Here is a 113,951-nt window from a genome sequence, read left to right as displayed (position 1 = left end):
GCCGGTCACCGAGGCATCGTGCAACCGGACCGGCTCCAGCTCGCGCTGCACGAAATGCCGCAGTCGCTCGTCGTCTCCGAAAAGTGTTAGCAGGCCTTGCAGATGCACATCCTGAAGCCGATGCACCAGCACCTCGGCACCGGCCCCCACCGGCAGTGAGTCCGCCACCTGCCGAGCCTCGGCCAGGCTCCGCTCGATCTCCGCAGCAGCATCCACGGTCCGCCCCGCACACACCACCACGCCGGGCCGAGGCCGCAACCGCCCGGCCAGCCGGTCCACCACCTGATCGGTGTCCGGCCCCAGCGGGAGCGACAGCAGCACCAGGATCTCCCGGTCGACCTCGGCCACCAGTGCCGGCACCCGGACCGCATGGGCAGCGGCGATCGCCGACGACACCACCTCGTCCAGATCACCCCGGCCGGTACCGATCGACGCCGGCCGCAGCACCAGCCCGGCGAACCGGCGCCGCCGCACCGGCAGATCCGCCAGTTCGCAGCGCCGCAGCAGATCGTCGGTGACCGGCTGGGTCTGCAGGGCCAGGAGCAGTTCGTGGTGATGACGCCGGCGCGAACGGTCCCGGTCCCGATCGTGCAGTCGGTGCAGGGCAAGGGACGCGGCGGCTCGCTCGGCGACCGCGACCAGCCGCTGAGGTGGTGGTTGCGCAGAACCGATCACCAGACGTCCCCAGTTCTGGTCCCGCGTGCCCAGCCGGGTGATCAGCCAGCCGTTCGCCTCGTCCCACACCGTCCGGTCCGGGCTGCCGACGGCCGCCGACCGGCTCTGCCAGCCGTCCAGAAAGCTGGTCTCCTCGCCCGGCCCGGGCAGAAAATCCAGGGGCCGGTGCTGCTCGTTCTCCAGTACCACCGGCGCCGCCGCCAGCCGGCTGACCGCCTCCAGCACCTGCGTGGCGCCCGCCTGCTCGAAGCTCAGCTCGGTGAAGGTCTCGTGCACCCGCTGGGCATCGCGCAGCTCGGCGACCTGCTGATCCACCACGAGCTCGCCGACCGTCTGGGTCACCGCGGCGAACCGCACCTCGTGAGTCAGCGCCACGAGCGGCAGACCGGACTCCTCGCAGGCCGATACCAAGTCCGCCGGCAGCGCGTCGCGCCAACGACGTCCGTACTCGACGAACAAACCCGCGCACTCGGCCTCGGCGAGACTCACCGCGAACTCGCGCAGAGCCGTCCTCTGCTGATCGGCCGGCAACCCGACCCCGGTGGTGAGCACCAGATCGCCCGGACGCAGCAAGGGGGCGATGTCGGCCAGCTCGGTGGCATGCACCCAGCGCAGCGGCCGGTTCAGGCGCTCGCGCCCGGCCAGCACCACCGGCCCGCCCTGCTGCACCACGGGCAGCTCCAGCACATCGGCCACGGTCAACTGCAGCATGCTCGACAGTCTGACGGATCACGGCCGCAAGAGCCGACACATCGTCAGGCTCTTCATCACCTCGCGCGGGGCACCATGGGGCGTATGACCTCCCGCATCCTGCACTGGGCAGACGGCGCCGAGTTCGCCGGAACCTCCGACCGCTGGGCCGACGTCACCAATCCGGCCACCGGCAAGGTCAGCGGAAGGCTGGCGCTGGCCGATCCGGACGACGCGGCTCAGGTGATCGCCTCGGCGGTGCAGGCGCAGGAAGCCTGGGCCGAGACCTCGCTGGCCCGCCGCACGCAGGTGCTGTTCGCCTTCCGCGAGCTGCTCAACGCCCGGCGGCCGGAACTGGCCCAGATCATCACCGCCGAGCACGGCAAGGTGCACTCGGACTCGCTGGGCGAGATCGCCCGCGGCCTGGAGGTGGTCGAATTCGCCTGCGGGATATCGCATCTGCTCAAGGGCGGGCACACCGAGGCCGCCTCGACCGGGGTGGACGTGCACTCCAAGCGGGTGCCGCTGGGCGTGGTCGGCGTGATCAGCCCGTTCAATTTCCCGGCCATGGTGCCGATGTGGTTCTTCCCGATCGCCATCGCCGCCGGTAACTCGGTGGTGCTCAAGCCCAGCGAGAAGGACCCGTCCGCCTCGCTGTGGATCGCGAAACTGTGGAAGGAGGCTGGACTTCCGGACGGCGTGTTCAATGTTCTGCAGGGCGACAAGGTGGCCGTGGACGCGCTGCTGACCTCACCCGACGTGGCCTCGATCAGCTTCGTCGGATCCACTCCGATCGCCGAGTACGTCTACCGGACAGCCTCTGAGCACGGTAAGCGGGTGCAGGCCCTGGGCGGCGCGAAGAACCACATGCTGGTGCTGCCCGACGCCGATCTGGACCTGGCCGCGGATGCGGCAGTGAGCGCGGGGTACGGCAGCGCCGGCGAGCGCTGCATGGCGATCAGCGTTCTGGTGGCGGTGGATTCAATTGCCGACGATCTGGTCACCCGGATCTCTGAGCGCACCCGGACCTTGCTGATCGGGGACGGGGCGGCCGGGTCCGAGAGGGAGGCGGACATGGGCCCGCTGGTCACCCGGGCACACCGCGACCGGATCGCCGGGTTGATCGGCAGCGGCGAGAGCGCCGGCGCCAAGCTGGTCATTGACGGACGCTCGGTGTCGGCCCGTGGGGACGAGGACGGCTTCTGGCTCGGCCCGACACTTTTCGATCATGTCAGCTCCGAGATGGAGATCTACCGCGAGGAGATCTTCGGCCCGGTGCTGTGTGTGGTCCGGGTGCCCAGCTACGAGGCGGGCGTCGAGCTGATCAACGCCAACGCGTACGGCAACGGCACGGCGATCTTCACCAACGACGGCGGTGCGGCCCGGCGCTTCGAGAAGGACGTCGAGGTGGGCATGATCGGGGTGAACGTTCCGGTTCCGGTTCCGGTGGCCTACTATTCGTTCGGCGGATGGAAGCGCTCGCTGTTCGGTGACACGCACGCCCACGGCACCGAGGGCGTGCACTTCTTCACCCGGGGCAAGGTGGTCACCACCCGCTGGATCGACCCGGCCAACCGTCCGGCCGGCGGCCTCGACCTGGGGTTCCCGCAGAATGTCTGACCTCAGGAACACCCAGGACCCGCGCCGCGCCTACGAACTCGACCGGGCGCACGTCTTCCATTCCTGGTCGGCGCAGGCTGCGCTCGACCCGATGGTGATCACCAAGGCCGAGGGCCCCTACATCTGGGACGGGCAAGGGCAGCGTCTGCTGGACTTCACGTCGCAGCTGGTCTACACCAATCTCGGCCACCAGCACCCGCGCATCGTCGCCGCCATCCAGGAGCAGGCCGCCACCCTGTGCACGGTCGCGCCCGCCTACGCCAACGGCGCCCGCTCCGAGGCCGCTCACCTGATCGCCGCACACACCCCGGGCGATCTGAACCACGTCTTCTTCACCAACGGCGGGGCCGACGCCAACGAGCACGCGATCCGGATGGCCCGGCTGCACACCGGCCGGCCCAAGGTGCTCTCGACGTACCGCTCCTACCACGGCGGCACCCAGCTGGCCGTGAACGTGACCGGCGATCCCCGGCGCTGGCCCAACGACAACGGCTCCACCGGCACCGTGCACTTCTTCGGGCCGTTCCTCTATCGCAGCGCCTTCAATTCCTCCACTCCCGAAGAGGAATCGCAGCGCGCCCTGAGCCATCTCGAGCAGGTCATCACCCTCGAGGGCCCCTCGACCATCGCCGCGATCATCCTGGAGGCGATCCCGGGCACGGCCGGCATCATGGTCCCGCCGCCGGGCTACCTGACCGGCGTCCGCGAACTGTGCGACCGCTTCGGCATCATGTTCATCGCCGACGAGGTGATGTCCGGATTCGGCCGCGCCGGAAAGTGGTTCGCGGTCTCGGACGAGGTGGTGCCGGACCTGCTCACCTTCGCCAAGGGCGTCAACTCCGGCTACGTGCCTCTGGGTGGGGTGGCCCTGAGCGACGCGATCTACGCAACCTTCGCCGAACGCGCCTACCCCGGCGGCCTCACCTACTCCGGCCATGCACTGGCCTGCGCCGCCGCCGTCGCCACCATCCGCACCATGGAAGACGAGGACACGGTGGCCAACGCCCAGCGCCTGGGCTCAGCGGTGATCGGCCCGGCCTTGCAAGAGCTGGCATCCAAGCACGAATGGATCGGCGAAGTACGCGGCACCGGCTGCTTCTGGGCCCTGGAACTGGTCTCCGACCGTGAAACCCGTTCGCCGCTGGCTCCGTACGGCGGAAGCAGCCCACAGATGGCCGCCCTGCTCAAGGCCTGCCGCTCCGAAGGCCTGCTCCCCTTCGCCAATTACAACCGCATCCACATCGTGCCGCCCCTCAACACTCCTGACGACGTCGTCCGCGAAGGCCTGGCCATGCTCGACCGCGCCCTCACCGCCACCAACTCGTAGCTCAGCTCAGGCGGTGGCTTCGGTGAGGGGTTCGGCCGGAGCCGGCTCGGCGTCTTCTTCGGCCCGGACCGCGGCGATGCCGGCCAGGATGAAGGCGCCGCCGAGGATCTGGACGAAGGTGAGGCGCTCGTCGAGCAGCAGCCAGGCGAACACCGCGGCGAAGGCCACCTCCAGCAGGCCGACGAACGAGGCCACGCGGGAGCCCAGCAGCGTGGAGGCAGTGATCCCGGCGGCGTAGGCGATGGCGGTGCTCAGCAGGGCCAGGGCCAGCAGCGGCAGCCACCACGGCACGCCGGCGCCGAACATCTCCAGGGTGCCCAGTTCGACCGAGAAGGTCAGCAGGCCGACCAGCCCCACCCCGCCGAGCATCACCGCCCCGAGCAGCAGCCCGGAGGCGGCCAGCGCGACCGGGGGCAGGCCGTCGTCGGTCTGAGCAGCGATGAAGAAGTAGGTGGCACAGCCGATGGCCGCGGCGAAGGCGAACAGCAGGCCCACCGGATCGACCGGCTGCAGCGCGCCCGGGCCGATCACCAGCACCAGCCCGACGATCGCGAGCACCGAGCCCAGCAGCACGGTGCGGTGCGGCGTGCGCCGGGTGCGGGCCCAGGCCAGGCCGACCAGCAGCAGCGGCGCCAGGAACTCGATCAGCAGCGCGGTCGAGACCGGGATGGTCTGGATCGCGGCGAAGTAGGCCAGCTGGGTCACCGCTACGCCGACGAAGCCCATTACCAGCACCCGCCGCCAGGCCTGCCGCAGCACACCCCACCGCCCACGCAGCGCGAAGCAGGCCACCGGCAGCAGCAGAAGCCCGCCGGTCAGCGCGCGCAACGTCACCGCCGCGACCGGCGACCAGCCGGCCTCCATCAGGGGCTTGGCCAGCACCCCGGAGGTTCCGAACGAGGATGCCGCGAGGAGGGCGGCGAGCAGACCGGAGGACATCGGTGAGAGCTTCATGCTTCTCCTTGGACGGGCGGTACCGTCAGGACTCAAGACCCCTGTTACCCCTGACGCTAAGCACGGCCCCGTAAGGAGTCAACTTGCATTTTGCCCCTGACACCGAAGAGGCCCTGGAGTTCGTCGTGACCCTGGGCAACACCGATCCGCAGGCCTCCCGCAGCGGCCAGGACGAAATCGCCACGGTCGGGCAGCTGGCCGAACTGCTGGCCCGTTACCCCTACTCCGGCCGGATCGACCACGACGAGGCCGAACGGCTGCAGGTCGTCGAAACCCGTTCCCGGTTGCGGACTCTGTGGACCCGCGAACGCGACGACGCCGTCCAGGAGGTCAACCGCATGCTGCGCGACGGCCGGGCGCTACCCCAGCTGGCGCGGCACGACGCCTCGGACTGGCATCTGCACGGCACGGACCCACAGGCCCCGCTGGCCCAGCGGATGCAGATCGAGGCGGCGCTGGCCTTCGTCGACGTGATCCGCACCGACACCATGGACCGGCTGCGGATCTGCGCGGCCCCCGACTGCACCGGCCTGCTGCTGGACCTGTCCCGCAACGGCTCCAAGCGCTTCTGCAGTGTGCGCTGCGGCAACCGGATGAACATGATCGCCTTCCGGGAACGCCAGGACCACAGCAGCTCAGCGCCGGGCCTCTAGCCCGTCCAGGAAAACCTCCAGCGCCCACGGGTAGGCACTCACCCGCATGGTTCGCCCCAGCGCACCGGCGCTCGCGGCGATGTGCGGGTGGGTCGCACCGTCCAGGTGGGCATAGACCGTCTCCCAGGCCAGCACGTCCGGCTGGCCCGCGGTCTGGGCCAAGGTCAGCGCGGTGGCGTCCAGCGCGGCCAGGCCGAGCGTCAGGTCGATGAACGCGTGATAGTGCCGGGCCGCCTCGTCCGGCGGAAAACCGGCCGCGCGCAATACTCCCAGGCCGGTCTCGATGATCCGGATCTCGTTGGGCCGGCCGGTCACCCGGGCCGCGGTGAGCGAGGCGATGCGGGGGTTGGCGACCAGCGCCGAGTAGACCCGCAGACCCAGGTCGTGCAGGGCGGCGCGCAGCGGCAGGTCGGGGTCGAAACCGTCCAGACAGCGGCCCATCAGGTCGTCGGCCATGGCCCGCACCAGGTCGTCCACGCTGCGGAAGTAGCGGTAGATCGAGGTCGGGTCGGCGCCCAGCATGCCGCCCAGCCGGCGCATGCTCAGCCCGGTCGCACCGTGTTCCTGCACCAGCCGGATGGCGGTCCGGACGATCAGGTCGTGACTGAGCACGACCCCCGTCTTGGTGGCCCGGCGTCGCCGGTTGGTCACCAGCCGCTCGTCGGCCATGAACACCCCGTTTCTTATGACAACACCATTGACGAAAATGTCACCCGCCCGGTTCCATGGCCAGGGACTTGAATACGGGACGAGCGAGGGGAACCTGCGCGCTGTGGCAGCTGACCTGGTGTTCACCGGTGGCCCGGTGCACTGCCTGGATCAGGGCAACACCCGCACCGACAGTCTGGCCGTGCACCAGGGCCGTGTCGTCGCGCTGGGCACCGAGGCCAAGGCCCTGATCGGAGCGAAGACCGAGCTGATCGACCTGAAGGGCCGGGCGCTGCTGCCTGGCTTCCAGGACGCCCACGTGCACGCCGTGTTCGGCGGGCTGGAGCTGGCGCAGTGCGATCTGACCGGCACCACCGACGTCCAGGAGTACCGCCGCCGGATCCGGGCCTACGCCGATGCACATCCCGAGGCCGAGTGGATCACCGGCAGCGGCTGGTCGATGGAGAGCTTCGCCGGAGGCGTTCCCACCGCCGACCTGATCGACGACGTGGTGCCCGACCGGCCGGTGTTCCTCTACAACCGGGACCACCACGGCGCCTGGGTGAACACCCACGCCCTGCGCAGGGCCGACATCACCCGGCAGACCCCGGATCCGGCCGACGGCCTGATCAACCGCGACGCAGAAGGCAATCCGGTCGGCGGGCTGCAGGAAGGCGCCATCGCGCTGATCGGCGACCTGGTACCCGGGGCCACCGCCGAGGACCGGCTGAACGGTCTGCTCAGAGCCCAGAAGCTGCTGCACTCGATCGGCATCACCGCCTGGCAGGATGCAATGCTGTGCGCCACCAACGGTTTCCCTGAGGTCTCCGACGCCTACCGAACCGCCGCCGAACGCGATCTCCTCACTGCGGACGTGATCGGTGCCCTGTGGTGGGACCGCGAGCGCGGCGCCGAGCAGATCCCCGAGCTGGTGGAGAAGCGAAAGACGTTTACCGTCGGTCGACTACGCTCGTCCACGGTGAAGATCATGCAGGACGGCGTGGCCGAGAACTTCACCGCCGGCATGACTGCCCCGTACAAGGACGCGTGCGGTTGCGCCACGGCCAACCGCGGACTGAGCTTCGTCGAACCGACGGCGCTGCGCGAGTACGTCCGGGCTCTGGACGCCCTGGACTTCCAGCTGCACTTCCACGCGTTGGGCGACCGTGCTGTCCGCGAATCCCTCGACGCCATCGAGAACGCCCGAAACGCGAACGGCCACAAAGACACCCGACCGCATCTGGCGCACTTACAGGTCGTCCACCCCACCGACGTCCCTCGTTTCAGAGCACTGGGCGCGACCGCAACGATCCAGGCGCTCTGGGCCGCTCACGAACCCCAGATGGACGATCTGACCATCCCCTTCCTGGGTGGCGACCTGGCCCGGCACCAGTACCCGTTCGCCGATCTGGTCAACTCCGGCGCCCGCCTCGCCGCCGGCAGCGACTGGCCGGTGAGCGACGCGTCCCCGATCAAAGCCGTTCACACCGCGGTCAATCGGATCAGCTACGGCGAGAATTCACCAGCCTTCCTCCCCGAGCAGCGCATCGATCTGCACAGCGCCCTGTCCGCCTACACCTCGGGCAGCGCGTACGTGAACCACCGCGACGACACCGGCACCCTGGCGGTGGGCCGGCGCGCCGATCTTGTCGTGCTCGACCGCGACCCGTTCGACGTTCCCAGTTCCGAAATCGGCTCCGTAGAGGTCAACCTCACCCTCGTCGACGGGGCGCCGGTCTACGAAGCGGGTTAGCTCCGCCCCGGGAAGTACAGCAACGACCTAAGGACTGTCGGGCTCTTCCAGCGGATAAGAGAACAAGATGACGATCGTGGCACCCGCACCGCAGCGAACCGCCTACGAACGACACGCCCCCGACCCGCGGCTCGTCGAGCGGGCCCTGAAAGACAGCCGGCATGCGGTGTTCTGGCTGGAAGATGCACCCGGCCGGCGCTACCCGCCGCTGACCTCCTCCACCACTGCCGACCTGGCCGTGGTCGGGGGCGGCTATCTGGGCCTGTGGACGGCTCTGCAGGCCAAGCGCCGCAGCCCGGGCGCCCGGGTGGTGCTGCTGGAGGCCGAGACCATCGGCTGGGCCGCCTCGGGCCGCAACGGTGGTTTCTGCGAGGCCAGCATCACTCATGGCGAGGACAACGGACGTTCGCGCTGGCCGGGTGAGTACGCGGCGCTTGAGCGGCTGGGCCGGGAGAACCTGGACGGCTTCGAGCAGGACGTGGATCAACTCGGCCTGGATTGCGAGTGGGAACGCACCGGAACCCTGAGCGTTGCCGTCGAGCCGCATCAGGTGCCCTGGCTCGGGCCGGACGCGATGGACGCCGGCCGCACCCGCACCGAGATCAGCTCGCCGCTGTTTCTGGGTGGCCTGTGGAGCCGACGGGACACCGCGCTGGTTCACCCGGCCAAGCTGGCGCACGAACTGGCCCGGGCAGCAAGCGAACTGGGCGTCGAAATTCACGAACACTCCCCCGTCGTCGGTTTGACCAGCACCCGGCTGGGCCCGGTCGCGCTCCGCACGCCGCGCACCACCGTCCGGGCCGCACGAGTGGCCTTGGCCAGCAACGTCTTCCCCTCGCTGCTGAAGCGCCTGAGGCCGATGACGGTGCCGGTGTACGACTACGTCCTGATGACCGAGCCGCTCACCGAGGCCCAGCACGCCGCCATCGGCTGGGAGCACCGCCAGGGCCTGACCGATCTGGCCAACCAGTTCCACTACGCCCGGCTCACCGCCGACCGGCGCATCCTCTTCGGCGGCTACGACGCGGTCTACCACCGGGGCGGGCGGATCAGCGCCGCCTACGAGGACCGCCGGGCCACCTATACCCGGCTGACCTCGCACCTGCTGGCCACCTTCCCGCAGCTGGCCGGCATCCGGATCAGCCACCGCTGGGCCGGGGCGATCGACACCTCCACCCGCTTCACCGCCTTCCACGGCCTGGCCCGCAACGGGCGGGTGGCGTACGCGGCCGGGTTCACCGGGCTCGGGGTCGGAGCCACCCGCTTCGCCGCCGACGTCATGCTGGACCGGCTGGCCGGGGCCGACACCGAGCGCACCCGGCTGAGCATGGTGCGACACAAACCGCTGCCCTTCCCGCCGGAGCCGCTGGCCGGGGTGGGCATCGACCTCACCCGCTGGTCGCTGGACCGGGCCGATCATCGCGCGGGCCGCCGCAACCTCTTCCTCCGGGCCCTGGATGCCGCTGGACTGGGCTTCGATTCCTGACAAAGCTGCCAAAGACTCCATAAGCCATCAGCTGATCACGATGTTGCCACCGGAACATGTACCGTTCTCCGCCGGTGCGCGAGACCCTGCTCAAGGCGAGGGGCACCGGTGGCGAACACCTGATCAGCAGAAGAAGGGCCCCCGTTGACCAAACCGGACACCGTCGAGCCGCCCGGCCGACCGGAACCAGAACTCGACCACTCGGCGATCGGCTTCGTCGACGCCGTGGTGATCGGCCTGGCCGCGACCTCCCCCGCCTATTCGCTGGCGGCCATCATCGGTGCGATCACCGCCGCCGTCGGAATCTACGCCCCCGGCGCACTGCTGGCCTCGTTCGTGCCGATGGCGCTGATCGCAGGCGCGTTCCTCTACCTGAACCGGGTGGACCAGGACTGCGGCACCACGTTCAGCTGGGTGACCCGGGCGATGGGCCCGTGGTTCGGCTGGATCGGCGGCTGGGCGATCACGATGACCGGGGTGCTGATCATCGGCTCGCAGGCGGACGTCGGGGTCGGCTTCTTCCTGCGGATGATCGGCCAGGACGGCGCGGCCGACAACAACTGGGTCCGGATGCCGCTGGCGATCGCCCTGATCCTGTTCCTGACCTGGCTGTGCGTGCTCGGTACCGACCTGTCGGCCCGGGTCCAGGACATCCTGATCCTGATCCAGGTCGGCGCGCTGCTGATCTTCGCCACGGTGGCCCTGTTCCGGGTCTACTCCGACGACAGCCCGCTGCAGGCGCTGGACCCCGACCTGTCGTGGTTCAACCCGTTCGGCGCGGGCGGCGCCCCGCTGACCACCGCCCTGCTCCTGGGCGTCTTCGCCTACTGGGGCTGGGAAGCGTCGGTGAACCTCAACGAGGAAACCCGCGGCGGGCCGTCCGTTGCTGGCCGGGCCTCGCTGCTGTCCACGTTCATCCTGCTGCTCACCTACCTCGGGGTGGCCACCGCAGTGGTCGCCTTCGCCGGTACCGCCTGGCTGGCCGAGAACGCCGGCGAGGAGGAGGCGATCTTCGCCATGCTGGCCGGTGAGGTGATGGGTGGCTGGGACTGGGTGCTGCTGCTGTCGGTCGCCGTCTCGGCCATCGCCTCCACCCAGACCACGATCATCCCGGCCTCCCGCACCGGCCTGTCGATGGCCCGCCGGCACGCCCTGCCGGCCACCTTCGGCCGGATCCACCCGCGGCACCGCACCCCGGACGTGAGCACCTGGTGGGTGGCCGGTATCGCCATCGTCTGGTACGTCGGCATCTACACGGTCAGCGAGAACGCGCTCTACGACTCGGCCACCGCGCTGTCGTTGCTGGTCGCCTTCTACTACGCGCTGAGCGGGATCGCCTGTGCCGTCTACCACCGCAAGCACCTCACCGAGTCGTTCAAGAACCTGGTGCTGATCGGGCTGTTCCCGCTGACCGGGGCCGGGCTGCTGATCTGGCTGCTGGTGCTCTCGGCCCGGGACATGGCTGATCCGGAGAACTCCTACAGCGGCGAGGCCTGGCTGGGGGTCGGGCCGCCGCTGGTGGTCGGCATCGGCATCTTCGCGGTGGGCCTGCTCCTGATGATCGCCTGGCGGCTGAAGGACCAGCGGTACTGGCAGGAGAGGCCGGGCCTGCCCGACCCTGACGTGGTGCACGGGCTGAAGTCCGCCGCACCGGATCCCGACGGAATGGAACCCTGATGAGCATCGTGCTGGGCTACGACGAGTCCCCCGTCGCCCACGCCGCCCTGGACACCGCCATCGACCTGGCCCAGCGCCTGGGCCAGCCGCTGGTGCTGGTCTACGGCGCGGGGGTGCCGGGCGGCGTCAGCGAAGAGATGTCCTCGCACCGTGAGGCCCTGCAGGAGATCGGCCGCAAGGCGCTGGACGAGGGGGTCGGCCTGGCCCGCAAGGCCGGGCTGGAGCCGGTGGTCGAGCTGGTCGGGCGCAAGCCGGTGAAGGCGCTGCTGGAGGCCGGCGAGAAGTACGACGCCACCTTCATCGTGGTCGGCTGCACCTCCGAAAGCCCGATGCGGGCAGCCGTTCTCGGATCGGTCCCGCACAAGCTCCTGCGCCGCAGCACCCGTCCGGTGCTCTGCGTGCCTGCTCGTTCGTAGACCACCACCGACTCAAGGACGCCGGCCTCCTCTTCTGGAGGCCGGCGTCCTTTGTTGTCTGCTCCCCGACGCAACCCCATAAGCAGACGTGATCGGTTCTCATCACAACTCCTCGTTGGAGTTTGCCCGGAAAGGTCTCTTATCTTCGAAGCAGCGAAAAGCCCCGAGTGGCGCGGTATCCGCCCCGAACCCAGAGGATCCCCATGCCCGGAACGTTGCCCCTGAGCCGTCGTGACCTGCTGCGGGCCGGACTCGGCGCGGGCACCCTGTTCGCCCTGGCCGCCTGCGGTTCCGGATCGGGATCCGGGCCGGCCGCGGGCGGTTCCGGGGTGATCACCTGGGCCTGGCAACTGCCCACCAGCTGGGATCCGATCACCTCCTCGGCCGGTTCCGACGTGCAGATGCTGGCGCTGGCCTACGACGCGCTGACCGCCCTGGACCCCTCCGGCAAGGCGATCGGCTGGCTGGCCGAGAAGTGGGAGTACAACGACGAGGGCACAGCGGTCACCTTCACCCTGCAGCCGGATCTGAAGTTCTCGGACGGTACCGCGCTGAACGCCGACGCGGTGGCCCGCTCGCTGAACCGGGCCCGCACCGCGAAGGGCTCGCTGGTCGCCCCGCAGCTGGCCGACGTGCAGGAGGTCACCGCCGAGGGTGAGCTGGACGTGCTGATCACCTTGACGGAGACCAACTTCCAGTACCCGTTGCTGCTGGCCGGGAAGACCGGCATGGTGGTCAATCCGGGGGTCTTCGAGAAGGACGCGAGCGTGCTGGCCACCACCGCGGCCGGTTCCGGGCCGTTCACCCTGACCTCGTACACCGAGAACGACCACGCCGAGCTCCGCAAGAACCCGCAGTTCCACCTGGCCGACGAGATCCTGGTCGAGGAGTTCCGGCTCTACCCCGCTCCGGATGCCGCCACCGCGGTCGCCTCGGCCGCGTCCGGCCAGTACAACGTGGTGCGGATCGGCGCCGCGAACATCGATGCCGCGCAGGCCGCCGGGCTCGAGGTGCAGGTGCTGGACTCGATGTTCGTGGCCGTGCTGGACGTCAACACCACCAAGGCCCCGTTCGACAACCCGGCGGTGGTGCAGGCGCTGAAGTTCGGCATCGACCGCGAGAAGATCCGCCAGGTGGCCAAGTTCGGCGTGGGCGACGTCAACTACCAGCCCTTCCCCAAGGGTTACGTGGGTTATGCCGAAGACCTGGGCGAGGTGTACGCCTACGATCCCGCCAAGGCCCGCCAGATCCTCGCCGACGCCGGGCTTTCCGGTGGGGTGAAGGGGACCTTCAGCGTCACTGCGCCGCCGCACCCGGCCACCGAGCAGATCCAGGCGCAGCTCAAGGAGATCGGGATCGACCTGAGCATCGAGACCATCCCGGGCAGCGAGTGGACCCAGATCGTCTATCTGGAGCACGCAAAGGCGCTCGGCTACGACGGTTTCGCCGGACGGGAATCGCCGGTGCAGGCGTTCCAGGTGCTGTTCAGCGAGACCGGCCTGATGAACCCGGCCCGCAACCGCGACCCGGAACTCGACGCCCAGATCGCCAAGGTGCGCGCCACCCCGGTCGACGACCCGTCCTACCCCGAGGTGCTGCAGGAGGCCACCCGGATCGCGGTGACCAACTTCCCGAATGTCTTCCTCTACAACGAACCGTTCATCATCGCCCGGCAGAAGTCGGTCACCGAGCTGCCGCAGTCGCCGAGTCTGCGCCGGTTCGAGGGAATCTCGGCCGGATGAACGGCGCGGCGACGCAGCTGGGGCGCCTGGTCCTGACCACCGTCACGGTGCTGCTGCTGGCCTCGATGGTCACCTTCGGCCTGGGAGCGCTGAGCAAGAGCAACCCGGCCGCCACGGTGCTCGGCGAGACCGCCACCGAACAGGACATCGCGGTGATGCGGGAGCAGTTCGGCCTGGACCAGCCGCTGGTGGAACGCTACCTGACCTGGCTGGGCGATGCCCTGCTGGGCGACCTGGGCCGCTCCTGGTTCACCACCGTGCCGGTCTCCGACTCGATCCGCCAGGCGCTGCCGGTCGATCTGTCGATCGCTGCGCTGGCCCTGGTGCTGGCCATCCTGATCGGCGTCGCCGCCGGCGTCACCGCAGCCGTACGGGCCGGGGGCATCGTGGACCGCACGGTGACGGTGGTCTGCTCGGTGGTCGCCACCCTGCCGCCGTTCGTGATCGGCATCGCCCTGATCGTGGCGCTCGCCCTGAAGACCCGCTTGTTCCCGGCCGGAGGCTACGTGGCCTTCGGCGTGGATCCGCTGCAGTGGCTGCGTTTCGCCTTCCTGCCCGCTCTGGCCCTGAGCATCGAGGTCGCCGCCGGGATCGCCCGGCAGCTGCGCACCTCGATGGTCGCCGCGCTGGACGAGAACTACGCCACCGGTGCCCGGATGCGCGGTTTCAGCCACTGGCGCGTGCTTTTCGTTCATGTCCTGCGCAATGCCCTCTCCCCCACCCTGGCGGTGATCGGGATGGCCATGCCGTTGATCATCGGAGGCGCGGTGATGACCGAGAAGCTGTTCAACCTGCCCGGGGTGGCCCAGCTCGCCCTGCAGTCCGCCCAGCGCGGCGATGTGCCGGTGGTGCTCGGCACCTTGCTGGTGACGGCCGTGATCGTGCTGATCGGCAACCTGAGCGTGAACGCGCTGCAGGTGCTGCTGAACCCGGCGGCCCGGCGATGAGCCGGCTGCTGCGGATCCGCAGCGCCCGGATCGCCCTGACCGTGCTGGCGCTGATCGCCTTCCTGGCGCTCTTCGGCGAGCGGATCGCCCCGTACGACCCGCTGCAGCAGCATCCGGACGTGCTGGCCGGGCCCAGCCTGAACTACCTGATGGGCACCGACTACGTGGGCCGGGACGTGTTCAGCCGGCTCCTGGCCGGCACCCGGCTGTCGGTGATCGGCGCGCTCGAGGCGGTGACGGTGGGCCTGCTGATCGGGGTGCCGGCCGGGCTGGCCTCGGTCTGGATGGGCCGGGTCGGGGAATGGATCGCGCTGCGGCTGACCGACACCCTGATGATCCTGCCCTTCACCGTTTTCGCCATCGCCGTGGCCGGCACCCTGGGCAACGGGCTGCACCAGGCGATGATCGCGGTCGGCCTGCTGACCAGCCCGGCGTTCTTCCGGATCAGCCGGGCGGTGGCGCTGGGCCTGCGCAGCGCGCAGTACGTCGAGGCCGCCGAGTTGATGGGGGCTTCGCGGTGGTGGGTGCTGCGCCGGCACATCTGGTCGAAGGTGCTGCCCAACGTGGCGGTGGCCGGGGCGCAGACGATGGGCTCCGCGCTGCTGGTGGTGGCTTCCCTGGCCTTCCTCGGCCTGGGCATCATCCCGCCCACGCCGACCTGGGGCGGCATGCTCTCGGCCGACCTCGGCTTCCTCGACCGCCAACCCTGGGCCCCGCTCTTTCCGGGGCTGATGCTCGTGCTCACCGTCGGCTCGCTCAACGTGCTCGCCGACTGCATCCGCGAGGCCTCCAGCGGGCGTGTGCAGCGCCGTGGCCTCACCCGCCTGACCAAACCTCAGCCCGTCCTGACGCCTGAGCCCGTTCTGGAGAAGGAGACCCGATGACCACTCAGCCGACTCACGACAACCGCTACGAGGACGTCGAGATCCTCGGCATGATCGGCACCGCCGACGCCTCCGAGATCCGCCCCGCCACCGGCCCGGTGATCGACCCGGACTACACCGCCCGCTTCGCCAAGGCCCACGAGGACGGCGGATTCGACCGCATCCTGATCGGCTACGGCGCCGGCTGGTCCGAAGGCACCCAGGTCGCCGCCTACGCCGCTGCCCAGACCGAGCGCCTGGGTCTGCTGGTCGCGCATCGTCCGGGCGTGGTGCACCCCACCCTGGCCGCCCGCACCTTCGCCACCCTGGACCACTTCTCCCAGGGCCGGGTCGCTCTCAACATCGTCAGCGGCGGCACCGATACCGAGCAACGCCGCGAAGGTGACTACCTCTCCAAGGACGAGCGTTACGCCCGCACCGACGAATATCTCGGCATCCTGCGCCGGCTTTGGGACCAGCCCGGCCCGCACTCGTTCGATGGTGACTTCTACCGCTTCGAGGGCCTGAACCCGGCCGTGCGCCCTTACCGGGAAAGGCATCTGGAGCTGTTCTTCGGCGGCAGCTCACCGGCCGCCTACCGGGTCGGCTCGAAACGCGCCGACACGTACATGCTCTGGGGCGAACCGCTGGCCGAGACCGGCGAGCAGATCGCCACCGTCACCGAACAGGCCGCCGCGGTGGCACGCGCACGGCCGCGCATCTCGGTCTCGTTCCGCCCGATTCTGGGCCGCACCGACGCCGAGGCCTGGGAGCGCGCGCACGGCATCCTCGGCTCGCTGAATGCCGCGCCGGTTGAACGGGACCGCCCGCAGAACTCCGGCTCGCTTCGGCTTCTGGCGGCGGCCGAGAAGAGCGACCTGCACGACCGGTGCCTATGGACGCCCACCGCCAGTGCCGTTGGTGGCGGCGGCAATTCGACGGCGCTGGTGGGTTCGCCGGAAACCGTTGCCGCCGCGCTGCTCGACTACGTCGAGATCGGCGTGAACACCGTCCTGATCCGCGGCTACGACCCACTGCCGGACGCCGTCGACTACGGCCGCAACCTCCTGCCTCTGGTGCGTCAGGAACTGGCTCACCGCATCGCCGTCAACGCCTGAAGGAGAACCATGAGCATCACCGCCTGGGACGAACCCGCTGGAGGCACCCCACGCGGCACCCTGATCCTGCTGCCCGGCCGCGGCGAGACCGCCGCCTCGTATGCCCGTTTCGGCCGCCGGATCAGCGCCGACGCCTGGAAGGTCCGCCTGGTCCCGGTCGACCTGAACGACCTCGAACACGCTCGCACCCAGATCGAGAAGCTCCTCGCCGACAGCACCTTGCCCGGCCCCAAGGTGCTCATCGGCTCCGACAGCGGCGCCACCTTCGCCGCCCACCTGGCTGACGAAGTCCCGGCCGACGCCGTGATCCTGGCCGGCTCGGCCCTGCCGTCCAGCAGCGTCCCGGAGAGCTGGGACCAGGAACTCGACGCCCGATCCGCCTGCCCGGTGCACCGCTCCCTCCTGACCGAAGACCCGTCCTTCCAGCGCGGTGCCCTTGCCCAGCAACTGCCCTGGTCGAGCATCCGGCCTCCGGCCAAACCCTTCCTTGCCCTGCACGGCGCTGAAGACACCCTCACCCCGCCCGAGGAGATCACCGACCAACTCCCCCGAGACCAAGTCCGACTGGTCCGCGACGGCCACCACGACGTCCTCAATGACGCCTCTCACCGCGCGGTGGCGGCCACCGTCATCCTGTTCCTGGAATCCCTGCGCCTCGGCCCCGACCTGCCACCGATCATCCGCTGAAGTCGATGTCGTAAGCCGCCCGGACCAGCTTGCGCACCCCCACGTCGGCAGCCTCTGGATACGAGGTGAACCCGTACGTCAACAGCACGTACGAGCCCTTCTTGCCCCGGCAGGCCCGATACCGGCGAATCTCCTCCTCGTAGTCACCGGCCACGTTGTAGACCGAGATCCGCCGGCCGTCCACCCCGGTCATTTTCTGCACCTGCGCCCGGGTCAGGTCCTTCTTCAGCTTGCCGAACTCCTTGATCGACACGCACGGCCGGGCCTTCGTCGCCGCCGAGGCAGGCACCGAACCGGCCAGCACCAGGCCGAGGACAACGGCGCCGAACATGATGATTCGCTTGAGCAACATGGCGTGCCTTCCACCGAGGGGACAGGACGCGCCCTGCATCGGCATCCCCCGCAGCGCCCTGAAGCCCTCCGTACCCGGCAGTCAACCGGGCCTACGCCCACCGGTCGACAGCGCTCTCACCAGTTCCGGACCTGCGGCACTGCGCTGCCTTCGCCGGGCAGGCCGACAGTTAGTTCTCGTGCAGAGCGCACGAACCGTACACCGACAGTGTGGTGTTCTCGACGAACCCGAGTTTGAGCGACGCACCGGTACTGTCGCGGAGCACCAGCATGGCGTTGCCGGGCTCGTCCTTCAGTGAACCGCCCACGGTAAAACCGTACTGCTCGGCGATGGCACTCACCTTGGCCTTTACCTCAGGCCAGACCTCGTCCGAGGGGGCACCAACACCACCGTTCCCGGCGGTATAAATCGCAGACTCAGCGCCCTTGACATCCGCATAAGGCCGGCTACAGAAACTCAGCCCGATCTGGGTGATCTCGTCGGAATTCCACCGGACGTTCGGCGCCAACTCGGAGACCGCGTCTTGAACCTCCTTCAGCAGCGCCCGGTAATCCTTCTCCGCCTGCTCGAAGGACGGGCGCGCCTGCAGTTCCTCGCGAGCCTCGTCAAGTGATGTACCCAGAACAGATCCTCCACATCCCGCCAGAGCACCGGTCAACACCAGCATCACCAACGCCGCACCAAAAAGTTTCACTGCGCCCACACGGCTCATCTCCCGAACACCCCGAAAGGCTTTTCCACCATCCGGCCCAGATCCGGCCGGGCCCGATAGGCCTCACCGAGCGGGAGATTACTCCTACCGGTGATGGCGTCCTCCGGATAACCAGCCACCAGCACGCCCAGGTTGTACTGAATCGTTGATTCTTCGAGCATATAGTCGGAGTGAAGCCGGACCCCGGATAACTCTTCCCCGTTGACCGTGGCCTTGTCCGTGCTCAGATAAGTGATTCCAGGCATTTCTGAAGGGTCCTTACCGAACTTGGCCAGATCCCCAATCCCGTCACCGTCTGCTTCGGCATAGAAAACGTTCCCGCTACGCACCTTGAGATCCTCGACATCATCAACGCTCAATCCCGGTGATCCGTAGAAGGCCACCCGGTCGACACCGGTGGTCTGCTGTAAGGCATACCCGGTGGTGGTCGATCCATAAGAATGCCCCAGCGCAGTCACATTCACGCCGTCGTCGCGCGCGGACTGAAGGCCCTGATGGAACCGGGCCAGTCGATCGCCACCCGCCTGCGCACTGTTTGTCTCAAGAACCGAATCACCGTCCAGATCGCCCACCGAGTCCAACGTGAGCTGCGGACTCTGGTAATTCATCCAGGTGATCGTGGCCACCTGTTCAACTCCTTGCTCAATGCCGGCGGCGTCACCATGACGGAACAAGGCTTCACCGGAAACCGCCCGCAGTTGGTCCATCTGGGTGTCATAGTTTTTCATCCCCACAACGTTCGAGGTGAGACCTGGCGTGAAAACGCCCACGTGTGTTGCAGTGTCAGGATTACCCACCGAAACGATGGACTGCGTCCGCTTCTCGCTGAGATCCAGCCCGAGAATCATCCGGTTCGGCCGTTGCGCCATCTCGGCGACGCTACCAAGTGAATCCACCCGCTCCCTTGCCTGCTCGATCTCAGCATTCAGCCGACGGTACTCCTCCTGCCCCTCCGGGGAGATCTCCACACCGTTGAAATATTTCCCAGCAAGCGCATCGCGTTCTTCCTGGGCCTGCCGCAGCTTCCGCTTCCATTCATCCAGATACTGCGGAAGCAGCGCACGATTGGCCTGATCTCTCGCGGCGTACGGAATTCCGTCGCGATTAGCGATCCATTCGGGATGCTTCTCGATCACTTCAGCCTGCTCGCCCGGCGCGAGTGCGTTCCAGTAGGCCGCGTTCTGATCCGGAGTCCCATCGCCGGTCGGGGGTGCGTAGATGCCGGACTCTCCCTCGCTCGCCCCCAGCCTCCGGGCCGCGCGCAGACTGGGCGAGTCCAGCTGCGCCAACTCACCGGCCAGCACCCCCGTATTGAGCAGGTTCACCAAGTCTTGGTCCATGTACCCGGCCCGGCGCACTACTTCCTCGACCATCGCCGCGCACTTGTCCTGAAGTTGCCGCCGTTCCGCATGGTTCATGACGCTCGCGTGCACCCTGGGCAGCAGACCCTCCACCCGCGTGTCCAGGACCATGTTGTCGACGATCACCAGTTCGTTGCCCTCCGCGAAGGCGATCGCCTGGTCCCGCAGATTGACGATTCCGGTTGCCGCGTCAAAAGCTTCGCTCAGTCCGCGGCGAACGGCGGCGATCTCGGTCAGTCGGTCTTCCAGCGACTCGTTGATCGACGACCATTCGCTCAGCGCCGCAGCCGCCGCAGTGCCCGACCAGCTCTTCGGCTTGGCCCCGACCAGATCGCTACCGAGTTCGACAATGCTGTCCTCGACCTTCTGCAGGTTCTTGACCGCAAACTGCAACTCGGCTGGTTTCCACAGCTGGACATCGGCCCAGTCGGCGCTCACCGCAGCCCGCTGGGGGCGATCGTGCGGTAGCCAGAAGCCCCCGCCTCATCGCTGCTCTCGTACTCTCTGGCAGCCGTGTGCAGACTCTCGCCGTAGCGGCTCACCCGCTCACACAGACTACGTAACTGCGACTCCCAGAGAGATCCGACGTTCTTCAGCAGCGTGACACTGTCCTGGCCGGGAATCCCCTTGGCTGCGGCGGCGAGATGGTCACCAGGATTGAGGGGAGCCAGTTGCTCCACCACCAGATCCGCCTTTTTGTCGCACTTGCGCAACTCATCGGGATCGACTCGGACCTTCCCAGCCATGCCTGTCTCCTTACCGCAATCGGTTCCGGAGGCTAACAGAGCCTGTGATCGGTATCCAGATCGGCCTTTTCGCCCCAAAGGGCAATAGGGACTATTCCGCCGACCTCACCACCGGGGGCCGGTGTCTTCGGTTCTGTGGTTGTTTCAGCTCGTCAGTTGAGCACCAGCACCAGGTCTCCGCCGTCCACGCCCTGCACCCCGGACAAGGCCACCCGCTGCACCACGCCCTCCACCGGAGCCGTGATCGAGGCCTCCATCTTCATCGCCTCGATCGTGGCCACCGTGTCGCCGGCCGAGACCTTGTCGCCCGGGGCCACCACCACCGTCACCACGCCCTGGAACGGCGCCGCCACGTGCCCGGCCACCGCCGGGTCGGCCTTCTCCGCGGTCGGGATCTCGGCGGCGATCCGGGTGTCGCGCACGCTGATCGGGCGCATCTGGCCGTTCAGCCGGGCCATCACCGTGCGGAAGCCGCGCTCGTCGGGTTCGCTGATCGACTGCAGGCCCATGATCAGCGTCTTGCCCTCGTCCAGCTCCACCACGTGCTCCTCGCCGCGGCGCAGGCCGTAGAGGTAGTCCAGGGTGGGCAGGGCCGAGGTGTCGCCGTAGGTGGAACGGTTCTCGGCGAAAATCTTCGTGGGGCCGGGGAAGAGCAGCTCGTTCAGGGCCTGGCGGGGGTTTTCGGCCAGCTTCAGAGTTTGCTCGGGGGTCAGTTCCTCGGCCGGCGCCTTCCAGGTCCGGCCTTCGAGGGCCTTCTCCCGGAACGGCGACGGCCAGCCGCCGGGCGGGTCGCCCAGCTCGCCGTTGAGGAAGCCGATCACCGAGTCGGGGATGTCGAACGAGCCCGGGTGCTCGGCGAAGCCCTCCGGGTCGGCGCCCGCCGCCACCAGGGAAAGAGCCAGATCACCAATAACTTTGGACGACGGGGTCACCTTGGGTACGTTGCCGAGGATGTCGTTCGCGGCGGCGTACATGTTCTCGATCTGCTCGAACTTCTCGCCCAGCCCCAGCGCGATGGCCTGCTGGCGCAGGTTGGACAGCTGACCGCCGGGAATCTCGTGGCGGTACACCCGGCCGGTCGGCGAGCTCAGCCCGGACTCGAACGGCGCGTAGACCCGGCGCACCGCCTCCCAGTACGGCTCCAGCGCGTTCACCGCGGCCAGCGACAGGCCGGTGTCCCGCTCGCTGAAGTCGGTTGCTGCGACCAGGGCCGAAAGCGGCGGCTGGGAGGTGGTTCCGGCCATCGAGGCACTGGCCGCATCAACCGCGTCCACCCCGGCCGCGATCGCCGCAGTCAGCGTGGCGAGCTGCCCACCGGCCGTGTCGTGGGTGTGCAGGTGCACCGGCAGGTCGAACTCCGAGCGCAACGCCGTCACCAACCGGGAAGCAGCGGGCGCACGGAGCAGCCCGGCCATGTCCTTGATGCACAGCACGTGCGCCCCGGCCTCCACGATGCGCGCCGCCAGTCGCAGGTAATAGTCCAGCGTGTAGAGCTTTTCGGCCGGATCGGACAGGTCGCCGGTGTAGCAGAGCGCCACCTCGGCCACGGTCGTCCCGGTCGCCCGCACGGCCTCGATCGCTGGGCGCATCTGCTCCACGTCGTTCAGCGCATCGAAGATCCGGAACACGTCGATCCCGGTCGCCGCCGCCTCGGCCACGAACGCATCCGTCACCTTGGTCGGATATGGCGTGTAGCCCACCGTGTTCCGCCCGCGCAGCAGCATCTGCAGCGCGATGTTCGGCACCGCCTCGCGGAGCGCGGCCAGGCGTTCCCACGGGTCCTCGGCCAGGAAGCGCAGCGCCACGTCGTACGTCGCGCCACCCCACGCCTCGATCGACCACAGCTGCGGCGTAGTGCGGGAGACGTGCGGGGCAACGGCCAGCAGATCACGGGTACGGACGCGGGTGGCCAGCAGCGACTGGTGCGCGTCGCGGAACGTGGTGTCGGTCACCGCAACGCGGTTCTGCTCGCGCAGCGCCCGGGCGAACGCCTCCGGGCCCTTGGCCTGCAGCAGTTGCCGGGTTCCCGGCTTCGCCGGTTCCTCCCCAAGGGCAGGCAGTTTCACCGAGGGGTCGATGGTGACCGGCGCAGCCCCGTGCGGCTGGTTCACCGTCACCCCGGCCAGGTAGGTCAGCAGCTTGCTGCCCCGGTCCCCCGAGCCGCGCGCCTGCAGCAGCTGCGGGTGGGTCTCGATGAAGGCCGTGGTCACCCGGCCCGCCGAGAAGTCCGGGTCGTCCAGAACCGCCTGCAGGAAGGGGATGTTCGTGGAGACACCGCGGATCCGGAACTCGGCCACCGCCCGCCGGGCCTTCTCCACCGCCTTCTCGAACGTGCGCCCGCGACAGGTCAGCTTGGCCAGCATCGAGTCGAAGTGGGCATTGACCTCGGCCCCGGTGTAGGCCGTACCACCGTCGAGCCGCACCCCGCCACCACCGGGCGAGCGGTAGGTGGTGATCACCCCCGTGTCCGGCCGGAAGTTGTTGGCCGGGTCCTCGGTGGTGATCCGGCACTGCAGCGCCGCCCCGCGGATCGCCACGTTCTCCTGTGAAAGCCCCAGATCGGCCAGGGTTTCGCCGGAGGCGATCCGCAGCTGGGACTGGACCAGGTCCACGTCCGTGATCTCTTCGGTGACCGTGTGCTCGACCTGGATCCGTGGGTTCATCTCGATGAACACGTAACTGCCGTCCGGCGCCAGCAGAAACTCCACCGTGCCGGCGTTGCGGTAACCGATCTCCTTGGCGAAACGCACCGCGTCGGCGCAGATCCGCTCGCGCAACTGCGGGTCGAGGTTCGGCGCCGGGGCGATCTCGATCACCTTCTGATGCCGGCGCTGCACCGAGCAGTCCCGCTCGAACAGGTGAATCACATTGCCTTCACCGTCGGCCAGGATCTGCACCTCGATGTGCCGCGGATCCACCACCGCCTGCTCGATGAACACCGTCGGATCCCCGAACGCCCCGTCGGCCTCGCGCATGCAGGTCTCGACGGCCTCACGCAGGTCTTCCGGACGGTCCACCCGCCGCATACCGCGTCCACCACCGCCGGCCACCGCCTTGACGAACAACGGATACGCAAGGTGCGCAGCCGCGTCCACAAGCTCGTCGGGGTTCCTCGACGGCGGGATGCTGGCCAAAGTGGGGACGCCCGCGGCCCGGGCCGCAGCAATCGCGCGGGCCTTGTTGCCGGTCAGTTCCAGAACGTCGGAGCCCGGACCGATGAACGTGATGCCGGCCCGGGCACAGGCCTCGGCCAGCGCCGGATTCTCGGACAGGAATCCGTAGCCGGGGTAGATCGCATCGGCGCCCGCCCGCACCGCGGTGGCAACGATGGCCTCCGGATCCAGGTACGCCCGCACCGGATGGCCGCGCTCGCCGATCTCGTACGACTCGTCGGCCTTGAGCCGGTGCTCGCTCCAGCGGTCCTCGTACGGGAACACCGCCACCGTGCGGGCCCCGACCTCGTAGGCAGCGCGGAAGGCGCGAACGGCGATCTCGCCACGGTTCGCCACCAGAATTTTCGAGAACACGGGCGATCTCCTGGCTCAGTTCGGGATGCGTCGAAGGGCAGGATAGGTCGGCGTCCGGCCCGGTAGCGGCCCAGTTGCGTGGTGTGAGTCACGCGGCAACCCGTGGGAAACATTCGAGTCGTCCACTGGTGGTGGAACTAGTTGCCTGTAGTGAGACATGGCGGTCAGGGAGAACGCGTGCAGACAGTGCGATACGCCGAGGCGGCCGAGCAGAGGTGGCGCAACGACGGTGGTGTCACGCGGGAGCTTTTCCGCGACGAGCGCTGGCGCCTGAGCGTGGCCACCATCGAGGCCGCGGGCGAGTTCTCGAAGTTCGACGGCCTGGACCGGGTGTTCGTGGTGGCCCAGGGAGTCATCGAGCTCACGGTCAACGGGCACGTTCATCTGCTCGAAGCGGGCGAAATGCTGCGATTCACTGGGGAAGACCTGGTCTCGGCGGTTCCCGAGGGCGAGGTGAAGGCCGTGAACGTCATGGCGCGCAGGCCGTTGCGGGCGCGGGTCCGGATCGATCAATGGACGTCGGGCCTGGCTTTGGTCAGCCTGCGCACCTTGGACGGCTATCTGGATGTGGACAACTCGGCCTCGGCTGAGGAAGGGCGCTTCGTCGTGGTAGAGGAGATTGCATGAGTTCCGGTTCGGTTCTGGTGGTCGGCGGCGGACTGGCCGGGGCCTCGGCGGCCTGGCGGCTGGCGGCCCGCGGGATGGACGTCACCCTTCTCGAGCGGCACGTCCCGGCCACCGAGCACGGCAGTTCGCACGGCTCAGCCCGGATCTTCCGTTTCCCCTACCCGCAGGAGCTGTACGTCTCGCTGGTGAAAGACTCGGAGGCGGGCTGGGCCGAACTGTCCGAGCTGCACGGCTCCCCACTGATCACGCCGACCGGCGCCCTGGACTTCGGCGCCGAACGCGACCCGCACGGACTGGCCGAGGTTCTGGCCAAGCTTGAGGTCGAGCACGAACTGCTGAGCCCCGAGGCCGCCCAGCAGCGCTGGCCTCAGATCACGTTCGACTCCGACGTGCTGTTCCACCCGGGCGGCGGGGTGCTGGATGCGGAGAACACCGTGCGGGCCATGGTTTCCGCGGCACAGGCGCTCGGGGCGCGGGTGCTGACCGGCTGGCCGGTGCAGCGACTGGAGCGCACCAGCAAAGGCTTCCGCGCGGTTGCCGATGATGGACGCGCGGTGGAGGCCGGGCGGGTGGTGGTGAGCGCGGGTGGCTGGTTGCCCGAGCTGCTGGGCCGACTCGACCTGCCTTCGGCCTTCGTGAAGGCATTCCCCGATCTGGAGGTGCGCGAGGAGAACGCCTTCCACTTCCCGTACCGCTCGCCGGAAGACGTCTGGCCCACGCTCATCCACAAGCGCTCGGACATCTGCGTGTACGCCTTGCCGGGTGGTCGTGACGCCGGATTCCGTGGGCAGAAGGTCGCCGAGTACAACGCCGGAAAGGTGATCTCGTCCGCGTCCGGGAAGACCGGCGTGATCGACCCGGCCAACCGCCGGCGGGTGGTCGACTACGTGCGCCGCTACCTACCCGGCCTGGAGCCCGAGCCCTACGCCGAGACCACCTGTCTGTTCACCAACACGCCCACCGAGGACTTCGTGATCGACGGCATGGACGGCGTCACCGTGCTCTCCGCTTGTTCCGGCCACGGCGCTAAGTTCGCTCCGGTGCTGGGCGAACTGGCCGCCGACGTCGTCCTGGGCACCGCTGAGATGCCGCGCGAATTCAGAGTTTTGAACTGACCATCAATGAAGGACGCGGTAGCCGCCTAGGTGACCACCGCGTCCTTCATTCTTCTCAGGGCTTTTCGAACGCGTTCACACCGGTCAGCTCAGCCGAGAGCGCCCAAAGCCGCTCAGCGGCCCGGAGATCGACGGCATGAGCGGCGACGCCCGGCACCGAACCGTCGAAAAGCGCAGATTCTGGCGTGATCTCGGCAATGTCGACGTCTTCGAGGTAGACGCCACCGTGCCCCCGCAACTGCGGCGAAGTGGCGGCCCAGAGCGCAGTGGCGGCGCCCTGCTCGGGCGACTTCATCGCATCCGCATCGGTGTAGCTGCCGTCGGGCTTCATCCAGCCCTTCGCCACCATCTCCTCCTGCGGCAGGTGGCGCTGCAGGTGGGTGTCGATGGTGCCCGGATGCACGGCGAACGCCTCCACTCCCTGGTCGGCCGCGAGGGCATTCAGGTGCACGGCGAACAGCACGTTGGCGGTCTTGGCCTGGCCGTAGGCGGCCCACTTGTCGTAGTCGGCGGCGTCGAAGTGCAGGTCGTCCCAGCGGATCGTGCCGAAGCGGTGGCCCAGTGACGAGACCGAGACGACCCGGGCGTCCGTTGCTTCCCGAAGAGCCGGCCAGAGCCGGTTGACCAGGGCGAAGTGACCGAGGTGGTTGGTGGCGAACTGGGATTCCCAGCCTGGGCCCACGCGCTGCAGCGGTGGGGCCATGATGCCGGCCGAGTTGATCAGGATGTCCAGATTGCGGCGGGTGGCCAGGAAGCGCTCGGCGAAGTCGGCCACGCTGGTGAGATCGGCCAGATCCAGATGCTCCACCTCCACCTCGGGAAGAGCCTTGCGGGCGATCTCCGGGCGGCGGGCCGGGACGATCACCCGCGCGCCGGCGTTCACCAGCGCCCGCGTGGTGGCCAGCCCGATCCCCGAGTATCCGCCGGTGACCAGGGCCGTCCTGCCGTTCAGGTCGACTCCGTCCAGGACCTCCGCGGCTGTGCTCCTCGGGCCGAATCCGGAACCGATCTTGTTCTGCTGTGTGCTCATCAGGCTTTCCTCTCTTGGGGCTGCACCGAGCACATCGCGAGCGCACCGAGTGGAACAGTTTCTGCTATCGGGGTACTGCGGGTGACTGTCTGAGCCGCCGCTGCTGCGCCTATCGTCGAGCCCATGGGAAGTCCTCCAGCGGTCCAGACCGAGCTGCGGCGCCGGGTTCGGGAGTTTCTGTCCACCCGGCGGGCTCGTCTGACTCCGCTGCAGGCCGGGCTACCGGTGACCGGTGGCCGGCGTCGGGTGCAAGGGCTGCGTCGTGAAGAGGTGGCCGCGCTGGCCGGGATCAGCGTGGAGTACTACATCCGGCTCGAACGGGGTGACGCGAGCAACGTGTCCGATGCGGTGCTGGACGGGATCGGCCGGGCGCTTCAGCTCAGTGCTGCGGAGCACGCTCATCTGCTCGGTCTGCTGCGCGCGGGCACCACTGCGGTCTGTGCACCGGCCGCTCCCCCGGCTCAGCTCCGGGCTCCGGTGCAGCGCATCCTCGACTCGATGACCACCACGCCGGCGCTGGTGCACGACGGACGGCTGAACGTGCTGGGCTCGAATGCTCTGGGCAAGGCGCTGTTCGAGGCGATGACCGGAACCAACCTGGCCCGGTTCACCTTTCTGGATCCGGCGGCCCGCACCTTCTGGGCGGACTGGGACACGGTGGCCGACGACACGGTGAACCGGTTGCTGACCGCGGCCGGGGCTCGTCCCTGTGATGCGGCCCGCACCGGTCTGGTGTCCGAGTTGTCCTCCGCCAGTGCCGAATTTCGCGAGCGCTGGGCCCGCCACGACGTGTGCGTGCACAGCAGCGGCGTGACCCGGCTGCTGCATCCGCTGGTGGGTGAGCTGGAGCTGGCCTTCGAGAGCACCACGCTGGACTCCGACCCGGGGCAGACCCTGCTGATGTACACCGCCGAGCCGGGCAGTTCCGCCGAGGACGGGCTGAAGCTCCTGGCCAGCTGGAGCGCCGTGATGCAACGCTGAGTAGGGTTCTCCTCATGACCGAGAACCTCGCCAGCTACATCGACCAGACCCTGCTGAAGCCCGAATCCACCCCCGACGACGTGCGCAAGCTCGTGGCCGACGCGCGCGAACTGAGCGTGTTCGGCGTCTGCGTGTCCCCGACGCTGGTGACCGTGGCCAAGGAGGCGGCGGCCGGGTCGGAGCTGGCGGTGGTCACCGTCTGCGGATTCCCCAGCGGTGCGGTGAAGGCCGAGGTCAAGGCGGCGGAGGCGGCCGTGTCGGTGGCCGAGGGCGCGAACGAGATCGACATGGTGATCAACGTCGGCGCCGCGGTGGCCGGGGACTTCGCCACCACCGAGGCCGAGATCGCCGCGGTCCGCGCCGCGGTGCCGGCCCCGAACCTGCTCAAGGTGATCGTCGAGTCCGCCGCGCTGACCGACGAGCAGCTCACCGCCGTGTGCCAGGCCGCCACCCGGGCCGGGGCCGACTTCGTCAAGACCTCCACCGGCTTCCACCCGACCGGCGGGGCCACCGTGCACGCGGTCGAGGTGATGAAGGCCGCGATCGGCCAGGACGTGAAGATCAAGGCCTCCGGCGGAATCCGCACCACGGCCGACGCCGAGGCGATGATCGCCGCCGGCGCCTCCCGGCTCGGGGTCTCCTCGGCCCGCGCAGTGCTCGAGGGCACCGCGGCCACCGGCAGCTACTGATCTCCGATCGACCGCGCCGGCCCGGGGCGGGCGCGGTCGATCCCGGTCTCCGGAGCTGATCAGGTTCCGAGCACCCCGCGCTCGTAGGCCGTGGCCACCGCCGAGGCCCGATCCTTCACCCCGAGTTTGTCGAACACGTGCCCCAGGTGGGTCTTCACCGTGGCCTCGCTGACGAACAGGGCCCGGGCTATCTCACGGTTGGTCCGGCCCCGGGCAACCAAGGTGAGCACCTCGACCTCGCGCTGGCTCAGGGCCTCGGCGCCGGACGAGCGCACGCGGGAGATCACCCGCGTGGCCACCGCCGGCGACAACACCGACTCACCGGCGGCCGCGGCCCGGATCGCGGTGAACAGCTCTTCCGGACGGGCATCCTTGAGCAGGTAGCCGGTGGCTCCGGCATCCAGCGCGGCCATGATGTCGCGGTCGGTCTCGTACGTGGTCAGGACCAGCACCCGGGCCTGGGAACCGCGCCGGGTCAGGGTGGCGATCGCCTCGGCACCCCCTCCCCCGGGCATCCGCAGATCCATCAGCACCACGTCCGGATCGAGCGAGAGCGTCAGCCGGACCGCCTCCGGCCCGTCACCCGCCTCACCCACCACCGTGAAATCTTCTACCGAGGCGCACATTCCGCTGATGCCGTTACGCACCACCGGATGGTCGTCCACGATCAGGATCCGGATTACCTGCTCAGCCACGGCGGAGCACCGGAACCCAGAGCGAGATCGCTGTCCCGCCGCCCTTTTCCGACTCGACCACCAGCCGGCCCGCCAGCTTCTTGGCCCGTTGCCGCATCCCGTCCAGCCCGACCCCACCCACCAACGGCGTCACCGCTGCTGACGGATCGAACCCGACGCCGTCGTCCCTGATGTCCAGCACCAGCTCGTCGTCGGTGTACGACAACGTAACCCCCACCCGTCCCGCCTGCGCATGTTTGGCCACGTTCGCCAGCGACTCCTGGGCCACCCGAAGTACCGTCGCCTCGACCTCGGCCCGCTGCTGCTGGGCGGCCCCGGTGATGGTCAGCTCCCCGGAGATCCCGGTGTCCTGCGACCAGCCCCGAACCAGCTGTTCCAGCGCCGTGTTCAGCTGCGCCTCGTCCAGCTGGGCCGGGCGCAGACCCTGCACCGAGCGCCGCGCCTCGCCCAGCGCCTCCCGGGCCATCCGCGCGGCCCGGCCCCGATGGGTATCGGCCACCTGCGGGTCGGCCGCGTCCTGCGCTGCCTGCAGTTGGGTGACCACCCCGATCAGGCTCTGCGCGATCGTGTCGTGGATCTCCAGGGCCAGCCGCTCCCGCTCGTCCCGGACCCCGGCCTCCCGGGCCTGATCCACCAGTTGCTCGTGCAGCCGGGCATTCTCGGCCATCGCCTCCTGAAGAGCCTGGTTGGTCCGCTCCAGGGCCGCGATCGTGTCCACCCGTTCGGCCGCGACCAGTTCCTCCTTGGCCGCGATTCTCGAGAACATCGTGGCCAGACCGGTGTTCAGGGCGAACAGACCGATGAAGGCGCCCCACTGCACCGCGCTCTGCGGGGGGAAGCCACCCGACTGCGAGCCGGCCATGCTCACCGCGGTAGTGGTCAGCGCCAGGGCTCCCCAGCGCCGCGGCACGTACAGATGCTGATCGAAGTACCCGACCGTGGCGAAGACCGCGTAAAAGGGGTTGAGCACCGTGCCGACGAAGGCCAGAGCGGTCCGCACCACCAGATACCACCGGCCCACCGCATCGTTCAGCTCGGCGGTGTGCCAGCGCCGGTCCGCGCAGACGAAGTGCAGCACCCCGAGCACCAGACTGATCCCCAGCAGGTACGGCAGGCCTTCCTGCGCCTGCAGCAGGCCGGTGGACAGCGCGCTCAGGGCCACCGCCAGGGCCAGCAGAACGTAAGGCCCCCGGCGCAGCACCCTGGCATCCGGCCCTAACGGCATTCCCGTCTCTCCACAGTTCGCGCCTACTGCCACTTGAAGTACCGGGTGGCCAGCGCACCCAGGCCCACCGTCCAGGCCAGCAGCACGAGGATCAGCCGCAGGTCCGGCCAATCGCCCAGCGCCGCCTGGTCCATTCCCCGGGCCGCCGCCCCCAGCGGGGTCGACTCCACGATCGTTCCCATGATGCCGGGCATGGTCTGCACCGGGAACCAGACCCCCGAGGTGAACATCAGCGCGATGAACACCGCGCTGCCCACCGCCGCCGTGGCCTTCGAACTGCGCGACAGCGCCGAGATCAGCCCACCGATGGTCAACGCCGAGCACACCGCCAGAACGAGCAGCAGCAGGTAGGGCACGAGTGCACCGGGCAGCTTGACGTCGAAGGCCAGCCGGCCGATGACCAGCACCAGCGCCGTACCCACCGCGATCGCCCCGGCATGCAGCACGAACTGGGCGGTGAGCAGATGCCAGGACTTGGCCGGCGTGGTGGCGTACCGGCGCAGCACCCGTTGCTCGCGATAGGCGGACAGCACCGTCGGCATTGCCTGCACCGAGGCCATGATGGCGCTCAGCAGGATCGCGATCGGTGCGTAGAGGTCGATCACCCGGGCCCCGCCCAGCTCCTGCGCCGGCTCCCGGAAAGCCGGGATCAGGCCCAGGATCACGAACAGGATCGGCGGGAAGGCCATCACCCAGAACAGCGCCCCGGGCTCGCGCAGGAACAGCCGGAACTCGGTGCGCAGCACGGCCCAGGCCGGGTTGCTGGTCTTGGCGGTCATGCTGGGGCCTCCTCGTTCTCGGAACCGGCGACCAGGCTCAGATAGGCCTCGTCGAGGGTGGACTGGGTGACCCGCAACTTTTCCGGGCGCACATCGGATCGGGAGAGCAGATCGAGGACGGCCAGCACGGCGGCGTCGTCAGCGACCACTTCCAGCCGCTCGGCTCGCTGACGAACCTCGGCCACTCCTTCCAGCGCCCGCAACCGCTCCAGGTCGACCGGGGCGTCGGGGGTGAACGACATCACCGTGGGCGCACTCGAACTGGCGACCAGCCCGGCCGGGGTGTCCAGCGCCGCCACCCGCCCCCGGTCGATCAGCGCGATCCGGTCGCACAGCCGCTGCACCTCCGGCATCAGGTGACTGACCAGGACGATCGTGGTGCCCTGGTCGCGGGCCGCCTCGACCAGCTTCCAGACGTTGCGGCGCGAGGCCGGGTCGAGGCCGGTGGTGAGCTCGTCCAGCAGGGCCACCCTCGGACGGCCGACCAGGGCCAGGGCAATGGCCAGACGTTGTTGCTGACCGCCCGACAAGGCCGAGTAGTAGGCGTCGCGTTTGTCGCCGAGCCCGAGCTGTTCGGCCAGTTCCAGCCCGTCGGCCGGGTCGTCGTAGAAGGACGCGAACAGCTCCAGCGCCTCCTTGACGGTGAGCTTGCCCTGCAGTCCGGCCTGCTGCAGCTGCACGCCGATCATGCTGGTGGCCGCAACCCGGTCCAGGTAGGGGTCGATCCCGGCCACGCTGACCGTACCGGCCGTGGGCCTGGTCAGCCCGGCAATGCTCTCCACCGTGGTGGTCTTACCGGCCCCGTTCGGACCGAGAATGCCGAAGATCTCGCCTTCCCCCACGTCCAGGTCGATGTGGTCCACCGCCACCACATCGCCGTACGTCTTGCGCAACCCGCGCACCTCGATGATCGCCATAGGACGAGTCTGGCCAAGCCGGGCCCCGCTGTGATCAACCGATCCGCTACCCGCCGCCAGCCGATCGGCCAGCGGCTCCGGCCGGCGGCCCCACGCGAGCGGGAGGCCCGGTCACAGGAAGTAGAGCCGGTTCAGCGACACCCGCTCGGCCGGCTCCGAGGAGACCACCGCCCCGTCCACTGTTACCAAGCCGCTCGGTGATACCCGGACCTCGGCCAGCCGCGCATTCAGCCGCATCGATGACAACCCGATACCCCGGGTGTCACGCACTCCCACCCGCCGGCGCCGCGTCGTCATCGAGTCGTTGCCCTGCTCGGCCGCTGCCTGCGAGGTGAACGCCACCGAAAGGTCGGCCGCCGTAGCCCCGTGCCCGCCGAACTGTGGCCCGTACACCAGAGGCTGAGCCCGGTCGATCGCCGCGTTCGGGTCACCGGTCACTCCGTAGGCCGGGAACCCGGACTTCAGAACGAGTTCCGGCTTGGCCCCGAAATACGCCGGCTGCCAGAGCACGACATCGGCCAGCTTGCCGACCTCCAGCGTGCCCACTTCGTGCGACAACCCGTGCGCAAGAGCCGGATTCACCGTCAGCTTGGCGATGTAACGCAGCGCGCGGTCATTGTCGTGCGCAAGAGCAGAACCCAAGGAAGCCTTCATCTTCCCGGCCATCGCGAAGGTCCGCCGCACCGTTTCCCCGGCCCGCCCCATGCCCTGCGCATCGGACGAGGTGATCGGGATGATGCCCAGATCGTGCAGCACATCCTCGGCGCCCATCGTGCCCGCGCGAATCCGGTCGCGGGCCAGCACGGCGTCACCCGGGATGTCCTCCTTCAGACCGTGCGCGGCGAAGATCATGTGGTAGTGCTCGGCCACGGCATCGCGGCCGAACGGCAGGGTGGGATTGGTCGAGGAGCCGATCACGTTGGGCTCGCCGGCCATCCGCAGCACGTTGGGCACGTGCCCGCCGCCGCAGCCCTCGATGTGGAAGGCATGAATCGTGCGACCGTCGAGAACCGCCAAAGTGTCTTCCACCGAGAGCGATTCGTTGATCCCGTCGGTGTGCAGAGCCACCTGGACGTCGTACTCCTCGGCCACGGTCAGCGCCGTGTCCAGCGCCCGGGCGTGCGCCCCCATGTCCTCGTGCACCTTGAAACCGCACGCGCCACCCTCGACCAGCGCCTCCACCGACGAGCCCGGATCCGAGGCCGAACCCCGGCCGAGAAAGCCGATGTTCACCGGCCAGGCGTCGAAAGCGTTGAAGGCGTGGCGCAACGCCCAGGGCGAGTTCACCCCGACACCCCAGACCGGCCCGAACTCCTGCCCGATGATCGTGGTGACGCCGGAGGCCAGCGAGGCCTCCATGATGCGCGGGCTGAGCAGATGCACGTGGGTGTCGATCGCTCCGGCCGTGGCGATCAGCCCTTCACCGGGGACGATGGTGGTGCCGGTACCGACCACCACATCCACCGCATCGAGCGTGTCGGGGTTCCCGGCCCGGCCGATCGCGCTGATCCGGCCCTCGCGAATCCCGATCGAGACCTTGCGAATGCCGAGCACCGCATCGATCACCACCACGTTCGAGATCACCACGTCGCAGGTGTCCCTAACCCGGGCGGCCTTGAGATGCATTCCGTCGCGGGCGGTCTTGGCGAAGCCGGCCAGGAACTCCTCACCCACAAGCTGGGAATCGCTCTCCACCTCGACCACCAGACCGGTGTCGCCGAGCCGGATCCGGTCACCTGCAGTGGGCCCGTAGGTTGCCGCGTAACTCATTCTCCAGCCCCCAGAAATCCGCACTCCCGTGCTTTCTCCAGCGCAGCTTCCAACGCACCCGGCGCATCGAGCGGCCCGTCGACCAGACCGGAGAAGCCGATGACGATGCGTGCACCACCGATCGGGGTCAGCACAACCTCGAGCGTCTGCCCCGGGGCAAAGCGCACGGTACTGCCGGCATCGATCGCCAGGCGCCGCCCGTAGGCCTGGCGCCGGTCGAACTGCAGCCGCGGGTTGACCTCGAAGAAGTGAAAATGCGAAGTGACGCTGATCGGGACCGTCGCCGTGTTGGTGACCGAAAGCGTCCGTTGCTCTTGAGAAACCACCTGCTCAGCCGAACCCGGAAGCACTGCCCCGGGAGCGTCCGTCCCGAGCGAGCCGCCCTGAAAGGGGTCGGTGACCACGATCAGCCGGGTCCCGTCCTCGAACCCGGCTTCCACCTCCACCTGCCCCACCACGTCGGCCACGCCGGGCAGAACATCCTCGGTCCCGAGCACCGAACGGCCCGCCGCCATCGCATCGGCCAACCGGGCCCCGTCCCGCGCCGCCTCGCAGACCGTGTCCGCGATCAGCGCGGTGGCCTCGGGAACGTTCAGCCGCAGTCCACGCGCCCGCCGCGCCCGGGCCAGTTCCGCCGCGGTGAAGATCAGTAGTCGATCGCGTTCGCTCGGCGTCAGACGCATGGCGCGGAGATTAGCCGATCCCTGCGGCACTTTGTCGGTTATCGTGACGAGTCCCGCAGCCTGTGAGGAGGGGTGATGACCGAGGGAACTCGCCGGATGCCGGCCGAGTGGGAGCCTCACCAGCGCACCTGGATGGCCTTCCCGACCGCCAATCCCACCTTCGGCGAGGGCGCGGATCTGCAACGGGCGCGCCGGGCCTGGAGTCGGGTGGCCAACACCGTGGCCCGGTTCGAGCCGGTGACCGTCCTGGTCGATCCGCGCGACCACGCCGAGGCCCGCGCGCTGCTGGACACCGACATCGCCCAGGTGCCGCTGGACGACGCCTGGCTGCGCGACTCCGGCCCGACCTTTGTCAGCAACCAGGCCGTGGACTGGCGCTTCAACGGCTGGGGAGCACAGTCCTGGGCCCGCTGGGAGAAGGACGCTCAGGTTGCCGCGAAAGTGGCCGAACTGACCAGCACCCCGCTCAGCCCGTCAGCACTCACCCAGGAGGGCGGCGCGTTCCAGGTGGACGGCCATGGCACCGTCCTGCTGACCGAGACCGTGCAACTGGACCCGGACCGCAATCCGGGCTGGACGCGTCTTCAGGTAGAAACCGAGATCCACGCCCAACTCGGAACCAGCCAGGCGATCTGGCTGCCCCGCGGTCTGACCGCCGACTACGGCGAGTTCGGCACCCGTGGGCACGTGGACATCGTGGCGGCGTTCACCAGTTCCGGCGCCGTTCTGGTGCACACCCAGCCCGATCCCGGCCATCCGGATCATGCTGTGAGTCAAGAGGTTCTGGAAATCCTCAACCAAGCGCAGGACGCTCGTGGCCGGCGTCTCGAGGTCGTGGAACTGGTTGCGCCCCGGCAGAGCGAGGTGGACGGGGAACTCGTCGACCACTCGTACGTGAACCACTATGTGGCCAATTCCGCCGTGATCGCCTGCTCCTTCGACGATCCGAACGATGAAGCGGCCAGAGCCGTTCTTGAACAAGCATATCCGGGCCGGAGCGTGGTGTCGGTGGACGCACGGGACATTTTCGCCTTCGGCGGCGGGATCCACTGCATCACCCAGCAGCAGCCGACCTGAAGTTCATTGCGCCGAGCGGGGCTTCGACTGGCCCGGTCCCCAACCCTGACCGACGCTGGATGCCATGTCAGTGAACAGCCTGGGCGAAGAAGATCTGGCCGGCCGGGACCTGAGGAACACCCGGCTGAAGGACTACCAGCTGCACGGCGCCGACCTGAGCCGCTGCATCCTGCAGGGCACGGACCTGCGCGGCACCGATCTGCAGGGCGCCAACCTGACCGGCGCCAACCTGGAGGGGGCGAACCTGGCCGGGGTCGACCTGACCAGCGCAACCCTGCACGACACCGTCCTGACCTGGGCCATCCTCAAGGGCGCCCACCTGAGCGGAGCCGACCTGCACGAGGGGCACCTGCACGGGGCCGACCTGTGCAACGCCGACCTGCAGGGCGCCGACCTGGATCAGGCCGACCTCGGCGACGCCGCGGTCCGCAGCACCAACCTGCGCGGGGCCCGGCTCACCCGGGTCCGCCTCGGCGGCGCCGACCTCAAGAAGGCCACGGTGGCCAGCGCCGACCTGGAGCATGCCAGCCTGGCCGGGGCCCACATGACCGAGACCAACCTGGCCGAGGTGCGCCTGAGCCAGGCCGACCTGACCGGCGCCACGTTCGGCGGTACCGACCTGACCGGCGCCGATCTGCGTGAGGCGCGGATGCGCGAGGTGATGATGGGTCGTTCGGGCCGGACCGGCTACGTGCGCCTGGAAAGGGCCGACCTGAGCGGGGCCGATCTGCGCGACGCCAAGCTCTCGTCGGTGAACTTCGCCGGCGCCAACCTGTGCGGCACCGACCTCGGCGGCGTCCTGGCCTACGAGGTCGAGCTCACCGGGGCGATCTGGGACCTGCGCACCCGCTGGGACTACCACCACGAGCTGGCCGTGCAGGACGCCTCGATGCCGCAGCCGGACGGCACCTTCAAGGTGATGAAGCGCTATGTGATGCGCTGAGGCGTTGTGGTTATCGTGCTGGGATGAACCAGGAGAACCGGCCCGACAAGCACGACCCGGCGAGCGTAGGTACCAGCACCTGGGCGGTGCACGGCGGCAACCGGATCGACGAGGGCAGCGGGGCGATCCGCACACCGCTGGTGATGGCCAACTCCTACCGGTTGCCGGAAGACCCGGCCGCGATGAACTGGTCGGCCACCGACCAGCCGCTCTACACCCGCAACGGCGGCGCCAACCAGGCCGGGCTGGAGCGCAAGCTGGCCGCGATGGAGGGTGGCGAGGCCGCCGCCGTGTTCGCGACCGGGGTGGCGGCCCTGCACGGCGTCTTCTTCACCCTGCTCAAGAGCGGCGATCACGTGGTGGTCTCCGACGTCACCTACGAGGCGGTGTGGCGGCTCTTCGCCCAGCTTCTGCCCCAGCGCTACGGCATCGAGGCGACCTTTGTGGACGTCGGTGACCTGGCTGCGGTGCGGGCCGCGGTCCGGCCCAACACCAAGATCATTCATGTGGAGACGATCGCCAACCCGACCACGAAGGTCGCCGACATTCGGGGTGTCGCACAGATCGCGCACGACGCCGGCGCGCTTTTCACCGTGGACGGCACCTTCACCCCTCCCCCGCTGTACCAGCCGCTGGCCGACGGCGCCGACCTGGTGATTCATTCCCTGACCAAGTACATCAACGGTCACGGAGATGCCATGGGTGGCGCGGTGATCGGCGACTCCTGCCTGATTGACCGCATCCGTCACGACGCCCTGGTCGACGTGGGCGGCGTGATCTCACCGTTCAACGCCTGGCTGATCATGCGTGGCTCGGTCACTCTGCCGCTGCGGCTGCGACAGCACCTGGCCACGGCCGAGGTGGTGGCCCAGTACCTGCAGTCCGATCCCCGTATCGCCTACGTCTACTACCCGGGCCTGGCCACGCATCCGCAGCACGATCTGGCGGTGAAACAGTTCGCCGGAAGAGGTTTCGGCGCAATGATGGCCTTCGCGGTGAAGGGCGATGCGGACACGCAGAACCGGTTCGTGGCCAACCTGCGGGTGATCACCTCGGCCGTCTCGCTCGGGCACGACGAGTCGCTGATCGTTCACGTGGGTCCGGATGCGCGAGGCGGAAGCGAGAACTACCCGCCAGAGTTCCTGCAGTACGGGCATCTTCGCTTCTCGATCGGCCTGGAGGACGCCGAGGATCTGATCGCCGATCTGCGCGCTGCCCTGGACCGTACGGAGTTCAGCGGATGATCGAGTGGGACGAACAGACCCGGGTGCTTCTGGTCGAGGGGCGTCCGTGGCCCGCCGAGCGGCAGGAGACCTCGGGCAGAACTAGGGACGTGGTGGTCACCACAGTACCCAAGCGCGGGTTGGTCGCGCTGGTGCGTCTGCACCGGGACGGGACGGCCGGGATCGAGCTCTGGAAGGGTGAACCGGACGAGTCGGACGGAGTCGCCGTTCTGGCTGAGAGCGGCTTTCCCTTCGCGATGAGCCATGTTCCGCTGTGCTCGTGCGGAGATCGGGGTTGCGGCAATGCCGGCCGGCAGCTCCACGCCGACCCGATCAGTTCCGAAACCTTGCTCAGCACCTTGGAACTGGTACGGGATCTGCGCTGGGATTCCCGGCCCGCCGAGACCGGTCAGGAGTTCTGGCAACCAGAAGAGACCGACGAGTTCTGAGTGATCCACGGACAGGACCTAGTGGGCGGGATGTCACGAATCGCCGCTCTCCCGGTTCTCGAGAGGCGCCCTCCCACCGGACACTGCTAGCTTTCCGAGCGGCGAGTCCAGGGGGAGGGCTTTCGGATGCTGACGGCTGCCGGTGGGGATGTGCGGGAGATCCTGCGCAACGTCCTGCTTCCCAAACCGGTTCGCGACCCCTATCCGTGGTACGCCCGGCTGCGGCAGGAACATCCAGCGCTGCGCACCGACCAGGGCCTGTGGATCTTCAGCCGGTACCAGGACGTGGCGCAGATCCTCGGCGACCCGGCCTTCGCCGCCAAGGACGCGGCCTGGTTCGACGCGCACCTGCCCTTCTGGCGAGACCACCCGGGCATGCTGGCCTTTCTTTCCTGCATGGTCTTTCAGAACGACCAGCACCATCTGCGGCTACGCCGGGCGATGGCCCCGGCCTTCGCCCCGGCCCGGCTGAGGCACCTGGCCCAGGTCACCCAGGTCTCGGTCGCCGAACGACTCGGGACGCTCGAGGACCGGCCCGATCCGGTCGATCTGCACCAGCACTACAGCTTGCCGGTGGTCCGGGACACTATCTGCGCCCTGGTCGGCGTGCCCGCCGACTCCGGTCCCGAGCTCTACGAGCTGGTCCAGCCGCTGCTGGGCCTGCTCGATCCGCTCCCGAGCGAGGCAACCATCAGGCGAGCTGACCGGAGCGCCGGCGTCCTGCGTCCGTTGCTCGAGGATCTTGTGCTCCAGCGGCGCCGCCGACCACGTGACGATCTGGCCGGCCACGTCAGCATCCTGCGGGACGACGAAGCCGTCTCCGCCCTGATGCTTGCTCTGGCAGCTGGTTTCGACACCGCCGTCACTCTCGTCGATCACTGCCTGGCCGCGCCGGCCACCGGAACCCACCGCACGGTGCTGGAGTCGCTCCGTCACGACCCGCCCCTGCAACTGGTCACCCGAATCACCCGGTGCGCCGTGGTGGTCGGCGAGATCACCCTGGAACCGGGCGAGGAGGTGATGGCCCTGCTGGGTTCGGCCCACCGTGATCCGGAGCGATACCCCGATCCTGACCACTTCGATCCAGACCGAAACACCGTTCCATTACTCGCGTTCGGCGGGGGCGCCCACTACTGTCTCGGTGCGCGCCTGGCCCGCACCATCGCCGAGTGCGCTGTTCCCGCTCTGCAGCAGCGCTTTCCAGGGACCAGCCGCTCCGCCGGACCACGCACCGCTCGACGTATCACGCTCGCCGGGTGGACCAGCCTCCCGATGCGCCTCGCTCCTGCCGACGAAAGGTAGCCAACACCGTGCGCCGTCTGAACCACAAGCTCACAGCCGCCGCCCTCTGCCTCGGCGCGCTGGTCGGCGCCGCCCCGAGCGCCTCGGCCGCGATCAACCTGCCGATCCCGCTGCCCGCCGTCTGCACCAGCACCGCCTCGGACACAGTGGGCGAGCAGAACCCGGACGACCCGGACAGCGTGATCTTCCACGGCACCGGCGAGATCCTCTGCACCCTCGGCCCGGACCTGCTGATGACCGGCACCAGCACCTTCAGCGGAACCCTGCCCAAGGGCGAGTGCACCGGCGCCAACTCGGGCCTCAGCTACACGGCGCGGGTAGACTGGAAGGACGGCAAGTACACCACCGGCACCTACACCAACTTCGAGCAGACCACGCTGAACGGTACTGCGGCAGTGCTGATCTCCGGCACCACCGACGCCTCCAGCACCAAGTTCGCCGGATACGAGAACCAGATCATCACCACCACGCTCGGGGACTGCGGCACCCCTGCCGACGAGGCCGACAAGATCCAGGCCGGCGTCGTGCTGTACCTGCCCTGATATGACGCTGCCGCTTCGTTCGGAAGATCTGGCTCTGCTGCGGCCCTGGTTCGACCCCTTCGACCCAGGACTGCACGAGGACCCGTACAGCCGGTACGAACGAGCCCGGGAGGCCACACCGGTCTGCCCGGGCCCGTACGGGCTGCGGGTATTCACCCGCCATCGGGACGTCTCGGCGGCGTTGCGGGACAACCGGCTCGGGCACGGTGAGCCGACCAGTGAGAAGCGGATCTTCTCGTTCCTCGGACAGGACCCGCCCGGCCACGGTCCGCTGCGGCGGCTGGCGGCCCAGTTCCTCGGCCCACAGGCGATCTCTGCGCTGGAACCCCGGATCGCCGGGTACGTGGACGAGTTGCTCGAGGTGATGCTGGCCCAGCGAAGTGCCGACGTACTGACGGATTTCGCCTATCCTCTCTCCCTCCGGGTGATCGGCAGCCTGTTCGCGATCCCGCAGGCCGACCAGCCGTGGATCAGGGCACAGACCCCGCCGATCGGGCGCCTGCTCGACCCGCCGTACTCGATCAGCGAGGCCGACCGGACGGCGGCCCGCAAGGCCGCGGCGGTGCTGGTGGCCTACCTGCACCAGAAGATCGGTGAACGACGCCGGTCACCGGGCCCGGACGTGCTCAGCGCCCTGATCGCGGCCGCCGACTCGGGCGGCTCGTTCACCCGGCGTGAACTCATCCCGATGTGCTCGCTGCTCCTGCTGGCCGGTTACGAGACCACGGCCAACATCATCGCGAACGCCGTGCTGGCGCTCCTGGAGCATCCGCAGCAGCTGCGCCAGGCCCGGTCCCGGCTGGTGGACGGCCAGTTGGTGCCGCGGGCGGTGGACGAACTGGCGCGTTACGACTCCTCGGTACAGGTCACCTTCCGGACCGTGCAGGCCCGGGCCCGGCTGGGCGGCGTCGAACTGGCGGAGGGTGAGCGGGTGGCCCTGCTGATCGGCTCGGCCAACCGCGACCCCCGGGTGTTCGAGCGGCCCGATCAGCTCGACCTGGACCGGTCCCCCAACCCGCACCTGTCGTTCGGCGCAGGCATCCACTACTGCCTGGGCAGCCCGCTGGCCCGGCTGGAGACCGGGGTGGCCCTGGGAAGGCTGCTGCAGCGGAGCCGGTCGATCGAGCTGGACAGCGATCGGCTCCGGCACAAGAACCTGGCCGCCACTTTGCGCGGGCTGGAAGCACTTCCGGTCCGGGTCACGGCCGCCTGATGACCGAACTGCGCAGCTGCGACGCGTTCGTCCCGGAGGATCCGAGCCGGTGGGACCTGCATTCGGCGCTGGAGCAACTGCACCGCACCGGGCCGGTCCAGCCGGTGACTCTGCCCGGCGGTCTGAGGGCCTGGCTGGTCACCGGCGCGCAGGCGGCCCGGACTGCGCTCAGTGATCCACGGCTGGCCCACGACCTGCGCCGCCTGCCCGACCCGGACAGCGGATTCGGCGGATCGCGTTTCCCCGACGACATCTTCGCCGTCGAAGGCCGCCATCTGCTCAACAGCGACGGCGAGGATCACCGGAGGCTACGAACCATCCTCGCCCCGGGACTGACCCGGGCCCGGGCCGAAGCTCTGATCCCGCTGATCGAACACACCTGCGCCGACCTGCTGAACCATCTGTCCGGTGACTTCGACCTGATAGCCGGGTACGCCCGTCCATTGGTGGTTCGTACTACTGCAGCAACGCTGGGCGTACCCGAACGATTCGTCCCGCAACTGGCCGAACTCACCGCGGCGGCGATCAGCGACCGTTCGCCTGGCCAGGCCACGTTCCAGCAGAACCAGGCCCGCCTGCTGCGCCTGTGGAGCTCCGTGCTGGGGCACAAGCGTCGCGACCCGGGCGACGATCTGCTGAGCCTGTTGGTCGCGGCCCGGCGCACTGAACAGATCTCGGCCCAAGAGATGGTCTCGGTGGCCTGGGGGCTGTTTTCCGGCGGGATCTCGCCGATGATCACGTTGCTGGCCGCCGGAACGGTCGAACTGCTGCGTGCCGGAAACCCGCCCGGAGAGCGCGTGATCGATGAACTGCTGCGGCTGACCAGCCCGTTCCCGGTGTCCCAGTGGCGCTTTGCGCTGGCGGACATACCCCTGGCCGGCGCCGTGATACCCCAGGGCGCAGTAGTTCTCATCGCCCTGGCCGCGGCCAACCGTGATCCTTCATGCTTCGCCGGCCCCGGCGCCCTGCAGCCACACCGTGGTAATGCCGCTGCCCACTTCGCCTTCGGCGCCCGACCGCACTACTGCCCGGGCGCGCACCTGGCCCGTCTCCAGGCCCGGATCGCCCTGGGCGCCCTGTTCAGCCGGTTCCCGAATCTGCGCCTGGCGGTGCCGGAACGGGATCTGCGCTGGCACGGTCTGCTGGTGGAACGGTGCTACGACAGCCTCCCGGTCACCGCCTGAGCATGCGCCAGATCCCGCTCGGGCAAGTCTCCGTCGAACCTGGCCTGGCCTGGGCCTGGCACCTGCTCCCGGTCGGCCGGCCGATCACCGACCGGATTCTGAGCTACAACCAGGTCCGGTATCTGCGCTCTGGGGGCGGCAGTTCCATCTCCGGCACGTTCGAGGTGGACGGCCCGGTGGACCTGGCGGAGATGGAGGCGGCCTTCGGCAATCTGCTGCAGCGCCACCCGGTTCTCCGTTTCACCCCGCAGGGCGAGTACCCGCAGATGCGGCTGCACCGGGTCTCGCACGGCTGGCTCGGCTCGCCGGACGTGGTCCACCGCTACCTGAAACAGCAGTTCGCCGAACTGGATCCGGTGTACGGGCCGCTGGTCGGCCTGGGTGCGCTGGTCCGTGAACGCTCTACCACGGTGCACCTGTGCCTGGACCATCTGGTCGGCGACGTGGTGTCGGTCGTGATCGCCATGGCCGAACTGGTGGGCACTTACCGGCAGGTCAGCCCACCGAGCTTCTTCGCCTACAGCCAGGAGGAACACCAGCGCAACGAAGCGCTCGACGAACGCCTCTCCGTCTGGCGCGAATTCGCCCGGGACAAGGGATTCTTCCCCGAAAGCCCGGTCGTCCTGGGCCCGTCCGGCGGCGATGATCGCAACGAAGTGGTCGAACTGCTCTCCGCCGCAGAGTGCACCGACTTCGAAAGGCGTTGCCGGTCAGCGGGCGGCGGCATGATGTCCGGACTGCTCGCGGCCATGGCAACAGCACAACGAGATGAAGGCGGACCTGACGTCTACCGGGCGTTCGTGGCGCTGAACCAGCGGGGCGAGCGATATGCCGGTTCGCTGGGATGGTTCGTCAACGTCGTGCCGATCGAGATCCCGGTGCCCCGCCCGGCCGACCTGGACCAGCACATCCGCACCGCGCAGGCGGCCTACCGCAGAGCCCGGTCACTGAAGGAGGTGCACTACATCAGAGCATGGGAACTGCTGGCCCCGTCCACCCGCTTCCGGGCGGTGAACTTCTTTTCCTATCTGGATTTTCGCGACCACCAGCAGGGCGATGTGAGCAACCCGGCCATCCAGGTGAACATGCCGGGCCGGCACGGGCTGACGCTCTGGCTGTACCGCAACGAGCAGGGCCTGTACCTGCACTGGATCTACCGCGACACGGCGGTGGCCCGCACGAGCACGGCCGCCTTGGCCCGCCGGCTCCGCGAGATCCTGCGAGAACCGGGCGGACGGACACCGACCTCGTCCGTCCGCCCCTGAGTTCACGAAGAGATCACTCCAGCGGAAGATCGAACTCCGCCGGCATACTCAGCAGACCGCTGACGTCGCCGGAGATCTCCTCCGGCTCGGCGCCGCGGCGGAACAGGATGGCCGGGCCGGGAGCGTTGGGCGCCACCGGCTTTCCGCCGATCGTGGCCGAGTCGCCGGACACCCGCAGGTGAGTGCCCTCGCGCAGGCCCAGCACCGGCACGTCGTTCTCCTCGCCGAACTCGCGCAGCCGGGTCTCGCGGGTCTCACCCATGTGCTTGCTGGCCGGGTCGGCGTCGATGTAGTGCGGGTTGATCTGGAACGGCACGAAGTTCAGGGCCGCGAACGAGTCGGGCTCAACGATCGGCATGTCGTTGGTGGTCCGGATGGTCGGCGCGGTGATGTTGGTGCCCGCGCTGGCCCCGACGTAGCGGGCGCCGCCGGCCACCGCGGTGCGCAGCGCCTCGACCAGACCGGCGCGCTGCAGGGTGCGCAGCAGCCGGAAGGTGTTGCCGCCGCCGACCACGATGAACTTGGCCTCGGCGATCGCCGCGACCGGGTCGGCGGCGGTGTGCAGACCGGTCAGCTCGACCCCGGCCTCGGCAAAGGGCTTGGCCACCACCTGGGTGTACGCATCGTGATCAGCCAGGGCGAAGGGGACGAAAACGCCGGTACCGACGCCGTCGGCGAAGGCCGCCAGTTCGGTGGCGGCGTGGGCCCACGGACGTCCGCCGTGGTTGGTCGAGTTGGACAGCAGGAGAAGTTCCACGTCGAAAACTTTACGACGCGGAAACAGCCGGGGCTGGACCGGAGAGCCCAGGCAGGCCTACCTTGCTTTCCGATGTACGGAACAGTATCCCGATTATCGGAAAGGATCAAGCGATGGCCGACGAACTGCTGACCGTCCAGCGCGCCCTGGACGTCCTCGGGCTGTTCACCGCGACGGAGGGCTCGTGGGGCGTCAGCGACGTGGCCCGGCGCCTCGGGCTGGGCACCTCCCAGGCCCACCGCATCCTGGCCACGCTGGCCGGGCGCGGTTTCGTCGTCTCTGATCCACGGACCCGGCTCTACCGGCTCGGACCCACCCTGATCGGGCTTGGGCAGCTGGCCGCCGAGTCCGACGGCACCCGGCAGCTCGCTCTGCCGGTGCTGCACCGTCTCGCAGCGGCGACCGGCCGCTCCGCGGTGCTCAACATCCGCCAGGGCTCGCGCTACCAGCTGATCGCCGCAGCCGACGCGCCTGGTGACCTGCGCTGGGAACTCACCCTCGGGCGCAGCTACCCCTGGTACGGCGGGGCCTCCGGGCACGCGATCTACGCCTTCCGACCGGAGGCCGAGATCGAGGCCCTGATCGCCACCGGCTTCGAGGAGTCCACCGAGATCGGCCCGCACGAGGCCGAGGACATTCGCCGGCGCCACCGCGCCACCCGCGAGCAGGGCTGGATCTACTCCCGCGGAGAGATCAACCCGCACGTCACCGTCGTAGCCGCCCCGATCCGGGTGGGCGACGAAGTGAACGCCAGCGTCTCGGTGATCGGCGTGGCCCGCCCCCTGGAAGTCGATCCCTCCCTGACCGACCGTCTGCTCACGGCCGCTCAGGAACTCGCGACGCTGCTGCGCCGCTGAAGCCGGGCCTTTCCGGCACGCACCTGAAACTTCAGTTCCTGGAAGGAACACGCTTCATGTCCGTCGACACCTCCACCGGCAGTACCGGGGTCCCGGCCGAGTCGGAGCAGCACCCCCGCGCGCTCGAGCCGCTGACACTCCTCGTCCTGGCGATCCTCAGCATCCTGGGCGCGATGATCGGCCTGCACATGATCACCACGCTCGGCATCTCGCCGAACACCTCGGTGATCGGCGCGCTGATCGCCATGATGGTCGGCCGGATCGCCTTCGCCGGGCTGGTCCGCTTCCGCAACGTGCACCGCCAGAACCTGGCCCAGACCGCGATCTCGAGCGCCACCTTCGGCGCCGCCAACACGCTGATCACCCCGATCGCGATCCCCTACGTCACCGGCCGGCCCGACCTGGTCTGGCCGATGCTCGGCGGTGCGCTGCTGGGTCTGGCGATCGACGTGTGGGTGCTCTACCGGGCCTTCGGCTCCTCGTTCCTGCCGGCCTCCGCGGCCTGGCCCTCCGGGGTCGCCGCCGCCGAGACGATCAAGGCGGGCGACACCGGCGGCCGCCAGGCCAAGCTGCTGGCCGTGGGTGGCGCGGCCGGCTTCACCCTGAACTTCTTCGGCCTGCCGATGTCGGCGGCCGGCGTGGCGCTGATCGGCAACATGTGGGCGCTGCTGATGTTCGGCCTGGGCCTGCTGGTCAACCAGTACTACCCGAACTTCTTCGACGGCCAGACCCTGGCCTCGCAGTACATCCCGCACGGCGTGATGATCGGGGCCGGCCTGGTCGCCCTGGTGCAGGCCGCGATCATGCTGAGCGGCCGGCGCGGCCCCAAGGCCGCCGATGAGGTGACGGCCGAGGAGACCGACCCGTCGCTGGTCCCGACCGTCACCGTCGAGGCCCTGCGCCGCACCTTCGGGATCGGCTACGGCCTCTACGTGGCCGGCGCGCTGATCCTGGCCACGATCACCGGCCTGTGGTCGGACATGTCGGTCCTGGCGATGATCGGCTGGGTGCTGTTCGCCGCCTTCGCCGCGATCGTGCACGAGATCATCGTCGGTCTGGCCGCGATGCACTCCGGCTGGTTCCCGGCCTTCGCGGTCACCCTGATCTTCCTGATCTTCGGCCTGCTGCTGGGCATCCCGACCGAGCCGCTGGTGGTCCTGGTGGCCTACTGCGCCGCCACCGGCCCGGCCTTCGCCGACATGGGCTACGACTTCAAGGCCGGCTGGCTGCTGCGCCGCGAGCACCGCCCCTACACCGCCTACGAACTCGAGGGCCGCCGCCAGCAGCTGATCGGCGGCGTGATCGGGTTCGTGGTCGCGGCCGGCATGGTCGCCCTGCTGTGGCGCAGCTACTTCGAGGACGGCAAGATCCCGCCGGTCTCCGGGGTCTACGGCGACACGATCACCGCCGGGCTGACCGACCCCAAGGTGTGGGTCACCCTGCTGCTGTGGGCGATCCCGGGTGCCCTGGTCCAGATCATCGGCGGCCCCAAGCGCCAGATGGGTGTCCTGCTGGCCACCGGTCTGCTGGTCAGCAGCCCGAACGCGGGCTGGCTGGTGCTGATCGCCCTGGCCGTGCGGCTGTACTGGGAGAAGAGCCGGGGCGCACAGGGCGAGAACGAGATGGCCCTGGTCGGGGCCGGCCTGATCGCCGGTGACTCGGTCTACGCGGCCGGGAAGATCCTCTGATGGCCCGGCTGGCAGTAGTCACCATCGGCCAGGCCCCGCGCACCGACCTCACGCCCGAACTACGGTACTGGCTGCCGGGAGTCGAGCTGATCGAGCGCGGCGCTCTGGACGAGGACGGTCCGGAGGCGATCGCCGCGATGGCCCCGAAGCCCGGCGACGAGGTGCTGACCACCCGGCTGCGCGACGGCGGCAACGCCGTCATCGGCCACCAGCACATCGTGCCCCGGGTGCAGAAGATCCTGCACAGCCTGACCGACGTGGACGCGATCATGCTGGCCTGCACCGGGGAGTTCGACGACGTCGAGTCGCCGAAACCGCTGCTGCGGCCGGAGAAGATGATCGGCCCGGGCGTCGCGGCCCTGTCCGCCGGCCTGGCCAAGGTCGGGATCCTGGTCCCGCTGCCCGAGCAGCGAAACACCCCGGACGGCAAGTACTCCTTGCTGAGCGCCGAGGTGATCGTCGACGACGCCAGCCCGTACGTGGGGGTCAACGGCGCAACTGTGGACGCGGGGCTGGCGGCGGCCGCTCGCCGGCTCGCCGATGCGGGGGCCGAGTTGATTGTGGCCGACTGCATCGGGTATTCGCAGCCGATGCGTGCCGTCCTCACTCAGGAGAGCGGTGTGCCAGTGGTTCTCGCCCGCTCGATCGTCGCCCGCCTGACGGCTGAGCTGCTGGACACCGGCGCATGAGCCGTACCGTCGGGATCATCCGGGTCGTCACCACCGACGACCGCGAGTTCCTCGAGAAGCACGGCCGGATCCTGGAGACCGAGCTCGGCGTCCGGACCGTCACCGAGGCGATCCCCGATCAGCCGCGGGGCGTGTTCGACGACGAGACGTTCGCGGCCGCCTCGGCGAAAGTGCCGGTGCTGGCCGAGAAGCTGGCCTCGCAGGTCGACGCGATCCTGATCAGCTGCGCCGCCGACCCGGGGCTGGCCGGGGCCCGGGAACGGGTCTCGGTGCCGGTGATCGGGGCCGGTTCGGCCGCTGCGGCCGTGGCCGTGGCCCTCGGGAACCGGATCGGGGTGCTCGATCTGACCCCGGACACCCCGGAAACCGTCACATCCGTGCTCGGTGACCGCCTCGTCCGTTCATTGCAGCCCGAAGGGGTTCGCGAGACCCGCGACCTGCTCACCCCCGAAGGGTTCCAGGCCTGCCTGCGGGGCGGCGACGATCTGGTCGCCGCCGGTGCCGAGGTGGTCATGCTTGCCTGCACAGGCATGACCACCATCGGCCTGGCCGAACCGCTGCGGGCCCGGCTGGGCATCCCGGTCGTCGACGCGGTGCGCACCGGCGGCCTGCTCGCCTCCCGTTACTGAACCAGAACTGAAACAGAAACACACGTAAGGAGTTCCACCTTGTCCTGGCGCCACGTGATCAACTTCTCCGAACTGCTCGACTCCCCCTCCGCCAGCGGCGAGGCCGCAGCCCAGGCGCTGCGCGACCTCGGTGCCGTCGACGTCAAGGTCACCCCGATCACCGGCGATCAGGGCACCACCGAGTTCGTCTCGCTGACCATCCCCGGCACCAACGGCAAGAGCTCGGGCGGAGACGCTCCTACGCTCGGGATCATCGGCCGGCTGGGCGGTCTGGGCGCCCGGCCGGAGCAGATCGGCTTCGTCTCCGACGGTGACGGCGCCCTGGTGGCTCTGTCCGCCGCCGCCAAGCTGCTCGACGCCGCGGCCAAGGGTGACCGACTGCCCGGTGACGTGGTGATCAGCACCCACGTCGACCCGGACGCTCCCACCCAGCCGCACGACCCGGTGCCGTTCATGGGCTCCGCGGTGGACATGGGCGTGACCAACGAGGTCGAGGTCTCGGCCGAGATGGACGCGATCCTCAGCGTGGACACCACCCGCGGCAACCGGATCTGCAACCACCGCGGCTTCGCGATCACGCCGACCATCAAAGAGGGCTGGATCCTGCGGGTTTCGGAGACCCTGCTGGACGCGGTCGAGCGCACCAGCGGCCAGCAGCCGGTGATCCTGCCGATCACCACGCAGGACATCACCCCGTACGGCAACGACGTGTACCACGTGAACTCGATCGTGCAGCCGACCACCGCCACCAGCGCCCCGGTCGTGGGCGTCGCGCTGACCACGGTCACCGCCGTTCCCGGTTCGGCCACCGGCGCCTCGGACCTGCAGGTCGTGGAGAGCGCGGTGCGCTTCGTGATCGAGGTGGCCAAGGACTACGGCCGGGGTATCGCCTCGTTCTTCGACCAGGCCGAGTTCGACCGGCTGATCGAGCTGTACGGCTCGCTGGCGCACCTGCAGAAGCTGGACGCCCGTTCCTGAACCAACCACCAATAGGGGACGTGCGTGGGCTGGTTGCCCACGCACGTCCCCTATTTCGTTGTGATCAGCCCTTCAGCTTCCACTCCCCGTCGCGCATCTCGAACTCCTTGGCGCTGACCCGAACGGTCACCGACTTCACGGTGGCCTTGTTGCCGTACTCGCCCAGGGCCGTTCCGGTGAGCTTGTAGAAGCCGGGCTTCAGGGTGTCGCCCGAGCTGTCGGTACCGTTCCAGGAGACCTTGAAACCGTCGGCCGTGCCGGCCCACTTGCGAACCACATCACCCTTGGGGCTGGTCAGAGTGAAGCTGGTGTCGGCCGCCTTGGTGGCCTTGGCCGAAAGCTTCACCGAGTCGCGGAAACCGTCACGTACCGGGTAGACCGTGCCAAGACTGGTGCTCAGATTCAGGACCGGGGCCTTGGCCACCACCTCGATCGGGACCTCACCGGACTCGGCCTTGTCGGCACACTGCAGATCGGGGTTGCTCAGATCCAGCCCACCCAGATTCAGGCCGCTGCCCCCACCCCCCAGCAGATCACCCAGATTGCTGCCCAGGCAGTCGGTCAGCGAAGTGGTCCCGAGCGAGACCAGCCGGGCCTTGATGTCCTGGTGGCCACCCAGCGGCAGGCCTTGGTCGAGGTCGCCGCGCCAGGTGTAGGTGCCCTCCCCGGCCGGCTGGCTGCCCACCGGCAGGCCGAGCAACGGAGTTGCCTCGTCGGAGATCGTCTTCTGCCCGATCACCGCGCCCTTGCTGTTGAGGAACTCCAGGGCGACGACGCCGGACTGGGGGATCTCGTAGGAGAAGGTGATGGTGTCCTGCTTGCCGTCGCCGTTCGGGCTGAAACCCTTGGCCGAGGCGCTCAGCGTCGCCGTGGGCGTGTCGTCGGAGGTGGCGGCGGAGGCGGCCGGGGCCACCAGAACCCCACAGCCCAGGGTCGCGGCAATAACCCCAACACCAGCCAGAACAGTGCGGATCTGCATGAGTACTCCCGTTTCCTCGCTCGCTACCAGGTCGAGGTCCCTGTACGGATCGGCGATCGCGGATCTGAGATGCGGGAGGCTTCAAATATCCCGGTGCCCCCGATGGCCCACTCAAGGCCGCGATTTCGTCGGCAGCGCGTCACCGGGGTGCGCCGATCGGGACCGCGAGCGCGGTGACGGCCTCGCGCTCAGTGCTCCAGATCTGTTGAACAGCTGTAGATCTGGATCACTTCACCAGCCAGGCGCCACCCCTCACCGGCCCCACCCTCTCACCGCCGCAGCCTGTTATCACCAACCGCACGGCATCGGGAAGACAAAGCACGGGCGGATTCAAGCGGTCGTTGCAACGCTTGCTTGTGCTTGGAGGCTAGCGAAGACTTCGGCGGGTGTGAGGAAGCCGAGGCGTTTGCGGGGGCGGTCGTTGAGTTCGTCGGCGACGGCTTGGAGGTGGGCGGCGTCGTGGATGCTGAGGTCGCTGCCTTTGGGGAAGTACTCGCGTAGGAGCCCGTTGGTGTTCTCGTTGCTGGGGCGCTGCTGGGGGCTGTAGGGGTCGGCGAAGTAGACCTGGATGCCGGTGTTCTGGGTGATTTTCTGGTGCTGGGACATTTCCTTGCCGCGGTCCCAGGTGAGGGTTCTGGCGAACCAGGTGGGGTAGGCGCTCATCTGGGTGGTGACCGCGGCAGCGACGTGCTCGGCGTGCCAGCCGTCGGGTAGGTGCAGCAGGCTGACATAGCCGGAGTGGCGTTCCACGATGGTCCCGATCGCTGAGTTCGAGGCGGTCGATCCTTTGATCAGGTCGCCTTCGTGGTGGCCGGGCACCAGTCGGCCTGCGACGTCCTCGGGTCGTTCGTGGATCGAGACCATCCCCGGGATCGTTCCTCGGGATTCCCTGCGGTTTCGGGGTTTACGCTGGGAACGGCCGGAGCGTAGGCGCCCTTTCAGGGCCCGGGTCAGTTCCCCGCGCGGGTGGACGTACAGAGCCCTGTAGATCGTTTCGTGGCTGACGTGCATGAGCTGATTGTCCGCCTGCCGGCCCGGGTCATCGAGGGGGAACTCCAGCCTCAGCCGGCCGGCGATCTGCTCGGGCGAGAGGCGCTTGTCCAGCATCTGCTGCACCCGGGCCCGCAGATGGGGGCGGGTCTGCCAGACGCTGGCCCGGGGCCTGCGCTGGCGCTGCCAGGCCAGGGTGTCAGCACGCTCGGGCTCGTACCGCTGCCCGGTCCTGGAGGGCCCGGGCCCGTCCGGATGCCCGGACCCGGCAGACCCGGCAGACCCGGCAGACCCGGCAGACCCGGCAGACCCGGCAGACCCGGCAGACCCGGCAGAACGGGCGGGGCGGGGCAGGCTGTTACGGCGCAGCTCCCGGCTGATCGTCGAGGGCGAACGCCCCAGCGCCCGGGCGATCGTGGCCTGGGAGGAGCCGGCCTCCAGCATTCTGGCGATCTCGTACCGCTCGTCCCGATCCAGATAACGATCGGAAAAGGATGTTCCTGCCGGACGGTACATGCCACCCAAGCTGACATTCAGCCGGTGCGCATACGTCGATGACACGCCACTGGCCCGCGCCGCAGCGTAGGGATTCAGGCCCGATCGCAGCGCCTGCATCAACCGCTCGTACCTGACCCGATCCAACCGGTGACCAGCCAAAACGCCCTCCAGGTATAGGGCGTTGCAACAATCACTTGAACCCACCACCAATAACGTGGTTTTGTCTTCCCGATGCCGGTTCAGCTGACCACCAGCCCTCGCGAGGAGAAGCGGCGGCGGGCGTCCTCGAGCTGACCGCGGGTGGGCGGTGGGGTGCCGGCCAGCCGGTAGCGCAGGCCGAGCTGCTCGTACTTGGACACTCCGAGGCGGTGGTAGGCCAGCACGTCCACTCGTTCGACGTTGCCCAGCCCGGCCACGAAGTCGGCCAGGCCGTCGATGTTCTCCGGAGCGTCGGTGAGGCCGGGGACCAGGACGAAGCGCACATGCACGGGCTTGCCCAGATCGGCCAGGCGCCGCGCGAACCGCAGAGTGGGGGCGAGCTCCTTGCCGGTGGTGACCTTGTACGTCTGCGGGTCGAACGACTTGATGTCGAGCAGCACCAGGCTGGTGTCCTCGAGCAGCTGGTCCGTGGCCAGGTGGCCGAGGGCGCCCGAGGTGTCCAGCGCGGTGTGCAGGCCCATCTCCCGGGCCCCGGCCAGGAAGCGGGCGGTGAAGGCGGGCTGGACCAGCGGCTCGCCACCGCTGATCGTCACCCCTCCCCCGCTCGCCACCAAAGCCGGGCGAAAGCGCCGGACCCGCTCGAGGACGTCCTCAATCTGCGTGACCTGACCGCCCAAAGAAGTCCAGGTGTCCGGGTTCTCGCAGTACTGGCAGCGCAGCGGGCAGCCGGCCGTGAAGACCACGAACCGGCAGCCCGGCCCGTCCACCCCGACCGAGGTGTCCCAGGAGTGCACCCACCCGGCGGTTCCGGCCCGCCAGATTCCGGGGTCGTATCCGGGCAGCGGCGGCCGGGGAGCCGCGAGAGTGGCTACGTGGACGGTACTTACGGTGTTCACAGCGGGTCACCGTGGAAGGTGCGGTTGATGACGTCCATCTGCTGCTCCCGGGTCAGGCGGACGAAGTTGACCGCGTAGCCGGAGACCCGGATGGTCAGGTTCGGGTAGTCCTCCGGGTGGGCCATCGCGTCCAGCAGGGTCCGGCGCTCCAGCACGTTCACGTTCATGTGGAAGCCGCCGGCAACCATGTAGGCGTCAAGAACCCCGACCAGGCTGGTGATCCGGTCGTCGCGGGTGCGTCCGAGGGCGTCCGGCACGGTGGTCGAGGTCAGCGAGATGCCGTCCCGGGCGTCGTTGAAGTCGATCTTGGCCACGCTCAGCGCCGAGGCCAGGATGCCGTGCTTGTCGCGGCCGTTCATCGGATTGGCCCCCGGGGCGAACGGCTCACCGGCCCGCCGCCCGTCCGGAGTGTTGCCGGTGGCCTTGCCATACACCACGTTCGAGGTGATGGTCAGCACCGACTGGGTGATCTCGGCGTTGCGGTAGGTCTTGCGGGCCCGCAGCTTCTCCATGAACCGGTGCACCAGGCCGGCCGCGATCTCGTCGACCGAGTCGTCGCCGTTGCCGTAGGAGGGGAACTCGCCCTCGACCGTGTAGTCCACGATCAGGCCGGTCTCGTCGCGCACCGGGCGCACCACGCCGTTCTTGATCGCCGACAGCGAGTCCGCCGCCACCGAGAGCCCGGCGATCCCGCAGGCCATCGTGCGGCGCACCGGGTAGTCGTGCAGGGCCATCTGGACCCGCTCGTAGGCGTACTTGTCGTGCATGTAGTGGATCACGTTGAGCGCGTCCACGTAGGTCTCGGCCAGCCAGTCCAGCATCGCGTCGTAGCGCCGCATCACGTCGTCGAAGTCGAGCACCTCGCCCTCGACCGGCGCCACCTGCGGGCCCACCTGCACACCGCTGACCTCGTCGCGGCCGCCGTTGATCGCGTAGAGCAGGGCCTTGGCCAGGTTCGCCCGGGCCCCGAAGAACTGCATGGCCTTGCCCACCGTGGCCCCGGAGACGCAGCAGGCGATCGCGGCGTCGTCCCCGCAGACCGGGCGCAGCAGCTCGTCGTTCTCGAACTGGATGGCGCTGGTGTCGATCGAGACCTGCGAGCAGAACCGCTTGAACGCCTCGGGCAGCTGCGGCGACCAGAGCACGGTCAGGTTGGGCTCGGGGGCCGGGCCGAGGTTGTACAGCGTCTGCAGGAACCGGAAGGAGGTCCGGGTGACCAGGATCTTCCCGTCGTCGGCAATGCCTCCGATCGACTCGGTCACCCAGGTCGGGTCACCGGAGAACAGCGCGTCGTACTCCGGGGTGCGCAGGAACCGGATGATCCGGAGCTTGATCACCAGGTCGTCGACCAGCTCCTGGGCCTGCGACTCGGTGAGCGTGCCTTCGGCGAGGTCGCGCTGCAGGTAGATGTCGATGAAGCTGGAGGTGCGCCCGAACGACATCGCGGCGCCGTTCTGCTCCTTGGTGGCGGCCAGGTAGGCCAGATACAGCCACTGGATCGCCTCCTGCGCGGTGCGGGCCGGCCGGCTCAGGTCGTACCCGTAACCGGCGGCCATCTCCAGGAGTTCACGCAGCGCGCGGATCTGCTCGGACAACTCTTCGCGGTCGCGGATCACGTCCTCACCGGTACCGGCCTGGGCCAGGCCCGCCTTCTCCCGCTGCTTGGCCTCGATCAGCGCGGCCACGCCGTACAGCGCCACCCGCCGGTAGTCCCCGATGATCCGGCCCCGGCCGTAGGCGTCGGGCAGGCCGGTGATGATCGCGGCCTTGCGGGCGGCCAGGATCTGCGGGGTGTAGGCGTCGAAAACACCCTCGTTGTGGGTCTTGCGGTACTTGGTGAAGATCTCCTTCACCGTCGGGTCGAGCTCGTATCCGTAGGCGCGCAGGCCGTTCTCGACCATCCGCAGCCCGCCGCGGGGCATGATCGCGCGCTTGAGCGGAGCATCGGTCTGCAGCCCGACGATCAGCTCGGCGTCCTTGTCGATGTAGCCAGGGGCGTGGCTGGTGATCCCGGAGACGATCTTCGTGTCCGCGTCCAGGATCCCGCGCTCGCGCTCGACCTTGGCCAGGTCGCTGATCTGCTGCTGAATCGCCTCCGTACGAGGGGTTGCCCCGGCCAGGAACGACTCGTCGCCCGAGTAGGGCGTGACGTTGGCCTTCAGGAAGGCACTGACGTCGATGTGGTCCTGCCACTGCCGCCCGGCAAATCCGCGCCAAGCGGCCTGTTCGATGGTCTGCAGCGTTTCCATGCCCTTATCGTCCGTCTGACGCCTTGCGCCCAGCAGAGGCCAAGGCCCCCTGTTCGAGCGGTCTTTCGGCGCGGGACCTTTGCCCCTGGGCGGCCCGGCCGAGAAGTTGGAAGGCTGAGGCAGCAGGAGGCGCTCATGATCCACCATTCGATGTCCGGGACCACCGTCACGCTCGAGCTGACCCAGGTCCAGACCCTCAACCGGGAACTGCGTCGCCACGCTCCGGTCACCGCCGGCCGGCTCGGCCTGGGGTCCGTGCCGGAGAAGGCCGTTCTCCGGCAGGTACAGGCCAGCGGCCCGCCGTCCTTCCCCTACCTGTACGGGCGCTTCGATGCCGGCGGGCCTGCGGTCGAGCTGCACACCCGGCAACTGCAGCAGCTCAGCGATCTGTGGCACCTGCACCAGCGGTGGGGAGTGTCGTAACTTTCCACCGTGCGAGTTCTTGTGGTGGAGGACGACCGGGTGATCGCCGACGCGGTCGCCCGGCGGCTGGAGAAGGAGGGCTTCGCGGTCGAGGTCGTGCATGACGGCCGGGCGGCCGTGGCGGCCTTCCACGACGGCATCGACCTGCTGGTTCTGGATGTCATGCTGCCCGGGCTGGACGGCCTGGAGGTGTGCCGTCAGGTACAGGCGGTGCGGCCGGTGCCGGTGCTCATGCTGACCGCGCGGGCCGACGAGACCGACCGGCTGATCGGGCTGGGGGTAGGGGCCGACGACTACCTGACCAAGCCGTTCAGCCCCCGCGAGTTGGTCGCCCGCGTACGCGCGCTGCTGCGTCGGGTAGAACGGGCCGAGGAGCTGGCTCGGTTGCGTCTCAGCGCGGCTCTGGATCTCGGTAACGGGCTGACTATGGACGTCGGCGCGCGTCGGGTGGAACTGGACGGGCACGAGGTGCACCTGACCCGTACCGAGTTCGATCTCCTTCACACCCTGGCCCGGCGGCCGGGGAATGTGGTCCCCCGGGAGCAACTGCTGGCTGAGGTCACGGACTGGCCGGAGGCCAGGGGTTCGCGGGCGGCGGACAGTCACGTGAAGGCCCTGCGGCGCAAGCTCGGCGCGGAGCGGATCCGGACCGTGCAGGGGGTCGGCTACGCCTTGGTGCTCGGATGAACTGGCTGGCTGCGCGCTGGGACCGCTGGCGCCCGCTGGACCCGGTGCCCTCGATCAAGATGAAGTTCGCCCTCCTGGTGGGGCTGAATCTGGTGCTGACCGCCGGGGTGACTTACTACGCCGTGGTGCTGCTGGGCTGGCGGATCCGCTACGGGATGCTGGCGGCGGCGCTGATCGTTCTCGTGGTCAGCCAGATCGTGGGGCACGGCATGACGCTTCCCCTGCGGCAGATGACGGCCGCCGTCCGGGAGCTGGCTGCGGGTAGGCCGGTTCCTGCGGTGCAGACCAACAGCCGGGACGAGGTGGGCGAGCTGGCGCGGGCTTTCACGGCGATGGCCCAGGAGCTGGCGGCCGCGGATCAGCAACGGCGGCAACTGCTTGCGGACGTCGGGCACGAGTTGCGCACTCCGGTCGCCGCTTTACGGGCTCAGGTCGAGAATCTTGTGGACGGAGTCCGTCCGGCTGATGGGGAGGCCCTCAACGAGGTGCTGGCGCAGGTAGAGCGGCTGGGCGGGCTGCTCACCGACTTCCTGAGCCTGGCCAGTGCTGACGGCGGGGCGCAGAAGCTGAACCGGCAGCTCGTCACGGTGCGTTCGGTGATCGATCCGGTGGTGGCCGAGATCGCGACCGTACGGCCGGGTGCGGCCATCACCGTCGATGTACCCCCTGATCTGACCGCCCACGTTGACCCCCGACGGCTGGCCCAGGTGGTGAACAATCTGCTGGACAACGCGGCCCGGCATGCCGGGGACGGCGGAAACGTGACCGTATGCGCGCAGGCGCGTACCCCGTCCGTTGGTCTGGTTCTGGAAGTGACCGACGACGGCCCGGGCATTCCCCCGGAAGCCTGGCAGAGCGTCTTCGATCGATTTCGCTCCGGCGCCGGCCCGACCGCGGGGGAACCACGTTTGGACGGCGGTACCGGCCTTGGCCTGGCGATCGCCCGATGGGCGGTCCTCCTGCACGGCGGCACGATCGCCGTGGTGCCGGCCGACGGCGGCGGATGCCGGATCCGGGTCGAGATCCCGGGCGCTGATCAGGACCTTCACAGGATCTCCAGATCTTGATCACCGGATGCTGCTGATCGGGGTTCTACGTTCGCTCCCATGAGCGAAGCGTCCGACCTTCCGATTTCTCCTGTCCGCGGGCTGCCGGCCATCTCGGTACCGCTGACCGCGACCTGGCAGTCGCCGGCCCCGCCGCGATTGCGGCTGCTGCTGGGGGCGGTTGGTTCGGCGTTGCTGGCGGCTGTGGTCCTGCCGGACGCCCGGTTCGGGATCAACGTCTTCGTGGTGGCGCTGGCGGTGACCGCGAGTGTGCTGTTCGCGGCCCGGACCCGGCCTTTTACTGCTTCTTCGGCCGTGCTCGTCACCGTTGCGGTTCTGCTGAGCGGTGTTTCGGTGGTGCGGGCGAGCGAGTGGCTGGCGTTCGGCTGTCTGCTGGCGGCCGGGATGCTCGGGGCGATGGCCGCGGTGGGTGGACGTCGTTGGAAGGCCGTGCTGGCTACCGGCATCTTGTTCACGGAGGCCGGTTTTCGCTCGGTCGGCTGGGCCGGCCGGACCGTTCGGCGGCATCGACCTCGCCGGCTTCCGGTCCAGGCCCCGGAATCTGCGCTGATCGGGCTCACGGTCGGGGTGGTCTGCACGGTCGTCATCGGAGGTTTGCTGGCCAGTGCCGACGAGAAGTTCGCGGGGGTGCTCTCCAGTGTCGGTGGCTGGTTCGTCCTCGAGGGCCCGATCCGGACGGACGTTGTGGTTGCCCGGGTGATGACTTTCGGCTTTGTGCTTTTCATAGTTCTGGGGCTAAGTTTTGCTGCGTCGGCGCGGTTGTCCGAAGGCACGCCGGTAGCCCGGCCGGCCCACCCGGCCGAGTGGATGACGCCGCTGGTTCTGGTGGCCTTGACCATCGGCGCCTTCCTGGCGGTGGATGCCGCTCAGCTGTTCGGCGCGGCCGAAGCCGGATCGAACCATTCCGACCGGGCCCGCGAAGGTTTCGGCCAGCTGATCGTGGTCACCGTGCTGGTCCTGCTGCTGATCGGCTGGGCCGGCCGGGCTGCCGGCGGGCAGCACCGGCACTTCCTCGGTGGCGCGGCCGGAACCTTGCTGGCGCTGACGTTGCTCCTCGGATTCTCTGCGTTGCGACGGGTTTGGCTGTACCAGGCGGAGGCCGGCTGGACGGTCGCCCGGCTCAACGCCATCGCCTTCGAGCTGTGGGTGGGAGTGCTCCTGATCGCCGTGGGCGTGGCCTGGCTGCTGCGCCGGACGGATCTCTTGCCCCGCCTGGCCGCCGGATCGGCGGGCGTGGGGCTGCTGGCGATCGCGCTGGCCGGGCCGGACGCGGTGGTGGCCGCCGCCAATGTGGAGCGCTACGAGCAGACCGGCAAGATCGACGTCGAGTACCTGTCCCTGCTCTCCGACGACGCGGTACCGGCCCTGATGAAACTGCCCGAGCCGGTGCGCTCCGAGCTGGCGCTGTCACCTTCCCCGGAGAACCCTTGGTACGCCTGGAACCTGGCGAAGTGGCGGGCCGCTCGGGCTTCCTCCTGACCGCTCAGGGTTGTTCTTGGTAGTCGGCGAGCGCGGCCGCGGTCAGGCTGTTGGCGATGTGCTCGGCCATCAGTCTTTCCGCGGCTTCGGCCTCGCCCTGGACGACCAGCTCGACCAGCCGCTGATGCTCCTCGAAGTCCTGCAGTCGAGGCTCTCCCCCGGGCGGCAGGGCCAGGCCCACCCGGCGATACCGGTCCGACCGGTCCCACAGATCGTTCAGCATCTTCGTCATCACCGGGTTGTGCGAGGCGGTGTACAGAGCCTCGTGCAGCTCACGGTGCACCACCAGGGCCGGCTCCCCCTGCTCACGCGTCACCGGCAGCAGCTTCTCCAGTGCCGCGTTCATCCGCTCGATGTCGCCCTCGGTGCGACGCTGCGCAGCCAGGGCCAGCGCCGCTGGCTCCAGCGCCAGGCGGGCCTCGAACAACTGACGGGCCTCGGCCTCGTCCATCTGCGCGACCTTGGCGTTGCGATGGTTGTCCAGCAGCACCAGGCCCTCACCGCTCAGCCTGCGAACGGCCTCACGCAACGGGGTGATGCTCATCCCCATCGAGGCCGCCAGCTCGTACTGGTCGAGCTTGGAGCCCGCCCCCAGCCGCCCGCTCAGGATCTGTTCACGGATCTGGGCATACGCCACGTCCGCCTTGCTGGAGAACGTGAACGTGGCCATGCCCCCAGCATCCCACTTCTTATAAGAACCGATTGCCAAGCTGCGCCCAGCTCGCCTACCGTGACCGTCGTGCCCAATCTTATAAGAAACAAGATGCGAGAAGACCATCGGCCAGCCGGTGCTCACACAGCCCAGGAGAGCCGTCGCTGGGAAGGAGTCAGCGCATGAGGATCGTGTCCGCGCACGAGGGCGTCATCCCGATCAGTTCGCCGATGAGCAACGCCTTCATCGACTTCTCCACGATGGACTGCTCGGTCCTGGCCCTGGTCAGCGACGTCATCGTGGAAGGCCGGCCGCTGGTCGGCTACGGCTTCAACTCCAACGGCCGGTACTCGGCCGGGGAGATCCTGCGCCGGCGCATCCTGCCGCGCCTGCTCGATGCCCCGCCCGAGAGCCTGCTCGACGCCAACCACATGCTCTCGCCCGGCAAGGCGTGGGACGTGATGATGCGGAACGAGAAGCCCGGGGGCCACGGCGAGCGCTCGGTAGCGGTCGGTGTGGTCGACATGGCGCTGCACGACCTGGCCGCCAAGATCGCGGGAGTGCCGCTGTACCGCTGGATCTCCGATCACTACGGCGACGGTTCCCCCGAGGACTCGGTGTTTGTATACGCCGCCGGGGGTTACTACGCGCCCGGCAAGACCTTGCAGCAGTTGCAGGACGAGATGAAGGCCTTCCTCGACGCAGGCTACGAGGTGGTCAAGATGAAGATCGGTGGGGCGTCGCCGGCCGAGGACCTGCGCCGGATCGAGGCCGTGATCGAGGTGCTGGACGGTGACGGCTCACGTCTGGCCGTGGACGTGAACGGCCGGTTCGATCTGCCCACCGCTCTGGAGTACGGCCGGGCCCTCGACCCGTACAACCTGTTCTGGTACGAAGAGGTGGGCGACCCGCTGGATTACGGCCTGAACGCCACGCTGGCCGAGCACTACCGCAATCCCATCGCCACCGGCGAGAACCTGTTCTCGCTGCCGGACGCCCGCAACCTGATCCGGTACGGCGGCCTGCGCCCCGACCGCGACTACCTCCAGTTCGACCCGGCGCTGAGCTACGGCCTGGTCGAGTACTGCCGGATCCAGGACATGCTCAAGCAGCACGGCTGGTCCTCCCGCCGCTGCATCCCCCACGGCGGGCACCAGTTCTCGCTACACATCGCCGCCGCCCTCAAGCTCGGCGGCAACGAGTCCTACCCCGGCGAGTTCCAGCCCACCGGCGGCTTCGCCGATGACACCGTGGTGTCCGGAAGCCGGGTCAAGCTGAACGATCTCCCGGGCATCGGCTTCGAGGGCAAGGCCAACTTCTACCGAGTGCTGCGCGACCTGCACCGCTGATCAGTCCCAGGCCGTCAGCGTTCGCGGCTCACCCCCGGGCGCCCAACGGATCCTGGCCCGGAGGTTCGAGGGCCCGGCTGTCGTCGAGCCGGGCCACCGCCCGGTCCGGCAGCCAGATCACGAAGGTGCTGCCCACCCCGAGCTCACTGAACACCACCAGCCGGCCGCCGTGGCTCTCCACCACCTGGCGCGCGATCGACAGGCCCAGCCCGGTGCCCACGTGGCCGGTGCCGTTGGCGCCGCGCACGAAGCGGTCGAACACGCGTTCCTGCTCGGATTCGGGGATGCCTGGGCCTTCGTCGCGGACGGCGATCCAGGCCCAGCCGCCCTGGCTTCCGGCGGCGGTGGTGACGACCGAGCCGCCGGGGGCGTGACGGATGGCGTTGGAGAGCAGATTGCCCACGGCGCGGTTGAGCATGCCGGGTTCCCCGTAGGCGGTGGGGCCGGGGACGAGGCGCTCGCGCAGTACCAACGAACGTTCGGTGGCCAGGACGCGATGTTCGTCGACGGCGTCGGCGGCTACGGCGGCCAGGTCGACGTCTACGTCTTCGAAGGCGCCAGAGCGGCGGCGGGCGGTGGCCAGGAGGTCTTCGAGCAGACGGGCCATGCGGTCGGTGGCGCGGGTGACCACGGTGGTGGCCTCCTGGCGCTGCTCGGGGGTAGAGCTCTCATCGGCCAGGACGGCTTCGACGTTGGCGCGGATGACAGCGACCGGGTTGCGCAACTCGTGCGAGACGTCCTCGACGAAATCCCGCTCCGCCCGGAAGGCCGCGTCCAGACGTCCCAGCATGGCGTCGATGGTGTCGGCCAGCTCGCGCAGCTCGTCGTGCGGCCCCTGAGCACCGATCCGCCGGGTCAGGTCGGTGGCGCCGATCTCCCGGGTGGTGGCCGTGATCCGCCCCACCGGACGCAGCATCCGGCCCGCCACGAACCAGCCGATCACCAGGCTGAGCAGGAACATCACGGCGAGCGCGAGCAGCGAGAAGGCGCGCAGCCGTTCCAGGGTGTTGTAGTTCACCGCACGCTGCACGCTGGCCAGGTCGGCGGCCTGGAAGCGGGCGCCGGGCTTGGGGTGGAACTCTCCGTCGGCGCTCTTCCAGTACTTCTGCACGGTGACCGGGTCCAGCGGCTCGGCCTCGATCTGGGAGGACAGCACCAGGTAGACGGCCAGCAGGATGAGGCCGGTGGCGGCGACCAGCAGGGCCGAGGTGAGCAGGGTCAGGCGGGCGCGGACGGTGCGGGCCCAGGCCGGGATCCTCATGACTCGCTCATGATTCACGCAGCCGGTAGCCGCGGCCCACAACCGTCTCCAGCAGCTGGGTCTCGCCTTCGCCGGAGAGCTTGCGGCGCAGCGTGCCGACGGTGACCCGGACGGTCTGGGTGAACGGGTCGGCGTTCTCGTCCCAGACGTGTTCCAGCAGCTCCTCGGCCGGGACCAGGTGCCCGGGCTTGCTCATCAGGTAGCGCAGGAGGGCGAATTCCTTGCGGGTGAGCGAGAGTTCGCGCCCGGCCCGGTGGACCAGCTGGCGGGCGGTGTCCAGGGTGACGTCGGCCACCTCGATCACCGAGCTGGAGGCGGCCCGGACCTCGCGGCGCAGGATGGCCCGCAGCCGGGCGCTGAGCTCGGCCAGGGCGAAGGGCTTGACCAGGTAGTCGTCGGCGCCCGCGTCCAGGCCGCGGACCCGGTCGGGCAGGCGGCTGCGGGCGGTGAGCATCAGGATCCGCATGTCCGGGCCGGAGACGGATTCGGCGCGGCCGGCCCGGATCTCGTCGGCCAGGGTGAAACCGTCGCCGTCGGGCAGGTTGATGTCGAGCAGCAGCACGTCGTAGGCCCAGACCGAGAGCTTCTCGCGAGCCTGGGCGCACGAGCCGGCCAGGTCGACGGCGTAGCCCTCGCGTTCCAGGCCGATCCGCAGAGCCCCGGCCAGGCCGGCCTCGTCCTCCACGATCAGCAGTCTCACCTGGCCAATCTAACTTTCGCGCAAGCCGGGCCGCGACCTCGCTTTCGGTCCGCTTTCGTCGCGGCTTACCGGGGTTTTCGCCCCGGCTTGATGGGGTGCAGTCACCGGGTCGCCCGGGCCGCTGTCCAGGCCCGATCCGGTGCCACCCGGGCCGTCCCTCCGCGGAGCCGCATCCGCGGCCCGGGTGGTCCGGGCAGTTCCCGACAACCGATGGAGATGCTTGTGCTGCAGCTCAGGACCCGAAGGATCGTGCTGGTCACGGCCGTCACCGCGGCGCTCACCGCCGGGGGTGCCGGGCTGGCCTTCGCCTACCCCGACGGCTCGCCGGCGCCGGTCGAGAGCGGCTACATGGTGATCGAGGAGCCGAACCCGGCAACGGACGCGGTGGCCGAGTGCCCGGAGAAGGGCGCCGGTCAGGCGGTCCTCACTACCGGTAAGGCCCAGCTGTGAGCCTCTCCCAGCCCGGCCCGCTGCTCGAGCAGGCCCTGTTCGAGGTGAAGAAGGTGGTGGTCGGGCAGGACCGGATGGTCGAGCGGATGGCCGTGGGGCTGCTGGCCCGGGGGCACGTGCTGCTCGAGGGGGTGCCCGGGGTGGCCAAGACCCTCGCCGTGCGCACCCTGGCGCAGGTGGTCGGCGGCACGTTCCACCGGCTGCAGTTCACCCCGGACCTGATGCCCGGCGACATCGTCGGCACCCGGGTCTGGCGGCCCTCGACCGAGACCTTCGACACCGAGCTCGGCCCGGTGTTCGCCAACCTGGTGCTGGCCGACGAGATCAACCGGGCGCCCGCCAAGGTGCAGTCAGCGCTGCTCGAGGCGATGGCCGAACGCCAGGTCAGCATCGGCGGGGTGACGTACCCGCTGCCATCGCCGTTCCTGGTGCTGGCCACCCAGAACCCGATCGAGACCGAGGGCGTGTACGAGTTGCCCGAGGCCCAGCGTGACCGGTTCCTGCTGAAGGTGGACGTGCCGCACCCCGACGAACTGGAGGAGCTGAACATCCTGCAGCGGATGAGTGTGCGCCCGCCGCAGGCCCGGGCGGTGCTGTCGCTGGAGCAGTTGCTGACCCTGCAGAGCGCCGCCGACGACGTGTTCGTGCACCACGCACTGGCCCAGTGGGCGGTGCGGCTGACCATGACCACGCGGCGCCCGGCCGAGTACGGCATGCCCGGCCTGCAGGGGGTGCTGGAGCACGGGGTGAGCCCACGCGGCACCCTCGGCCTGGTGGCCGCGGCCCGGGCGCTGGCCCTGCTGCGTGGTCGGGACTACGTGCTGCCCTCGGACATCGGTGATCTGGCTCAGGACGTGCTCGCCCACCGGCTGGTGCTGACCTTCGACGCGCTGGCCGACGGGGTGCTGCCCCGCGACGTGATCGCGCAGATCCTGGCCACTCAGCCGGTGCCGGAGGTAGCACCGCTGCAGCAGGAGGTGGCGTGAGCGCCTTCGGGGCGTTCCGGCGGCTGGACCTGACGGTGCAGCGCCGGATCGACTCGCCGCTGGCCGGGGAGCATCACGGCCTGCGGCTGGGGCCGGGCAGCGAGACCGAGGAGCTGACCCGCTACCAGCCCGGCGACGACATCCGGCGGATCGACTGGAACGCCACCGCACGCTCGGTCGAACCCCAGGTCTGGCGGACCCGCGCCGAGCACGCCCTGGACACCTGGCTGCTGCTGGACCGCACGGCGAGCATGTCGTTCGGCACCGCCCAGGCCGAGAAGTCAGAATTGGCAACGCAGCTGGCGGCCGCCGTGGGCCTGATCGCCGACCAGCCCGGCAACCGGATGGGAATCCTGGCCTTCTCGTCGCAGGGGCCGGTGTGGACCCGTCCGACCGCAGCCCGCGTGGCGGCCCGGCGGCTGATGCGCTCGATCACGCAGCCTGAGGCAACCGAGCGCCGGGGTGCGCCGCCGGCCCATCTGGGCGAGATGATCGATGCGCTCGGCCGGCGGGCGAACCGACCGGGCGTGTGCGTGGTGGTCAGTGACCTGCTCGCGCCGGACGGGCGTTTCAGCCGGCCCTTCGAATGGGAAAAGCCGCTGCGCCGTCTGGCTTCCCGGCACGAGGTGCTGATCCTGGAGGTGCTCGACCCGCGGGAACTGGAACTGCCCGACGTGGGGCACGTGGTGCTGCAGGATCCCGAAACCGGGCGACGCCGAGACGTCTTCACCGGCGATCGAGCCCTGCGGGAACGCTATGCCCAGGCTGCGGCCGCCCATCGCGCCGCCGTGGCCGACGCAGTGCGATACAGCGGGGCCGGGCACCTGCAACTGCGCACCGACCGGGACTGGCTGGCCGATCTGCTGCACGCCGTCCGGCACCGAAGGCTGAACCGGCGAAGGGTACGTCGATGACCTTCCTCTCTCCCTGGTTCCTGCTGCTCCTGATCCCGCTGGCCGGGCTGACGGTCGCGGCCGTGCTCCTGCGCCGCCGCCGCGACCGGTTCGCCGTCCGGTTCGCCTCGCTTCCCCTGCTGGACCAGGTGGTTCCGGAAAGGCCCGGCTGGCGCAGGCATCTCACCAGCGGCCTCGGTCTGCTGTCCTTGTCGTTTCTGGTGCTGGCCGCGGCCCGGCCCGAAGCCGACATCCGGGTGCCACGCGAGCAGGCCACCGTGATGATCGCCGTGGACCAGTCCATCTCGATGCGGGCCACTGACGTGGACCCGAGCCGGCTGGAGGCAGCAATTGCGGCCGGAAGTTCTTTCGTGGACGAGCTTCCGGAGGCATTTCGCGTGGGTCTGGTCGGTTTCGCCGGGGATGCGCAGGTGCTGGCCGCCCCGACGAACGACCGCCAGGCGGTGAAGGACGCCTTGTCGCGGCTGAGCCTCGAACCGATGACGGCGATCGGCGAGGGCGTGTTCACCTCGCTCGACCAGGTCCGGGCGACCGAGGAACTGCAGGTACCGGCCCGGATCGTGCTGCTCTCGGACGGCACGAACACCACCGGACGCTCGCCCGAGGAGGCCGCGTCGGCGGCAAGTGCCGCTGGGGTACCGGTTTCGACGATTGCGTACGGCACTCCAGACGGCGTGATCGAGAACGGTAACGGGCCGGGGATCCGCGTGCCGGTCGATGCCGCCGCGCTGGCCGCCCTGGCCGAAGCCACCGGGGGAACCGCCTACGAGGCCGAGAGCAGCGACGAGTTGCGCGAGGTGTACGAGGACATCGGTTCCTCGATCGGCTGGATCTCCGAACCCCGGGAGCTGGCCCCGTACTTCGCGGCGGCCGCCTTCCTCTGCACGTTGATCGCGGCCGCGCTCTCGCTGCGCTGGTTCGCCCGGCTCGTCTGAGCACATCCGATCCTCAGGAAAGGCGATCATGAATCAGCCCTGGGCAGGCCTTGGCACCCCGCGGGGACCGGACTTCGTGGCGGGCAGGTTCCGCGAACCGGTGGCCGCTGAGCCGGAACCGACCGAAAAGCCGACAGTTCCGGCGTCTGTCATTGAAAACCCTGCAACCCCCGCCCGGACCGCGAAGATGGCCCCGCTGCTCCTCGCCGCCGTTCTCGCCGGCGGCACCACCGGCGGCGTGATCGCCTGGGCCACCACCGAAACCACCGTCCCGACGATCATCCAGGAGGACGCGGAGCCGGCCCCGCTCGGAGGCCAGGCCGGCACCGAGACCGCGGCCGCCGAGATCATGCCCAGCGTGGTGCAGGTCCGGGCCGGCCGCGGCACCGGCTCGGGCTTCGTCCTGGACGACCGAGGTCACGTGATCACGAATCACCATGTGGTGGAACGTTCCTCGCGGGTGCGTCTGCAACTGGCCGACGGACGGCTGACCGGCGCCACGGTGGTGGGTGGGGATGCGGACGAGGACATCGCCGTGCTGCGGATCGACGGCTCGGGCCCGGAGGCGGCCCGGATCGGCAGCAGCAACTCGCTGCGGATCGGCCAGCAGGTGATCGCGGTGGGCTCGCCGCTGGGCCTGTCCGGCACGGTCACCTCCGGAATCGTCAGCGCGGTGGACCGGACCTCCCGGATCGGCGGGGCCTCGCGGCCGATGGTGCAGACCGACGCCTCGATCAATCCCGGCAATTCCGGCGGCCCGCTGGTCGATCTGGCCGGCCGGGTGGTCGGGGTGAACACCGCGATCGCCACCACCTCGGCCTCGGCCGGGAACATCGGTATCGGTTTCGCCGTGCCGATCGACCGGGCGCTGGAGGTGGCCCAGGAGATCATCGCCCGCAACTAAGATCCCTTTAGGATCACCGGCATGACAACACTTGCCATCGTCGGCGCCGGCCCGGGCGTCGGCGCCGCAGTCGCCCGCCGGTTCGGCGCCGAGGGCTTCGACGTGGCCCTGATCTCGCGCAACCAGGCCAAGCTCGACGCTCTGGCCGCCGAACTGGGCGAAGAGGGCGTCACCGCGCGCGGTTACGCCGCCGACGTGCTCGAGCCGGCCTCGCTGAACACCGCCCTGAACGCCGCCGCAGCCGAACTCGGCCCGATCGCGGTGCTGCAGTACAGCCCCAGCGTGGATCGCCGCTACCTGAAGCCGGTGCTGGAGACCACCGCCGAGGATCTGCACGCCGCCCTGAGCTTCTCGGTGCTCGGCGCCAGCACGGCCGTGCACGCGGTGCTCGGCGGCATGCGGGCCCTGGGCCGGGGCACGCTGATCTTCGTCAACGGCGGTACCGCGGTCCGGCCGCGTACCGATTTCGCCGGCACCTCAGTCGCTTTCGCAGCCGAGAGCGCCTACACCCAGACCCTGCACGAGGCCCTGGCCCGCGAGAGCATCTACGTGCGGCAGCTGATCGTGCCCGGCGGGATCTCGGTGGACGACCCGGTGACCAACCCCACCGCCATCGCCGAGCGGATCTGGGGCCTGCACGCCACCCGCGGGGAGTTCCGGGAGTTCCACACCCCGTTGTGAAGGGGCCACCTCACGTTGCGGGCTGATCAGCTTCCGATGAACTGGGCGTTACCGGAAAGACCGGGATGTTTCCGGCCGGAGACGCCCCGTCCATCTGTCGCTGAGGAGGCGTTCGCACGTGAGCACCGACAGCAACTGGGACCCGTGGAACTACCGCAACGGCACCGGCCTGGGCAGTGACGCCCCGGCCGAGGGCCGGCTCGATCTGACCGGCCTGAAGGTGCAGGCCACCGACGGGCACATCGGCAAGGTCGACCGGGCCACCTACGAGACCGCGAGCAGCTACTTCGTGGTGGACACCGGCCCGTGGATCTTCGGCAAGAAGGTCCTGCTGCCGGCCGCGGTGATCCGCTCGGCCGACGTCGAGGCCGGCGACGTGTTCGTCGACCTGACCAAGGAGCAGATCAAGAGCTCCCCCGAGTTCGACCGGGGCACGGCCGACTGGACCGACACGTCGCACCGCGACGAGATCGGCACCTACTACGGCCGGCACTACGGCGGCCTGTGACCGCGTGAACACGGCGGGCCCGGCGCATCGGCGCCGGGCCCGTCTGCCGTTTCCGCGCTCCAGGGCCCTGGCCAGCGGATTGGCGACCGGAGGGCTCCCTGCGCCAAAATTAATGCACGGATTGGTGTAACACTGCCCGGCGACGAGCCGTTGTTATCCGAGGTGCCTGCAGGGCGGCCGGCACCGCGCATCTGCTCATCCCGGTTTTCAGTCTTGAGGTCTGTGTGTTCGCCCCGCTCCGCCGGCATGTCCCGCTGGCGCTGGTTTTCCTTTGTGTCGGCCTGGCCAGTGCAATGGCCGTTCCCTTCCTTACTCTCTTCCTCACCGATGCGGTCCACGCGAGCCCGCTGCAGGTGACGATCTTCCTGATCGCCGCGCCGCTGTCGTCCGTCGTGGTCTCGATGACGATGGGCCAGTGGTCGGACCGGCTGCCCTCGCGGCGCGGCCTGATCATCGCCACTGCCGTGATCGGCGCCGTGGGCACCCTGCTCACCGCCTCGATCCGGGACTACTGGATCCTCCTGGCGCTGACCGTCACCGCGACGGCCGCCGCCAGTGCCCTGGTGCCGCAGGTCTTCGCGCACGCCCGGGTCAGCCTGCAGGGCTCGCCCAACGCGGTGATGACGATGACCACCCTGCGCACGATCCTGTCGCTGTCCTGGGTGGGCGGCCCGTTCCTGGCCACGGTGCTGCTCAGCCTCGGCGACTTCGTCGCGGTCTACGGCTTCGCCACCGCCATGTACGTGATCGCCGCCGTGGTGGCCTGGCGGATGATCCCCGCGCACACCCCGGCCGCGATCCAGCCCGATGCCGAACCCGGCGAAGCGGCGGTGCAGACCACCCCGGGCCAGGACGAGACGCGTCGGGTGGTGATCCTGACCATCGCCGCCTTCGTGCTGCTGCAGTGCACCGGGAACCTGTCGCTGCAGGCGCTGCCCCTGTTCCTGCGTGATGAGGTGCAAGGCGGCCTGGGTGACGCGGGCCTGATCCTAGGTCTGTGCGCCGCGCTGGAGATCCCGCTGATGCTGGGCTTCGGGATGCTCGCCGCCCGGTACCGGCTGCGCACCCTGATCCTGGCCGGGCCGCTGCTGAGCCTGATCTACGCGCTGGCGGTGGCGGGCGCGTCCGAGACCTGGCAGATCGCCGCGATGCAGCTGGTCAACGCCTCGGCCATCGCCCTGCTGCACGGCCTGGGGATCAGCTACGTGCAGGACATGGTGCCCACCCGCCCCGGGCACGCCTCCACCCTGTTCACCAGCGCCGGGCCGATCGGCGCGATGATGGCCGGGCCGATCATCGGCGCCGCCCAGACCTTCGGCTACCGCGAGACCTACCTGATCGGGGCCGCGCTCGCCGGGATCGCGTTCGTGCTGTTCCTGCTGGCCCGCCCGACCCTGACCGGGGCGCGGATCATCCGGACCACCACCACCGTCCCGGCCCGCCGGAACGTGCCGGAGACCGTGACCTCCTGAGCGGACGTGGGCCGGAGGGCAGCTGCCTTCCGGCCCACAGAAGCGTTTGGCGGCCACCGACTCTCAGCCTGTTATCACCGCCCCTCACGCAGCCGACGGTGGGCCGGGGCCGTCACTCATAGGAATAATCTCTACCATCCATGTCGAAGACAGCTACTTCACCCGCTTGCCGTACATTGTGCGGACGGGCCTGGCCGTGCCAGCCTGAGAAACGTTGACTCGTGGGGCTACTCGGCTCGTAGCAGCTCCGGCGGCGGATACCGCCGCGTAACGACGGAAGGGGCCATGGCGGATTTCGAAGCCGGGCGATACGTACTACCGGCACCTGAGCGCAAGCAGAACGTGGTCACCGCGGTCGGCATCCACGACCAGACCCAGCCGTTCACGGCGATCGGGCCGATCCCCCCACCCGAGCAGGCCCCGAACGTGGTCGTCGTGGTCCTGGACGACCTGGGCTTCGGCTCCTCCAGCGCCTTCGGCGGCCCGTGCCGCATGCCGACGGCCGAACGGCTGGCCGGAGGGGGTCTGCGGTACAACCGGTTTCACGTCAACGCGCTGTGCTCCCCCACCCGCCAGTCCCTGATGACCGGGCGCAACTGCCATTCGGTCGGGATGGGCGGCACCACCGAGATGGCCACCGCCGCCCCCGGCTACAGCGGCTTCCGCCCGGCCAGCGCCGCCACCCTGGCCCAGATCCTGCAGGGCAACGGCTACAGCACGGCCGCCTTCGGCAAGTGGCACCAGACCCCACCGCGCGAGATCAGCGCGGTTGGCCCGTTCGACCGCTGGCCCACCGGCGAGGGCTTCGACACCTTCTACGGTTTCATGGGCGCCGAGATGAACCACTGGTACCCGCAGCTGTACCGGGGCACCACGCCGTTCGAGCCCACCCGGCGCCCGGAGGACGGCTACCACCTGTCCGAGGACCTGGTCGATCAGAGCATCGACTGGATCCGCACCCAGCGTTCCCTGACCCCGAACCGTCCGTTCTTCACCTACCTCGCCATGGGTGCCTCGCACGCCCCGCTGCACGTGGCGCCCGAGTGGCAGGAGAAGTACAAAGGACGATTCGACGCCGGCTGGGACGCCGAGCGCGAGCGGATCCTGCAGCGGCAGAAGGAGCTGGGGGTGATCCCGCGCGACGCCGCCCTGGCCCCCTGGGCCGAGGGCCTGCCGCACTGGGACGAGCTGAGCGAGACCCAGCGCACCGTCTCGGCCCGGTTCATGGAGACCTTCGCCGGTTTCACCGAGCACGCCGACACCCAGGTCGGCCGGCTGGTCGAGGCCCTGAACGAGCTCGGCGAGCTGGACAACACCATCTTCGTCTACCTGCTCGGCGACAACGGCGCCTCCGGTGAGGGCGGGATCGACGGCACGCTGAACGAGCACCGCCTGGGCCACGGCATCGCCGACGACCCGGAGCAGATCATCACCGAGCTGGACCAGCTCGGCACCGCGGACAGCTACGCCATCGGCCCGGCCGGCTGGGCGGTGGCGCTGAACACCCCCTACCAGTGGACGAAGCAGGTCGCCTCGCACTTCGGCGGCACCCGCGACGGCCTGATCATCCACTGGCCGGGCGGGATCACCGGCGGCGGTGGCGTGCGCCCGCAGTTCCACCACGTCATCGATGTGCTGCCGACGATCCTCGACTGCGTCGGGGTGCCGGCGCCCTCCTTGGTCAACGGGGTGCAGCAGCAGCCGATCGAGGGCACCTCGATGCGCTACAGCTTCGCCGACCAGGAGGCCCCGGACCGGCGCACCACCCAGTACTTCGAGATGTGCGGCAACCGCGGCATCTATCACGAGGGCTGGATGGCGGTCACCCGGCACGGCATTCCCTGGCAGATGATCCCGGATCCGGACCGCCGGTTCGAGAACGACGTCTGGGAGCTGTACGACCTGACCACCGACTGGACCCAGTCCAACGACCTGGCTGCCGAGCACCCGGCGAAACTGCGCAGGCTGCAGGACCTCTTCCTGGTCGAGGCGGCCAAGCACCAGGTGTTCCCGCTGGACGACCGGGTCACCGAACGCGAGAACCCCACGGTGGCAGGCCGGATCGACCTGCTGGCCGGGCGGCGTTCGATCACCTACCACGGTGGGATGCGGCGGCTGACCGAGGAGACCACACCGAACGTGAAGAACCGCTCGCACTCGATCACCGCCGACATCGAGGTGGTGGAGGGCGCCAACGGCGTGATCATCGCTCAGGGTGGCGCTTTCGGTGGGTGGAGCCTGTACCTGATCGACGGCCGGCCGACCTACCACTACAACTACTTCGGCCTGCAGCGCTACCAGGTCCGTACCGAGAACCCGCTGCCGACCGGGCGTCACGAGATCCGGATGAACTTCGTCTACGACGGGATCGGGGCCGGGCTGGGCGGTGCGGTGGAGGTCACGGTGAACGGAGCGGTGGACGGCAAGGGCCGGATCGAGGCGACGATCCCGTACTACTTCTCCTTCGACGAAACCCTGAACATCGGAGTGGATCTGGGGACGCCGGTCAGCACCGAGTACGCCCGGCTGGACAATGCGCTGGTCGGGTTGGTGCACTCGGTCCGGATCGACCTGGGCGAGGACCAGAGCGGGCAGGACGGCGACGGCGGTAAGTACCAGCGGGTGATGAGCGCCCAGTAGACCTATTCGTCCGGTGCGAAGATCGGGTCCAGGAGCGAAGAGCCCCAATGGTAGACGCGGTTGGGCCCTTGGATGAAGGGTTGCACCGAGTCCCGGGTCAGGGTGCGTACAGCGGTGCCGTCGTCCAGCCCGGTGCTGCTGCACCCGCCGTAGCTCAGGACGATGGTGCCCGCCGCGGCGGCGTCGACCTGAAGGATCAACTGGGCCACGTCGTCGGACTCGTCCTCGACCGGGACGCACAAGGCCGCGGGGTTGAACGGGCCCCCGCCGACGGGCGCGGAGGCGATCGCTGCGATCGCCTCCGTGGCCTGCTCGGGGTTCAGGCGTAGCGAGCCGACGAGTTCGGCGTCGACGTAGCTGCAGGCTGAAATACCCTTGATATCGGTGTATTCGGTGACTTCCGGACCGCTCGGGCCCCACTTCGGATGACCGGCATAGGGTGGTACCGCGGCGCAGCCGTTGTGGTCGATCTCGGCGAGGCGGACGGTGCTGATGATCTGGGCGCGCAGCTCGGCCGGCGCCTGAACCACGATCGAGACCGTACCGGCCTGCACGACGGCACGGTCGCTGCCGCCGTGACCGTCGCTGATCACGTTCGTCTCGTTCGGGGTCTGTACCAGGTCCAGCGCAGAGTCCGGGGGCAGGCCGAACCAGACGAACTGGCCTCCGGTGCTCACCTTTTGGCCCGGTTCAACTGCGTCTTCGGCACCGGAGCAGGCTATTTCACGAACCGGGCCCGGGCGTCCGACAAACGGCTTCTCATCGTCCGCGCGCTGGCACCACGGACGTCCGACGATGCCGTAGTCCCAGTCCTGCGGAACGGCGATCTGGACATCCTGGTAGGACTCCCAGCGCCAGCCTTCCGGCGGTGGGTCGCCATGGACGACCGTGGTCGCGTCTGGGGTTCGTACGTCCGCCGCTTCTACATCTGCTGTTTGACCTGCCGCGGGCTCGCTGCTGCAGGCGGCCAGCGACAGTACTATCACCGCGAGCCGCGCGGAGGTCATTCTTCTGGTCGTGGTCATGCCGCTGGGACGCACCTGACAGCGGTTCGGCTCCCTCTACCCGGCAGAATCACCGGTTCAGGGCTGGTGGATCCGGGCCAGGCGCGCGCCACCGGTCCAGGCGCTGATCCGGTTCGGCCCAGTCACGAACGGCCGCACCGCCGGGCGGGTGAGCTGCCGCACCGCGGTGCCGTCGTCCAGGCCGCGGTGCAGGCAACCGTCCCAGCGCAGGCCGATCGTGCCCTGCTTGTCCGCTTCGACCAGCAGCACGATCTGATCCATCGCCACCAGGTCCTCGGGCTGCATGCAGTTCGCGGCCGGGGTCTTCGGTCCACCGCCCTTGGGCGCCTCAGCGATCGCCTTGATCGCCCGGGCTGCCTTCTTGCCCTTCACCTTGATCGACGAACCCAGCTGCGCACCCCCGTACCGGCAGGCCGAAACCGACTTCACCTTGCCCAGTTCCGTCACCGCTGGCCCGCTCGGGCGCCAGTCCGGGTCACCGGCGAAGGGGGCCTCGATCGGGCAGCCGTTCTGGTCGTTCTCGGTCAGGCGCACGGTGTCCAGGATCTGCTCGCGCAACGCTTGCGGTGCCTGGATCGCGACCCGCTCCCCCGCCATCTCGAAGGTGATCCGGTCGCCGGTGGTGACCCAGGACGTCAGTTGCTCCTGCTCTGAAGCACTGGTCCGGTTGCGGTCCGACACCCCGAACCAGACGAACTGCCCGCCCTTGCTGAGCGAGAAGTCCTCGGCCTGTCCCTCCGTCCCTCCGGTGCCGGAGCACCCGACCATGGTCAGTGCGCCGGGACGTCCGACGAACGGCTTTTCCTTCTTGGAACGGGTGCACCACTGCCGTTCGGTGGTGCCGTAACCCCACTCACCCGGCACTGCCAGCTGCACGCGTCCGTACGTTTCCCAGCGCCAGTCGTCCGGCACTTCCTGGGTCGCTCCGCGCACCGGGGAAGCCGTCGCCTCGGGCTCGGCCGGAGCCGGCGCCGTTGTGCCGCATCCGGCCAGCGCCAAAACGACGCAGGAGGCCGCGAAAAGCGCGATTCTCACACCGGCTCCATCTGCTCCGAGGACATCAACGGCCACTATGGCGCCCCGCGGCGGCAAAAGGCTCACGGCGCACCGAAACGTGCCCCAGGAGCATGGTGACAATCGGATCTCACCGCGTACCGACGTCCATCATTCAGGCGTGCCGGGCGCAGATACCTCCGCCCGGGGGCCGAGAATTGCCCCCATGATCAGCACTGTCCTCGCTCTGCTCAGCGTGATACTCGCAGTGCACGCTGCCTGGGTACTGGTGCGCAATCCCAAGGACTGGCCGATCCTCCGCCGTAACGCCTACGCCGGTTGCGTCCTGGTCGCGGCCACCGGGGCAACGCTCTGGACCTGGGGGTGGGAGAGCAGCATCGAGTCCATCACCGGCACCCTCGGCGTGATCCTCACCGTGCTCGGCTGCCTGGGCGCCAGTTTCATCAGCCGGCGAAAATCCGAAGACTCCGAGGACCTCGACGACCTCGACGACTGAGCACTTGCGCTGGAGTGCACTCCAGTTTCTAACGTCGTGGCCATGACGACCGGCTACGCAGTTCTCTCCCCTGGCGGCAAGCTTGAGCCCTGGACGTTCGAGCGCCGCGACCTCCGCCCCGACGACGTACGTGTCCGCATCACTTTCTGCGGGGTCTGCCACAGCGACCTGGACGCGATCGCCCACGCCACGGACGTCCCTCTGGTTCCTGGGCACGAATTCGTCGGCGAGGTGATCGCCGTCGGCTCCACGGTGACGTCCTTCCGGCCCGGAGATCCGGTTGCGGTGGGCAACATCGTCGACTCGTGCGGTAAATGCCCGGCCTGCCTGGATGAAGAAGAGACGTACTGCCTGGAGTTTCCCACCTTGACCTACGGCGGCGTGGACCGGCAGGACGGGACCCCGCGTTACGGCGCCTACTCGCAGGAAATGGTGGTGCGAGACCGTTTTGTCTACCCGTTGCCTGAAGGTCTGGACCCCGCTGGGGTAGCTCCCCTGATGTGCGCTGGTATCACCGTGTGGCAGCCCCTCAGCCGGCTCGGGGTTACGTCGGGCACCCGTGTCGGCGTCGTGGGGCTGGGCGGTCTGGGGCATCTGGCCGTGAAGTTCGCCAAGGCCCTGGGCGCTTACGTCGCGGTGTTCACCACCTCGGCGTCGAAGCGGGCTGATGCTCTGGCCCTGGGCGCCGACGAGGTGGTGCTGTCCACCTCCGCGGAGGAGATGGCTGCCCATGCGCACGCTTTCGACGTGATCATCGACAGCGCTTCCGCCCCGCACGACCTCACTCCCTACGTGCTCACCCTCGACTTCGACGGCACGCTGTGCATGCTCGGCATCCCGCCCACGTACGAGGTGGACTCGATGGCCTTGCTGCGGGGCCGGCGCCGGATCACTGCTTCGGGCTCGGGCGGTGTACGGGACACCCGCGAAATGCTCGCCTTCGCTGCCCAGCACGGCATCACCGCGGACGTGGAGGTGGTGCCGGCCGAGCAGGTGCAGGATGCGCTGGACCGGCTGGCCCGCAACGACGTGCGCTGGAGGTTCGTGCTCGACCTGCGCTGACCTGCGTATTTGCGGGCGGGCGCCTATCGTGGCCCGGTGAGCACAGACACCACCGGCATCGGCATCCGCGAGGTCTCGGAGAGCACCGGCATCAGTATCGACGCGCTGCGCTGGTACGAGAAGGAAGGCCTGATCCCCGACGTGGAGCGGGGTCCGGACGGCCGACGCCGCTACCAGCCCCGGATTGTGCGCTGGGTGCGGACCGTCCAGGCCCTGCGCCGCACCGGTATGCCGGTGGCCGAGGTGCGTGAGTTCGTGCACGCCGGGCCGGAGATCGCCGACGGCAGCGACCGCCGGATCGTGCTGCTGGAACGCCAGGCCGCGGCCATCGACGCCCAGCTGGCCCAGTTGCAGCAGGACCGGGCGGTGATCGCGGCCAAACTGGAGAGCTACCGCCTGATCATCGAGGCCGGCCTGGACTGCGAGGACCCGGCCTCGGACCAGCTGGCCGACGAGGTGTTCACCCGGCACTTCCCGGCTATCGCCGTGCAGCCGCCCGTGGTGCCGTAAGCCGCGGTTCCCGCTGCCTCTACTGCTTCGGCTGCTCGAGCTCGGAAGACCGGCGGGGGCCGAGGTCGTCCAGAGTCCACCCGTCGGGGTACTCACTGTTGACCCCGCCCATCTCGAAGAACGGCTTCTCCGGCGGTCCACTTCGACGCCGCCGCCAGGCCCGGACCTGCAGAAGAACCGCAACCGTGGTCCGGGCCAGCCAGTTCGGGGTGCCGAAACCCAGTGCCGATCGGGCCGGCTCGTCGATCAGCACGGGAGCCAGCGAGAGCACCGGGCGCCGCAGCCGTTTCGGAATCTGGGAACCGACCACGTCCATGGCCAGCCTGAGCAGTTCCTGGCCGGCGTCGGTACGGCGCAGCATCCGGGCCTCGTAGGCGCTGAACCACGCATCGAAGCTCTGCGGGTCGAGCGGGACATCGGTGATCCCCATCCGGCTGCCGAGCTCCACGTGCCAGTCGATCACCGTCTGCTTCTCGGCCTCGGTGATCGCCCGCCAGCCCGCCCGCTCGATCATCCGGACGCTCATCACCGCGAAAGTGCCCAGCACCCAGATGTAGTCGTCGTTGGTGATCCGCCAGCGCCGGTGCATCTGATGAAGCCGCGACACCGCATGCCGCCCGGTCGGCGACTCCAGCCCGGCGTCGATCAGGGCGTACATCATCAGCCCGGTGTCGTACGCCCGGCGCCGCGGCTCGGCCTGCATCTGCCCGGTGTGCTTCAGCAGACCGGCGATCCGCGGGGAGGCGAAGGTACGGAAGTAGCTCAGCCGGTGCGCCAGCCGGGTCTCGAACACGAACGTGGACATGGCCAGCTCGCGATACTCCCGATCGAGCCGCCGGACTCGTTCTGCATCGCTCCCCATTGGCGCAACATAGCCCAAACCGTCGGGTAACGCCGGAAAGCCCGGATCGTGGACGGCTGTTCAGCCCTTTCCTCGGCTGCTCGGAAGCCGTCGTTCTCCTTGGCCTGCGACGGCCCGATGACAATCCTTCACACCCCATCACTCTGAGCGTTGTCCTGATAGCCGAACGCATTGCGCCCCCGGTGCCCTCCCTTCAATGAGTACATCGCGTACATCCGGTACCAGGTGTACACATTTGCTTAGGGATGCTCGCGCCGTCGTATGGCTGCGGCACACTGACACCCATGGCGCAGGCGACCCTCACCACCTCACGTCTCCTTCTGGCCCCGCTCGCGCCGGAGCACCTGAACCACGAAATCGAACTCGACTCCGACCCACAGGTGATGCGCTTCCTGTTCAACGGTCATCCCCGCCCCCGAGCCGACATCGTCGAATCCCATCACCGCCGACTGGCTGTACCCAAGGAACATCCAGGTCTGGGCTACTGGGCCGGCCACCTGGACGGCGCCTTCGTCGGCTGGTGGCTTCTGCAGCCGATCCTTGACGAGAGCGAGGCAGGTCCGAAGGCCCGCCCGCACGAGGCCGAGATCGGCTACCGACTGCTTCCCCGCTTCTGGCGCCAGGGCCTGGCCGGCGAAGGATCGATCGCCCTGTTGCGGCACGCCTTCGCAGACCTCGCGCTGCACCGGGTGATGGGCCAGACCATGGCCGTGAACGAAGCCTCACGAGCCACCCTCTCCCGGATCGGCCTGGTCTACGTGCGCACCTTCCACGAGAAGTGGGACGAGCCGATCCCCGGCGCCGAACACGGCGAAGTGGAGTACGCGATCACCGCCGAGAAGTGGCTGGCCCGGTAACCCGGCCAGGGCGGGTCCTCAACCGACCCCGATCGCATTCCGGCCAGGCCGACGACCGGGCCGCTCCGACAACCGAGCTACTCCAGGGCCCGGGCGATCACGTACGCCTGGGCTTCCTTCTCCCAGCTCACCGCAGCCACCACCGTGCTGCTGAACACGGCGAAGCCGGCCTCGGTCAGCCAGGGCAGGAAATCGTCCACCGTGCGGCGGTACAGGTTCAGTGACAGCTCGTGCCCGTAGGCCGAGTCGATGTGGCGTATCTGCTCGCCGTTCTGGAAGGCGAGCATCAGGTACCCGCCCGGCCTGATCACCCGGCGGAACTCGGCCAGAGCCACCGGCACCAGGTGATCGGGCAGGTGGATCAGCGAGTACCAGCCGAGTGCCCCGGCCAGTGAATGCGTTTCGAGCTGCAGGTCGGTCATGGTTCCGACCTCGAAGCGCAGATGCGGGTGCTCGCGGCGGGCTACCTCGATCATGCCCGGCGACAGGTCGACGCCGAACACGTCCAGCCCCAGGCCGGCAAGATGGGGCGTGATCCGGCCCGGGCCGCAACCGATGTCGCCCACCGGACCGAACTCCCCCGCCAGCACCAGATCGGCGAACAGGTGCAGCATCGCCCGGTCTGCGGGTTTGCCGGCCAGGTTGTCGCGCAGCAGATCGGCGTAGTCGGCCGCCACCAGGTCGTAGGTGGCGCGCACCGCGGCCAGGTCCGGGTCGATATTGGTTGCCGTCACGGAAGATTCCCCCTCAGATCCTCGATCTGCGCACAACCTTAGCCGCGGGGTCCGACATAAACCCATTGCCCCTGGTCACGCCGGAAAAACGAGTCCTCGTGCTGGGCTTCGCGGCGGCCGTCGTAGCGGTACCAGGCCTGGAACTCGACCGTTCCCTCGGTGTCGAAGGGCCCTCCCCCGGTTCGCTCCAGCACCACCAGTCGCTGCCAGTCGACGTCCTCGTCCAGATCCAGCTTCTCCGGCCGGTTCTCGGGCGCCCAGGTGCGCAGCAGGTAGGCCGTATCCGCGAGCACAAAGGCCGAGTACCGGCTGCGCATCAGGGCTTCGGCGGTCGGGGCGGGCTCTCCGCCGTGGAAACGCCCACAGCACGCCGGGTACGGGTCTCCCCAACCGCACGGGCAACGATCACTGACTTTGGTGCTCACAAACGTCCCTCATTCGGTTTTCGGCTCGGCGGGAACAACGAACGGCATGTACCCCGGCTCAAGGTCGCCAACGCTCAGGCCCGAGAACAGCAAGTGTATTTCGTGGCTGTTGCCCTCCAGCGTGACCTCGTAGAACGGCACGCCCAGGCGGGAGGACCAGCGCTTGGTCTCGCGTGAGGTCTCCAGTCGCCCGGCGCCGGGGTAGAGCGCCTGGCGGCGCACACCCCAGGCATACACGTCATTGCTGCCTGGGACGCCCTGATGGATCAGTTTCTCCTCCAGCGAGCGCGCCCAGACCTCGGGCCCCACGGTTGAAGTCACCGTGACCTTGGGGCAGTTCCGGAACAGATAGCGCCGGTAGTTCTGGCCGGCCGCCGGATCGGCGCTGCCCTGCACCACGACCTCGTAGTCACGCATGTAGTCGGTGTACCCGTGGTACACCAGCGCCTGGTCGAAGAGGTCGTCCAGAGCCTGCTCGATCTCGTCCGCATCCACGCTCGACATCCCATCATGCGGCCGGGCCGCGCTGCTCGCTCCCGCACTTCCTGAGGACCGGCGGATGCCGGGCCGACCGCGGCAGGCGACCACCTCGTCCGTTGGTTCAAACCCTTGAAACTAACACCGGTGTCAGGATTTAACCTGACGCTCATGGCCACGATCCTGAACCGCTCTCCCCACTCCGACCTGCATGAACGCGAACACGACACACTGTTCCGGCGCGCTCGGGTAGCCGGGATCCCGCTGCGGAATCGCTGGGTGATGGCGCCGATGACCAGGGAGCGGGCCATTGCCGGAGTGCCCTCGCCCGAAGCCGTCGATTACTACGCGCGCCGGGCTCGAGGCGGCATCGGGCTGATCATCACCGAAGGGATTCCGGTCGACGAGCCAACCGCTCATCATGACTCGTCGGTGCCGCGGCTTTCCACTGCAGCCCTGCCGAAATGGCGTGGGATCGTGGACGAGGTGCACGCGGCGGGGGCGCGCATCGCGCCTCAGTTGTGGCATCTGGGTGGCGAGTACGCGGGCGCGGACGGGTCGACTCCCTCCGGAATTGCGCCCGACGGACGTCCGAACGGGCGCGCGATGACGCCGTCCGACATCGAGCGGGTGGTCTCTGCTTTCGCCGACGCAGCGCGGGCAGCTCGAGCAGCCGGATTCGACGCGGTTGAACTGCACGGCGCACACGGCTACCTCATCCATGAGTTCCTCTGGCCGGCCACCAATCGCCGCACCGACGATTACGGTGGTGTCGCAACTGCGCGGGCCCGCCTGGCGGCCGAGATCGTGCGGGCGGTGCGGGATGCGGTGGGGCCGGCCTTCCCGATCATCTTCCGCTTCTCGCAATTCGCCGAGCGCGACTACCGAGCCCGGATCGCTTTCGGTCCGCGGGAACTCGATGCGATGCTCGGGCAGATTGAGGACGCGGGTGCGAACGTCCTGCACGCCTCGCAGCGAAGGTTCTGGGAACCTGCGTTCGCGCACGAGCATCCCGCCCGGAACCTGGCGGGCTGGGCGCGTTCGCTGACCGGACTGCCCAGTATCACCGTCGGCGGCGTGGGCCTGACCCATCGATCGTTGCTGGAGGGACCGGGTTCGCTGGATGCACTGGCGCAGCGCGTTGCGGCCGAGGAGTTCGACCTCGTTGCGGTGGGACGACCTTTGCTCCGCACGGCCGACTGGGTGCACAGAGCGGGAGCCGGAACGCTGGAGGCCGGGCACGACTACGTCAAGACGGATGAGCTCATCTACCCCTGAGCTGCCTCGACAGCCGGCGCTGCGGTGCCGCCGGGATGCTCATGGGTGTGCTGCTCGGCCAATTCTCATCGGCCTGGTGCTCGCTGTCCTGGCGGGCTTGGGCCTGCTGTTCGTCGGCCGAAAGCGGCGGGGCCGCCTGGATGATCGCGCTCAGCGCCTCGATCATCGCCGTCCGCTCGGCCACCTCCGCCCTGAGCCGGGCCAGCTCCTGCACCAGCCGGGCGGTCAGGCTCGAGGTCTGCGACGCCGGATCGGTCATGCAGGGCAGCACATCGGCGATCGCCTTGGTGCCCAATCCGACCGCCAGCAACTGCCGGATCACCCGCACCCGCTCGATGTCCAGCGCGCAGAAAGCCCGCTGGCCACCGCTGGTGCGAAGCGCGGACACCAGGCCCAACGACTCGTAGTACCGGATCGAACGCACACTCGCGCCCGTCACGTTCGCCAGCTCACCGATCTTCATCCGCCCGCCCCGCCCGCGCCCAGATCTGCTCCTGCAACTGTACGGGCCGCGACGCCCGGCCAAGACTGTCGGTGGTCGCTGCTTCACTGATCCGCATGACGAACTTCGGCTTCATCCTTCCCGGTGGCACGCCGCAGCAGCAGATCGAGCAGGCCGTTCGGGCCGAGCAGGCGGGCTGGGACGGCATCTTCGTCTTCGAGACCGCGTACGGTGTCGATGCCTGGAGTCTGCTCAGCGCCATGGCCATTTCTACCTCCCGGATCCGCCTGGGCACCATGCTCACGCCGCTGCCCTGGCGCCGGCCCTGGAAGCTGGCGGCCCAGGCAGCCACCCTCGCCACGATCTCGGAGGGCCGGGCGATCCTGGGCCTGGGCCTCGGCGCGATCGACCCGGTCCTGCCCAGCGGCAGTGGCGACGTGACCGACCGCAAGCAGCGCGCCGCCATGCTCGACGAGGGCATCGACCTGCTGCGCGAACTCTGGCGAGGCGGGACCTCGTTCAACGGCGAGCAGTACACCTACAACGGTGGTGTGGGTGGTGAGGTCATCACCGGTGGCCTGGGTCCGATGCAGATCCCGATCTGGACGGTCGGCGCCTGGCCCCGGCCCAAGTCCATGCGCCGCATCTTGCGCTGTGACGGGATCATCCCGGAGTACCACCTGCCCGAAGGCCGGCCGGCCACACCGGCCGATCAGCGCGAGCTGATCGCCTGGTTGGCCGACCACGGCCGCACCGATCTGGACGTGCTGCACGAGGGCGAAACCCCGGTCGACAAAGCAGCTGCGCTGGAGGCCGTGCAACCCTGGGTCGAGGCCGGCGCAACCTGGTGGCTGGAGTCGCGCTGGGGTGGTGACCAGCATGGCGCGGAGAAGATGCGTGAGATCAACACCAGGCTGGAGGCCGGCCCGCCGCGCGCCTGATCACAAGTTCTGAGCGCGGCCTCGGCCTCCCTTCCCGGGCGGACCCACACCGTTCACCGCAGTCGCTCAGCCTCGCATCAACCCACCGGGCTCCGCACGCGGGCCGAACTCCCCCGCAAGGACCGGGCCCCACGCAAGGCCGAGCCCCCTACGAGGGCTGGGCTCCCCATGAAGGTCGGATTCCTCACGAAGGCTGGGCTTCACACGAGGGCCAGACTCCCCACGAGGGCCGGACTTCCTACGCGGGCCGGACTTCACACGAGGGCTGGGCTCTCGACGAAGGCCGGACTTCCCACGAAGGACGACTTGTCTGCACCTTGCTCGGCCGCTCTCTCAGCACCGCTGTAGCCGCGGACAGTTCAGTGAAACGCTCACCAACCATCGCTTTCTTTTTGACCTTTCAACGCTCGGATCTTCACGCCACGCCGCGCGCCCCGTTCAGACCTTGATCGTTCACCGAATCGTTATGAACCAAAGGGCAACCCCCGGCGTGAGATACACCAGCGACAGCGCTCTTTGGCGGGGCCTTAGGTAAGCCTGAAGATCATTACCGGCCAAATCGTCCTAGAACCGACTCCGGACCTGCACTCGACACTGATCACCCCAGCCGTCCGATGATCTTCCCAAGCGGACATATAGCAACGTCTTGAGCTTAAGAAAATACTGAACGGCCGTCCGATTGCCGGTATAGCACCGTTGCGGGGCCCTAAAAGACGATTAACAACTTTCATCACGTGCGCCACCTGAGCACCAAGAGTTGCGATATGCACCTGTCCAAATCACAGCGAAAAATCAGACACGTCACAGGAGGCATGTAATTTCTCGACTCCCCTCAATCTCCGACCGAAGGGACTCCCCTCGTGCGTAAGACATTTGCCTGCCTGGGCGCAGCCACGCTCCTGGCAGTTGTGCCCGCCACATCGGCTTTCGCCACGGCGGCACCTACTGCTCCCAGCGCGTCGGCCGAGGCCAATGTCTCTGTGAAAACGCTGACCGATGTGCAGTTCTACGACATCGTCGCGGCCGGTACGAAGGCCGGATTCTTCACCGTCGCGCAGCAGCAGCTCCTGCAGACCCGGCCCGATCTGTGCGCCAAGACGTCCGGGCTCACCCGCGTCGAGGTGAAAACGGCGGCCAGCCTGGTCTTCGGGCACGTGAGCAACGTCCACGCGGGACTTGACGCCGGGGCTGAGGCCGGCGCTGCGGTCGGCGGCGGAGCGGGTGCCGCTGCAGGTGCCAAGGCTTCAGTTAAGGCCGACGCCCGGGCTGGGGCCAAGGCCGGAGCCCACGTTCGTGGTGGGGCGGGGGCCAAAGCTGTTGGCGGCGCTGAGGTCAGGGGCGGCGCCGGTGCTGGTGGCAGGGCTGGGGCGGCGGCTGGTCTGGGGGTTCGCGCCGGAGTCAGGGCTGGCGCGGACGCCCGGGTCGGCGGCGGTGCCGGTGCAGGTGGCGGGGTCGGCGTCGATGGCGGAGTGGGTATTGGTGTCGGTGGCGGGGTCGGCATCGGTGCCAAGGTCGGCGTCGGTGGTGGGGCCGGTGCGGGCGTTGAAGCCAAGACTGGGGGCGGGGTTGGCGTCGGGGTCGGCACCGGTGCTGGGGTCGACGTAGGGGTTGGGGCCAAGACAGGCGGCGGTGCTGGGGTTGACGCCAGAGTCGGAGCCAAGGTCGGCGGCGGCGCCGAAGGCGGAATCGGGGCTGGCGCAGGGGTCCACGTCGGTGGTGGAGCTGGGGTCAAGGGCGGTGGCGCTGTCGGCACCCGGGTTGGTGTCGACAGCCGAACTGGTGTCTCGATCGACGCCCGGATTGGTGCAGACGCTGGGGGCAAGGCCGGTGCGGGCGTCGACGTGACGTCTGGTCTGGGTGCCAAGGCAGGCGCGACTCTGGACGCCAGGGGTCAGGGCAAGGCTGGCGCCGGGGTCGACGCTCGGGTCGGTCTCGGTGCAGGTGCCGGCCTCGGAACCAGCGCGGGTGTCGGGGCGAACGTAGGCGCCGGAGTGGACGCCGGTGTTGGTCTCGGCGCGGGTGCCGGTCTGGGTACTGAGGTGGGTGTCGGGGTCAAGGGCGGCGCAAAGGTCGGGACCGGACTCGACGCTCGTCTGGGTCTCGGGGGTAAGGCCGGAGCCGGTGTGGCTGGTGGCCTTGGTCTCGGTGCCAACGGTGGCGCGCTGGCCGATGCCGGTCTGGGCGCAGGGCTCAGCTTCACCAGCGACGGAAAGATCGACCTCGGAGCAATTCTCCGCAGCGGCAACCTGATCGGTGTGAACCTCGACGTCGCGGGCATCCGGACCATCTGGTTCGGCGGCAGCGCCGGCGCAGGGGTTGACGGCGGTCACGGTGGCTCAGGTCACGGGGACGGCAGCGGTCACGGTTCGGGCGAAGGCTCGGGCTCCGGCTCCGGCTCCGGCTCCGGCTCCGGCTCCGGCTCCGGCTCCGGCTCCGGAGAAGGATCTGGTCACGGCGGCGGTTCTGGTGGTGGCTCGGGCTCCGGTGGTGGTTCCGGTCACGGCAGCGGTTCCGGTGGTGGCTCGGGCTCCGGTGGTGGTTCCGGTCACGGCAGCGGTTCCGGTGGGGGCTCGGGCTCGAGCGGTGGTTCCGGTAATGGCAGTGGCGAGGGTTCCGGGCACGGATCGGGTGAGGGTTCTGGTCACGGGTCCGGCAGCGGCTCGGGCTCGGGCTCGGGCTCGGGCTCGGGCTCGGGCTCGGGCTCGGGCTCGGGCTCGGGTGAGGGTTCCGGCGGCGGTTCGGGCTCGGGTGAGGGTTCCGGCGGCGGTTCGGGTTCCGGTGAAGGTTCCGGCGGCGGTTCGGGTTCCGGTGGGGGTTCAGGTTCCGGTGAAGGTTCTGGTCATGGATCAGGTAGCGGGTCTGGTGAAGGCCACGGCTCCGGTAAGGGTTCTGGCGAAGGTTCCGGTAAGGGCTCCGGTCACGGGTCGGGCGGTGGCGAAGGCTCCGGTGGTGGTTCGGGCTCCGGTTCCGGTGGCGGCGATGGTTCTGGCAGCGGATCGGGCTCGGGTAGCGGCAGTGGCTCTGGTGAGGGCTCCGGTCACGGCAGCGGTTCCGGCAGTGGATCAGGCTCAGGTAACGGCAGCGGCTCAGGTGAGGGCTCCGGTCACGGCAGCGGTTCCGGCAGCGGCGAAGGCTCCGGCAGCGGATCGGGCTCTGGTGAGGGCAGCGGTTCCGGCCATGGATCGGGCGAAGGTTCCGGTAGCGGCTCGGGCGAAGGCTCCGGTCACGGCAATGGTTCTGGCAGCGGCTCTGGTTCCGGCAGCGGTTCCAGCGAAGGTTCCGGGCACGGCAGCGTTGGCGGCGGGGTGAGCGGCGGCGGCAAGGTCGGTGCTGGCCTCGGTGCTGGTCTCGGCGTGGACGCCGGGCTCGGACTCGGGCTGAACGGCGGTGGCAAGGTCGGTGTCGGTGTGGGTAGCGGCGGGGGTCTTGGCGTTGGTGTCGGTCTCGGCGCTGGGGCTGGTCTCGGTATCGAGGCGGGTGGCAGCGTCGGCGGCAGTGTTGGTGGCAGCGTCGGTGGCGGGGCGAACGCCGGTGTCGGCGTCAAGACTGGCGGTGGCGCTGGTCTTGGTGTGAAGGCCGGCGGCGGTGCGAGCGCTGGTGTCGGTGCGGGGCTTGGCGTCAATGCCGGTGTCGATGCCGAAGCGGGTGTGGACGCCGAAGCCGGTCTCGGAGCAAAGGCCGGAGCAGGCGTCAGTGCCGGTGCGGACGCGGCGGTGCAGACCGGGGCCGCCACCAACGTCGGGTTCGGCCTGCAGGCTGGTTTCGGCCTCGGCTGATCTCCTCGGCCTGCGCTGAGCCTCAGCCTGGCCGGGTCAGCAGCCCGGCATGGTCAGCAGCCCGACCTGATCAGCGGCCCGACCTGAGCTTCGGCCTGGCCGGGTCAGCAGCCCGACCTGATCAGCAGCCTGGCCTGATCAGCAGCCTGGCCGGGTTCACCGACCGACCTCGGCGAACCCGGCCAGGCCCAAGACCCGAACGGCCCGCCCCGAAGAGATTCAGGGCGGGCCGTTCTCATTGCTTCAGAGCAGGAAGATCGCGGGCCCGGCCACCACCAGCAAACCGGCCAGCTCCCCCATCCCGATCAGCACGGGCCGCCAGTCCGGCCGGTGCCACCACCAGGCCCGCACCGCCAGCAGCCCGAACGGCACCGCCAGCCAGAGCGACTGCCCGGCCAGCCAGCTCGTCACCGCCATCACCGGCACGCAAGCAACCGCGAAAGCCTGCGACACATAGGTGAACACCGGATTGGCACGCTCCCGGATCAGCGACTTCACGTGCAGAGTGCTCCCCACCAGAGTCAGGGCGCAGGCTGTCATGGCGGTGAGGACGACAGCCATCTGTTCCGGCGGAAAGCCACCGCCGACCACCCCGGCCACGATCGGCACCAGCAGCGCACATTCCACGATCAGCACCAGGTCGTTGAACATCGAGCGCTCGCGGCGGGCCTTGGCCTGCTGCACGTTGACCAGGAACAACAGCAGATACACGGCCAGCAGCCAGCCCAGCCACGGATGCGTGATCAGCACCGGTACTCCCGCGACCACGCAGATCGGCAGCCAAATCACCGCGGCCCGGCGGAAGCGTTCGGGCCGGCGAGCGGTCAGCAGGCCGGTCAGGGCCCAACTGGTCGGATAGGCGGCGACCCAGGCGATGGCCAGCGGGATCAGCCAGAACGACCAGCCCGCGGCCGCGATCCCCAGCACCAGGGGCAGTGCGAGGAAGCCCCAGGCACCATGCTGCGGTGGCACAACGGGCGGCTTCCTACCGCGGGGTGGGCGGTCACGGACCGGGGTCGTGCTCTTCACGCCCTCACCCTGAGCATCGGCCGCCCGGATCTGCAAGGGTCGTCCGGCCCGCAGTTACCTTCACAGAGCAAGAGCGAGGAAACAGATGACGTTGCACGGCCCGTTCGTGGGTGCCAGCGCGGTAGTGGTGCGTCACGGCGCAGTGCTGCTCGGCCGTCGGCTCGGTGCGCATGGTCAGGGCAGCTGGGCTTTTCCCGGCGGCAAGGTGTCGGCGGGTGAGGACCCGGCCGCGAGCGTTGCCCGGGAACTGCTGGAAGAGACCGGCCTGCGAGCCGGGAAGGTCAGCCCGATCGCCTGGACCAGCGATCTCTTTCCGGACGACGGCCTGCACTACATCACGCTGCACCACCTGGTCGAGGCGGAGGGCGAGCCCGAGGTGATGGAGCCGGACAAGGCCGCCGAGTGGGTCTGGTGGTCCGACCTCGAGCGGCTTCCGCAACCGATGTTCGGTCCGGCCGCCGCTCTCTGGGCCACCGGCTGGCGCCCCTGAACACCAAGCATCAGCAAGCTGACCAGGGCGAACAAACCGATCAGCACAGCCTCACCGGTTGCCCCGAGCCGAGCCGACATACTCAGGCGCATGCCCGCACCGAGCACACCCGATGTCCCCAGCACCCCGCCGACGCGAGAGACGGACGCCGGCGCCCACAACGTCCTCAAGCACGAAGATCTGTTCTTTGGCACGTACACCGAGCGTCTGCCGCACGTCGACGGCCAGGCCCCAGGCATCATGCGGGCCAGTTACACCGGGCGCGGGCAGCTGGGCGAGACCACGCTGGCCACGGTGCTGCGTAATCCTTCCTGGGTAACGGCTTTCCGGGGTGTGCTCTACGCCGGCTCGGAGACCCACGCCGAGGAGGGGCAGGGCACGGTCAGCGCGTACCGGATCAATACCGAGCAGCACACCCTGACCCTGCTGGGGATGCGGCCTTCCGGTGGCGCGGACCCGGCGCATCTCGCGATCTCTCCGGACGGCCGGCATCTGGTGGTGGCCAACTACTCAGGTGGTTCGGTGGCGTTGTTCGGCCTGCAGGAAGAGACCGGGCGGATCGGCGATCAGCTCGATCTCGTCCAGCACGAAGGGACGGGACCGAATCAGGAGCGACAGACGTCCCCGCATCCGCACATGGTCGCCTTCGCTCCGGACCGCGCCGAGCTCTTCGTGCCTGACCTGGGGATCGACGCGGTGCTGAGCTACCGGATCGAGGACGAGCGCCTGGTACCGGCCGGCCGGATCGACTGCCCGGCCGGTTCCGGACCCCGTCACGTAGCGTTCCACCCGTCCGGCGATCTGCTCTTCGTTCTGGGCGAGCTGAACAACCAAATGGGGACGTATCGGCGCACCGATGCGGGTTTCGTCCCGGTGGGTTCGATCGGGCTACTGCCCGAGAGCAACCCCGAAGGCAACCTCGCGACCGACATCGGACCGGACGCCGGCGAAGACCGCACCGCCAGTACTGCCGCAGCCGTACGCGTCCATTCGTCCGGCTCCCTGGTGTTCGCCAGCAATCGCGGTCACGACAGCATCAGCGTGTTCCGGCATGGCCCTGGCAATGCACTCAGTTTGATCGCCTCGGTACCGGTGCGGGGGCGCTCCCCCCGCGACATCGCCCTGGCCCCCGACGAGCAGTACCTCCTGTCGGCAAATCAGGACAGCGGGTCGGTGACCGTGTTCAGCGTGGATGCGCAGGCCGAAGGGCCAGGGGTGCTCTCCTACGTGGGTAAGCACCGGGTTCCCACGCCGGTGTGCCTCGCCTGGGTCTGAAACACCTCCGGAGTGCCCGTCCGCCCGGCCGGTTGCCCATGAGTGCGGCGATCGGGCCGGGCGCTGGTCGGGCTCTGGGCACACACCCCGGTATCGGCTACCTTCTGAGAGCGAACGCTCACCCGACGCATCCTCGGTGCATCGCCCAACACACTTGTCTGCGTCTGACTGCAGAGTGCATGTATCTGAGCGGATTCTTGCGTCTCCTACCACTGGGACCCCGCCGGACGGCATCATCGCGTCTACGTTCTCGGGCGGGGGACACCCGGCAGCGACGGAGGAGTCTCGATGCAGACCGGCAACAGCACGGGGATGAGCCTGGCAACCGACATCCGGCGGCCGAGGGTACTCACGCAGCACGGCAAACAGAGCCCCGACCAGTATCCGAACCAGAGCAACCAGAACGGCCAGCACCGGGCCGGGAGTTCTACCCCGGCCCCGGGTGCGCACGCGCAGCAGGTCGGCCCGCAGGGGGGCACCCGGTCCACCCGGGTCTTCGTCTTCGGCTGCGACCGGCTCTCGCAGGCCGGAATGATCGCCTACCTACGTGACTGCCCCGGCATCGAACTGGTGCCGGAGGCAGGCATGGCCACCGCGGACGTCATGGTGGTGGCGGCCGAGACGATGGACGAGCCCAGTCTGCTGGCCCTGCGCGCAGTGGAACAGTCCGGCACCCAGCGCACCCTGCTGGTGGTGGGCGAGATCGACGCTGACGAGATGGCCGAGGCGTTCGAGGCCGGCGTCATCGGCATCCTGCGCCGCTCGGCGATCACCACCCGTTCCCTGACCCGCGCCATCTCCTCGGCCCAGGCCGGCGAGAGTGTCCTGCCCACCGAGCTGCTCACCCGGCTGGTACGCCAGGTGCGCACGTCCGACTCGAAGGTGTCCAGCCTGACCGAGAGCACCGGCACCACGCCCACCTCCATGGTGGAGGTGCCACCGGCCCAGCCCCACAGCGACCGCGAGATCGCGGTGCTGCGGATGCTCGGCGAAGGCTGCGACACCCGGGAGATCGCCCGGCGTCTGGCCTATTCCGAGCGGACCGTGAAAACCGTGATCCAGGACCTGTCTCAGCGCCTGGGCCTGCGCAATCGCTCGCACGCGGTGGCCTATGCGGTGCGCAACGGCCTGATCTGAGCGGTTTCGAGGGGGTCGCTCATGGTTCTCTCATCCGCTCCCGGTAGGTTGGCAGGCCGTTAGCAGGCCACCGATCAGGGAGCGAAACCGTGCCGTTGTCACCGCTCAGCGCCGGTGACCCGGCGCAGATCGGCGGTTTCCGTCTGGTCGCCCGGCTGGGCGCAGGCGGTATGGGGGTCGTGTACGTCGGCACCGACCAGGCCGGACGGCCTGCGGCGGTGAAGTCGATCAAGGCCGAGCACGCCGCTGATCCGCAGTTCCGCGCGCGCTTTCGACGTGAGGTCGCCGCGGCCCGGGCGGTGGCCGGCTCGTGCACCGCACGGGTGCTGGACGCCGACCCCGAGGCGGCCCAGCCCTGGCTGGCCACCGAGTACGTGGGCGGCGCCAGCCTGTACGACGTGGTCAACGCCGACGGCCCGTTCGGCGATCACCTGCTGCACCCTCTGGCCACCGGACTGGCCGAGGCACTGTGCGCGATTCACGACGCCGGGGTGGTGCACCGCGACCTGAAGCCGGCCAACGTGCTGCTGGCCTCGGACGGTCCCAAGGTGATCGACTTCGGGATCGCCGCGCTCGAGGCGGCGACCGTGTCCACCCGAACCGGAGTCGGTCTGGGCAGCCCCGGTTACATGGCGCCGGAACAGATCACCGGAGCCAGCGCGGTCGGCCCGGCCGTGGACGTGTACGCCTGGGGCCTGACCGTACTGTTCGCCGCCACCGGAGAGCCGCCGTTCGGCCGGGCTCCGGCGCAGGCCTTGTTCTATCGCGCGGTGCACGCCGAGATAGACCTTTCCGGCTTGCCGGCCTGGATCGAGCCCCTGGTGCGCGCGGCGGTGGACCGTGAGCCGCAGAACCGGCCCACCGCCCATGATCTGCTGAACGAGCTGACCCGTAACTCCTTCCCGGCCACGGCGATCGTGCCCGCTGTTCCGGTCGACGCCACGCAGCGCATCCTGGAGCACGAGTGGCAGCAGCCGAGCGCCGCACGCTCGCCGCAGTTGCCCGCCAACCCGATCTTCACCCCTGGTATGCCGCACGCTCCGGTGACCAAGGACGTCTCAAATTCGCGTAGGCCCTATGCTCTTGGCGCGGTCGGGCTGCTGGCACTGGCCGGAGTGCTGGCCGGGGCGTTCTTCCTGTTGCCCGACGGCGGTTCCGCGAACAACACAGCTCCCACCGACGTCACTGCAACCGGCGGCGCCGAGCAGACCAATGGGCCGGCCACCGAACCAACTGCTGAACCGACCGCTGAACCGACCACCGAGCCCAGCACGACCACTACGTCCGAGGCACCGATCCAGACCCCGGCCGGAAACGACGACTACCCGTTCTTCGCCTGGGATCTCGGGACGACCGAGAACAGCACGTCGTTCCTGGAATTCACCCGCAACTTCAACGGCCAGATCGTACGGATCGCCTCCACCACGGCCAGTACCGAGCAGACGAACCGCTACTTCGTGCCCCGGCCGGGCGACGACAGCGACTACGACGATCCGCATTTCAGCCTGTTCACCTGCCCGGATCTACCGGCCGGCGAGGAACCCGGTTTCCCGCCGGACTCCCCCTGCGAAGCCACCACCTACCTGCTCGACCTGGACGGGGACGAGCCCGGCGACGCCCAGTTCGTAGGCACCGGAAGCAATTTCGTCCTGGAGGGCTACTTCGAGGTGGAGTACGAGGACGAGGAAGACGGCGTGACCGAGGTCAAGCTGATCGGGCTGAACGAGGACGAGGACCTAGACGACGGAAACTAGGGCGGGCAGCGGGAGCAGCGAGTCCGGACCCAACTCGTCCACCCCACCGCGCCCGAGCAACGTGAGTACCGTCCGGATCTCGTCGTAGAGCAGCGAGTGCACCCGCTCCACCCCGGCCTGGCCTCCGGCGACCAGCCCGTACGCGGCCAGCCGGCCGATCACCACCACGTCCGCGCCCAGGGCCAGGGCCTTGACCACGTCGGCCCCGCGCCGCACCCCGCTGTCGAACAGGATCGGCAACCGCTGCCCGATCTCCGCCTTCACCTCGATCAGTGCGTCCAGCGCCGCGGGCACCCCGTCCAGCTGACGACCGCCGTGGTTGGACACGTAGATCGCACCGGCCCCGGCCGCTTCGGCGGCCCGGGCGTCGTCGGCCGTCATGATGCCCTTGGCGATCCAGGGCAGGTCGGTCTCGGCCATCAGCTCGCTCAGCCGTTGCCAGGACCAGACCGTGGCGCAGCGCTCGAAAAGCTGCCCGAACACCTCGATCAGCTTGGTCTCGCCGCTGTCCGGGTAGTTGCCGTTGACGAAACCCGCATCCAGGTCGAAGGCGTTGCGCAGCACCCGTTCCCGCCAGCCGCCGGTCGGGCAGTCGACGGTCAGGCAGATCGCCTCGTAGCCGGCCTGCTCGATCCGGCGCAGCATGTGCCGGAAGTTCGCCTCCGGCCCCATCGGGTGCAGCTGGGCGATCCGGGCGGCCTTGGGCGCGGCCTCGGCCACCGCCTCGAGCGCATGCGTACCGGCCTCGGGCACGATGCCGGCGATCCCGGCGCTGAGATTGGCCCGGGCGACGGCTTTCTGGCCGTCCGGGTGGAACAGCCCGTCGGCGCCGAATGGTGAGGTCAGCACCGGCATGGCCAGATCGATGCCGAGCAGGCTGGTGGAGATGTCCGGGGTCGCCCGGCCGCTCATCACCCGCTGGCGAAAACCCCAGCGGGAGAAGGCAGAACGGTTGGCGGCCAGGGTGATCTCGTCCCCGGCCCCACCCTCGAGGAAGTCGGCGACCTCCGGGGCCAGCCGGGACAGCGCGGTCAGCCGGATCTGCGAGAGCGTGGCGAGTTCGGGCGTGGAAACCGATTTGAACGCAACCATCAGGCATCCCTCATCGGAGTTGAGAAGATGTTTTCAACTCTAGGTCTGATTTCCGGACAAGTAACCCCGTAGGTGAGAAATTTTTCTCGTCTTCGGCGTAGCTGAGGAGTGACAAGATGACAGCGATGGCGGAAGAGAATCTGCGCGCCGACACGCTGCGCACCCGGAACAAGCTGCTGGACGCGGCGGGTGAGCTGCTGCGCGAGCGCGGCCTCGCGTTCACCCTGCCCGACCTGGCCCGGCACTCCGGGGTCTCCACCGCCACCACGTACCGGCACTTCGAGGACGTCCACGCGGTCTACGACGGCTTCTACCGGCGTACTCAGACCGCGCTGCTCGCCCGGCTGCGCACGGCCGGGGACGCCGATCCGCTGCGCTCGTTCGACATCATGTGCCACGAGTGGGTGCTCAGCGCGGCCAGCTGGGGCCGGGCCGCCACCCACATCCGCAGTGCCCGCGGCTACCTGGAGCGCATCCGCGACGGCGACGACCCGTTGCTCACCGAGCTGGACACCACGCTGACCGAGGTGGTGCGCCGGCTGGTCGAGAACCGCGAGCTGCCCGACGTCGATCTGCGGTACTCGGTGCTGATCTGGATCACCACGTTCGACGAGCGGGTGATCGTGGACCTGACCGAGGCCCTGCACTGGGCGCCGGGCAAGATCGCCCGGACGTTGGGACGCTCGGTGCTGGCGGCCTGGGTGGCCTCGCCGGGCGGGATCCCGGCCCTGGCCGAGCTGAGCGCCGCAGACCATCGAACGGGCAGATCCGGTCACACCGCGTGAGAGAGCGAACACACAACCGGACGATGAAAAACTCTGCGCATGAACGCATCTGAGCATTTGGGAAAACTTGGCCGCTCAGGCGGGGGAATTTACCCAGTCCTGCGTTAAGTACTCCTTACCCATGTGATGATGCACCCAGGAGGGCTGCATCGTTACAGGAGGGTCACCATCAGTACCGCCAGCGAACATGCGCTGACTGCGGCCAGATCACGACCGGCACTGGTAGTCGCCGGAGTGGTCGGGCCGACCGTGCACCCCCAGGGCCGCTCCGCCGGCCGTCGTTGTGTGACCGTCCAGATGGGCGGCTGCAACCTCTCCTGCTCCTGGTGTGACTCGGCCTTCACCTGGGACACCTCCCGCTACGACCTCTCCCGGGAGGTCGGCTACTGGCGGATCGAGGAGATCGCCGAGACCGCGCGCTCGGCCAACACCCCGCTGATCGTGATCAGCGGCGGCGAACCGCTGCAGCAGCAGAACTCCCCGGCCTGGCCGCAGTTCCTGGAGCTGCTGGGCGGTTACGAGATCGGGTTGGAGACCAACGGCACCTTCCCGCCGACCGAGACCACGTTGCACCGGGTCAGCTGGGTGACCGTCTCACCGAAGCTGGCGCACTCCGGCGACCCGGCCTGGACCCGGATCAACCGTGAGGTGCTGATCGCCTGGGGCAAGTGCGCCGAGCACTTCGACGTCGACTTCTCCTTCGCGGTGCGTGACCCCAGTGACGTGGAGTCGGCCCTGCAGATCGCCAAGCTGCACGAGCTGCCGTTCGACCGGATCTGGATCGTGCCCGAGGCGACCACGGCTGCGTTGTCGGCCGGCCGGCTGGCCGCGGTCGCCGAGGCCACCCTGCAGTCGGGGTTCAACCTCTCGGCCCGGCTCAGCGCGCTCACCAACCGGCAGAACTGATCTTCGGGGCACGCACAGGACGGCTACTCCAACCCCATTAAGGTTGCGTACTGTGACCCCCGAGCACGTGAACCCTGAGTCGAGCATCAGCTATCTCCACACCCGCGAGTGGCACCTGAACGTCAGTGTGGAGGGCGGCCGTGGCGTGGCCGCGCTCAAGGTCGAGGAGAACGAGTACTGGAGTGCGGCCGACGGCCGGGTCCGGGTGCTGGAACGGCGGCCGGACTCCCCGGCCGCCGACCACTCCAACACCGGCAAGGTGGAATGGGCGCCCGGACTGCCCACCGATCCGGCCGAGCTGCGCGAGTACCTGCTGAAGGACGCCCCCTCGGCGCAGCACAACGTGCCTCCCACCCTGGTCCTGATCGCCTCGGCCCAGCGGCTGCACAACCAGGCCGTTCCGGCGGCGCTGGCCGAGGCCTTCTTCCAGGTGCTCACCGCCCAGCCCGATCTCGCCGACCTCGGCGAGGTGCCCGACCGGGCCGGCCGGACCGGGCAGGCCTACGGCTTCGAGTTCTCGTTCGGGCCCAAGCGCCGGCTCACCCTGATCTTCGACCCGGCCACGCATGCCCTGCTGGCCACCGAGGAACTGATGCTGGAGCCCGGCCGGATGCGGGTCGAGGTGCCGGCCGTGGCCAGCTACGTGCTCTACCTGGAGCAGGGCTGGGTGCCGAACATGAGCGACCGGCCCCTGGTGCGCGAGGTCTGAAAGCGCTGCTGCGCGAGTACTGGAGCCGCAGCGGGTAGCGTGCAGGTCGTGTCCGAATCGTCAGTAGCGCCCGGAGCAAGACTCCTGGCCGTCAGCGACCTGCACATCGGCTACCGGGAGAACCGGGAGATCACCCAGACCCTGCAGCCCGAGACCGACGGGGACTGGCTGATCGTGGCCGGCGACGTCGCCGAGAAGGTCGAGGACGTCGAGTGGACGCTGCGGCTCCTGGCCGGGCGGTTCGCCAAGGTGATCTGGGTGCCGGGTAACCACGAACTGTGGACGCATCCCAGCGACCCGGTCACGCTGCGCGGAGTTGCGCGGTACGAACGTCTGGTCGAGGTGTGCCGGGGCCTGGGTGTGCTCACCCCGGAGGACGAGTTCGCGGTCTGGACCGGCGAGGGTGGCCCGCTGACCATCGCCCCGATGTTCCTGCTGTACGACTACTCGTTCCTGGCCCCGGGCACGACCACGAAGGAGGCCTCGCTGAAGCGGGCCTACGACACCGGCGTGGTCTGCTCGGACGAGCGTTTCCTGGAGCCCGACCCGTACCCGAGCCGGGAGGCCTGGTGCCAGGCCCGGATCGAGTACACCCGCGGCCGGCTGGAGGCGCTGGCTCCGGACGTGCGCACGGTGCTGATCAATCACTGGCCGGTGGAGCGGCACCCGAACGACATCCTGCGCTACCCACAGTTCGCGCAGTGGTGCGGCACCACCCTCAGCGCCGACTGGCACCGGCGCTACCGCGCCGACGTGGTGGTCTACGGGCACCTGCACATCCCCCGGCGGACCTGGCTGGACGGGGTGCGCTTCGAGGAGGTGTCGGTGGGCTACCCGCGGGAATGGCGGATGTGGGGGCACCGGACCTGGCTGCGCCAGGTGCTGCCGTTGCCCGAGGGTGTGCAGGCTCCTGAGAGCGGTACCGACACCTCGTTCCACCGGCTGTGGCCCAAGCCGGAAGACAGCCAGGTGTGAGGGTTTGGCCCCGGCGGCGGTGGCGCGCGGTGCTCGTCGCACCCTGACATACGGCGACCTCCGCAGCGCACCACCGCCGGGTACTGAGTCAGACTTCTGTGCGCAGCATTCGGTTCCCGAGATCGCCAGAAAAGTTTGTGCTCAGGCGAAAGTCACCCTGGCCTCACCCGCCGACCGGGCCGGGGCGAGGAGCTGGGCCTCCTGCTCGAGGAGCTGCGGCTGTTCGATCCGGCCGCTCACGCTGATCTCGAGCACCCGGCCCTTGCCCAGCTTGGCCCGCCAGGTGCCGGCCACATCACCGTTCACCAGCACCACCCCCGGATTGCTGATCACCCGGTAGACCTGTTTGTGCTGAGCCGGGTCCGGAACCATCAGCTCGCGATCGCGCACCGTCAGCCAGGGGTCCCCGCCGGGCAGCAACCGCACCAGCTCGGGCCGGCCCGCCGCGAGCAGCTCGTCCAGGGCCTCTTCCGGTATCCAGGCCTTGCCCACCGGCGTCTCGACCTCGACCAGGCCGGGCGGCAGGTACTGCTTCACCGCCGTCGCCGTCATCCCGGTGTGCGCGGCCAGGGCTGCCATCGAGGCCGGGCCGTTGACCTTCAGGTAGCGCAGCAGCATCTCGGCCAGTCCGCTACCGGCCTGCGGAATCTGCTTGGGCCGCAGGCTCGCGGGCAACGGCCTGAGGAACGTGGACCGGCCCTCGGTGAGCACCTCCACTCCGGCCGCCGCCCCGATCAGCTGGAACAGGCCCCCGCTGATGTGCCGCGCCCGGCACGGCTCGCAGTCGTAGTTCAGGTCGTCCGGCACGGCCTCGCTGACCCGGCGGCTGACTTCGCCCTTGGGCAGCTTCTCGGTCACGATCTCGCGCATCGCCGTAGCTGCCTCGACGTACGCCGCCAACCCCCGTCTCGCGCCGTCCTTGATCCGGGGATTGGCGATGCGCCGGGTGGCATCCGCGTCGTCCACCGGCCAGGTCGCCGTGGCCAGCGCCTTCAGGTCAGCCTCGAGGTGCAGGTGCGGCGCGCCCCGCCAGGTCCAGACGATGCGCGTCTTCGGCGGCCGCTGGCTCACCCCGCGCACCGCGAGCGCAGCCGCCACCGTGCCGGCGGGTGTGTCCTGCACCCCGATCCCCAGCAGCCCTTCCAGCCGACCCGCGCTCTCCCCTGTGCCGCCCGAGCGATCCAGCCCCTGCGCCCGGGCCCGATACCCGAGCACGTTTTCCCGGGACACCTTCACCCTGCTCACTTCGCCTCCCCCTGTCGCCCGGCCTCCCGCCGGCTGAGCCCCTGCCCCCTCCCTGGCGCAGCCCGTCACCACCTCGCGCAAAGCCACTGATCGGGAAGACAAAACCACCGTATGACGTGTTTTGTCTTCCCAATGCCGTTGCCCCGTCCGAGCCCCTCTAGCTTCAGGTAGCGACGGCCACCACCTCCCCCGCCCCTTATGGGAGGGAGTTCTACCAGAGCCCTACGACAAACAAGCCAGACTCACAGCACAGCCCCCGGATTCATGATCCCCAGCGGGTCCACCGCCTCCTTGATCCGCCGGCTCAGATCCATCACGTCCGCCCCCACCTGAGCCTGCAACCAAGGTTGCTTCAGCCGTCCCACCCCGTGCTCCCCGGTGATCGTCCCGTCCAGCTCGATCGCCAGGTCCATCACCTCGCCGAAAGCCGCCTGGGCCCGGGCCGCAGCATCAGCATCGGCCGGGTCGAAAACGATCAGCGGATGCGTGTTCCCGTCCCCTGCGTGCGCGATCAGCGCGATCACCACCGAGCGCGCAGCCGCGATCTTCTCGATCCCCGCGACCAGGGCGGGCAGACGCGGAACGGCGACCCCGACGTCCTCAAGCAGCAGTTTGCCCTTCTTCTCGATCGACGGGATCGCCTGGCGCCGGGCCACCGTGAACGCCTCCCCCTCGGCCGGGTCGTCCGTGGCCAGCACCTCCCCCGCACCGCAGGCCTCGCACGCGGCCACGATCTGCGCGAGTTCCCGGTCGGCGGTGGTGCCTTCGGTGTCGGTCTGGGCCACCAGCAGCGCCGCCGCCGAGCGGTCCAGGCCCATCCGCAGGTTGTCCTCCACCGCGCTGACCGTGGCCCGGTCCATGTACTCCAGCATCGCCGGGCGCAGCTTCGAGGTGATCGCCACGATGGCCTCGGTGGCCGCGTGGGTGTCGGCGAAACTGGCCACCACGGTGCGCGGCGGGTGCTGCGGCGGCATCAGGCGCAGAGTGACCTCGGTGATGATGCCGAGCGTACCCTCGCTGCCGACGAACAGCTTGGTCAGCGACAGCCCGGCCGAGTCCTTCAGCCGCGGCCCGCCCAGCCGCAGCGCCCGGCCGTCGGCCAGCACCACCTCCAGCGCCAGTACGTAGTCGGTGGTCACGCCGTATTTCACGCAGCACAGCCCGCCGGCGTTGGTGGCGATGTTGCCGCCGATCGAGCAGATCTCGAACGAGGACGGGTCCGGCGGATACCACAGGCCCGCCTGCGCCGCGGCCTGCTTGACCTCGGCGTTGAGCAGGCCGGGCTGGACCACCGCGACCCGGCTGAGCGGATCCACCGAGATCGCCCGCATCCGCTCGGTGGAGACCACGATTCCGCCGGTCAGCGCCGTACTTCCGCCGGAGAGCCCGGTGCCTGCGCCCCTGGGCACCACCGCCACCCGATGCTCGGACGCCCAGCGCAGCGCCGTCTGCACCTGCTCGGTGCTCTCGGCCCGGACCACGGCCACGGGCACCCCCGCGTCCGGATCCGCCGCCCGGTCGAAGCGGTACTTGTCCGTGAGCACCGCCTCGGTCACCACCACCCCCTCGGGCAGGGCGGCCACGAGTTCGTCGATCGCGGTCTGTGACGGTTGCACCAGCACATCGGTCATCGGCCAAGCTCCTCAGCGGTGAGGCGTCTTTCGGCCACCATAAGCGAGTGCTGCCGCGGCGACGAGACAGAACTCAGAGCAGTCAGGCAGGCCCTACCCCACCGGCAGACCGGTGGGGTGGGTCATCGAGCGCACCGCCTTCGCAGCCCGGCGCCGGGCGTGCAGGATCGGCTCGGTGTACCCGTTGGGCTGCCGCGCACCCTGGAAGATCAGGTCACTGGCCGCCAGGAAGGCCTGGCTGTTCTCCAGATCGGCGGCCATCGGCCGGTACTCGTCGTCGCCCGCGTTCTGCTGGTCGACCACGGCCGCCATCCGGGCCAGGCTTTCGCGCACCTGCTCCTGGGAGATCACGCCGTGCCGCAGCCAGTTCGCCAGCAGCTGGCTCGAGATCCGCAGGGTGGCGCGGTCTTCCATCAGCCCGACGTCATGGATGTCCGGAACCTTGGAACAGCCGACCCCGTGATCCACCCAGCGCACCACGTACCCCAGGATCGACTGACAGTTGTTGTCGACCTGCTCGGCGCGCACCGCCTCGTCCCACTGACCCGGATCACCGAGAGGGATCCGCAGCAGGTCGGCCACCGACGTCCGCCGGCCCTGCTCCGCCAGTTCTGCCTGCACCGCAGGCACATCCACGTCGTGATAGTGCAGGGCGTGCAGCGTGGCCGCGGTGGGTGAGGGCACCCAGGCGGTGGTGGCGCCTGCCCGGGGCTGGCCGATCTTCTGCTGCAGCATGTCGGCCATCAGGTCGGGCATCGCCCACATGCCCTTGCCGATCTGCGCCCGGCCGGCGAAGCCGTAGGCCAGACCGGTTTCCACGTTGCGCTTCTCGTACGAGGTCAGCCAGTGCTGCGAGCGCATCTCCTCCTTGCGCACCAGCGGCCCGGCCTCCATCGAGGTGTGGATCTCATCGCCGGAGCGGTCCAGGAAACCGGTGTTGATGAACACGATCCGGTCGCGCGCGGCGGCGATGCAGGCGCCCAGGTTCAGCGAGGTCCGCCGCTCCTCGTCCATCAGGCCCAGCTTGATCGTGTTGCTGGGCAGCCGCAGCAGCTCCTCGGTGCGCTCGAAAAGCTGCACGGCGAAGGCCACCTCGGCCGGGCCGTGCATCTTCGGCTTCACGATGTACACCGAGTCGGTGCGGCTGTTCGCCCCCGAGCGCAGGCCGGGCAGCGCGGCCAGGGTGGTGATCACCGCGTCCAGGATGCCCTCGGGAACCTGCGCGCCGGTGGAGTCGAGCACCGCGTCGGTCGTCATCAGGTGCCCGACGTTGCGCACGAACATCAGCGCCCGGCCGGGCAGCACCAGCTGCTCACCGTGGTTGCGCGGCACCGCGTAGGCCCGGTCCCGGTTCAGCGTGCGCTCGAAGGTCTGCCCGCCCTTGGTCACCGGGGCACTCAGATCCCCCCGGCTCAGGCCCAGCCAGGTGCGGTAGTCCCGGACCTTGTCGGCGGCGTCGACCGCGGCCACCGAGTCCTCGAAGTCGACGATCGTGGTGACCGCCGACTCCAGCACGATGTCCTGCACCGAGGCGCCGTCGGTGCGCCCGATCGTCCCCTGCCGGTCGAAGACGATCTCGACGTGCAGGCCGTGGTGCACCAGAAGCACGCTGTCCGGCTCGGTCGCGGTGCCGGTGTACCCGGCGAAAAGGCCCGGGTCGGACAGCGTTGTCTTGCCCGACGGCACGTGCACCACCAGCTCGCCACCGGCCACCGCGTAACCGCCCGCGTCGGCGTGGCTGCCCTCGGCCAGCGGGGCGATGCGGTCGAGGAAGTCCCGCCCGTACGCGATCACCTTCGCGCCGCGCTCCGCGTCGTACCCACCGGCCGGCGGCGCCTCACCCAGCGCGTCGGTGCCGTACAGCGCGTCGTACAGCGAACCCCAGCGGGCGTTGGCCGCGTTCAGCGAGTAGCGGGCGTTCGAGACCGGCACCACCAGCTGCGGCCCGGCGATCCGGGCGATCTCGTCGTCCACCCCGCTGGTGCCGATCTGTATCGGCTCCGGATCCGCCACCAGGTAGCCGATCTCCCGCAGGAACGCCTCGTACCCGGCGGCGTCGAACGGCTGCCCGGCGCGTTCGCGGTGCCACTGGTCGATCTCGGTCTGCAGCCGGTCGCGCTCCTGGAGCAGCTCCCGATTGCGGGGGGCGAGGTCGGCCACCAGCCGGGCCAGGCCGGACCAGAACGCGTCCGCGCCGACCGCACAGCCGGTGAGGGCCTCGTTCTCGACGAACTCCTTGAGATCGGTGGCGACCTGCAGGGATCCCAGGGAGGTGTAGTCGGTCATGTTTCCGCCTCACAAGAGAGTGGGTGCTCCGGGCGCCACCACTTTATGTGCAGATCGAATCGTGTCGAGAGCTCTTGGCCACCCCGTGTTCGGCCGACGGTCACCGGTCGGTGGCAGCCTCGCGGTACTCCGGGTGGGTGATGTCACGGTGTGCAGCGACGTGGCCCGTTCAGCAGCCCGCCACCGACGTCGAACGCTGACACTGTGAACATCCGCCGGCGCCTGCCCGTCCTGCTCGTCGCCGGGGTCCTCGTGCTCACCACGCCAGACGTAGCCGGCGCGGCCGAACGGGAGCCGACGCAGGCCGAACTCCAGGCTCAGAACCGGAAGGTGGACGACCTCCGGGCCCAGGCCGAGGCGCAGGCCGGCGAGGTACGCGATGCCCGGAAGGCGACTCGAGCGGCCGCGGTGCTGGCCAGTCAGGCGCTCGAGGCCTACACCACGTCGCTGCGCGAACTTCAGCGCGCACAGGTCGAAGAGGATCGCCGCGACGAGGAACTGGAGCAGGCCAACCAGGATGTGATCGCCGCCCGCCTGAAGGTCGGCACCTGGGCCCGGCAGGCGTACCAGGGCGGCAGCGGCCTGAACGCCAGCCCGACTCTGAACACCCTGCTCGGCACCAACGGCGCCGGCCGGGACGAGGCCGGGCTCAGCGCCACTTTGCGCGCCCTGCGGCGGATCGGTGAGGACCGCACGGCCGACCTGAGTTCTGGGCGCCGCGCCGAGCTCCGGGCCGGACGGGCAGCGGTCGCCGCGGCGCAGGCCACCGAGACGGCGAGCACGGCGGCGGATCAGGCCGACCGGGCCAAGGTCGAGGCCGACGCCGCGGTGGCCCGGCAACGACGAGCCCTGGACGAGGCCGAGATCCAGCTGGCCGGCACCGACCGCCAGGTCAGACAGGCCCAGAAACGCCAGCGCCGGCTCCGGGCCCGGGCCGCTCGTCCGGCCGGTCGCAGTGGACCGGTCGGCACCTGCACCGGCGCCGGCGATCTCAGCCTCTACCCCAACGGCGAGATCCCGCTGACCGCGCTGTGCCCGCTGGCCAGCGCCCCCGGCCACCACCTGCGCGCCGACGCGGCCTTCGCCTTCGACCAGCTCAGCGCCGCCTACGCCGAGCGGTTCGGCACCCCGATCTGCGTCACCGACTCCTACCGCGAGTACCGGACCCAGGTGCGCCTGTACGCCACCAAACCGAACCTGGCCGCCCGCCCCGGCACCAGCAACCACGGCTGGGGCACCGCCACCGACCTGTGCGGCGGCATCCAGAACTTCGGCACCCCCGAGCACGAGTGGCTGTTCGCCAACGCCCCCGGGTTCGGCTGGTTCCACCCGGCCTGGGCCCAGCCGGACGGTTCCCGGCCCGAGGCCTGGCACTGGGAGTTCAGCGGCTAGTTCCCCGGGCCCGCCATCATGGTCCGATGACCGCTTCGCCCAGTACCGGACGCCTTCGTGAACAACGGGCCTGGTACGTCTACGACTGGGCGAACAGCGCCTTCCTCACCACCACCCTGACCGTCCTGCTGGGCCCCTACCTCACCGTGCTGGCCAAGCGGGACGCCTGCCCCGGCCAGGACACCGATCTGGCCTGCCGTACCGACCTGAGCGTGCTCGGTGTCCCGATCGCCCCCGGCTCGCTCTCGCTGTACGTGGTCACCTTCGCCACCCTGACCTCCGCGCTGCTGCTGCCGCTGGTCGGCGCGCTGGCCGACCGCACCGGGCGCAAGCGCACCATGCTCGGCGGCTTCGCCTGGGTCGGTGCCGCCGCGGGAGCCTCGATGGTGTTCCTGACCGGTGACAACTGGGAACTCGGGGTGGTGCTGCAGCTGATCGCCACGCTGGCGTTCGCCTGCAGCATCGTGGTCTACGACTCGCTGCTGATCGACGTGGCCGGCCCGGACGAGCGCGATCGGGTCTCCAGCCGGGGCTGGGCCACCGGCTACGTGGGCGGCACCGTGCTCCTGGTGGTCAACCTGCTCACCGTCAGCCAGCACGAGGCGATCGGCCTGAGCACCGAGGAAGCCGTCCGCCTGAACCTGCTCGTGGCCGGCCTGTGGTGGGGCGGCTTCACGATCATCCCGTTCCTGCGACTACAGGACCGCCCGCCGGCGCAGCCGCTCCCGCCGGGCCGGGGCGAGCTGGTCCGGGCCTCGTTCGGGCAGCTCCTGGACACCCTGCGGCATCTGCGCGGCTACCCGCAGACCCTGGCCTTCCTGATCGCCTACCTGGTGTTCAACGACGGCATCCAGACCGTGATCTACGCCTCCAGCATCTATGCCCAGGAGCAGCTCGGCCTCGACTCCGACCAGCTCATCCTGGCGATCCTGATCGTGCAGTTCGTGGCGATCGGCGGGGCTCTGTCGTTCGGCCGGGTGGCGGCCCGGATCGGCGCCTACCGCACCGTCCTGGGCAGCCTCTTCCTGTGGTGCGCGGTGATCGGGGTGGGCTACTTCCTGCCGTACGGGCAGTTCCTGCCCTTCGCCGCCCTGGCCGCGCTGATCGGCCTGACCCTGGGCGGCACCCAGGCGCTGTCCCGCTCGCTCTACAGTCACCTGATCCCGCGCGGCCGCGAGGCCGAGTACTTCAGCCTCTACGCCGCCTGCGAGCGCGGCACCAGCTGGCTGGGCACCCTCGCCTTCGGCCTGACCTTCCAGCTGACCGGTTCGTACCGCTGGGCCATCATCATCCTGATCGGGTTCTTCGTGATCGGCGCTCTACTGCTCAGTCGGGTGAATGTGCGCAAAGGAATCACCCAGGCCGGAAACCCGGTACCCGCAGTGATCTGAGATCACGGATCGCGAGATTGTCACGATCCGCAACGGCCCACTGACTACATGCTGAAATATTTGCCGCCAGGCCTATCTCAATGGAATAACGCTCTGTACGCTCTGGTTGACGCATTGAGTCGTCCGGTGATCGGACGGGAGCGGGCAACGACGTCACATCACAGGAACATCTCGTCGAACAAAGGCGTTGTGCGCTTGTGAGACTGGCCGTCAGTCGCGGAGGGAGCCGTCATGGGTGAGCGGAGCATGCGCGGGACGCGCCTTGGAGCCTCGAGTCTGGAGAGTGAGTCGGGGATTCAGCCGGCCGCCCGCCAGGACATCAGATACAACTGCAAAAACGGGCATTCCATCGTCGTTCCGATGTCGATGGAAGCAGATGTGCCCCCGCTCTGGGAGTGCCGCTGCGGCGAGTTCGCACTGCGCGAGGACGCCGAGCTGCCGGAGCCGAAGGCCACCAAGCCGGCCCGTACGCACTGGGACATGCTGATGGAACGACGCACCACGGCCGAACTGGAAACGCTGCTGGAAGAGCGACTGGCGCTGCTGCGCTCGGGTCGCTTCCACGGACGCCGTTCGGCGTAACGCGCGCAAGCGCCAACAGACGAGCAGAGCCCGGTTCTCCCCTTCGTCAGGGAGGCCGGGCTTTCTCGTGTCTGCTTCTGGACGCTGTGCGCACCGCGGCGCACCGGCTCACCTCGGTGAGCCGGTGACCTGCGTACCGCTCAGCTGCGCCGCTCGTCGTCCACGATCTCGCCCTCGACCACGTCGCTGCGGCCGAATCCGGGGCCGAACCGCGGCTGCCCGGGCGCGCTCGTGCGGAACTGCTGGCCGTTCACGTAGGCCGTGCGCACCGTCACCTGGTCGGCCGCCGCCCGCCGGAAGAACTGCTCGATCGGCTTGCGCGCCAGCGGCCGGGTGAACGGCAGCAGCAGGAGCAGCGCCACCGCGTCGGTGACGAAGCCGGGAATGATCAGCAGCAGCCCGGCCAGCATCAGCACCGCCGCGTCGGCCAGATTACGGTTGGGCGGCGTGCCGGTCTGGGCCGAGCTGCGCACCGCCTGCCAGGCCGAGCGCCCCTGGCGCTGGATCACCAGCATGCCCAGCGCGGAGCCGAGCACCAGCAGCCCGAACACCGCCAGGCCGCCGATCGAGCGGCCCACCTGGATCGCCACGAACAGCTCGACCAGCGGCAGCAGCAACGCCGCCGCCAGCACCCACCTCAGCCGGCCGGAGCGTCGGGGTTGCCGCTGTCCGGGCTGCTGCCCACCTTGCCGCGCCTGGGTGAACGGTCCGCCACCCGCCGAGCCTGCTCGCTGACCTGGGTGGTCCGGTACCGGACTCCCCATCGGGTTACTCGCCACAACGCCTCCACCACGATCGCCTGGTCCATCTTGCTCGTACCGTGCTCTCGTTCAACGAACGTGATGGGCACTTCGTCCACGCGCAGACCCCGGCGAATTGCCCGCATGGTCAGATCGACCTGGAAGCAGTAGCCCTGGGAGTCCACGTCGTCAAGGTCGATCTTCTCCAGGGTGGTCGCCCGGAACGCCCGGAACCCCGCCGTCGAGTCCTTGACGTGCAGGTTCAGGGCCAGCGCCACGTAGGTGTTGGCCCCCTTGCTGAGCAGCTGGCGGCGCTTGGGCCAGTTCACCGAGCTGCCCCCGGCCACGTACCGCGATCCGATCGCCAGGTCGGCGCCGGCCTCGATCCGGTCCAGCAGGTCGGGCAGCTGCTCTGGCGGGTGCGAGCCGTCGGCGTCCATCTCGACGAGCACGTCGTAGCCGTGCTCCAGACCCCAGCGGAAGCCGGCGATGTAAGCGGCGCCCAGGCCCTGCTTACCTTCGCGGTGCATCACGTGCACGTGATCGTCGGCCTCGGCCAGCTGGTCGGCGAGCTTGCCGGTGCCGTCCGGGCTGTTGTCGTCGGCCACCAGGACGTGGGCCGACGGCTCGGCGGCGCGCAGGCGCCGCACGATCAGGGGCAGATTCTCCAGCTCGTTGTACGTGGGGATGATCACCAGTACCCGGCCGGACCGGGCCTGCGTCGTCATGCGGGGGAATTCGCCCTTCTCACTGGGTCTTGCGGTCGTCGGTGCGGCGGCGGGCGGCGACGGCGCTGCCTGCCAGGAGGGCCAGGCCGAGCGCGCTCAGGATCCACTCCGGCCAGGCACCCACCCGGGTCGCGATCGTCAGCTCGGTCCGCAACGGGACCGTGGCCTCGAGCACTTCCTGGGTGTAGTGACCGGAACGGGCGGCTGTCGTCCCGTCGGGGAGAATGATGCCACTGACGCCGACCGTGCTGATGTTGACCACCGTGCGACCGGTCTCGATCGCCCGCAACCGCGACTGGGCCAGCTGCTGCACGCTCTCGGCGGTGTAGCCGAACGTGGCGTTGTTGGTCTGCACCGCCAGCATCGTGGCCCCGGCCTGGACCGACTCACGCACCAGGCTGTCGTAGGCCACCTCGAAGCAGATCACGTCGCCGACCCGCACCTGGTCGTCCACGCCCATCCGCATCACCCCGACCGGGTTCTCGCGCAGTTCGTCGCCGGAGATGAAGTCCCGGGTGACCAGGTCGACCTTCTTGCTGAAGTTGCGGAAGAAGTCGCGGTAGGGGATGTATTCGGCGAACGGCGCCGGGTGCCGCTTGGCGTACGTGCTGTCGTCCCCGGTGCCGGCGCCCTCACTCGGCCGCCAGACGATGCCCGCGTTGGTCACGTGGTCGTCCGGCCCCTGCAGCACCGCGCCGATCAGGATCGGCACGCCGATCGCATCGGTGGCCGCGCTGATCTCGGCGGCCGCATCGGCGTTGATCAGCGGGTCGATGTCGCTGGCGTTCTCCGGCCAGAGCACCACGTCCGGCTGCTCCGCCTCACCGTTGCGCACCCGCTCGGCCAGCTCCAGCGTGGCCTGCACGTGGTTGTCCAGCACCGCCCGGCGCTGGGCGTTGAAGTCCAGGCCGATCCGCGGCACGTTGCCCTGGATCGCCGCGACCCGGGTGGTCGAATCACCTTCGGTCGGCAGCGGGATCAGCAGGCCCACACCCATCACGGCCAGCACCGCCACCAGGCCCGGACCCGCCCGCCAGGGCAGCGCCCGGGCCTGCCAGACCTTCAGCACCACCCAGGCCAGGAGCGTGCCGGCGACCGCCACCGCGAACGAGACCAGCGGCGCCCCGCCGATCGAGGCCAGCCCCGCCGTCGGCGCCTCGGACTGCGAGAACGCCAGCCGGCCCCACGGGAAGCCGCCGAACGGCCAGCTGCCCCGGATCATCTCCTGGGCCACCCACAGCCCGCCCGAGGCCAGCAGCAGACCGCCCAGACCACCGCGCACCCGCCAGACCAGAGGCAGCAGCGCGCCCATCGCGGTCAGGTACAGCGCCTCGGTCACGCTCAGCGCGATCCACGGGAAGGCCCCGACGAAGATCCCGATCCAGGGAATCAGCCGCAGGAAGAACACCAGGCCGAACACGAAGCCCAGCAGCGCCCCGAACTTCTTGCTCACGCCGTGCGTGGCCAGGGCCAGGCCGGCCACCCCGACCGGAGCCAGCGGCCAGAGGTCGATCCCGGGAAAGGCCAGGTAGAGGACGAAGCCGGAGGCAGCCGCCAGGGCCAGCCGGGCCCAGGTCGAGCGCGACTTCAGGGAGTCCGGGAAGGACCGGGAAGGCTTGTGCTGCGTGACGATGACCGCTGGTTCCGCCTCACGGCTGAATGTCTCGCCGATGCCGGGCGGAACCACGGCCGAATCGCTCATCCCGTAAGAATACGGGGTGCCGGTGTGGCGAACGGGCGCTGGTCGGGGCCTGACCGCCTGGCGTGACGGCTGACCCTGACCAGCGGGACCGAACGACTTCCGGAACCAATCGTGTGGTCCCACCGGCAGGTGCCCGACCGAACCCGCATCACCCTTCGGACCGCCGCTGCCCGCACTGGCTGTACGGACAACACCGTTGTCTACTGAGCGACGCGAGTCCGGCCGACGTCCCTGGCAATCACCGGAAACCCAGCGATCGCGCCGACGAGGCTAGTGAACTCCGGCGCCGTCGACAATTCGGCTCGCTGACCTGCAGGTTTGCCCCATCGACGCAGGTCAGCGCGTTACTCCTGGGGCCCGCGAGCTACTCCGCCGAACGTACCGTTTCTCACAGTCACGGCGTGTCCACCTAAAGTAATTACACGGGTGAGGTTTTCCCTTCCCACCCGAGTCAGGGCACCACAACCGTCCCCCTGGCCCGAATTGCCACGATTGGTTCCGTCAGCACCTCGGCGGCCGAGATCCCCAGGTCGGGGCGCCCCCGGCAGAGCACCGAGGCCAGGAACTCGATCTCCCGGGAGCGCCGGCCCACCCGGACCACCGTCCCTTTTGTCTCGACGACGTCCCCGCCCCGGATCTCCCCCAGAAACTGCACGTCGGAGTACGAGGCGAACAAACCTTCGTCCCCGTCCGTCCGGATACAGAGTTCGGTAGCCACGTCGCCGAAGAGCGCCAGGCCGAACGCCCCGTCCACCAGATTTCCGGCGTAATGGGCCTGCGCTGCCGATACATACCGCTTATGGACGACTGTCAGCCCGAGTCGTGGATCCTCCTCGGTCACGCCCCCCACCTTTTGGTCAGACAAGAGCGTGCGCCAGGTATGAGGCCACCTCGCCGGGCGTGGTGCCCCGGCCGAAGATCCGATCGACCCCCAGTGCCGCGGCGGCGCTTTCGTCGAAGCGCGGCCCGCCGACCACCAGCAGTGGACGACGCCCGGCCGGATACGCCTCGGAAAACGCGGCCGCAACCTCCCGAGTCGTGGTCAGGTGCGCCTCTTTCTGGGTGACCACCTGCGAGATCAGTACCGCGTCGGCTTTTTCCTTCTGGGCCCGCTCGACCAGCTGCGGAACACCGACCTGGGCGCCAAGGTTCACCACCCGCATCTCCCGGTAGTACTCCAGTCCCTTTTCACCGGCGAAGCCCTTGATGTTCAGGATCGCGTCGATTCCGACGGTATGCGCATCGGTTCCGACGCACGCACCCAGCACCACCATCTTCCGCCGAAGACCCCGCCGAATGCCGGTATTCACCTCCTTCGGTGAAAGCAGGGGGTAATCCCTCTCCGCAACCGTGACCGCCGACAGATCGACCAGATGCTTCACCGGCCCGTAGATCACGAAGAACGTGTGGTCCGCCCCAACCGCCTTGGAATGCACCACCATCGCCGGATCGATCCCCATCGAGGCGGCCAGTTGCGCTGCCGCTCCCTCGGCCTGCTTTCCGGCCGGAACCGGCAGGGTGAACGACACCTGCACCATTCCGTCGCCGGTGGTGTCTCCGTACGGTCGCACGAGTTTCCGCTCGGTCACGGCGCAACCACCTCCAGTGCCTCGATCGCCGGGTTCACGTAGCCGTCGGCCCGTTTCACCACCCCGTCCAGGCCCCGGCCTGCGTTCTCCGGGCGGCGCATCCCCGCGAAGGTGCCGTCTCCGATCGCCGCCAGCAACCCCTCGTCCACAATTCTTTCCAGCAACTCGACCGCTTCACCCAGCACCTGCTGCGCGCGGTTGGCGATGAAACCGTCGGGCGGAGGGTTGAAATCCTCGGTCAGCCCCTCACAGGCGTCCAGCACGTACCGCACGTTGTCCAGGGCCAGGTCCCGGTCCGACAGCCAGGGTGTGACCACCGCCTCGGTCATCATCCCGACCAGCAGAATCCCCTGCCCGGTCAGGGCTCCGGCGAGATTGAAGAAGCCGTTGAGCAGGTACCCCCGGAACACGTCGCCGGTCATGTGCCGGGTCGGCGGCATCCACTTCAGCGGCGCGGCCGGGAACAGCGTGCGGGCCAGCAGGGCGTGAGCCAGCTCGAGGCGGAACGACTGCGGCACCGCTGGATCGATCTCGAAAGCGTGCCCCAGGCCCATCAGTTCCTCAGGCAGGCCCGCCTCTTTCGCGAAGAACTCGTTCAGCAGCTGCGAGACCGTGACGGTGTGCGCCGCCTCCACCGCGTCGGCCGTGGTGAGGTAGTTGTCCTCGCCGGTGTTGATGACAATGCCTGCCCGGGCGTGGATCTGGCGGCTGAAGCGCTGATCGACGAAGGTCCGCACCGGATTGATGTCGCGAAAGAGGATGCCGTACATCGAGTCGTTCAGCATCATGTCGAGGCGTTCCATCCCCGCCAGGGCCGCGATCTCGGGCATGCACAGGCCGGACGCGTAGTTCGTCAGCCGCACGTAACGCCCCAGTTCACGGCTCACCTCGTCGAGGGCCGCCCGCATCAGCCGGAAGTTCTCACCGGTGGCGTAGGTACCCGCATACCCTTCTCGGGTAGCACCTTCCGGCACGTAGTCGAGCAGACTCTGCCCGGTGGAACGGATCACCGCGATCACGTCGGCCCCGGCCCGGGCCGCGGCACAGGCCTGCGGGATGTCCTCGTAGATGTCACCGGTCGCCACGATCAGGTAGATCCAGGGCCGACGCGGGGCGTCACCATGGCGCCGGATCAGCCGCTCCCGTTGCCGCCGGCTGTTGTCGATCCGCCGAATACCCTGACCTACAGCTTTTTTCGCTGCCGATCGAGCCCGGACGAGGTCCCGGCCGGCCGGGATCCGGAACCCTCCCCCGCCGGTCGCCGCCTTCTGCGCCAAGGTGAGCAGATCCGGGGCCTGCCCGCGCACCAGTGCATCCCAGACCGGCAGGGCCACCCCGTGCTCCAGCCCGACCTCCTGGCGCACCGCGTCGACCAGGCGGTTCACCCACGGCACCCGCTCGCCGTCGGCCCCCTCCAGCCCGGCCAGGCGAATGGTGGCCCGCTCGAGCGAGACCGTGGTGTGCGAGGTGGCCAGATCCACGATCGGGCGGCCGGCCCGGCGCGCCAGAGTGCGAGCCCGGCGCACCTGAGCCCGATCCAGATGAATCAACGCACTCTGGCTCGATTTCACGTAAGAAGTGTCGCACCGAGCCCGGAAAACAGGAAGACTTACGGCCGCGCGCGGTCGTCGCGCTCGGCCAGCCGGGCCAGGGTGCGCAGTTGCTTGCGCATCATCACCAGATCACCCCAGGCCAGCAGATGCCGGCGGGCACCCCCGAGCGGCCCTGGAGCATCCTTTCCGCGCAGCACCGCCACCAGACGACAGTCCGAGCCCTGCGGATTCACCTGGTAGGTGATGGCGGTGTCGCCGAAGACGCGAGCCGGTCCGGAATCCATGTGAATCGTCATCTGCTCACCCGGCCGGAACGAGGTCAGCGTGAAGATCGTGGCCACCCGCTGCCCGACCTCAAGATCCCAGCACCAGGGCAGCTGTTCGCGCGGGCTGCGCCGGCCCAGGTTGTCGATCAGGTCGAAACTGTACGGCGCTGCGCGCAATTGCGTGAGCCGACGAAACATGGTGCGCGGATCGGTCTTTACGTCCACCGCCCGCGTCAGGCGGCTGGGCGCATCGGGCAGAAGCTCGTCACAGTCGTAGACGGCCTCACGTTCGTCCTGGCTGGTGTTCCAGTGCTCAGCAATGGTCATGTGGCGGTCCCCTTCGTCGCAAGGGTAATTGAGGACGGGGTGCGCACCGGGGTTGGGTCGCCGCCGGTGAGTTCCTCGGCCAGGAGCGCCAGCGGGGTGGGGCGGTCTGTCGCGCCGGCCACCCGGATGCCCGGCGAGGTCCAGGCGGTAAAGGTGGCCGGGTCGCCTACACGGATCCGCAGTGATGCCTTGCGCCGGACGGCTCGCAGACCGCCCACCGTGTGCGCCTCCAGGGCGGTGTGAACGTCCAGGCGCTGGTCCGGGTTGTGATGCCTGAGAGCTGCCCGCACCCCTTCCCAGGGCGCGAACGGGGTGACCGGACTGTCCGAGCCGAAGGCCAGCGCGACTCCAGCCTGGTGCAGACCGGCGAAGGGGTTCATGGCCAGCGCCCGCCGACGCCCCAGCCGCACCGCGTACATCTTCTCCTCCCCGCCCCAGAAGGCGTCGAAGGCCGGCTGGACACTGGCCACCACCCCGAACTGGGCCAGAGCCTCGATATCGGCCGCGCCGATGCCTTCGACGTGCTCAAAGCGATGCGCGGCGGCCCGGACGGTCTCGGCACCCAGCACTTCGGCGGCCCTGCGCAACCCCTCGACCAGTTCCGCCACTGCGCCGTCGCCGATCACGTGAAAGCCGCCCTGCACACCGGCTCGGGTGCAGGCAACGATGTGATCGCGCACCTGAGCAGCGCTCGCGTACAGGTGACCGCGATGACCGTGGGCATCCTCGTAGTCGGCCAGCAGCCCGGCGGTGCGCGAACCGAAAGATCCGTCCATCATCAGGTCACCGGCCAGGCCGGCCAGTTGCCCGCCGAACCGCTCCAGCACCGCCCGCACCGCAGCCTCGTCCTCAGCCAACTCGCCGCGGTAGGCCACTACCTCCGGTAGGCCGGGCTCCCTGCCGATCTCTAGCAGGGCGAGCAGGTCCTCGTCCGGGGCGATGTGGGGCGCCGACATCTCGTGCACCTGCGTAATCCCCATGGCTGCCGCGTGCCGTAGCGCCAGCATCTGCAGCTCTCGTCGTTCTCCGGCCGGGATCTCGAAGCGCGTGGCGTGCCGGGCCTGGTGATGCGCATCCCGCTCGACCCGTCCGCTCCCGTCCCACCCCTCGTACTCGCTCAGCCGGGCCTGCTCGGCCAGCCGGGTCGAGACCACCGCCGAGTGCACGTCCACCCGGGAGAGGTACACCACTGCCCCACCGCTGGCCCGATCCAACTCCATCGCCGTCGGCGAGCGGCCCTCGGCCAGGTTCAGCTCGTCCCACCCGTGCCCAAGCACCTGACGTCCGGGATTGCGCCGGGCCAGATCGGCCACCGCGTCCAGAATCTCGTTCACCGTCCGGGCTGGTGAGCAGTCCACCCCGGCCAGGAGCAGCCCGGTATCCGTGACGTGAACATGGGCATCCACGAACCCGGGCAGCAGCAACGCTCCGGCCAGGTCCACGACCTTGTCAGCGTCGTTCGGCTCCGCCTGCCCATCCGGCCGAACGGCTGCCACTGCCCCGTCCCGGACCAGCACCGCCCAGCGCCGAGGTTGGTCAGGCGCTGGCAGCGGTGCTTCAGGCAGGAGGGCACCGCGGTAAAGAATCGAGCTCACCGTTGCAGTGTGGCTCATGCCCCTTCGCGGAGCTCGCTGCCCGCGGCCGGTTGGCGCGGGCAGCGTGGCTCTCGATTCAGACCGTACGGGTGGAGGTACGGCGGACCGCCTCGAGCGCGCCGTGCGGTGAGCTCTCACGGTGGATGGCGTGGATCACGGCCAGCTCGCCGGCCTGCAGCTCGACCAGCTGATCAGCGATCTCGGGGATACCGGGCAGAGGCCCGAAGCGGTGCAGGAGCAGCGCGGTGAAGATCCAGGCCGACGCCTCGACGAAGTCCTCACGGCAGAAGTCGGCTATCTCGGCCACGCTGAACTGCACGCCGCTGCGGACTGCCTCCATGATCAGCGCCACATCGGGCAGGCTGTCGGCCCGGTAGATGGCCTCGGCCACCGTTGCCTGGTCGAGGCCGGAGTCCAGCAGCCAGTCGACCGCGACGCAGAACTCCGGGTGATTCTCGTGGCCGAAACGACACTGCATGAGGGCTCGGACGATGCGGCGCTCACCGTGCCGCTGCAGGTCCCGATCGCGCCGGCTCTGCTGGTCGGAGACCTCGATCCGCTCCCGCTGCATGCACATGCCCCACCCCGTTGATTCGGCTTTTCCGATCTGGAACCGAGAATTGCCGAAATGGTGAGGTCTGTCAACTTGCTGCCCGATCTGGCCAAAACGCAGGAGGGGCGGCCCGCGCCGTCCAAGCTTTTTCAAGCTCGGACGGGGGCCACCCCTCCTGTA

Annotated in this window: 106 protein-coding genes and 2 pseudogenes (1 of these 108 running past the window's edge); 61 read left to right on the top strand and 47 right to left on the bottom strand. The window is 69.1% G+C overall.

Annotation, left to right across the window (positions count from 1 at the left end; translation table 11 throughout):
- A protein-coding gene (locus LR394_RS34715; protein ID WP_231448908.1) for a PucR family transcriptional regulator crosses the window boundary here: on the bottom strand, positions 1-1,386 show its 5' portion. Its footprint begins 216 nt before the window's first position; the window shows 1,386 of its 1,602 coding nt (coding positions 1-1,386); it begins with the start codon at positions 1,384-1,386; the stop codon falls past the left edge of the window.
- 84 nt (positions 1,387-1,470) lie between these two features.
- On the opposite strand from LR394_RS34715, the gene LR394_RS34710 reads away from it, so the two are divergent.
- On the top strand, positions 1,471-2,985 hold the full coding sequence (locus LR394_RS34710) for a CoA-acylating methylmalonate-semialdehyde dehydrogenase (RefSeq protein WP_231448906.1): 1,515 nt from the start codon (positions 1,471-1,473) through the stop codon (positions 2,983-2,985).
- On the top strand, positions 2,978-4,312 hold the full coding sequence (locus tag LR394_RS34705) for an aspartate aminotransferase family protein (RefSeq protein ID WP_231448904.1): 1,335 nt from the start codon (positions 2,978-2,980) through the stop codon (positions 4,310-4,312). Before LR394_RS34710 ends, LR394_RS34705 begins: the two co-directional genes overlap by 8 nt.
- A gap of 6 nt (positions 4,313-4,318) precedes the next feature.
- Here LR394_RS34705 and LR394_RS34700 read toward each other — a convergent pair whose 3' ends face one another.
- Entirely contained in the window at positions 4,319-5,266 is a 948-nt protein-coding gene (locus LR394_RS34700) for an EamA family transporter (RefSeq protein WP_231448902.1), read from the bottom strand.
- Positions 5,267-5,349: 83 nt separating this feature from the next.
- On the opposite strand from LR394_RS34700, the gene LR394_RS34695 reads away from it, so the two are divergent.
- Positions 5,350-5,919: a CGNR zinc finger domain-containing protein gene (locus LR394_RS34695; RefSeq protein ID WP_231448900.1), complete on the top strand. Its 570-nt coding sequence runs from the start codon at positions 5,350-5,352 to the stop codon at positions 5,917-5,919.
- Here the strand turns inward: LR394_RS34695 and LR394_RS34690 are convergent.
- On the bottom strand, positions 5,902-6,588 hold the full coding sequence (locus LR394_RS34690; protein ID WP_231448898.1) for a TetR/AcrR family transcriptional regulator: 687 nt from the start codon (positions 6,586-6,588) through the stop codon (positions 5,902-5,904). The two genes, LR394_RS34695 and LR394_RS34690, sit on opposite strands and share 18 nt — an antisense overlap.
- A 103-nt stretch (positions 6,589-6,691) precedes the next feature.
- On the opposite strand from LR394_RS34690, the gene LR394_RS34685 reads away from it, so the two are divergent.
- From LR394_RS34685 to LR394_RS34645, 9 genes are all read left to right on the top strand, one after another.
- Positions 6,692-8,320 (top strand): amidohydrolase, encoded by a 1,629-nt coding sequence (locus LR394_RS34685; RefSeq protein WP_231448897.1) that lies wholly within the window; start codon positions 6,692-6,694, stop codon positions 8,318-8,320.
- A gap of 67 nt (positions 8,321-8,387) precedes the next feature.
- Entirely contained in the window at positions 8,388-9,806 is a 1,419-nt protein-coding gene (locus LR394_RS34680; RefSeq protein WP_231448896.1) for an NAD(P)/FAD-dependent oxidoreductase, read from the top strand.
- Between the two features lie 144 nt (positions 9,807-9,950).
- Positions 9,951-11,483 (top strand): APC family permease, encoded by a 1,533-nt coding sequence (locus LR394_RS34675; RefSeq protein ID WP_231448894.1) that lies wholly within the window; start codon positions 9,951-9,953, stop codon positions 11,481-11,483.
- Positions 11,483-11,899 (top strand): universal stress protein, encoded by a 417-nt coding sequence (locus tag LR394_RS34670; protein WP_231448893.1) that lies wholly within the window; start codon positions 11,483-11,485, stop codon positions 11,897-11,899. Before LR394_RS34675 ends, LR394_RS34670 begins: the two co-directional genes overlap by 1 nt.
- A gap of 203 nt (positions 11,900-12,102) precedes the next feature.
- Positions 12,103-13,641, top strand: a complete 1,539-nt coding sequence (locus tag LR394_RS34665) for an ABC transporter substrate-binding protein (protein WP_231448892.1) — start codon at positions 12,103-12,105, stop codon at positions 13,639-13,641.
- Entirely contained in the window at positions 13,638-14,588 is a 951-nt protein-coding gene (locus LR394_RS34660) for an ABC transporter permease (protein WP_231448891.1), read from the top strand. The genes LR394_RS34665 and LR394_RS34660 overlap by 4 nt, the downstream gene beginning before the upstream one ends.
- Positions 14,585-15,472 (top strand): ABC transporter permease, encoded by an 888-nt coding sequence (locus LR394_RS34655; RefSeq protein ID WP_231448889.1) that lies wholly within the window; start codon positions 14,585-14,587, stop codon positions 15,470-15,472. Before LR394_RS34660 ends, LR394_RS34655 begins: the two co-directional genes overlap by 4 nt.
- Positions 15,469-16,569, top strand: a complete 1,101-nt coding sequence (locus tag LR394_RS34650) for an LLM class flavin-dependent oxidoreductase (protein ID WP_231448888.1) — start codon at positions 15,469-15,471, stop codon at positions 16,567-16,569. Before LR394_RS34655 ends, LR394_RS34650 begins: the two co-directional genes overlap by 4 nt.
- 9 nt (positions 16,570-16,578) lie before the next feature.
- Positions 16,579-17,256: an alpha/beta hydrolase gene (locus tag LR394_RS34645; protein ID WP_231448887.1), complete on the top strand. Its 678-nt coding sequence runs from the start codon at positions 16,579-16,581 to the stop codon at positions 17,254-17,256.
- On the opposite strand, the gene LR394_RS34640 is transcribed toward LR394_RS34645, so the two are convergent.
- The 5 genes from LR394_RS34640 to LR394_RS34620 form a co-directional block, all read right to left on the bottom strand.
- On the bottom strand, positions 17,246-17,608 hold the full coding sequence (locus LR394_RS34640) for a hypothetical protein (protein WP_231448885.1): 363 nt from the start codon (positions 17,606-17,608) through the stop codon (positions 17,246-17,248). The two genes, LR394_RS34645 and LR394_RS34640, sit on opposite strands and share 11 nt — an antisense overlap.
- Before the next feature lie 169 nt (positions 17,609-17,777).
- Positions 17,778-18,320 (bottom strand): LppA family lipoprotein, encoded by a 543-nt coding sequence (locus tag LR394_RS34635; RefSeq protein ID WP_231448884.1) that lies wholly within the window; start codon positions 18,318-18,320, stop codon positions 17,778-17,780.
- Entirely contained in the window at positions 18,317-20,119 is a 1,803-nt protein-coding gene (locus LR394_RS43420; RefSeq protein ID WP_231448883.1) for an alpha/beta hydrolase, read from the bottom strand. The genes LR394_RS34635 and LR394_RS43420 overlap by 4 nt, the downstream gene beginning before the upstream one ends.
- Positions 20,116-20,427, bottom strand: coding sequence for a type VII secretion target (locus LR394_RS34625; RefSeq protein ID WP_231448882.1), 312 nt, complete (start codon positions 20,425-20,427; stop codon positions 20,116-20,118). The genes LR394_RS43420 and LR394_RS34625 overlap by 4 nt, the downstream gene beginning before the upstream one ends.
- Before the next feature lie 152 nt (positions 20,428-20,579).
- Positions 20,580-23,954 (bottom strand): pyruvate carboxylase, encoded by a 3,375-nt coding sequence (locus LR394_RS34620; protein WP_231448881.1) that lies wholly within the window; start codon positions 23,952-23,954, stop codon positions 20,580-20,582.
- A 177-nt stretch (positions 23,955-24,131) separates the two neighbouring features.
- On the opposite strand from LR394_RS34620, the gene LR394_RS34615 reads away from it, so the two are divergent.
- Together LR394_RS34615 and LR394_RS34610 are read left to right on the top strand one after the other, a co-directional pair.
- On the top strand, positions 24,132-24,581 hold the full coding sequence (locus LR394_RS34615; protein ID WP_231448880.1) for a HutD/Ves family protein: 450 nt from the start codon (positions 24,132-24,134) through the stop codon (positions 24,579-24,581).
- A complete protein-coding gene (locus LR394_RS34610) occupies positions 24,578-25,696 on the top strand; it encodes an FAD-dependent oxidoreductase (RefSeq protein WP_231448878.1) in 1,119 nt (372 codons plus the stop codon). The genes LR394_RS34615 and LR394_RS34610 overlap by 4 nt, the downstream gene beginning before the upstream one ends.
- A gap of 55 nt (positions 25,697-25,751) precedes the next feature.
- On the opposite strand, the gene LR394_RS34605 is transcribed toward LR394_RS34610, so the two are convergent.
- A complete protein-coding gene (locus tag LR394_RS34605; protein ID WP_231448877.1) occupies positions 25,752-26,726 on the bottom strand; it encodes an SDR family NAD(P)-dependent oxidoreductase in 975 nt (324 codons plus the stop codon).
- 123 nt (positions 26,727-26,849) lie between these two features.
- Between LR394_RS34605 and LR394_RS34600 the strand changes: the two genes are divergently transcribed.
- Both LR394_RS34600 and deoC read left to right on the top strand, forming a co-directional pair.
- Positions 26,850-27,707: a helix-turn-helix domain-containing protein gene (locus LR394_RS34600; RefSeq protein WP_231448876.1), complete on the top strand. Its 858-nt coding sequence runs from the start codon at positions 26,850-26,852 to the stop codon at positions 27,705-27,707.
- A gap of 14 nt (positions 27,708-27,721) precedes the next feature.
- Positions 27,722-28,396, top strand: a complete 675-nt coding sequence (gene deoC / locus LR394_RS34595) for a deoxyribose-phosphate aldolase (RefSeq protein WP_231448874.1) — start codon at positions 27,722-27,724, stop codon at positions 28,394-28,396.
- 59 nt (positions 28,397-28,455) lie between these two features.
- Here deoC and LR394_RS34590 read toward each other — a convergent pair whose 3' ends face one another.
- From LR394_RS34590 to ureA, 6 genes are all read right to left on the bottom strand, one after another.
- Positions 28,456-29,091 (bottom strand): response regulator, encoded by a 636-nt coding sequence (locus LR394_RS34590; RefSeq protein ID WP_231448873.1) that lies wholly within the window; start codon positions 29,089-29,091, stop codon positions 28,456-28,458.
- On the bottom strand, positions 29,084-30,316 hold the full coding sequence (locus tag LR394_RS34585; RefSeq protein WP_231448872.1) for a sensor histidine kinase: 1,233 nt from the start codon (positions 30,314-30,316) through the stop codon (positions 29,084-29,086). Before LR394_RS34585 ends, LR394_RS34590 begins: the two co-directional genes overlap by 8 nt.
- Before the next feature lie 23 nt (positions 30,317-30,339).
- Positions 30,340-31,095, bottom strand: a complete 756-nt coding sequence (locus LR394_RS34580; protein ID WP_231448871.1) for an ABC transporter permease — start codon at positions 31,093-31,095, stop codon at positions 30,340-30,342.
- Positions 31,092-32,012, bottom strand: coding sequence for an ABC transporter ATP-binding protein (locus LR394_RS34575; protein ID WP_231448869.1), 921 nt, complete (start codon positions 32,010-32,012; stop codon positions 31,092-31,094). Before LR394_RS34575 ends, LR394_RS34580 begins: the two co-directional genes overlap by 4 nt.
- A gap of 111 nt (positions 32,013-32,123) precedes the next feature.
- Positions 32,124-33,782, bottom strand: coding sequence for an urease subunit alpha (locus LR394_RS34570; RefSeq protein WP_231448868.1), 1,659 nt, complete (start codon positions 33,780-33,782; stop codon positions 32,124-32,126).
- Positions 33,779-34,465 carry an urease subunit gamma gene (gene ureA, locus LR394_RS34565; protein WP_231448867.1) on the bottom strand — a complete coding sequence of 229 codons (687 nt, stop codon included), beginning with the start codon at positions 34,463-34,465 and terminating at the stop codon, positions 33,779-33,781. The genes LR394_RS34570 and ureA overlap by 4 nt, the downstream gene beginning before the upstream one ends.
- A 75-nt stretch (positions 34,466-34,540) precedes the next feature.
- Here ureA and LR394_RS34560 point away from each other — a divergent pair, with 75 nt between their 5' ends.
- The 9 genes from LR394_RS34560 (at position 34,541) to LR394_RS34520 (ending at position 43,663) form a co-directional block, all read left to right on the top strand.
- Positions 34,541-35,542, top strand: a complete 1,002-nt coding sequence (locus LR394_RS34560; RefSeq protein WP_231448865.1) for an agmatine deiminase family protein — start codon at positions 34,541-34,543, stop codon at positions 35,540-35,542.
- A gap of 64 nt (positions 35,543-35,606) precedes the next feature.
- Positions 35,607-36,485, top strand: coding sequence for a pentapeptide repeat-containing protein (locus LR394_RS34555; RefSeq protein ID WP_231448864.1), 879 nt, complete (start codon positions 35,607-35,609; stop codon positions 36,483-36,485).
- Positions 36,486-36,508: 23 nt separating this feature from the next.
- Positions 36,509-37,729 (top strand): trans-sulfuration enzyme family protein, encoded by a 1,221-nt coding sequence (locus LR394_RS34550; protein WP_231448862.1) that lies wholly within the window; start codon positions 36,509-36,511, stop codon positions 37,727-37,729.
- Positions 37,726-38,157 (top strand): hypothetical protein, encoded by a 432-nt coding sequence (locus LR394_RS34545; protein WP_231448860.1) that lies wholly within the window; start codon positions 37,726-37,728, stop codon positions 38,155-38,157. The genes LR394_RS34550 and LR394_RS34545 overlap by 4 nt, the downstream gene beginning before the upstream one ends.
- Positions 38,158-38,283: 126 nt before the next feature.
- Positions 38,284-39,459 (top strand): cytochrome P450, encoded by a 1,176-nt coding sequence (locus LR394_RS34540; RefSeq protein WP_231448859.1) that lies wholly within the window; start codon positions 38,284-38,286, stop codon positions 39,457-39,459.
- Positions 39,460-39,467: 8 nt separating this feature from the next.
- Positions 39,468-40,001: a hypothetical protein gene (locus tag LR394_RS34535; RefSeq protein WP_231448858.1), complete on the top strand. Its 534-nt coding sequence runs from the start codon at positions 39,468-39,470 to the stop codon at positions 39,999-40,001.
- A gap of 1 nt (position 40,002) precedes the next feature.
- Entirely contained in the window at positions 40,003-41,214 is a 1,212-nt protein-coding gene (locus tag LR394_RS34530) for a cytochrome P450 (RefSeq protein WP_231448856.1), read from the top strand.
- Positions 41,214-42,398: a cytochrome P450 gene (locus tag LR394_RS34525; RefSeq protein ID WP_231448855.1), complete on the top strand. Its 1,185-nt coding sequence runs from the start codon at positions 41,214-41,216 to the stop codon at positions 42,396-42,398. Before LR394_RS34530 ends, LR394_RS34525 begins: the two co-directional genes overlap by 1 nt.
- Before the next feature lie 2 nt (positions 42,399-42,400).
- A complete protein-coding gene (locus LR394_RS34520; RefSeq protein WP_231448853.1) occupies positions 42,401-43,663 on the top strand; it encodes a condensation domain-containing protein in 1,263 nt (420 codons plus the stop codon).
- Between the two features lie 13 nt (positions 43,664-43,676).
- Here LR394_RS34520 and pepE read toward each other — a convergent pair whose 3' ends face one another.
- Positions 43,677-44,420, bottom strand: coding sequence for a dipeptidase PepE (gene pepE / locus LR394_RS34515; RefSeq protein ID WP_231448851.1), 744 nt, complete (start codon positions 44,418-44,420; stop codon positions 43,677-43,679).
- Between the two features lie 113 nt (positions 44,421-44,533).
- On the opposite strand from pepE, the gene LR394_RS34510 reads away from it, so the two are divergent.
- Genes LR394_RS34510 through LR394_RS34490 form a run of 5 tightly spaced genes read left to right on the top strand, consistent with a single transcriptional unit; the run spans position 44,534 to position 49,261 of the window.
- Positions 44,534-45,277: an IclR family transcriptional regulator gene (locus tag LR394_RS34510; RefSeq protein WP_231448850.1), complete on the top strand. Its 744-nt coding sequence runs from the start codon at positions 44,534-44,536 to the stop codon at positions 45,275-45,277.
- 56 nt (positions 45,278-45,333) lie between these two features.
- Positions 45,334-46,965, top strand: coding sequence for an OPT/YSL family transporter (locus LR394_RS34505; RefSeq protein ID WP_231448849.1), 1,632 nt, complete (start codon positions 45,334-45,336; stop codon positions 46,963-46,965).
- Positions 46,965-47,654 (top strand): AroM family protein, encoded by a 690-nt coding sequence (locus LR394_RS34500; protein WP_231448848.1) that lies wholly within the window; start codon positions 46,965-46,967, stop codon positions 47,652-47,654. Before LR394_RS34505 ends, LR394_RS34500 begins: the two co-directional genes overlap by 1 nt.
- Positions 47,651-48,283, top strand: a complete 633-nt coding sequence (locus LR394_RS34495; RefSeq protein ID WP_231448847.1) for an aspartate/glutamate racemase family protein — start codon at positions 47,651-47,653, stop codon at positions 48,281-48,283. Before LR394_RS34500 ends, LR394_RS34495 begins: the two co-directional genes overlap by 4 nt.
- Before the next feature lie 39 nt (positions 48,284-48,322).
- Positions 48,323-49,261 (top strand): DUF1177 domain-containing protein, encoded by a 939-nt coding sequence (locus LR394_RS34490; RefSeq protein ID WP_231448846.1) that lies wholly within the window; start codon positions 48,323-48,325, stop codon positions 49,259-49,261.
- Positions 49,262-49,325: 64 nt separating this feature from the next.
- Here the strand turns inward: LR394_RS34490 and LR394_RS34485 are convergent, their stop codons facing one another.
- The 4 genes from LR394_RS34485 to pflB all read right to left on the bottom strand — a co-directional run bounded on the left by LR394_RS34485 (position 49,326) and on the right by pflB (position 55,032).
- Positions 49,326-50,240 carry a flagellar hook assembly protein FlgD gene (locus tag LR394_RS34485; protein ID WP_231448845.1) on the bottom strand — a complete coding sequence of 305 codons (915 nt, stop codon included), beginning with the start codon at positions 50,238-50,240 and terminating at the stop codon, positions 49,326-49,328.
- Between the two features lie 330 nt (positions 50,241-50,570).
- Entirely contained in the window at positions 50,571-51,746 is a 1,176-nt protein-coding gene (locus LR394_RS34480) for an IS30 family transposase (RefSeq protein WP_231448843.1), read from the bottom strand.
- 221 nt (positions 51,747-51,967) lie between these two features.
- The gene (gene pflA / locus LR394_RS34475) at positions 51,968-52,729 is read right to left on the bottom strand and encodes a pyruvate formate-lyase-activating protein (protein WP_269330279.1); all 762 of its coding nucleotides are present in this window, start codon (positions 52,727-52,729) and stop codon (positions 51,968-51,970) included.
- Positions 52,730-52,779: 50 nt separating this feature from the next.
- Positions 52,780-55,032, bottom strand: a complete 2,253-nt coding sequence (gene pflB / locus LR394_RS34470) for a formate C-acetyltransferase (RefSeq protein ID WP_231448840.1) — start codon at positions 55,030-55,032, stop codon at positions 52,780-52,782.
- Between the two features lie 135 nt (positions 55,033-55,167).
- Between pflB and LR394_RS34465 the strand changes: the two genes are divergently transcribed.
- The 4 genes from LR394_RS34465 to LR394_RS34450 are packed head-to-tail and all read left to right on the top strand — an operon-like array spanning position 55,168 to position 58,688.
- Positions 55,168-55,455 (top strand): hypothetical protein, encoded by a 288-nt coding sequence (locus tag LR394_RS34465; protein ID WP_231448837.1) that lies wholly within the window; start codon positions 55,168-55,170, stop codon positions 55,453-55,455.
- A 9-nt stretch (positions 55,456-55,464) separates the two neighbouring features.
- On the top strand, positions 55,465-56,142 hold the full coding sequence (locus tag LR394_RS43415; protein WP_231448836.1) for a response regulator transcription factor: 678 nt from the start codon (positions 55,465-55,467) through the stop codon (positions 56,140-56,142).
- Positions 56,139-57,209 carry a HAMP domain-containing sensor histidine kinase gene (locus LR394_RS34455; RefSeq protein ID WP_231448835.1) on the top strand — a complete coding sequence of 357 codons (1,071 nt, stop codon included), beginning with the start codon at positions 56,139-56,141 and terminating at the stop codon, positions 57,207-57,209. Before LR394_RS43415 ends, LR394_RS34455 begins: the two co-directional genes overlap by 4 nt.
- 39 nt (positions 57,210-57,248) lie before the next feature.
- A complete protein-coding gene (locus tag LR394_RS34450; protein WP_231448834.1) occupies positions 57,249-58,688 on the top strand; it encodes a DUF4153 domain-containing protein in 1,440 nt (479 codons plus the stop codon).
- Between the two features lie 4 nt (positions 58,689-58,692).
- Here LR394_RS34450 and LR394_RS34445 read toward each other — a convergent pair whose 3' ends face one another.
- Positions 58,693-59,358 (bottom strand): GntR family transcriptional regulator, encoded by a 666-nt coding sequence (locus LR394_RS34445; RefSeq protein WP_231448833.1) that lies wholly within the window; start codon positions 59,356-59,358, stop codon positions 58,693-58,695.
- 164 nt (positions 59,359-59,522) lie between these two features.
- Between LR394_RS34445 and LR394_RS34440 the strand changes: the two genes are divergently transcribed.
- A complete protein-coding gene (locus tag LR394_RS34440; protein WP_231448832.1) occupies positions 59,523-60,689 on the top strand; it encodes an enolase C-terminal domain-like protein in 1,167 nt (388 codons plus the stop codon).
- A gap of 28 nt (positions 60,690-60,717) precedes the next feature.
- Here the strand turns inward: LR394_RS34440 and LR394_RS34435 are convergent, their stop codons facing one another.
- Positions 60,718-61,950, bottom strand: a complete 1,233-nt coding sequence (locus tag LR394_RS34435) for a sensor histidine kinase (protein WP_231448830.1) — start codon at positions 61,948-61,950, stop codon at positions 60,718-60,720.
- Positions 61,951-61,957: 7 nt separating this feature from the next.
- Positions 61,958-62,650 carry a response regulator transcription factor gene (locus LR394_RS34430; RefSeq protein WP_231448829.1) on the bottom strand — a complete coding sequence of 231 codons (693 nt, stop codon included), beginning with the start codon at positions 62,648-62,650 and terminating at the stop codon, positions 61,958-61,960.
- A gap of 222 nt (positions 62,651-62,872) precedes the next feature.
- On the opposite strand from LR394_RS34430, the gene LR394_RS34425 reads away from it, so the two are divergent.
- The 9 genes from LR394_RS34425 to LR394_RS34385 all read left to right on the top strand — a co-directional run bounded on the left by LR394_RS34425 (position 62,873) and on the right by LR394_RS34385 (position 72,140).
- Positions 62,873-63,100 (top strand): hypothetical protein, encoded by a 228-nt coding sequence (locus tag LR394_RS34425; RefSeq protein ID WP_231448827.1) that lies wholly within the window; start codon positions 62,873-62,875, stop codon positions 63,098-63,100.
- Positions 63,097-64,086 carry an AAA family ATPase gene (locus LR394_RS34420; RefSeq protein WP_231448825.1) on the top strand — a complete coding sequence of 330 codons (990 nt, stop codon included), beginning with the start codon at positions 63,097-63,099 and terminating at the stop codon, positions 64,084-64,086. Before LR394_RS34425 ends, LR394_RS34420 begins: the two co-directional genes overlap by 4 nt.
- Positions 64,083-65,000 (top strand): DUF58 domain-containing protein, encoded by a 918-nt coding sequence (locus LR394_RS34415; RefSeq protein WP_231448823.1) that lies wholly within the window; start codon positions 64,083-64,085, stop codon positions 64,998-65,000. Before LR394_RS34420 ends, LR394_RS34415 begins: the two co-directional genes overlap by 4 nt.
- Positions 64,997-65,935, top strand: coding sequence for a VWA domain-containing protein (locus tag LR394_RS34410; protein WP_231448822.1), 939 nt, complete (start codon positions 64,997-64,999; stop codon positions 65,933-65,935). Before LR394_RS34415 ends, LR394_RS34410 begins: the two co-directional genes overlap by 4 nt.
- Before the next feature lie 187 nt (positions 65,936-66,122).
- The gene (locus LR394_RS34405; protein WP_231448820.1) at positions 66,123-66,839 is read left to right on the top strand and encodes a S1C family serine protease; all 717 of its coding nucleotides are present in this window, start codon (positions 66,123-66,125) and stop codon (positions 66,837-66,839) included.
- A gap of 21 nt (positions 66,840-66,860) precedes the next feature.
- Positions 66,861-67,520 carry an SDR family NAD(P)-dependent oxidoreductase gene (locus LR394_RS34400; RefSeq protein ID WP_231448819.1) on the top strand — a complete coding sequence of 220 codons (660 nt, stop codon included), beginning with the start codon at positions 66,861-66,863 and terminating at the stop codon, positions 67,518-67,520.
- 118 nt (positions 67,521-67,638) lie between these two features.
- Positions 67,639-68,028 carry a PRC-barrel domain-containing protein gene (locus tag LR394_RS34395; protein ID WP_231448818.1) on the top strand — a complete coding sequence of 130 codons (390 nt, stop codon included), beginning with the start codon at positions 67,639-67,641 and terminating at the stop codon, positions 68,026-68,028.
- Between the two features lie 224 nt (positions 68,029-68,252).
- The gene (locus LR394_RS34390) at positions 68,253-69,500 is read left to right on the top strand and encodes a sugar efflux transporter (protein WP_231448817.1); all 1,248 of its coding nucleotides are present in this window, start codon (positions 68,253-68,255) and stop codon (positions 69,498-69,500) included.
- 285 nt (positions 69,501-69,785) lie between these two features.
- A complete protein-coding gene (locus LR394_RS34385; protein ID WP_231448816.1) occupies positions 69,786-72,140 on the top strand; it encodes an arylsulfatase in 2,355 nt (784 codons plus the stop codon).
- 2 nt (positions 72,141-72,142) lie between these two features.
- Here the strand turns inward: LR394_RS34385 and LR394_RS34380 are convergent, their stop codons facing one another.
- Both LR394_RS34380 and LR394_RS34375 read right to left on the bottom strand, forming a co-directional pair.
- The gene (locus tag LR394_RS34380) at positions 72,143-73,165 is read right to left on the bottom strand and encodes a hypothetical protein (RefSeq protein ID WP_231448815.1); all 1,023 of its coding nucleotides are present in this window, start codon (positions 73,163-73,165) and stop codon (positions 72,143-72,145) included.
- Positions 73,166-73,222: 57 nt separating this feature from the next.
- Positions 73,223-74,200: a hypothetical protein gene (locus LR394_RS34375; protein WP_231448814.1), complete on the bottom strand. Its 978-nt coding sequence runs from the start codon at positions 74,198-74,200 to the stop codon at positions 73,223-73,225.
- Positions 74,201-74,384: 184 nt separating this feature from the next.
- Here LR394_RS34375 and LR394_RS34370 point away from each other — a divergent pair, with 184 nt between their 5' ends.
- The 3 genes from LR394_RS34370 to LR394_RS34360 are packed head-to-tail and all read left to right on the top strand — an operon-like array spanning position 74,385 to position 76,247.
- The gene (locus tag LR394_RS34370) at positions 74,385-74,675 is read left to right on the top strand and encodes a hypothetical protein (protein WP_231448813.1); all 291 of its coding nucleotides are present in this window, start codon (positions 74,385-74,387) and stop codon (positions 74,673-74,675) included.
- Positions 74,676-74,711: 36 nt separating this feature from the next.
- Positions 74,712-75,737 (top strand): NAD(P)-dependent alcohol dehydrogenase, encoded by a 1,026-nt coding sequence (locus tag LR394_RS34365; protein ID WP_407937185.1) that lies wholly within the window; start codon positions 74,712-74,714, stop codon positions 75,735-75,737.
- A 36-nt stretch (positions 75,738-75,773) separates the two neighbouring features.
- Positions 75,774-76,247 (top strand): MerR family transcriptional regulator, encoded by a 474-nt coding sequence (locus LR394_RS34360; RefSeq protein ID WP_231448811.1) that lies wholly within the window; start codon positions 75,774-75,776, stop codon positions 76,245-76,247.
- A 19-nt stretch (positions 76,248-76,266) separates the two neighbouring features.
- Here the strand turns inward: LR394_RS34360 and LR394_RS34355 are convergent, their stop codons facing one another.
- Positions 76,267-77,109 (bottom strand): oxygenase MpaB family protein, encoded by an 843-nt coding sequence (locus LR394_RS34355; RefSeq protein ID WP_231448810.1) that lies wholly within the window; start codon positions 77,107-77,109, stop codon positions 76,267-76,269.
- A gap of 284 nt (positions 77,110-77,393) precedes the next feature.
- On the opposite strand from LR394_RS34355, the gene LR394_RS34350 reads away from it, so the two are divergent.
- Positions 77,394-77,966 (top strand): GNAT family N-acetyltransferase, encoded by a 573-nt coding sequence (locus tag LR394_RS34350; RefSeq protein ID WP_231448809.1) that lies wholly within the window; start codon positions 77,394-77,396, stop codon positions 77,964-77,966.
- A gap of 77 nt (positions 77,967-78,043) precedes the next feature.
- Here the strand turns inward: LR394_RS34350 and LR394_RS34345 are convergent, their stop codons facing one another.
- The 3 genes from LR394_RS34345 to LR394_RS34335 are packed head-to-tail and all read right to left on the bottom strand — an operon-like array spanning position 78,044 to position 79,629.
- Positions 78,044-78,700: a class I SAM-dependent DNA methyltransferase gene (locus tag LR394_RS34345; protein ID WP_231448808.1), complete on the bottom strand. Its 657-nt coding sequence runs from the start codon at positions 78,698-78,700 to the stop codon at positions 78,044-78,046.
- Between the two features lie 38 nt (positions 78,701-78,738).
- Positions 78,739-79,125, bottom strand: coding sequence for a YchJ family protein (locus tag LR394_RS34340; RefSeq protein ID WP_231448807.1), 387 nt, complete (start codon positions 79,123-79,125; stop codon positions 78,739-78,741).
- A gap of 9 nt (positions 79,126-79,134) precedes the next feature.
- Positions 79,135-79,629 (bottom strand): YxiG-like protein, encoded by a 495-nt coding sequence (locus tag LR394_RS34335; RefSeq protein WP_231448806.1) that lies wholly within the window; start codon positions 79,627-79,629, stop codon positions 79,135-79,137.
- A 144-nt stretch (positions 79,630-79,773) separates the two neighbouring features.
- Between LR394_RS34335 and LR394_RS34330 the strand changes: the two genes are divergently transcribed.
- Positions 79,774-80,880, top strand: coding sequence for an oxidoreductase (locus tag LR394_RS34330; protein ID WP_231448805.1), 1,107 nt, complete (start codon positions 79,774-79,776; stop codon positions 80,878-80,880).
- On the opposite strand, the gene LR394_RS34325 is transcribed toward LR394_RS34330, so the two are convergent.
- Positions 80,867-81,343: a MerR family transcriptional regulator gene (locus tag LR394_RS34325; RefSeq protein WP_231448804.1), complete on the bottom strand. Its 477-nt coding sequence runs from the start codon at positions 81,341-81,343 to the stop codon at positions 80,867-80,869. The two genes, LR394_RS34330 and LR394_RS34325, sit on opposite strands and share 14 nt — an antisense overlap.
- Before the next feature lie 95 nt (positions 81,344-81,438).
- Here LR394_RS34325 and LR394_RS34320 point away from each other — a divergent pair, with 95 nt between their 5' ends.
- A complete protein-coding gene (locus LR394_RS34320; RefSeq protein ID WP_231448803.1) occupies positions 81,439-82,263 on the top strand; it encodes an LLM class flavin-dependent oxidoreductase in 825 nt (274 codons plus the stop codon).
- A gap of 1,244 nt (positions 82,264-83,507) precedes the next feature.
- On the opposite strand, the gene LR394_RS34315 is transcribed toward LR394_RS34320, so the two are convergent.
- From LR394_RS34315 to LR394_RS34305, 4 genes and pseudogenes are all read right to left on the bottom strand, one after another.
- The gene (locus LR394_RS34315; RefSeq protein ID WP_231448802.1) at positions 83,508-84,593 is read right to left on the bottom strand and encodes a hypothetical protein; all 1,086 of its coding nucleotides are present in this window, start codon (positions 84,591-84,593) and stop codon (positions 83,508-83,510) included.
- 35 nt (positions 84,594-84,628) lie between these two features.
- Positions 84,629-84,808 (bottom strand): annotated as a pseudogene (locus LR394_RS44000) (hypothetical protein); the annotation flags it as partial.
- A gap of 111 nt (positions 84,809-84,919) precedes the next feature.
- Positions 84,920-85,099: pseudogene (locus tag LR394_RS43815) on the bottom strand (hypothetical protein); the annotation flags it as partial.
- Positions 85,100-86,282: 1,183 nt separating this feature from the next.
- The gene (locus LR394_RS34305; RefSeq protein ID WP_231448800.1) at positions 86,283-87,011 is read right to left on the bottom strand and encodes a YwiC-like family protein; all 729 of its coding nucleotides are present in this window, start codon (positions 87,009-87,011) and stop codon (positions 86,283-86,285) included.
- Between the two features lie 142 nt (positions 87,012-87,153).
- Here LR394_RS34305 and LR394_RS34300 point away from each other — a divergent pair, with 142 nt between their 5' ends.
- The 4 genes from LR394_RS34300 (at position 87,154) to LR394_RS34285 (ending at position 91,724) form a co-directional block, all read left to right on the top strand.
- Positions 87,154-87,558 (top strand): nucleotide triphosphate diphosphatase NUDT15, encoded by a 405-nt coding sequence (locus LR394_RS34300; protein ID WP_231448799.1) that lies wholly within the window; start codon positions 87,154-87,156, stop codon positions 87,556-87,558.
- Between the two features lie 90 nt (positions 87,559-87,648).
- Positions 87,649-88,833 carry a lactonase family protein gene (locus LR394_RS34295; protein ID WP_231448798.1) on the top strand — a complete coding sequence of 395 codons (1,185 nt, stop codon included), beginning with the start codon at positions 87,649-87,651 and terminating at the stop codon, positions 88,831-88,833.
- A 288-nt stretch (positions 88,834-89,121) separates the two neighbouring features.
- The gene (locus LR394_RS34290; RefSeq protein ID WP_231448797.1) at positions 89,122-89,970 is read left to right on the top strand and encodes a response regulator transcription factor; all 849 of its coding nucleotides are present in this window, start codon (positions 89,122-89,124) and stop codon (positions 89,968-89,970) included.
- Positions 89,971-90,059: 89 nt separating this feature from the next.
- Positions 90,060-91,724 carry a serine/threonine protein kinase gene (locus tag LR394_RS34285; protein ID WP_231448796.1) on the top strand — a complete coding sequence of 555 codons (1,665 nt, stop codon included), beginning with the start codon at positions 90,060-90,062 and terminating at the stop codon, positions 91,722-91,724.
- Here LR394_RS34285 and LR394_RS34280 read toward each other — a convergent pair.
- The gene (locus LR394_RS34280; protein WP_231448795.1) at positions 91,707-92,816 is read right to left on the bottom strand and encodes an alpha-hydroxy acid oxidase; all 1,110 of its coding nucleotides are present in this window, start codon (positions 92,814-92,816) and stop codon (positions 91,707-91,709) included. The two genes, LR394_RS34285 and LR394_RS34280, sit on opposite strands and share 18 nt — an antisense overlap.
- A gap of 116 nt (positions 92,817-92,932) precedes the next feature.
- On the opposite strand from LR394_RS34280, the gene LR394_RS34275 reads away from it, so the two are divergent.
- From LR394_RS34275 to LR394_RS34260, 4 genes are all read left to right on the top strand, one after another.
- Positions 92,933-93,601: a TetR/AcrR family transcriptional regulator gene (locus LR394_RS34275; protein WP_231448794.1), complete on the top strand. Its 669-nt coding sequence runs from the start codon at positions 92,933-92,935 to the stop codon at positions 93,599-93,601.
- Positions 93,602-93,886: 285 nt separating this feature from the next.
- A complete protein-coding gene (locus LR394_RS34270) occupies positions 93,887-94,507 on the top strand; it encodes a 7-carboxy-7-deazaguanine synthase QueE (protein WP_231448793.1) in 621 nt (206 codons plus the stop codon).
- A 52-nt stretch (positions 94,508-94,559) separates the two neighbouring features.
- A complete protein-coding gene (locus LR394_RS34265; protein WP_231448792.1) occupies positions 94,560-95,216 on the top strand; it encodes a hypothetical protein in 657 nt (218 codons plus the stop codon).
- 48 nt (positions 95,217-95,264) lie between these two features.
- A complete protein-coding gene (locus LR394_RS34260; protein WP_231448791.1) occupies positions 95,265-96,191 on the top strand; it encodes a metallophosphoesterase family protein in 927 nt (308 codons plus the stop codon).
- Between the two features lie 141 nt (positions 96,192-96,332).
- Here the strand turns inward: LR394_RS34260 and LR394_RS34255 are convergent, their stop codons facing one another.
- From LR394_RS34255 to LR394_RS34245, 3 genes are all read right to left on the bottom strand, one after another.
- Positions 96,333-97,436, bottom strand: a complete 1,104-nt coding sequence (locus LR394_RS34255) for a DNA glycosylase AlkZ-like family protein (protein ID WP_231448790.1) — start codon at positions 97,434-97,436, stop codon at positions 96,333-96,335.
- Positions 97,437-97,678: 242 nt separating this feature from the next.
- Positions 97,679-99,067, bottom strand: coding sequence for an FAD-binding oxidoreductase (locus LR394_RS34250; protein ID WP_231448789.1), 1,389 nt, complete (start codon positions 99,065-99,067; stop codon positions 97,679-97,681).
- Positions 99,068-99,160: 93 nt separating this feature from the next.
- Positions 99,161-101,353 carry a malate synthase G gene (locus LR394_RS34245; RefSeq protein ID WP_231448788.1) on the bottom strand — a complete coding sequence of 731 codons (2,193 nt, stop codon included), beginning with the start codon at positions 101,351-101,353 and terminating at the stop codon, positions 99,161-99,163.
- Positions 101,354-101,557: 204 nt separating this feature from the next.
- On the opposite strand from LR394_RS34245, the gene LR394_RS43410 reads away from it, so the two are divergent.
- The 3 genes from LR394_RS43410 to LR394_RS34230 all read left to right on the top strand — a co-directional run bounded on the left by LR394_RS43410 (position 101,558) and on the right by LR394_RS34230 (position 104,718).
- A complete protein-coding gene (locus LR394_RS43410) occupies positions 101,558-102,745 on the top strand; it encodes a M15 family metallopeptidase (protein WP_231448787.1) in 1,188 nt (395 codons plus the stop codon).
- A gap of 26 nt (positions 102,746-102,771) precedes the next feature.
- Entirely contained in the window at positions 102,772-104,136 is a 1,365-nt protein-coding gene (locus tag LR394_RS34235; RefSeq protein ID WP_231448786.1) for an MFS transporter, read from the top strand.
- A gap of 231 nt (positions 104,137-104,367) precedes the next feature.
- Positions 104,368-104,718 (top strand): RNA polymerase-binding protein RbpA, encoded by a 351-nt coding sequence (locus LR394_RS34230; protein ID WP_231448785.1) that lies wholly within the window; start codon positions 104,368-104,370, stop codon positions 104,716-104,718.
- 140 nt (positions 104,719-104,858) lie between these two features.
- On the opposite strand, the gene LR394_RS34225 is transcribed toward LR394_RS34230, so the two are convergent.
- The 9 genes from LR394_RS34225 to LR394_RS34185 form a co-directional block, all read right to left on the bottom strand.
- Positions 104,859-105,350: an FxsA family protein gene (locus LR394_RS34225; RefSeq protein WP_231448784.1), complete on the bottom strand. Its 492-nt coding sequence runs from the start codon at positions 105,348-105,350 to the stop codon at positions 104,859-104,861.
- 5 nt (positions 105,351-105,355) lie between these two features.
- The gene (locus LR394_RS34220) at positions 105,356-106,186 is read right to left on the bottom strand and encodes a polyprenol monophosphomannose synthase (RefSeq protein ID WP_231448783.1); all 831 of its coding nucleotides are present in this window, start codon (positions 106,184-106,186) and stop codon (positions 105,356-105,358) included.
- 19 nt (positions 106,187-106,205) lie between these two features.
- Positions 106,206-107,888, bottom strand: coding sequence for an apolipoprotein N-acyltransferase (gene lnt / locus LR394_RS34215; protein WP_231448782.1), 1,683 nt, complete (start codon positions 107,886-107,888; stop codon positions 106,206-106,208).
- A gap of 451 nt (positions 107,889-108,339) precedes the next feature.
- A complete protein-coding gene (kal, locus tag LR394_RS34210) occupies positions 108,340-108,729 on the bottom strand; it encodes a 3-aminobutyryl-CoA ammonia lyase (protein ID WP_231448781.1) in 390 nt (129 codons plus the stop codon).
- A gap of 16 nt (positions 108,730-108,745) precedes the next feature.
- Complete coding sequence (kamE, locus tag LR394_RS43405; RefSeq protein WP_231448780.1) at positions 108,746-109,477, bottom strand: lysine 5,6-aminomutase subunit beta; 732 nt, start codon at positions 109,475-109,477, stop codon at positions 108,746-108,748.
- On the bottom strand, positions 109,474-111,048 hold the full coding sequence (gene kamD / locus LR394_RS34200) for a lysine 5,6-aminomutase subunit alpha (protein ID WP_231448779.1): 1,575 nt from the start codon (positions 111,046-111,048) through the stop codon (positions 109,474-109,476). Before kamD ends, kamE begins: the two co-directional genes overlap by 4 nt.
- A 38-nt stretch (positions 111,049-111,086) precedes the next feature.
- Entirely contained in the window at positions 111,087-111,623 is a 537-nt protein-coding gene (locus tag LR394_RS34195; RefSeq protein ID WP_231448778.1) for a hypothetical protein, read from the bottom strand.
- On the bottom strand, positions 111,620-113,218 hold the full coding sequence (locus LR394_RS34190; RefSeq protein WP_231448777.1) for an amidohydrolase: 1,599 nt from the start codon (positions 113,216-113,218) through the stop codon (positions 111,620-111,622). Before LR394_RS34190 ends, LR394_RS34195 begins: the two co-directional genes overlap by 4 nt.
- A 76-nt stretch (positions 113,219-113,294) precedes the next feature.
- A complete protein-coding gene (locus LR394_RS34185; RefSeq protein ID WP_231448776.1) occupies positions 113,295-113,795 on the bottom strand; it encodes a hypothetical protein in 501 nt (166 codons plus the stop codon).
- Between the last annotated feature and the right edge of the window lie 156 nt (positions 113,796-113,951).

The organism is Kineosporia babensis (genome assembly GCF_021129305.1).
Classification (GTDB): Bacteria; Actinomycetota; Actinomycetes; order Actinomycetales; family Kineosporiaceae; genus Kineosporia; species Kineosporia babensis.
The sequence above is the reverse complement of the archived record's forward strand: the minus strand, read 5'-3'. Positions and strand labels throughout refer to the sequence as shown.

Coding starts and splice junctions, on each gene's coding strand:
- LR394_RS34710 (WP_231448906.1), top strand. CDS start 1,471: ATGACCTCCCGCATCCTGCACTGGGCAGACGGCGCCGAGTTCGCCGGA.
- LR394_RS34705 (WP_231448904.1), top strand. CDS start 2,978: ATGTCTGACCTCAGGAACACCCAGGACCCGCGCCGCGCCTACGAACTC.
- LR394_RS34700 (WP_231448902.1), bottom strand. CDS start 5,266: ATGAAGCTCTCACCGATGTCCTCCGGTCTGCTCGCCGCCCTCCTCGCG.
- LR394_RS34690 (WP_231448898.1), bottom strand. CDS start 6,588: ATGGCCGACGAGCGGCTGGTGACCAACCGGCGACGCCGGGCCACCAAG.
- LR394_RS34680 (WP_231448896.1), top strand. CDS start 8,388: ATGACGATCGTGGCACCCGCACCGCAGCGAACCGCCTACGAACGACAC.
- LR394_RS34670 (WP_231448893.1), top strand. CDS start 11,483: ATGAGCATCGTGCTGGGCTACGACGAGTCCCCCGTCGCCCACGCCGCC.
- LR394_RS34665 (WP_231448892.1), top strand. CDS start 12,103: ATGCCCGGAACGTTGCCCCTGAGCCGTCGTGACCTGCTGCGGGCCGGA.
- LR394_RS34660 (WP_231448891.1), top strand. CDS start 13,638: ATGAACGGCGCGGCGACGCAGCTGGGGCGCCTGGTCCTGACCACCGTC.
- LR394_RS34655 (WP_231448889.1), top strand. CDS start 14,585: ATGAGCCGGCTGCTGCGGATCCGCAGCGCCCGGATCGCCCTGACCGTG.
- LR394_RS34650 (WP_231448888.1), top strand. CDS start 15,469: ATGACCACTCAGCCGACTCACGACAACCGCTACGAGGACGTCGAGATC.
- LR394_RS34645 (WP_231448887.1), top strand. CDS start 16,579: ATGAGCATCACCGCCTGGGACGAACCCGCTGGAGGCACCCCACGCGGC.
- LR394_RS34640 (WP_231448885.1), bottom strand. CDS start 17,608: ATGTTGCTCAAGCGAATCATCATGTTCGGCGCCGTTGTCCTCGGCCTG.
- LR394_RS34635 (WP_231448884.1), bottom strand. CDS start 18,320: ATGAGCCGTGTGGGCGCAGTGAAACTTTTTGGTGCGGCGTTGGTGATG.
- LR394_RS34625 (WP_231448882.1), bottom strand. CDS start 20,427: ATGGCTGGGAAGGTCCGAGTCGATCCCGATGAGTTGCGCAAGTGCGAC.
- LR394_RS34610 (WP_231448878.1), top strand. CDS start 24,578: ATGAGTTCCGGTTCGGTTCTGGTGGTCGGCGGCGGACTGGCCGGGGCC.
- LR394_RS34605 (WP_231448877.1), bottom strand. CDS start 26,726: ATGAGCACACAGCAGAACAAGATCGGTTCCGGATTCGGCCCGAGGAGC.
- LR394_RS34600 (WP_231448876.1), top strand. CDS start 26,850: ATGGGAAGTCCTCCAGCGGTCCAGACCGAGCTGCGGCGCCGGGTTCGG.
- deoC (WP_231448874.1), top strand. CDS start 27,722: ATGACCGAGAACCTCGCCAGCTACATCGACCAGACCCTGCTGAAGCCC.
- LR394_RS34585 (WP_231448872.1), bottom strand. CDS start 30,316: ATGCCGTTAGGGCCGGATGCCAGGGTGCTGCGCCGGGGGCCTTACGTT.
- LR394_RS34580 (WP_231448871.1), bottom strand. CDS start 31,095: ATGACCGCCAAGACCAGCAACCCGGCCTGGGCCGTGCTGCGCACCGAG.
- LR394_RS34575 (WP_231448869.1), bottom strand. CDS start 32,012: ATGGCGATCATCGAGGTGCGCGGGTTGCGCAAGACGTACGGCGATGTG.
- LR394_RS34570 (WP_231448868.1), bottom strand. CDS start 33,782: ATGAGTTACGCGGCAACCTACGGGCCCACTGCAGGTGACCGGATCCGG.
- ureA (WP_231448867.1), bottom strand. CDS start 34,465: ATGCGTCTGACGCCGAGCGAACGCGATCGACTACTGATCTTCACCGCG.
- LR394_RS34560 (WP_231448865.1), top strand. CDS start 34,541: ATGACCGAGGGAACTCGCCGGATGCCGGCCGAGTGGGAGCCTCACCAG.
- LR394_RS34555 (WP_231448864.1), top strand. CDS start 35,607: ATGTCAGTGAACAGCCTGGGCGAAGAAGATCTGGCCGGCCGGGACCTG.
- LR394_RS34550 (WP_231448862.1), top strand. CDS start 36,509: ATGAACCAGGAGAACCGGCCCGACAAGCACGACCCGGCGAGCGTAGGT.
- LR394_RS34545 (WP_231448860.1), top strand. CDS start 37,726: ATGATCGAGTGGGACGAACAGACCCGGGTGCTTCTGGTCGAGGGGCGT.
- LR394_RS34540 (WP_231448859.1), top strand. CDS start 38,284: ATGCTGACGGCTGCCGGTGGGGATGTGCGGGAGATCCTGCGCAACGTC.
- LR394_RS34530 (WP_231448856.1), top strand. CDS start 40,003: ATGACGCTGCCGCTTCGTTCGGAAGATCTGGCTCTGCTGCGGCCCTGG.
- LR394_RS34525 (WP_231448855.1), top strand. CDS start 41,214: ATGACCGAACTGCGCAGCTGCGACGCGTTCGTCCCGGAGGATCCGAGC.
- LR394_RS34520 (WP_231448853.1), top strand. CDS start 42,401: ATGCGCCAGATCCCGCTCGGGCAAGTCTCCGTCGAACCTGGCCTGGCC.
- LR394_RS34510 (WP_231448850.1), top strand. CDS start 44,534: ATGGCCGACGAACTGCTGACCGTCCAGCGCGCCCTGGACGTCCTCGGG.
- LR394_RS34505 (WP_231448849.1), top strand. CDS start 45,334: ATGTCCGTCGACACCTCCACCGGCAGTACCGGGGTCCCGGCCGAGTCG.
- LR394_RS34500 (WP_231448848.1), top strand. CDS start 46,965: ATGGCCCGGCTGGCAGTAGTCACCATCGGCCAGGCCCCGCGCACCGAC.
- LR394_RS34495 (WP_231448847.1), top strand. CDS start 47,651: ATGAGCCGTACCGTCGGGATCATCCGGGTCGTCACCACCGACGACCGC.
- LR394_RS34485 (WP_231448845.1), bottom strand. CDS start 50,240: ATGCAGATCCGCACTGTTCTGGCTGGTGTTGGGGTTATTGCCGCGACC.
- LR394_RS34480 (WP_231448843.1), bottom strand. CDS start 51,746: ATGTACCGTCCGGCAGGAACATCCTTTTCCGATCGTTATCTGGATCGG.
- pflB (WP_231448840.1), bottom strand. CDS start 55,032: ATGGAAACGCTGCAGACCATCGAACAGGCCGCTTGGCGCGGATTTGCC.
- LR394_RS34465 (WP_231448837.1), top strand. CDS start 55,168: ATGATCCACCATTCGATGTCCGGGACCACCGTCACGCTCGAGCTGACC.
- LR394_RS34455 (WP_231448835.1), top strand. CDS start 56,139: ATGAACTGGCTGGCTGCGCGCTGGGACCGCTGGCGCCCGCTGGACCCG.
- LR394_RS34450 (WP_231448834.1), top strand. CDS start 57,249: ATGAGCGAAGCGTCCGACCTTCCGATTTCTCCTGTCCGCGGGCTGCCG.
- LR394_RS34445 (WP_231448833.1), bottom strand. CDS start 59,358: ATGGCCACGTTCACGTTCTCCAGCAAGGCGGACGTGGCGTATGCCCAG.
- LR394_RS34440 (WP_231448832.1), top strand. CDS start 59,523: ATGAGGATCGTGTCCGCGCACGAGGGCGTCATCCCGATCAGTTCGCCG.
- LR394_RS34435 (WP_231448830.1), bottom strand. CDS start 61,950: ATGAGGATCCCGGCCTGGGCCCGCACCGTCCGCGCCCGCCTGACCCTG.
- LR394_RS34410 (WP_231448822.1), top strand. CDS start 64,997: ATGACCTTCCTCTCTCCCTGGTTCCTGCTGCTCCTGATCCCGCTGGCC.
- LR394_RS34405 (WP_231448820.1), top strand. CDS start 66,123: ATGGCCCCGCTGCTCCTCGCCGCCGTTCTCGCCGGCGGCACCACCGGC.
- LR394_RS34400 (WP_231448819.1), top strand. CDS start 66,861: ATGACAACACTTGCCATCGTCGGCGCCGGCCCGGGCGTCGGCGCCGCA.
- LR394_RS34385 (WP_231448816.1), top strand. CDS start 69,786: ATGGCGGATTTCGAAGCCGGGCGATACGTACTACCGGCACCTGAGCGC.
- LR394_RS34380 (WP_231448815.1), bottom strand. CDS start 73,165: ATGACCACGACCAGAAGAATGACCTCCGCGCGGCTCGCGGTGATAGTA.
- LR394_RS34370 (WP_231448813.1), top strand. CDS start 74,385: ATGATCAGCACTGTCCTCGCTCTGCTCAGCGTGATACTCGCAGTGCAC.
- LR394_RS34355 (WP_231448810.1), bottom strand. CDS start 77,109: ATGGGGAGCGATGCAGAACGAGTCCGGCGGCTCGATCGGGAGTATCGC.
- LR394_RS34350 (WP_231448809.1), top strand. CDS start 77,394: ATGGCGCAGGCGACCCTCACCACCTCACGTCTCCTTCTGGCCCCGCTC.
- LR394_RS34335 (WP_231448806.1), bottom strand. CDS start 79,629: ATGTCGAGCGTGGATGCGGACGAGATCGAGCAGGCTCTGGACGACCTC.
- LR394_RS34330 (WP_231448805.1), top strand. CDS start 79,774: ATGGCCACGATCCTGAACCGCTCTCCCCACTCCGACCTGCATGAACGC.
- LR394_RS34325 (WP_231448804.1), bottom strand. CDS start 81,343: ATGAAGATCGGTGAGCTGGCGAACGTGACGGGCGCGAGTGTGCGTTCG.
- LR394_RS34320 (WP_231448803.1), top strand. CDS start 81,439: ATGACGAACTTCGGCTTCATCCTTCCCGGTGGCACGCCGCAGCAGCAG.
- LR394_RS34300 (WP_231448799.1), top strand. CDS start 87,154: ATGACGTTGCACGGCCCGTTCGTGGGTGCCAGCGCGGTAGTGGTGCGT.
- LR394_RS34295 (WP_231448798.1), top strand. CDS start 87,649: ATGCCCGCACCGAGCACACCCGATGTCCCCAGCACCCCGCCGACGCGA.
- LR394_RS34290 (WP_231448797.1), top strand. CDS start 89,122: ATGCAGACCGGCAACAGCACGGGGATGAGCCTGGCAACCGACATCCGG.
- LR394_RS34280 (WP_231448795.1), bottom strand. CDS start 92,816: ATGGTTGCGTTCAAATCGGTTTCCACGCCCGAACTCGCCACGCTCTCG.
- LR394_RS34275 (WP_231448794.1), top strand. CDS start 92,933: ATGACAGCGATGGCGGAAGAGAATCTGCGCGCCGACACGCTGCGCACC.
- LR394_RS34250 (WP_231448789.1), bottom strand. CDS start 99,067: ATGACCGATGTGCTGGTGCAACCGTCACAGACCGCGATCGACGAACTC.
- LR394_RS34245 (WP_231448788.1), bottom strand. CDS start 101,353: ATGACCGACTACACCTCCCTGGGATCCCTGCAGGTCGCCACCGATCTC.
- LR394_RS34235 (WP_231448786.1), top strand. CDS start 102,772: ATGACCGCTTCGCCCAGTACCGGACGCCTTCGTGAACAACGGGCCTGG.
- LR394_RS34230 (WP_231448785.1), top strand. CDS start 104,368: ATGGGTGAGCGGAGCATGCGCGGGACGCGCCTTGGAGCCTCGAGTCTG.
- LR394_RS34220 (WP_231448783.1), bottom strand. CDS start 106,186: ATGACGACGCAGGCCCGGTCCGGCCGGGTACTGGTGATCATCCCCACG.
- lnt (WP_231448782.1), bottom strand. CDS start 107,888: ATGAGCGATTCGGCCGTGGTTCCGCCCGGCATCGGCGAGACATTCAGC.
- LR394_RS34195 (WP_231448778.1), bottom strand. CDS start 111,623: ATGACCATTGCTGAGCACTGGAACACCAGCCAGGACGAACGTGAGGCC.
- LR394_RS34185 (WP_231448776.1), bottom strand. CDS start 113,795: ATGTGCATGCAGCGGGAGCGGATCGAGGTCTCCGACCAGCAGAGCCGG.